The organism is Betaproteobacteria bacterium, assembly GCA_016720925.1.
In the GTDB taxonomy this organism is placed as follows: Bacteria; Pseudomonadota; Gammaproteobacteria; order Burkholderiales; family Usitatibacteraceae; genus UKL13-2.
On record JADKJR010000006.1, the window covers coordinates 1 to 115,343 of the forward strand.

Sequence of the window (115,343 nt, forward strand, 5' to 3'; positions counted from 1 at the left end):
TGGTTCTGGTGCAACCGAGTGCCTATCCAGCCAGCCACTTACGGCAGCGCGCAATTCCATCGATACCAAACGCGTTGGCGCATACGGCGCGATTGGCGAGATCCCCGGCGCGATGTTTAAGCACTTCACGACCATCTTTAAGCGCAGCGGATGCGCCGAATCCGCACGATGTCGGGCAGGCGATTGCCGCGCTGGTCGCGCAGCCCAGGGGCACACGTGCTGCGCGTACCGTGGTGGGCGCTGAATTTGGGTCCGCGACGATTAACAAGCAGGCCCGGAACCGGTGCAGGCAGGCGTGATCGAGGCAACGACGCCAAGTCATGGCAACGATCATCTAACGATAAGTGTTTGCCGGTCGCGCCATGAACGCGACCGCGCACCCTCATTCCAAAAAGGACAGTACCCATGATGCGGCCTCCTTACAACAAAGCCGACTTGTCGGCACGCGAAATCGTCACTTCGTTTTATGCCGCGATCGCGCGCGGCGATGTCGAAGCCATATTTGCCGTGTTGCATCCCAATCTCGATTGGACCGAGGCCGAAGGGATTCCTAATGCAAGCGGCACGTGGCGTTCCCGCAAAGAGGTCGTCGACAAGCTGCTGATCCGCTCGGAAGAAGACTGGGTTGAGTTTTCCGCAACGCCGCTGGCTTTGTCGAGTGATGATCGCGTCGTGGCGCTCGGCGTCTATGCGGGCACGGCGAAGTCGACCGGCCGATCCATGCAGGCCGAATTCGCTCATCTCTGGTCGGTGCGCGATGGTAGGCTCGCCAGTTTCAAGATGTATGCCGACAAGTTGCTGATTGACCGGGCGATGCGATAACCGGCTTCCGCGACGCCGCGCTCGCTGCTCCGCAGTCGGTACAATGAGATTCTTCCATCGCGACCAACTCGCGTTGGCGCGTCCGCGGAATGAATCAGTCCGTTCCGGGGAAGTGATGGACAAGTCATAGAGCACGGGTCAGGCAATTGGTGATGCAACTTCTCGGCAGGTCAAACCCTAGCGCCGGTGCGCTGTTTCAGCGATTTTGCGCCCGTGAGCCGCGCCAGTGCTTGAGATTGAGCGGGGGTTTCGATTCGCATGCGAATCGCCCGCGATACGACTGCCCCACGTATGGGGCAGCGCGACCTGCAAGGTTGCCGGGGTCACCTTGACGCCAGGCACCCACGCCCACCACCGCACCCCGCGCTGGTTGCTCGCGTTGCTGCTGGCCGCCCTCGGCATGCTCGGCCCGTTCGCGGTCGATACCTACATTCCGGCGTTCCCGAACATCGCCAACGATCTGGGGGCGAGCGTGTTGCAGATGCAGCAGACGTTTTCGGTCTATCTCATCGGCTTTGCGGTGATGTTCCTGTTTCACGGCGCGCTGTCGGATTCCTTTGGCCGCAAGCCGATCATTCTCTGGGGCCTCGGCGTATTCTTGATCGGCACGGTCGGCTGCGCGATGTCCGGAACGATCGGGCAATTGTTGTTCTTCCGCACATTGCAAGGCGTGTCGGTCGGCGCGGGCATGGTGGTGGGGCGCGCTATGATTCGCGACTTGTTTACCGATGCCGATGCGCAGCGCCTGATGTCGATGGTCACGATGTGGTTTGGCCTGGCGCCGGCCGTCGCGCCGATCATCGGCGGGTTCCTGTTTTCGCATTACGGCTGGCACTCGATTTTCTGGTTCGTCGCCGCCTTCACCCTGGCGTTGATCGTGACGAGCGTTTTCGCCTTTCACGAGACATTGCCCGTCGAGAAGCGCCAATCGTTTCGCATACAACCGCTGCTGGCCGGCTATCGCGAAGTGGGCGCCAATATTCCCTTCCTGCTGCTGTCGTTCGCCAGCGGATTCAACTTCAATGGTTTCTTTCTTTACATTTTGTCCGCGCCGGTTTTCCTGCCGCAGCATTTGCATCTCGGCCCGACGGAATACGCATGGCTGTTCGTTCCCGGCATCGGCGGCATCATGACCGGCGCGTTCATTTCCGGGCGCGTCGCGGGCAAGTGGTCACCGGCGAAAACAATCCGCGCCGGTTACACGTTCATGATGCTGGCCGTTCTCTTCAATCTGGCGTTCTCGACTTTTTTCGCGCCGGCCATTCCGTGGTCGGTGATTCCGATTTTCATCTACGCGATGGGTTCCGCGACCGCGTTTCCGTCGCTGTCGATCCTGGTGATGGACCTGTTTCCGTTCCGTCGCGGCATGGCTGTTTCGCTGTCGGCCTTTGTCGGCGGCATGATCAATGCGCTGGTTGCGGGGATCATCTCGCCCGCGCTATCGCATTCGCCGGTGCTGCTCGCGTGCGGCATGGGCGCGATGATGTTGTGCGGGCTGGTTTGCTGGGTGGGTTACCGGCGTGTGGTCAAATACACCGCGCGCCGATCGTCAGCGGGCCGATAAACCAGCAGGCCATTAAACGCTTTGTTTGCAGTAGGTCTCTTTGGTGAATAGCAGCAGGACCAGCGCGACAACGCCCCACACCAGCATCAGCGAAAAGCCTTGCTGGTATGACGCGAAATCAAATACACGCTTGCCATCGACCAGCGCCCCATGCCAATGGCGGTCGAGAATAAAACCAACCAGCGGCTGCATGTACATCGGGCCCTGAATCACGCCCATATTGCTGATGCCTGAAACGGTTCCCGCCAATCGCGCCGGACCGGACTCTTTGGCGAAGGCAAAGCTGACGATGAAGCAGCCGCAAAAAAAGCCGATCGCGCATAGCATCACGCAGAGCACCGCATACGGCCAATGTTCAACGTAAATCAGTGCCGCCCAAAGCATCAGAGAGATGGCCAGGCCGCCAATGTAGAGCGGCTTCCGGCGGCCGAGGCGGTCCGACGCCGCGCTGTAGCTGATGCTGCCGATCGCCCAGGCCACCATCATCGCCGAGCACAGGCCGGCCGCGTTGGTGGGTGTGAGGTCATAGTGGGTGATGAGAAACGGCACGCCCCACAGACCGGCAAAGGTCAGCACCATTGCGCTGGCCACGCCGGCGATGAAGAACAACAGCACCACGTTGCGGGAGCGCAGTACTTCTTTCAAATCGTCGAGCAGGTGAGTGTCATGGGCGGTGCCGTGCGTTCCCTCGAAATAGCTCGCATAGCCACGCTCGGACGGATCATCGCGCACCAACAGCCAGGTGGCGATGGCCAGGAGCGCGGTCAACGCGGCACTCATCCACATCACGTTGCGCCAACCGAATTCATTGACGAGCAAACGCAGGGGCGCGCCGGCCGCGACGGCGCCGAATACGCCGACCGCCAGCGCGATCCCCGAGGCGAGCGCGTATTGCCGTGGCGGCATCCAGTGCGCGGCGAGCTTCAGCATCGACACGAACGCCACACCCACCGAGGCGCCGATCAGCAAACGGCCCAGGTTCGCCATGCTCACGTCCGTTGCCATCGCGAACACGGCCGTGCCCAAGCCCGCGATGATCGCGCCCGCCGTCAGCAGGCGTCGCGGGCCGAGGCGGTCGGCCAAAATGCCGGTGGGGATTTGCATCGCCACGTAGCTATAGAAATAGAACGCGGAGAGATTGCCCAGGCCCGCCGCCGTCAGCGCGAACGCCTCGGTCAGCTCATTGGTGATGACCGCGGGCGAGACGCGCTGGTAAAAGCCGATGAAGTACAGTGCCGCGCCCAAGCCCCAGATGGCCCAGGCGAGAGAGGCAGACGGATGTTCGCGCGACGCGCCGGGAGAATTCACGCCCTCAATTTTCACGCCCCCAATTGTCTGCTCGCGACGCAAACCGATGACGAATCGCGGTGCATGAAACTCCAGCACTGGCGAGCCTTCCAGGCATAAAATGCCTGAAACGCCGCGCCAGAGCTAGAGATCGATGTCCTAGACCTGCGCCCAAGGCAACCCCGCGCTGCGCCATCCGCCGAGCTTGCCGCGGTGGTGCTGCTCATCGAGATCGCCTTCAAAGCCTTCGAGCACGTTATAGACGCGGGTGAAGCCGGCAGCCTCCAGTGCAATCCCTGCGTCGACGGAACGATTGCCGCTGCGGCAGATCAGCACCACCGGCCGATGCGTCGAGTGACCGACAGCCTTTTTTACCTGGCCGACAAAATGCGGATTGATATCCCAGTCCGGTCCGTCATTCCAGGGAATCGTCATCGCGCCGACCGGATGGCCGACGAACAGAAATTCCATCTCGCTGCGGCAATCGACGAACACCGCCGTCGGCTCCCTTTTCAAAAATTCATCTGCTTCCAGCGGCATGAGATGTTCCATGGTCTTCCCCGATTGATGGTTTGGCGTCATTGCGGCGCTTTCATTCCGCCATGACGCGGAATAGCGAATTATAGCGAGCGCTATCGTTCCCTGCGCTCCCTGCGCCCCGCGTGGAGCTTGATGCGATAATCGCTTGTCCAATTTCGAGAGTGAATCCATGAATGCCCCTGACGCCTTTCTTGCACTCGACACCATCATCGCCCAGCACGCGGACCGCATCAACGACAAGGTCATCGCCTGGCGGCGCGATCTGCACGCCAATCCGGAGCTGGGCAATCGCGAATTTCGCACCGGCAAGCTGGTGGCCGCGCATCTCAAGGCGCTGGGTTTCGACCGGGTAAAAGAAGAAGTTGCCTATACCGGCGTCGTCGGCGTCCTCAACGGTGACAAGCCGGGACCGTGCGTGGCCTTGCGCGCCGACATGGATGGACTGCCGGTGACGGAGGAAACCAATGTGCCGTTCAAGAGCAAGGTGCGCGCGCAATGGAATGGCGTCGAGTCCGGCGTGATGCACGCGTGTGGCCACGATACCCATGTCGCGATCCTGATGGCGGTTGCGGAAATCCTGGCGGGAATGCGCGCGCATATTGCCGGGTCCGTCAAGTTCATCTTCCAGCCGGCCGAAGAAATGCCACCCATCGGCGAAGAAGGTGGCGCGAAGTTGATGATCAAGCAGGGATGCATGCAGGATCCACCAGTCGACGCGGTGTTCGGCTTGCATATCACCTCCAAGCTCCATACCAATCACATCGGCTACCGCTCCGGGCCGCTGATGGCGTCAGCCGACCAGTTCCGCATCTTCGTGCGCGGCGAACAAACGCACGGCGCGCAGCCGTGGTCGGGCGTTGATCCGATCGTGGTCGGTTCGCAAATCGTGCTCGGCCTGCAAACCATCGTCTCGCGAAAAATGAACATTACCGAAGAGCCTTCGGTGGTCACCGTCGGCAGTTTTCAGGCGGGCAATCGCAGCAACATCATTCCCGACGAAGCGAAAATGGAAGGCACCATCCGCACCTTCGATGAAAAGCACCGCAGCGAAATCCATGAATTCATCCAGAAGATCACGACGTTGATTGCCGAATCGGGCGGCGCGAAGGCGAAAGTGCATATCGAATCGGGCTACCCAGTAACCGTCAACGATGCCAGGCTGACCGACTGGTCGGTGCCGGTATTGAAGCGCGCGGCCGGCGAGAAAAACGTCGGCATTTGTCCCAAGACCTGCGGCGCGGAAGACTTCGCGTTTTATCAGAAGGAAGTGCCGGGATTTTTCTTCTTCATCGGCTGCACGCCGCACGATCAGGAATGCAAATACGCGCCGTCCAATCACAGCCCGCGTTTCTACGTTGATGAGACGGGATTGAAAGTGGGGGTTAAAGCGCTGACAACGTTGGCGTTGGCGTGGTTGGCGGCGCCTCACGCTTAGATGGTGCGCAAAGGGTTGGGTGCGGCATTTCTCAGTTTCGTTTGGGGGTGAGCAGAGTTTGGGCGGGGGCTTTATCCAAAATCATGTGTTTGCTTTTTCAAATAGGACGTACTATTTCGCAGTATGTGTTTGAACAAACGAGCATTACTTATCCACACCTCTGAAATTGACGCTTTACAAACCGTCAATTAGGAGGCCTACATCAAAGTTAGACATCTCTAATCCCATGCTGCGCCACCTGATTATATTTTTCACTTTGCTCACCGTCAGCGTCGAGTGCTTAGGCAACGACTCGGTGAAGGTTCGTTATCAGACGCAAAACAATTTCGGTGGCAACGAACAATTCGAATTTGTTGTAACTCGCTCACAGCCAGGTGACGTTGATTTGGACAAGTACTTTCGCACCGTTCAGGATGCACTCAAGACTGCGAATGCAAATTCGAAATGGGAAAGTGCTGGAGGAATTCACATACCAGTTGCGCAAATTGACGTGGAACTTGGTAACCAACGCTTTTCTCTTGTGTCGAACTATGAAAACGGCAGTGCGCTCATTTTTTCGCCGGATACGGCGATTGACCGTCGTCATCGAAAGGCATTCGATCTAATCATGAGAATTACAGCTGAGCGAATGCGTGTATTGGCTGGTGCTACCGCGAGTCGATGATGTCTCTTAAGAAACACCTCCCAAGTGATTGATTTGTAATTCGGGTTTCATGTGGGTTGTTCGGCGGCGATGAGTTGCATACCCATTTTTTCGGCGCGCTGTGCCAGATGGCGGAGAACGCGTCGCGGTAACGCTCCTCGTAGTAGGCCTGGCCCTGGTCGGTGTACTCCTGGCCCTTGGTGAGCATCGGTAGATCAGCCGCGAGCTTGTGGGCGGCCGCGGTCACGGCCTTGGGCTTATCCATGCGCGCGCACATGCGCCGGAAGTACGCGCCCAAGGCGGACTGGCTACTGCGCAGCGCGGCGGCGGCCAAGCGCAGGGCCTGGGCCGCGCGGTTGGCACAGCGCTTGGTCTTGCCGCTCATCACCTTGCCGCCGGTGATCTTGGTGCCCGGGCACAAGCCCAGCCAGCTCGCGAAGTGGCCCTCCGTGGGAAAGCGTGACATGTCGGCCCCGGTCTCGCTGATGACCGCCAGAGCGGTGGTCACATCGATGCCGTCGATGCGCGTCAAGTCCACGCCGCACATCTTGAACAGTTGGGTACGCAGATCGAACTTCGGCGCATTGCGTGGCCGACTGCGCTTCTTGCCTTTGGCTGGGTCGCCTTCATGAACCTCCAGCCGCTTCAACTGCGCTTCGATCTCCTGATCGCATTCAGCCAGTTGCGTGCCGATAAAGTCGAAGGCGGCCAGCGCCTGCTTGAGCGCGAACAAGTGCTCGGCGCGCCAGTTGCCTTGCAGGCTCTTGGCGATCTCATCGACGCTGGCGCGCACGCGCACGTTCTTCATCGCGCCCAGCACTTGACCGTCACGCTCGCCGGCGACGATGGCGCGCAGGATCTTCTGGCCGGTCTCGCCCACCACGTCGGAGATGACGTTGGCCAGCTGCACGTTCATCTGCGTGAGCGCCTTTTGCATGTGCTGCACGTGGCGGCCCTGGCTGCGCAGCAGCATGCCGCGCTGGCGCCACAGCGAGCGCAGCACGCACACCCGCTCGGCCGGGCGGAACGCACCGCTGAGCAGGCCGTAGGTCATGAGCTGCTGAATCCACTGACAGTCGAGCACGTCGGACTTGCGGCCCGAAACGTTCTTCACGTGACGCGCGTTGACCAGCAGCACCGTGAAGCCACGCGACTCCAGCAACTCGAACAGGGGGATCCAGTACACGCCGGTAGACTCCATCGCCACCGTATCCACCCGGCAGGCCTGAAGCCAATCAGCAATGGCATTGAGGTCAACCGTGAAGCTGGGAAACTCGCGCACCGGCTCATCGTCCCGGTCAGGCGGTACGGCCACAAAGTGCGCCGCGCTGCCGATGTCAATTCCTGCCGCATTGGGGTGGGTGATCGTCAGTGCCACTCGGGACTGACCCGGCTTGAGTCTGAGGCTTCGATTGCGTTGAGCCATGGCGTGCTCCATCATTCGTTCAGGAATGTGGCGCCGCCTCGGGTACGTCGTCTTGCTCACTCTCTCAAACGGGATATCCCCTCGGCAGCTGCGAACTGCCGCGCCGATTCACCAATGTCGATGACGTCACCCAGGACCACGCTAACCCGCGGGCAGTACGCACCATTGCTACATCGGTCTTCCGCGGCACCGCATTCCACCTTGCCACAACCGAGCCGCCAGGTGTTTCTTCGGCGCGATTTGCGGCAGCGGGCCGATTACTTCGCTAACCCGTCGCTCAAAGTCGCTCCCTTTGGTCGCTGGACGCCGCAAAAGCGCGGCGCCCTTTACCTTGGTCGCTACAAGGGCCGCACAAAATCCAGTTGTGGCCTGTCGGCAGAAAGTGCGCCTGTCGACGTGAATTGAACAATCGGCGGTACCGAAAGCCATTGAACGACGAACTACTTCGAAGGAGATCACGATGCATCCATCCCTCACTTTGCGCGGCTTGTTGCTCGCGGCGGTCGCTGTGCTTGCTACGGCATGTGCGACTCCGCCGTCGGGCGGCGACCCGGGACACAAGGGCTTCAGCCTGTGGTCGCCCGGCCGCGTGGACAACGCTTTGCTGGACACCAAATACGGCGGCAAGAACCCGGCGAACGCCAACTGTCCCGGCGAAAACATCTCGCCCGCGTTGACCTGGGCCCGCGCGCCATCGGCCACGCGCAGCTTCGTGATCCTGATGGACGACCAGGCTGGCCGTACCGGGCTCGGCGTGAACCACTGGGTCGGCTACGGCATCAAGGCCAGTGCGTCCGGCTTGCCCGAGGGCGCGGCACTTGCGCCGCAGGCCGCCTTCACGGTCGGCAAGAATTCGCTCGGCATGCCCTACCTCGGCCCCTGCCCGCCGCGCGGCAACGCGCCGCAGCACTACGTCTATACGCTGATCGCCACCTCGCTCGAAGCCGAGGCGCTGCCGCCCGGGCTCGACAAGGCCGCCGTGCTCGATGCGCTCAAGGGCGGCAAGGCGCTCGGCGCCGCCAGCCTCGTGCTGCGCTTCAATCACTGAACTTCGCGTGTTGGCTAGTGCATGGCGCGCTGCACCATGCAAATTCCCAAGCGCGCACTATAGCCGTGGAGTGCCGCGATGAAAATCGATGAAAAGGCCAGCGTCATTTGTTTTTCCTGAAACAATTCATTCTGACTGTTCATTGCCGCAACGCTGGGGTCAGTCTCGTCTTTTGCCCCGAGCATCGTCAAATCGCCATCTGGCGCGCCCTGCAGCGGCAAAATGCCCTGAAACGCCCGCCAATGCTGGCGTTGCATTGCTTCATCCAGCCTGCCCTGTACGGCCCCGCAAAAAAGCGCGTAAAATTCCATCTTGCGCCGATTTGACCGGAACAGTTGTTCCTTCAGCTTGCGGGCGCTGGGCGGTGGTGAACCCTAAATCCGGCTAAAGCGAGACAGCGATTTCCGTCGAAACCTGTCCCACTTTGCGGGCAGGTTTTTTTGTTTCTGGAGCAAAGATGCTGAACGTCAAATTGAATTCACTCTCGATCGTTTCCGGTCTGTTACTGGCCGCCGCACTCGCCACCATTTCACCTGATTTGCTGGCGCAGACAAACGCTGCCGGTACCACGCCACCCAAATTGACCGAAGGCGAAAAGCTTGCCGCGATCGCCGAGCGCTATTTTCAGGACAGGCTGACCCTGAATCCGCTAATGGGCACGCAAATCACCGGCGACGCGAAGTACGAGGGCGAACTGGAAATCGACATTGCACCGGTGCATCGCGCCAAGATCAGGGCGCTCTACCAGCGTGCCCAGCGTGAGCAGGCGGCGCTGAATGTGAAGCTGTTGTCGCCGGCAGACGAAATCACGCGATCGTTACTGGAAGACGAAGTCAAGTTGCAGCAGGAGGCGATGCGCTATCCCGGCGATCTGTTGCCGATCGACCAGTACGGCGGGCTGCCCGTGTATATCGCGCAGTTTGGCAGTGGCCAGCAAATTCAGCCGCTCAAGACCGTTGAAAATTACCGGAATTACTTGAAGCGGCTCGACAAACTGCCGGCGTGGGCCGACCAGGCGATCATCAACATGCGTGCGGGCATCGAGCGCGGCGTGGTTCAGCCCAAGGTGTTGATCGAGCGCGGCTTGCCGTCGCTGCAGGCGCTGACCACCCGGGACCTCGACAAGAACACGTTCAATCTCGCGATTCGCAATATGCCCGCGTCGTTCTCGGCGGTGGAACGTGAAAAACTCGCGGCCGAATACCGTGAATCGATTGAAACGCGGCTGGTGCCGGCGATGGAAAAGCTGGTCGCGTTCCTGGAAAAAGAATATCTACCCAAGTGCCGCACGACCGCGGGTATCGACGCGCTTCCCAACGGCAAGGCCTGGTACGAATTTCTCGTGCGCTATTACACGACTACCAAACTCAAGCCCGACGAGATTCATGCGATGGGCCTGAAGGAAGTCGCGCGCATTCACCGCGAAATGGAAAAGGTCAAGGCGGCGTACAAATTCAAGGGCACGTTGGGTGAATTTTTCAAGTGGCATGAAGGGCTCGCGGAAAACCGCCCGTTCAAGACCGAGCAGGAAGTGCTTGACGCGTATACGGCGCTGAACCGCAAAATTATCGAGAAGCTGCCGCAGATGTTTGGCCGGTCTCCGAAGGCGCCGCTGGAAATCCGCGCCGAGCCGGAATTGACCCGCGCGACCGCATCCGATCACTATTCGTCGCCCGCCGCGGATGGCTCGCGACCGGGCGTGTTCTATGCGGTGATTGAAGACGCCGCCAAATATGGCAACACGCTCATGACAACGCTGTTCCTGCATGAAGGCCAGCCGGGGCATCACTATCACCTCGCCTTGCAGCAGGAGTTGCCGTTGCCGAAGTTTCGCCAGCATGGCTGGATTACCGCGTACGGCGAAGGCTGGGCGCTTTATGCCGAGACGCTGGGCCGGGAGATGGGGTTGTTCGAGGACCCGAACGCTTATCTCGGGCATCTGTCTGATGAACTGCTGCGCGCCGTGCGTCTCGTTGTCGATACCGGTTTGCACGCCAAGGGCTGGACGCGCGAAAAAACCATCCAGTACATGATGGACACGCAGGGTTATTCGGAGGCCGAATCGCGCCGCTATACCGAGCGCTATATGGAATCGCCGGGACAGGCGTTGGCGTACAAAATCGGCTCGCTGAAAATCCAGGAACTTCGCGCGCGCGCAAAAACAAAACTCGGGGCGAAATTCAGCCTGAAGAATTACCACGATCAGGTGCTGAGCGATGGCGCGCTGCCGCTGCACCTGCTGGAAGCGAAGATCGATAGCTGGATCTCCGCACAATTGACAAGTAAATAGGACATCGAGCCGGATCACATCCGGCAAGGTGTGCACACGACATGGACCACTCACTTTCCACACGCCCTTCCCGCACGGCCGCGCTCGAGAAAGCGCTGATGCAGCGCATCCTCGTGCTGGACGGCGCGATGGGCACCATGATCCAGCGCTATCGGCTCACCGAGGCCGAGTATCGCGGCGCGCGCTTTGCCGACTGGCCCAAGGATCTGCGCGGCAACAATGATCTGCTTTCGCTGACGCGTCCGCAGGTCATCCGCGAGATTCATCGGCAGTATCTCGATGCCGGGGCGGATATTCTTGAAACCAACACCTTCAATTCGACCGCGGTTTCCATGGCGGATTACGGGATGGAGGCGCTGGCGTATGAACTGAATCTCGAAGGCGCAAAACTGGCGCGCGAAGTAGCCGATGCGATGTCAGTCGAATCGCCGGCCAAGCCGCGTTTCGTCGCCGGCGTACTGGGGCCGATGAATCGTACGCTGTCTCTGTCGCCCGACGTCAACGATCCTGGTTTCCGCGCGGTCGATTTTGATGAAGTCAAGAATGCCTACCGTGACGCGACGCGTGGGCTGATCGACGGCGGTGCAGACATCATCCTGATCGAAACCATTTTCGATACCTTGAATGCCAAGGCCGCGATATTCGCCGTCGAAGAAGAATTCGAGGCGCGCGGGCTGGTTCACGAACATCGCCTGCCGGTGATGATCTCCGGCACCATTACCGATGCGTCCGGCCGCACGCTGTCGGGGCAAGTGGTGGAAGCGTTCTACAACTCGGTGCGGCACGCGAAGCCTCTGTCGATCGGCTTCAACTGCGCGCTGGGCGCGAAGGAATTGCGGCCACACATCGAAGAGCTGGCGGAAAAGGCCGATTGCTATGTGTCGGCGCATCCCAATGCCGGCCTGCCCAATGCCATGGCGGAATACGATGAGCTGCCGGAACAGACCGCGACCTTCATCCGCGAATGGGCGGACGCAGGCTGGCTCAATATCACCGGCGGCTGTTGCGGCACCACGCCGCAACACATCAAGGCCATCGCCGATATCGTCGCGCCGTGCAAGCCGCGGCATGTCCCGGCGATTGAAAAACGTTTGCGCCTCTCGGGGCTTGAGCCCGTCAACATCGGCGACGATTCGCTGTTCGTGAACGTCGGCGAGCGCACCAACGTGACCGGGTTCCAAGGCCTTCGCGAAACTGATCCTGAATGGCGACTATAGCGGCGCCCTGACGGTCGCGCGCCAGCAAGTCGAGAACGGCGCGCAGGTCATCGACATCAACATGGACGAAGCGATGCTGGATTCGCAAGCGGCCATGACCAAGTTCCTGAACCTGATCGCGAGCGAGCCGGATATTTCGCGCGTGCCGATCATGATCGACAGTTCCAAATGGAGCGTGATCGAAGCGGGCCTGAAATGCGTGCAGGGCAAGTCGATCGTCAACTCGATATCGATGAAGGAAGGCATTCCCGAATTCGTCGAACGCGCCAAACTCGCGCGCCGCTACGGCGCCGCCGTGATCGTGATGGCCTTCGATGAAAAGGGACAAGCCGACACCTATGAACGCAAGATCGACATTTGTGCGCGGTCGTACAAAATCCTGACGGAAGAAGTCGGCTTCCCGCCGGAAGACATCATTTTCGACCCGAACATTTTTGCCGTCGCGACCGGCATCGAGGAGCACGCGACCTACGGTATCGACTTCATCCGCGCGACCGAATGGATTCGCAATAACCTGCCGCTCGCCAAAGTGAGTGGCGGCGTATCGAACGTGTCGTTCTCATTCCGTGGCAACGAGCCGGTGAGGCGAAGCCATTCACACCGCTTTCCTGTATCACGCCGGCAAAGCGGGCATGACCATGGGCATCGTCAACGCCGGGCAACTGGGCGTGTACGACGACATTCCCAAGGATTTGCTCGAGCGGGTGGAGGATGTGCTGTTCAATCGCCGGGCTGACGCGACCGATCGCTTGGTCACGTTCGCGGAACAATACAAAGGCCAGAAAAAAGAGAATATCGAAGACCTCGCCTGGCGCGACCAGCCGGCTGAAGCAAGGCTTTCGCATGCGCTGGTGCGCGGCATCACGCAGTACATCGTAGAGGACACCGAAGAAGTTCGTGTCAAGGTCAAGGCAGCCGGTGGCCGGCCGATCAATGTCATCGAAGGTCCATTGATGGACGGCATGAACGTGGTCGGCGACCTGTTCGGTGCGGGCAAGATGTTCCTGCCGCAAGTGGTGAAATCGGCGCGCGTGATGAAGCAGGCGGTCGCACACCTGATCCCGTTCATCGAAGAAGAGAAACGCCTGCTCGGCAGCGAGAATGCCAAGGCCAAGGGCAAGATCGTGATGGCCACCGTGAAAGGTGACGTGCACGACATCGGCAAGAACATCGTCGGCGTGGTCATGCAATGCAACAACTACGAGGTGGTGGATCTGGGCGTGATGGTGGCCTGCGACAAAATCCTCGATGCCGCCATTGCCGAGAAGGCGGACATCGTCGGCTTGTCCGGATTGATCACACCGTCGCTGGAAGAAATGGCGCACGTCGCCAAGGAAATGGAACGCCGGGGATTTACGATTCCGCTTTTGATCGGCGGTGCCACTACGTCGCGCACGCACACGGCCGTGAAAGTCGAGCCAAATTACCACGGTCCGGTGGTGTGGGTGCCGGACGCATCCCGTGCCGTCGGTGTCTGCAGCAATTTGCTCTCGGACGAGTTGAGGAACAACTACGTGCAATCGGTGCGCGATGATTACGTGAAAGTGCGCGAGCAGCACGCCAACAAGAAAGGCGTGAAGCTGGTTCCGCTGCCGACGGCGCGAGCGAATCGCACCAGGATTGAATGGAAAGGCTATGCACCGCCGAAGCCCACGTTCACCGGTGTGAAGCAACTCAAAAATTATCCGCTGGAAGAACTGGTGCCGTTCATCGACTGGGCGCCGTTTTTTCAGACCTGGGACTTGTGGGGGAAATACCCGCAAATTCTCGACGACGCCACCGTTGGCGCCGCTGCACGTGAAGTATTCAACAATGGCCAGAAAATGCTCGACCAGATCATCAAGGGCCGCTGGCTAAGTGCCAATGCGGTGGTTGGCTTCTGGCCTGCCAACAGCGTGGGTGACGATATCGAAGTGTATGCCGACGAAATGCGCGAATCACGTGTAACGCCCATCGCAACGTTTCACCAGCTACGCCAGCAAAACGAAAAGCCGTCGGGCAATCCGAACCAATGCCTGGCGGATTTCATTGCACCCAAGGAGTCCGGACTCAATGATTACGTCGGCGCATTTGCGGTGACCGCCGGTATCGGCTGCGAGGCGCGCGCCAAGGCGTTCGAAGCCGCCCACGATGACTACAGCGCCATCATGATCAAGGCGCTGGCGGATCGTCTGGCCGAAGCGTTTGCCGAACACCTGCACTGGAAAACGCGGCGGGAGTACTGGGGCTACGCCAAAGACGAGGCGCTCTCCAACGAGGCAATGATCGCGGAACAATACACTGGCATCCGCCCCGCGCCGGGCTATCCGGCATGCCCCGAGCATACCGAGAAGGGCACGCTGTTTTCACTGCTGCAGGCGGCTGAAAAGGCAGGTATATCGCTCACCGACAGCTACGCCATGTGGCCAACGGCCGCGGTATCCGGATACTACTTCTCACATCCGCAATCGCAATACTTTGCTGTGGGTAAAATTGATCGCGACCAGTTGACCGACTACGCAAAACGCAAGGGTTGGGATGTGGCAACCGCTGAGCGGTGGCTGGGACCCAATACGTGATTGACGGCGGCGCGACATGCGTGTCGACCCCGCCGATATTGATGAACCCAATATGAACGAGCGCACAATGACCTCTGACTCAAACGGCTCATACACACACTTCCCGTCACCGTTGAAGTCGTATTTCTTCAGCATTCTGGCGATCATTGCCTCCGCCGTGCCAGGTGTCTGGCTGGCGTGGCTGGCAATGTCGGCGGCGGGCCTGCAGGGCGTGCCGCTTGCGCTGGCGGCCGCATTGGGGGCCATGGTCCTGAGCGTTGTTTTTTTTGCCGCGCTGGTGGCAATCGGGCGGGCGCTGAAAATCATTAAGTAGTTCGCGTCGCGATGCAGGATCCCGCGGAAGACGTTATTCTGTCAGGACTTCAATAACCCCCGTCTGAGCACTGGCGCGCTTTCATTTGCCCGGCATTTATGGCCGGTGAACAGCCTGGCGCCAATGCTAGTGTTTGAGCCGTTTACATCGCAAATCTGCGAACCATTCATGCATCCCACGATCAGATTTCCATCATGCGAGATCCTGTCTTGAACGCCGGTTTGCTTCCGGCGAGTGGTTTTCCACGCGCACGCAAGATCGCAACTTTGCTGACAATTGGTGCGATAGCAGGTTGCGCGCAGTTGCGCGTGCCCAACGACAGGATCGAGGAGCGGGTGGCCAGCGTTGACGGCGATGCGGTGCGCGGTCGCGAGGTGTTTGTCTCGCGCGAGGCGGGGCATTGCGTCCTGTGCCACGCGGCGCCGGATATTTCGCTGTCGGGCAATATCGGCCCGCCACTTCAAGGCGTCGGCAGCCGATTGTCGGTCGCGCAACTTCGCTTGCGCGTAGTGGATATCACGCGCCTGAATCCCGACGCGGTGATGCCGGCGTTCTATCGCGCAACTGAATTGAATCATGTGGCGCGGCGATACCGGGACCAACCCGTGCTCAGCGCGCGGCAAGTTGAAGACGTGGTCGCATTCCTGGAGACATTGAAATGAATCCGTCGCGTTCAAATCGCCGCCGCGTGCTTGGCATGATGGCCGTCGCCGCGTTAGGCGGCAGTTTGCCCGGCGCCGCCGCAGCGGACGCCGACCCTGCACCGGCACTCATCCGCGACCTGGTTGGCGCATCGCCATTGCGTGAGGGCCGGATCCGCCTCACCATTCCCGAACTGGCCGACACCGGCCATTCGGTACCGGTCGCCATCGAGGTGGATAGCCCGATGACGGCGAGCGATTTTGTAAAAAGCATTCACCTCATCGCGCCGCGAAATCCGCGCCCGCTGGCGGCAAGTGTGATGTTCAGCCCGCTATCGGGGCGCGCCTCGTTTGGCACCCGAATCAGACTGGCGGGCGAGCAGGAAGTGGTGGCGATCGCGCGGTTATCTGACGGTTCGCATTGCCTGGCGCGCGCGAAAGTGGTGGTGACCGTTTCATCCTGCATCGATGGGACCTGACGATGGCGCTTGCGAGACTGAGCGTTCAAGAGAAAGCCACTCGCGGCGAAATCGTGCCGGTGCGCCTGGTGATCCTGCACGCGATGGAATCCGGTTTCCGGCTCGACGCCAATGGCCAGACGATTGCGAAGAATGTGATTCGTGCCATCACGTGCCGCTACGCCGCGCGCGAAGTATGGCGGGCGGAACTTTCCAGCGGCATCGCCGCCAATCCCTATTTTGAATTTTTCGTTCGCGCCGATGTGAGCGGGGATATCGAGGTAGTTTGGGAAGACGACAACAAGGAGAAAGGGTCGATTCGCCAGCGCATTGAGGTTGCGACTTGATGTTGCGCGCAGGCATTGTATTGCTCGGCATCTGCAGTGGTGCGTTCGCGCAAGTGCCGGTACCCCTGAAAGCAGGCAGCGAGTTCCAGTCTCCAGAAATTCGCAAGTTGCAGGCCGACGGGTTTGCCAATCCGGCGATGCTCTGGGTCGCGCAGGGTCGGCAGTTGTGGATGACGCCGCAAGGCGCCACGCGCAAGTCCTGCAATGATTGCCACGGCGCGGCGGAAACGTCGATGAAGGGAGTCGCGACGCGCTATCCGCGGGCCGCGCCGCGTACCGGCCGCGCGCAAAATCTCGAGGGCCAAATCAACGCCTGCACGGTTGAGCGACAGGATGCGCCGGCCCTGGAGGCCGAATCGGATGCGTTGCTGGCACTGACCGCGTTCGTCGCGTTCCAGTCTCGCGGCATGCCCATGAACGTGCAAGTCGACAGCGGGTTGCGCGATACGTTTGATGAAGGCAAGCGCCTGTACAACCAACGCATCGGGCAATTGAACCTTGCATGCCGTCATTGTCATCAGGCCCACTGGGGCAAGCAACTGCTGGCCGACACGCTCAGCCAGGGACACGGTACAGGCTATCCGGCCTATCGTTTCGAGTGGCAAAAGATTGGCTCGCTGCAACGGCGGCTGCGTGCGTGCTATTTTGGATTGCGCGCGGAGATGCCGGAATATGGGGCGCCGGAATTGACGGCGCTGGAGGTGTATCTGGGGTGGCGCGCGAACGGCCTCGCCATCGAGGCCCCCGGCGTTCGCAAGTAACACGTGTGGGGTCAAGTCGGTCAGTTCCCGGCAAAAGAGATACTTGGTTGTTTGATCTGGGTCGATCGTCAGGCAATCATCCGGGCTAGAATTCAATCACACCCAAAAGCCTGAAAGTCTGTCCATCATGTCCCAGCTGTTTTCCCCATTTCAACTGCGAGAACTGTCCTTCCGCAACCGTGTGTTTGTTTCGCCCATGTGCCAATACAGTTGCGCGGATGGTCTGCCGACTGACTGGCATCTGGTGCACCTTGGTTCACGTGCGGTGGGTGGCGCGTCGCTGGTGTTGACCGAGGCTGCTGCCGTGACACCTGCGGGGCGCATTTCGCCGGAAGACGCCGGAATCTGGAATGATGCACAGCGTGACGCGTGGAAGCCGATTGCTGCGTTCATCAAAGCGCAGGGCGCCGTACCCGGCATACAACTCGCACACGCGGGGCGCAAGGCATCCACTTACTCGCCATGGCGAGGTGCCGGCAAGGTCACCGCCGACAAGGGCGGCTGGGACGTGCTGGGGCCGAGCAATATGGCATTTGCCAGCACGTTTCCGGTGCCGCACGAAATGAGCAAGGCGGAACTGGAGGCGACGGTCGAGGCTTTCGTCAACGCGGCAAGGCGTTCGCTGGCGGCGGGTTTTGAAGTGCCGGAAATCCATGCGGCACACGGCTATTTATTGCACGAGTTTTTGTCGCCCCTCTCGAATTCGAGATCCGATCAATACGGCGGCTCGCTCGAAAACCGCATGAGGTTTCCACTCGAAGTATGCGAGGCGGTTCGATCGGTCTGGCCTGCTCATCTGCCGGTATTCCTGCGAATATCCGCAAGCGACTGGAAGGAGGGGGGCTGGGATCTGACGCAATCGATCGAATTCTGCAAGCGCGCCAAGGCGATCGGCATCGATCTCATCGACGTGTCCTCCGGCGGTAATGTGGCCGACGCAAAGATGACCATCCGCCCCGGCTACCAGGTGCCGTTTGCTCGCGCGATTCGTGCTGCCGCGCAGATTCCAACGGGTGCGGTGGGACTGATCACGGAAGCCGTGCAGGCTGAACAAATCGTCGCGGATGGCGACGCCGATTGTGTTTTTCTGGCGCGCGCCTTGCTGCGCGATCCCTATTGGCCGCGTCACGCGGCAGCGGCGCTGGGCGTATCCCTGGAATGGCCGAACCAGTACGCGCGTGCAGGCGTTGGCGCATTTGGCAAATAGCTGGCAGCCTGTCGGACTTGGAAGAAATCCGCTGCAAAATGATCTGGCCGGTGCAGATTTCCTCCAAGTCCGACAGGCTGCTAGTGCAGAATTCATTTGAAAGGAAAACACCATGATTGACCTCTACTACTGGCCGACACCAAACGGACACAAGATCACGCTGTTTCTCGAGGAGGCAAAACTCGCCTACAACCTCAAGGCGGTAAATATCGGCACAGGCGATCAGTTCAAGCCCGCATTTCTGGAAATTTCGCCGAACAACCGGATGCCGGCAATCGTCGATCACGCGCCGATCGACGGGGGCAAGCCGATCAGCGTATTCGAGTCAGGTGCGATCCTGCTGTACTTGGCCGGCAAGACCGGAAAATTCATCGCAAAGGATCTGCGCGGGCAGGTGGAAACGCTCGAGTGGCTGATGTGGCAAATGGGCGGGCTCGGTCCGATGCTCGGTCAAAACCATCACTTTGCCCACTATGCGCCGGTAAAAATTCCGTATGCGATCGAGCGTTACGTGAAGGAAACGTCGCGTCTGTACGGGGTCCTGAACAAGCGTCTCGCGGACCGCGCGTTTATTACCGGCAAGCAGTATTCCATTGCCGACATGGCGGCCTATCCCTGGATCATTCCCGAACGCCAGGGGCAGGACATGAAAGACTTTCCGCATCTTGCGCGTTGGCACGCCGCGATCAAAGCGCGACCGGCCACCAAGCGCGCGTATGCTCGGGCGAAAGAAGTGCGTCCCGACCCGCCGATTGCGATCGACGAGGCGCAACGCAAGGTACTTTTCGGGCAGGACAAAAGCGTTGTTCGATAAACTCGATGCGGTAACGTTGCGGATTTGAATCAATAGCCGCATGACGCTCGACGAATTACGCCGTTACGCGGTTGCCCGCGCATTCGGCCCGCCTGCTGATCTCCTGACTGCGGTTCGCCGGCTCGGATATTTGCAGGCCGATCCGATTCGCGCGCCAGCACGTGCACAGGATCTGATCTTGCGGCACCGCGTGGCCGGTTATCGCATTGATGATCTCGAAAAGGAATTTCCGCGGCTGCCGATTATCGAAGACATGCTGCACAACTACGGCTTTTTCCCCGAGGAGCATCTGGCACTTCTGCATCCGCGCGTCCTGTCTCCTCGCTGGCGGGAATTCATGACCGAACATCAGCCGTTGCGGCGCAAGCTGCTGCGATATTTATCCGAGCAGGAAGAGGCGCATCCGCGCGATGTCGAAAGTGTGTTGGGCGCGGGCGCGCGCATTAACGGTTGGGGCGGCACGTCATCTGCAACCACTCTGATGCTGGAGGCCCTGCACCGCGAAGGACTTGCGCGGGTTCGCCGGCGCGACAAAGGTCTTCGCATCTATGCGCTTGCACCGCCACGTGAAGCCGCGATGTCTCCCATCGCGCGCGCGGATGGACTGATTGCATTGATCGTCAATCTCTATGCGCCGCTGCAGGAACGTTCTCTGATGCGCGTCTTTAGCATGATGGGCACGAACAAGCCCGCGGTCGATTTCGCCAAGCGGATCGAGCTGGCGATCAAACGCGGAACATATCGGCGCGTGACAGTGGATGGGGCGCCCTATATTTGGCCCGCACATGAAGAGATGCCCGAAGCTGCTGACGACAAAGTGCGTTTTCTGGCGCCGTTTGATCCCGTGGTCTGGGACCGGTCGCGCTTTGAACACCTTTGGGGCTGGGCCTACCGCTTTGAGGCGTATACGCCGGCATCGAAACGCAAACTCGGGTACTACGCGCTACCGCTGTTGTGGCGCGAACATATCGTCGGCTGGGCCAATACTTCGGTGACCGCAGGTCAGCTCAACGTGCAGATTGGTTACGCATCAAAGAAGCGGTTGCGCGGAAATACGGCAGCGTTTAGTTCTTCCTTGGAATCCGAGACGGAACGGTATCGACATTTCCTTCTCGCGTCGACTCAGCTGACTCCTTCGGCGCGGCGGCTTTCGCGGCCATGACCTTGCCGGCTTCCTCGACAAAATCGTTGTAGTCCTTGATTGCAACATTGCCGGCGGCAACCATTGCCTGGGCGCTGGCCTGGGCAGCTTTTTGTACGCGTTCGGCCTCTTTTTGCTGGGCCTGCGCGAAGCCTTCCGCGCACTCCTTGAATTTGGCCAGTGCCGCAACGAACGCGGCCATCTGATTTTCGGTGATCCGTTTGGACGTGTCGATCATTGCTGGCCTGGCACAGCTGTGCTTGGCAACTGGCTCTGATGCGGCAACGGGCGCCGTCTGGGCAAATGCGCTGGTGATGGTGGTTGATGCAACGAAAACGATGGCGAGATATTTCATGATTTTTACCTGGTCAAAGAAGTCATGTAAACGAAAAACAAAGCGTCAGCCTGCGCATGAAACCCCGGCTCAGCTGACAGCCTGCTTGGGCGCTATGGCGTTGGCCGATATTCGCGCCAGCCAGCGGCGAATCGAAAGCGAAATGCCTTCCCGGTTCAATCCGCAATCGGCCAGCAATACGGTCGGATCGCCGTGTTCGACGAACTGATCGGGCAATCCGAGTTGCAGCAGCGGCACATTCAGATCCTGCGCGGCAAGTGATTCGGCGACAGCGCTGCCTGCGCCGCCCATCACCACGTTCTCCTCGATCGTAACAAGGTAATCATGGGTGGTGGCAAGCCTGAAAATAAGTTCACGGTCGATCGGCTTTACGAATCGCATATTGGCGACCGAGGCATTGAATTCTTCACCGCAGTCCGTGGCCGGTTTCACCATCGAGCCGAACGCCAGGATCGCGATGCGTTTGGCTTCATAACCCTTGACCTCGCGTACCAGCACGCCCTTGCCAACCGGCAGTGCCACCATTTCAGTTTGCAACGCAACGCCTGGGCCCGCGCCACGCGGGTAACGTATCGCGCTTGGGCTGGAAAGGGTGAATCCCGTGTAGAGCATCTGGCGGCATTCGTTTTCGTCCGCCGGCGCCATCACTGTCATGTTGGGAATGCAGCGCAGGAACGAAAGGTCGAATGCGCCGTGATGGGTTGGGCCATCCGCACCGACCAGTCCGCCGCGGTCGAGCGCAAATACCACGGGAAGATTTTGCAGCGCCACATCGTGGATCAGTTGATCGTAGCCGCGTTGCAGAAAGGTTGAATAGATGGCGACCACGGGCTTCATGCCGTCTGCCGCCAAACCGGCCGCAAAGGTCACCGCGTGTTGTTCGGCAATGGCGACGTCAAAATAGCGGCCGGGAAACTCCTGGGAAAACTTGACCATCCCCGAGCCTTCGCGCATCGCGGGCGTAATGCCAATGAGGCGTTTGTCGGCACGCGCCATGTCGCAAAGCCATTCGCCGAAAATCTGGGTGTAAGTGGGCCTTGGCTTGATGTCCGGGGAAGGGGCTGGCTTCGCAATGCCGATTTTTGGATCAAACTTGCCGGACGCGGCGTGGTAATGAATCGGATCTTCTTCGGCCAGTTTGTAACCCTGGCCTTTGCGCGTAACAATGTGCAGGAATTGCGGGCCGTCGAGCTTTTTGATGTTGTTCAGCGTATCGACCAGCACATCGATGTTATGTCCGTCGATCGGGCCGACGTAGTTGAAGCCGAATTCCTCGAACATGGTGGAAGGCGTGATCATGCCCTTGGCGTGTTCTTCGACGCGCTTGGCGATTTCCTTGAACGTGGGCGTGTGCTGCAGAACTTTTTCGGCGGTCTTCTTGGTGGCCGCATAGAAGCGGCCGGATAACAGCTTGGCCAGATAGTTGTTCAGGGCGCCAATCGATTCCGAGATAGACATGTCGTTGTCGTTCAGAATCACGATCACGTTTTCGCGGCCCACATTGTTCATCGCTTCAAATGCCATGCCGCCCGTGATCGCGCCATCGCCGATGATGGCGATCGATTTGCGCTTCAGGCCCGCCACGCGTGCCGCCACAGCCATACCCAGTGCGGCGGAAATCGAGGTGGACGAATGCGCGGTACCGAAGGTGTCGTACGCGCTCTCTTCACGGCGCGGGAAACCGGCGATGCCGCCTTTCTGGCGCAAATGCGGCATGCCCGTGCGCCGGCCGGTCAGAATTTTGTGCCCGTAAGTTTGGTGGCCGACATCCCACACCAGGCGATCATCGGGCGTATTGAAAACGTAGTGCAGGGCGATGGTCAATTCGATGGTGCCGAGATTCGAGGAAAAATGCCCGCCGGTGGTCGATACTGATTCGACGATGAATTCACGCAACTCAATGGACAGCGGCAGCAGATCGCGCCGCTCGAACTTGCGCAGGTCGACGGGGTCGTTGATTTTATCCAGCAGCGGGTATTTGGAGATCATTCTTGTCTGTATCGTTCCGGATGCGCTTCTGGTTCTAGTACAGGCGCCGAACGATGAATTCGGCCAACTGCCGCAGGCGATCTGCCTTGCCGTCGAACGTGCTCAGGGCATCGAGCGCATCAGCCAGCAATTCATCGGCAAACCGTTTCGCAGGTACCAGTCCCATCAAACTCACATACGTGGGCTTGTTGGCATCCTGATCTTTTCCGGCGGTTTTGCCTAATTTTTCAGTATTAGACTCGCAATCGAGAATGTCGTCCACTACCTGAAACGCGAGTCCCACGCATTTGCCGTATTGGTCAAGCTTCTCGATTTTTTCCGGCGGCAGCGCCTGGCCACACATCGCGCCCAGCAATACCGAGGCGCGAATCAGCGCGCCGGTCTTGAGGATATGCATGAACTCCAGTTCAGGCAACGTAATTTGGCGTCCGACATTGGCCAAGTCGATCGCTTGGCCGCCGGCCATTCCGTGCGCGCCGCAAGCGCGCGAAAAGACCTTCAACATGTCCAGTTGTTGCGATGGGGAATCAGCCAACTGGTGCGCGGACATCAATTCAAACGCCAGTGCCTGCAAGGCGTCACCGGCGAGCAACGCTGTGGCTTCATCGAATTCAACGTGGCAGGTTGGCTTGCCGCGGCGCAGGACATCATCGTCCATGCACGGCAGATCATCGTGGGCCAGCGAATAGGCGTGAATGGTCTCGACGGCCGAGGAGACAATCCGCACCCGTTCAACAGGCGCCCCGCTTATTAGGCCTGCACCATGCGCGAGCATCGGGCGTACCCGTTTGCCGCCGCCGAGTGTGGCGTAGCGCATGGCATCGTGCAGCCGGCGTGGCTCGCTCGCCGAGGGGGGCAATAGCGATTCGAGCGTGCGCTCCATGTCTCCCGCGATCGTGCGGGACCATTCCTGGAAATCGGACATTTTCTTGATGTGGTTTACAACGACAAATCTTTGAGTTCGCCGCCGTCGAGCACCTTGATTTTCTGCTCGGCATCCTTGAGGACGCTTTCGCAGAACTTGAGCAGTTCGGTGCCGCGTTGATAGGCGGAAAGCGATTCTTCCAGCGGCAGCTGGCCGCTTTCCATCTTCTCCACCAACTGGTCAAGCTCGGCCAGCGCGGATTCGAAACTCTTCGGTGTAGCAGTTGTGATTTTGGCCATGAGTGGTGGAATGGAGGCAACGGGCGCGTAAGCGGAAAATCAATCTGAAATCATAGCGTAATCAGGGGTTTCGAGTCCACGATAAAAATGAATCGCCGCGTCTTGCCGAGCGGGCCAAACACCCAATTTCCTTGCCCTTTCAAGGCCATTGGGGCAGAATGCTCATTCCATTTCGTGGGTCTCCGCCAGGAGATTCGTTCTACGGGACGGAGTCTGTAGAGTTAAAAGCTAACAAACTCATTTGCCCGGGTGTTGTTTTTACTTTGGTTGATTCGCCGCTGCTTTCGCCTTATCCAAAAAGCTGCGCGAATAATTGGAGGTAAGGACTATGTCCAAACTGCTCGGTGCGCGAGAACTTTCTCCCGTCGCAACACAATTGCCCATTAGTTGGTATTTTGACCCCGCCATTCACGAGCGGGAGCTTGAGGTATTTTTCAGGAACGGCCCAAGCTACGTCGGCCACGAATTGATGGCCCCGCACGCCAACGATTTTCGCGCGCTGGAAATGACCAACGGCGCCTGGGCGCTCGTCAATAACGGCGCAAATATCGAGCTCGTGTCGAATATCTGCCGGCATCGCCAGGCGGTGATGTTAAAGGGCAGCGGTCAATTGCCAAGCGGCAACATCGTCTGCCCGATTCATCGCTGGACCTATGATGGCGAAGGCAAGTTGCTCGGGGCGCCGCATTTCCCGCAGCAACCCTGTCTCGATCTTCCGCGCAAGAATTTGCAGAAGTGGAACGGCATGCTGTTTCAGGGGCCGCGCGATATTGCCGCCGACCTGGGGCGGCTTGGCTGCGTGAAGGATCTGGATTTCTCCGGCCATGTGCTGAACAAGGTCGAAGTCACCGAATACAATTTCAACTGGAAGACCTTCATCGAGGTCTATCTGGAGGATTACCACGTTGAACCGTTCCATCCCGGTCTCGGCAAGTTTGTCGATTGCGCCAAGCTGGAATGGGAATTTGGCGAGTGGTACAGCGTGCAAACCGTGGGCGTGAACAAGTCCCTGTCGCGCCCCGGTAGTGATGTGTACAAACGCTGGCACGAGATGGTGCTCAATTACCGCAACGGCGAGGCGCCGGCATATGGCGCGATCTGGCTGACTTACTATCCGAACATCATGGTCGAGTGGTATCCGCATGTGCTGGTGATCTCGACGATCATCCCGCGCGGGCCGGAGAAATGCAGCAATGTCGTCGAGTTCTACTATCCGGAAGAGATTGCCCTGTTCGAACCCGAGTTCATTGCAGCCGAGCAGAAGGCCTATGACGAAACGGCCGTGGAAGATGAAGAGATCTGCCAGCGCATGAACGACGGCCGCAAATTGTTGTGGCAGGAAGGCCGTGATGAACAGGGGCCGTATCAATCGCCGATGGAAGACGGGATGGTGCACTTCCATGAATTCATCCGGAGAGAAATGGCGGTGTAGCTCTTGCATATCTCCCCTCCGATATTTCTTCCGGGCTGAATGTAGATGACATCATCCTGGATGTTGGTGGCGGGCGCCTTGTTCGCCACCATGGGTGTTTTTGCCAAATTGCTGGCTGGGCAATTTACCGGTGCGGAGCTATCGCTGTATCGCTCGCTCGTTGGCCTCGTCGCGGTTGGCGCATTCGTGATGTGGAAGCGCAAATCGCTCGCCACATCATTCTGGAAAGGACATTTCTGGCGCGGGTCCACCGGGACTATATCGCTCGTCGCGTATTTCTATGCGATGACTCAGTTGCCATTGGCCACCGCCATCGCGCTCAACTACACGTCGCCGCTCTGGCTCGCACTTCTCTCCACCATTATGCTTGGCGAGCGATTCAAACCCCGGCTCATGATCGCTATCGCGCTTGGTTTTGTCGGTGCGGCACTGCTGCTGCGCCCCACCTTTTCCGGCGCAAACGCGCATGCGGGATTCATTGGCCTTGCCTCGGGTTTTTTCGCTGCTTGCGCGTATGCGAATGTGAAGAAGCTCGGCGATGCTGGCGAGCCCGAGTGGCGCGTGGTGTTCTATTTCGCCCTGGCCGGCATCATGGGCTCGGCATTGACACAAGTCGTGGTCGAGCATGATTTTCATCCGGTGAAAGCGGGCAATATCGGCCTGCTTCTCGGCTTGGGTGTGACTGCAACCCTTGCGCAACTGGCGATGACACGGGCCTATCACAGCGGCAACACGCTGGTGGTCGGGGCATTTGCCTATTCGACGGTGATCTTTGCGAGCCTCGCGGGGATTTTCATCTTCGACGAACTGCTGCCACCGATTGCCTGGGCCGGTATGGCGATCATCATCACCAGTGGCTTGCTGGCAAAAGCAGGGAGCGAGCGCAAGGGCGACAAGCTGCCGGCGTTGCCGGCCGAGGAGGATTAGGGTTTATTGCGAATGTGCAGATCAAAGTCCAGTACTGGCGCGGTCCGCAGGCCGAAATACCACGAAAGAGCCCGCCAGTGCTAGACTCTGGCAACTGTGAAAGTTTGTGCCAGCTCGCGCGAAATGAATCGCAGCACGGGCAAGCAGTTATCATTGCGCGAGTGACCGCACAGGCGCGGCTCAGGTCCATCGGCACGCAGTGGAAATTCAGTATTTGTACAGATCGAAGTCGAAGTTAAACAGGGTCCTTCAACAGCAACCACGGAACACTGGCCACCGCACATGAGCAAACTTGCTGACTCACTGAAACAAGCCGAGGAAATGCGCCGTCGCGGTATTTCGCAGGACGAGCAAAAAAGCGACGTCGGCAAAGCGATCGCGGCTGAGCGCGAAGAAACGCAAAAGGCGCTTGCGCGCGCCAGCGAAGAAAAGGCCCAGCACGACGCGTCCCAAGAGCGCATGCGTACGGAAGAAGAGTTGAAGAGCGTCATCGAGGCACGGGTCGTTGCCTATCACGAGGCAACACGTATTGCGCTCGAGCGTGCCGCCGCCGATGCCGCGGCCGACAATGCGGTGCGTGAACGCATTGCCGCCGAAGAAAAACTCGCCAAGGCCGCGCAGGCTGCACAGGCCGCGGAGGCAGAGTTAAAAGAAAAATCGGCCGCGCGCGAAAAAATCGAGGCCGACCTTACCGCCAAGGCCATGCAACGGCATGAAGAAGAGAAGCGCGCGGCGTTGGCACAGGCCGAGCGCATCGCGTCTGAACAGCGCGCGATCAAGCTCGCCGAAGAACGCAGGGCATCCGAGGCCCGCGCCATTGATGAGGCGTTGGCACGGCTCAGTGAGGAAAAGGAGCTTGAGTCCACGACGCGAGCGATGCTGGCCGCCGAGCAAGCGCAAATGGCACATGCCGGGAAACGCAACTCGGTCGAGAGTGAAGAACGCGCGGCGCGCGAAGCGCGCCTGGCACAGGAAGCTGCGTTGGCCGCGAAGCTGCAGGAACAACTTCAGGCCGAGCACGAGGCGACGATGGCGGCCCAGGCCCGCATCAAGGAAGAAGGCGCGATCGCGGCAAAAGTGCGCGAGCGCGCGGCGATTGAGACCGAACTTCGCGAAGCAGCGGCGGCGCGTGCGGGCATGGAGCAGCAGGCGCGCGGAGCCGCGGAAGCGCGCGTGAAAGAAGAGCAGGCATTGCTGGCGCTCGCCGAGACGCGCAAGAAAACCGAGGCGCAGGCGGCCGCCAAACTTGTCGAGCGCCAGAAAGCGGAAACGCAAGCGCAGGCAGTGGCGACCAAACGCGCCGAGGCTGATCGCGAGGCGGCCCTTGCTGCCCAGCGCAAGACCGAATCCGAGCGCAGTCTTGCCGCCGCCGCCGAGGAGCGCGTCAAGGCCGAGCAGATCGCGCGCAAGGAGCAAAGCGCGCGCGCCGAACAGGAGGCATTGCTGCTCGCCGCCGCTGGCGCTCGCGTGGCGGAGGAAGCAAAACTCAACACCGAAATCGCCGCCACCAAACAGGCGGGGCACGATGCCGCAAGGTTGATTGACGCGCGTCTTGTCGCCGAACGCGAAGCGGTCGCAAAAGAGGCAGAGCGCGCCGATACGCACCGCGTGGCGGTTTCGCTGCTGTCGGATAAGCAAAGCGCGGAGCAGGCACTGGCTTCGGCCGTCGCGGAACGTATGAAAGCGGAACAGGCCGCGCAGCGTGACGCGGCAGCGTTGGCGATGCAGGAGAGCGCCTTGCGTGAAGCGGCTGAGGGCCGGGCCAAGGCCGAGGCCGCACTGCACAATGAAGTTGAGTCGCGCAAGCAGGCCGAAGCAAAAGCGGCGACCGAGGCCAAACGGCGACTCGCGGCGGAACAGGAGGCCGTCGCGGCGCTGAATCGCAAGGTCGAGGCCGAGCGCGTTGCAAAGCAGGCAGCCGCAGACAAAGCCGCGGCCGAAACCGCGTTGGCGGCAACGGCGATCGAGCGCACGCGCGCGGAAAAGCTCGCGCAGACTGCGGCGGATGAGCGGACCAAAGCGGAAAAGGCGCTGCAAGACGCAGCCCGGACGCGTACCGCGGATGAGCAAGCCTTGCGCGAGGCAGCGGAAGCGCGGGCCAGGTCAGAGACCACATTGCACAGTGAAATTGAGTCGCGCAAGCAGGCCGAAGAGAAAGCCGCTGCCGAAGCCAAACGGCGGCACGCGGCGGAACAGGAAGCCGTTGCGGCGCTGAATCGCAAACTCGAGACCGAGCGCGTTTCAAAGCAGGCGGCAGGCGACAAAGTTACGGCCGAAACCGCGTTGGCAGCGGCGGCGGCCGAACGCACGAGTGCCGAGAAGCTCGCACAAACCGCGGCGGATGAGCATGCCAAAGCTGAAAAGGCGCTGCACGAAGCGGCCAATGCGCGCGTTGCCAATGAGCAGGCATTGCGCAAAGCAGCGGAAAGCCGGGCGGCCGCGGAGGCCGCGTTGCAAGGCGAGATTGAATCGCGGAAACGCGCCGAAACGGACGCTGCGGCTGAGGCCAAACGGCGTGAAGCAGCCGAGCGGGAAGCGGCTACGGCGCTCAACCTGAGGGTCGAAGCCGATCGCGTGGCACAGAAAGCGGTGGCAGACAAAGTTGCCGCGGAAGCAGCGCTCGCGGCCTCGGCAACCGAGCGGGCGAGCGTGGAAAAACTCGCGCAGCGCGCGGCGGAAGATCTGCTCAAGTCGGAAAAGGCGCTGCGTGAAGCAGCCGATGCGCGTGCTGCGAGCGAACATGCCTTGCAGGAAGCCGCCAGGGCACGCGAGGCAGCCGACGCTGCTGCGTCCGCGGAATCTGCGCAGCGCGCTGCCGCCGAAGCCGCGGCGACCACCGCCGCGAGCGAACGCGCCGACGCCGATCGCGCCGCCATAAAAGCCGCGGAAGCGCGGCACGCCAACGAGGTGGGACTCGCTGCATCGCTCGCCAAGCGCGAACAGGCCGAGGAGAGTGGCCGCGTCGCCGCCGTCGAGCGAGCCAAGGTCGAGCGCGCTGCGCGTGAAGCCGAGGAAGCGCGTATCAAGAATGAAAAATCATTTGCCCAGGCCCAGGACGCGCGCCGTGGTGCGCGGGCGGTTCTCAAGGATGAGCTTGCGCGGAAGAAAGCGTTTGCACGGCAAATGGTGGAAGCGCCCATGCCGGCCGGCATGGGTGATGCCGAAAGTGGCGATGCGGCGCATGTTGATTCCGCGCCCGCCGAGTTCGCGCAAGCGCAATCGTCCGTGCAACCACAACGGCGTTCCCGATTCGGCTGGTTGGCAGCGGCGAGCGTCGTGATTGCTGCCGCGGGCGGCTACTGGCTTGGCAATTCGCAAGTAACCGAGACTATTGAGCTGGCACCTGCAACCGTGAAGACAACGGCAACGATTCCGGCAATGCCTGCCCAGCCGGCTTTACCGGCAGGTGCCGCGTCTGCATTGTCGATCGGCGCCGAGCCGGTCGAATTGCGACTGGCGCGTATGTTGGGACCCGGAAAATAGATTCCTGTGCTCGACTCCTTGTTGCTGAGCGGGGAGCGGGAATTGACGGAATGCGGAAAGGTCGGGAAACAAACGCTAGCCCTGGCGGACTTCGCAGGCCGAAAATGGCCTGGAAGCCTCGTCAATGCTGGAGTTTATCGGCGACGGCAGCCGAAAACCCGTCAACGCGTGGTACGTATCCCGACGCGCGATGGAATTTCCCGCGCATACCTGATGTCTGATGTTGGCTGCAAGGTGACGGCAATGTCTCACCGGCAACGTGAATTTTCCGCGCTGTTCCGCGACATAATTGGCCTTTCATTTTCCGGGCTGGACTTCGCATGTTGATTAGTACGCACGACCTTTCGCTGCACCTGAGCGATCCACAATGGGTCATTTTCGATTGCCGTCACGATTTGGGGGATGCCGAAAGAGGTGAGCGGCTGTATCGGCAGGGCCATCTTCCCGGTGCGCATTTCGCACACCTCGACACCGATCTGTCTGGTGAAAGAAACGGCAGCAACGGGCGCCATCCGTTACCGCCACCGGCGGTGTTTGCGGCCTTTCTGGCGCGTCATGGTGTAACCAATACCTCCGCCGTCGTTGCGTATGACGATGTCGGTGGGCCTTACGCGTCGCGCTTGTGGTGGATGGCGCGCTGGATCGGGCTTCGGCATGTGTACCTGCTCGACGGCGGACTTCCGAAATGGATTGCCGAGGCGCGCGCGCTCTCGACGGATGTTCCCATTCCGCAGCCGGTTGCGCTGCAAGCCAGTTTTGATCCAGTGATGCTGTGCAGCGCTGCCGAAGTTCAAGCGCATCTCAACGATCCTGGATACCGATTGATCGATGCGCGCGCGCCGGAACGTTATCGTGGTGACGTGGAGCCCCTCGATCCGGTGGCGGGCCATATTCCCGGTGCGATCAATCGCTTCTACAAGTTAAACCTCGAGGATGATCTGACCATGCGTCCGGTGGCGGAGATTCGTGATGAATTTCTCAAGTTGGCGCCGAACACCAGGCCGGAAAATGTGTTCCACCAATGTGGCTCCGGCGTCACGGCGTGCATGAATATCTTTGCCATGGAGTATGCCGGCCTCAAGGGGTCGAAATTGTTTCCCGGTTCGTGGAGCGAGTGGGTGTCTGATCCATCGCGACCAATTGTCGGGAAGGGAAATTAGTACGAATGAAGTGGGTGCGTCGGCCTGCGATCATCCTGGCGGACGGCCGCTCTGGCGATCGGCGCTGGCGGTTTCGCGCAGGCGCAAACTCTCACGCCGGGCGCCAATCTGGTGATCGAAGGTATTCCGCCAATTTCCGATGACCTGGTCGCTAAAGTTGCGCCGTATACCGAATTCAGGCCTTCCACTTTGGTCGCGTGGCATCCCGCCAAACCGGGGGTCCTGATTCTCAAGCCGGCGACGAATACCGAGCAGCTTTATTTTGTCGCATCACCCGGCAGCGAGCCGGAGCAATGGACGGATTTTCCGGATGCAGTGGCCGGGGCCACGTTTCAGCCGAAGAAGGGCGAGTACATCCTGTTCGAAAAAGCCAGTGATGGCGATGAAGTATTTCGCATTTTTCGCATGGATATTGCCACAAGGGCCGTGACGCCAATCTCGACAGAAAATGAGCGTGCATCCCCCCCATCGTGGAATCGCAAGGGCGATCGCATCGTTTACACGACGGTGGCAATTGACCGTCAAAATGCCGCAAGAAGGGCGGTCACCAAGTTGTACATTGCGAACCCGCTGAATCCGGCTGGCACGCGGCACATCGCTACCTTTGACCGCGGTGGCGTGGGCGAATTCCGTTTTTCGCCCGACGACCGCAAGCTTGTCTATCAGGAATACATTTCGGTGACCGAATCGCATATCTGGTTATTGGATATCGCCGGCGGCGAAAAAAAGCGCGTCAGTCCACCGAAGAAAACCGCCGCACCGGCGTATTACGGCAGCCCGCGATTTTCGAAAGACGGCAAGGGCCTCTATGCAGTGTCTGATCGGGACAGTGAATTTCGCCGCCTGATTTACATTGACCTCGCCACGGGAAAAGAGACTGGTCTTACTGCCGGGCTCAAGTTTGACGTGGATGCTTTTTCCATTTCCTATCCCGCCAAACGCATTGCGCTGATTACCAGCGAAAGCGGTTCCAGCGTGTTGCGGTTCCTTGATCTGGCGACGGGCAGGGAGTTGCCGCGCCCCGCATTGTTGCCGGGCGAGATTTCAGGCCTGCGTTGGCGTGGCGCCGGCGATGATGACGCGGAGGGCGAAGACTTTGGCAAGGAACTCGCGTTCAATGTAACGTCGTCGCGCTCGCCGGGTGACGTGTATGCGTTTGACCTGGAAAGTACGCGGATTCATCGCTGGACCAATAGCTTGAGCCCGACACTGAATCCCCTGGACTTCGTCGAGCCCAGGCTCGCACATTGGAAGAGCTTTGACGGACTGGTGATTTCCGGATTTGTCTATCAACCGGAGGCGAAGAAATTTCCTGGCAAGCGGCCGGTGATTATTGACATTCATGGCGGTCCGGAGAGCTTGGCACGCCCGGGATTTCTCGACCGTGACAACTACCTCGTCAATGAACTCGGGGTGGCGATGATCTTCCCGAACGTGCGCGGCTCCGGCGGATTCGGCAAGACGTTCGTCGCGCTGGATGACGGCACCAAGCGCGAAGATTCGGTCAAGGATATCGGCGCGCTGTTTGACTGGATCAACGAGCAGCCGGACCTGGACGCGTCGCGAATTCTCGTGCAGGGCACCAGCTATGGCGGCTATATGAGCCTCGCGGTCGCGATGCATTATTCGGACCGAATCACCGGTGCCATCGACGTGGTGGGCATCTCCAGCTTCGTGACCTTCCTTACCAACACCGAGAGCTATCGCCGCGATCTGCGACGCGCAGAGTATGGCGATGAACGCGATCCTGCCATGCGTGCATTCTTCGAGAAGATTTCTCCGCTGAGTAATGCGGAAAAGATCAGGAAGCCGCTGTTTGTGGTGCAAGGCAGGAACGATCCGCGCGTCCACTACTCAGAAGCCGAGCAGATTGTCGCGCAATTGAAAAAGCATAAAACGCCCGTATGGTTCCTGATGGCCAATGATGAGGGACACGGCTTTGCGAAAAAAGAAAATGCGGACTACATGTTCTATGCGCAGATCAAGTTCATTGAACAGACACTTCTGAAGTGAGCAACACAAGGCAGGGTTCTGACTCGAAAACGCTTGTAGCCATGATTCGCGTTGCCCTGCATGTGAAGGGTAAAAGCTGATGCTTGCCGATGCGGTACTGGCGTTCCATATGCTGGTCGTGCTGTTCAATCTCGGCGGCTTGTTCGCTATTGTCGTTGGTGGCTTGCGCGAGTGGAAATGGATTCGTCATCGCGGTTTTCGCATTTCGCATCTCTCGCTGGTGGCGCTGGTGGCGCTGGAAGCGCTATTTGGGATTACTTGTCCGCTGACGGCTCTGGAAGATGCGTTGCGCGCGAGGGAGACAACGCAGACATTCATTGGTCGCCTCATGATCGCACTGATCTACTATGACGCCCCGCCTTGGGCTTTCACCGCGATGTACACGGCGTTCCTTGGGCTGGTGTGGTGGGCCTGGAGGCGTTGGCCCGCGAAATCATAGTCCCTTAGTTGCCGGCCCCGGAGCTGGTCCCGGCTGCATTTTTCTTTGCACCCAATTTTGATTCGGTGCCATTCATCAGCTTGCGGATATTCTCCTTGTGCCGCCACACTAGCAGCGCCGACATGAAAATCACCGCCGGTAGCGCGGCCGACGCGCCGAAAAGAAAAAAGCCGTAAAACGGCGCAAACACCGAAGCAACAATAGCGGCCAACGAAGAATAGCGAAAAAAAACCGCGATGATCAGCCACGTTGCAAGTGTGGCCAATCCCAGCCACAGGTTGATCGCGATCAGGATACCGAGTGCCGTCGCGACACCTTTGCCGCCGAGGAATTTGAAAAAAACCGGAAACAAGTGGCCGAGGAACACCGTGATCGCCACGGCGGCGATGGTGGTTGGCGTGAGGCCGAAGTCGACCGCGAATTTCTGCGCCAGCCAGACCGCGAACCAGCCTTTGCCTGCATCACCGGCAAGTGTAAGGATGGCAGCGAGTTTCTTGCCCGTGCGCAGCACATTGGTGGCGCCCGGGTTGCCCGAACCATAGCTATGCGGATCGGGCAGGCCCATGGCCCAGCTCACGATAACGGCGAACGAGAGTGACCCAATCAGGTACGCAAGGAGAATGGCGATTACGGAATTTGTCATGCCCATACTCTACAATACTTTACATGGACATCATCTTCATCCGCGAGCTGCGCGCCGATGCCTGGATCGGCATTTACGAGTGGGAAAAACTGCGTCCGCAGACACTGGATTTCAATCTGGAAATTGGCCTTGATACACATCGCGCCGGCGAGAGCGACAACATTCGAGATACCGTGGACTACGGCAAGGTGGTCGAACGCATCCGCGCGGACTTGAAGGATCAGCATTTCAAATTGCTGGAGGCGCTGGCGGAGCATATTTCGCAAGTCGTCCTGCATGACTTCAAGGCGCAGTGGGTAAAGGTCAGCGTGGCCAAGATCGCGCACATGCGCGGCGTGAAGCTGGTTGGTGTGACCATCAGCCGGTCGCGCGATGTTATTGAGCCATCGTCGTCATGATCAAGTGGATCGTGCTGCTGGCGATTGCCGTGATTGTGCTCGGATTTCTCGGGCCCCATTTGTCACGAATCGGCCTCGGGCGATTGCCCGGCGACCTTCGATTCCGCAAGAATGGCCGCGACTATTACCTGCCGATCACGAGCACAATCGTGTTGAGCCTGCTGTTGACGCTGCTGGCGCGATTGATCTGATCAGTCGGTAAGCGCGACCGACACCAGTGCCGGCTTCACTACCCGCAAGACTTCCTGCGGCGCAATTCCCACCAGAAAGCCGCGCTTGCCGCCGTTGATATAAATCTTCCCGATGTCGAGGATGGTTTTTTCCATGTACACCGGCATCGGTTTGCGCAAACCGAATGGCGAGCAGCCGCCCACGAGATAACCGGAATGCCGCTGCGCGTCCTCAGGCGTGCAGGGGGCAACGCGCTTCACGCCAATCTGCCGCGCCAGTTCCTTCGTGCTGACCTTGCAATCGCCGTGCATTAACACGCAAAGCGGCAGGCGCTTGTCGTTCTCGAAAATCAGCGTCTTCACGACATGGTGCTCGTCGACGCCAAGAGTCGACGAAGAAACGCCGGTGCCACCGTGTTCGACATACTCGTAGACATGTTCGGTGTATTCCACGCCATGCAGTCTTAGCAGGGCGGTTGCGGGGGTTTCGGATGGTTTGCTCATGGAGGAATGACGGTGAACTGCAGATGGTGACAACAGGAGACATCAAACTCCAGCATTGGCGGGCATCTCCAGGCAAAAAAGCGCCAGACGCCGCACCAATGCTCGAGTTTTGACATTTCAATCTATGCCCGCGGATGATGCTGCGCGTGAATCAGTTTGAGCCGCTCGCGTGCGACATAAGTATAAATCTGCGTAGTGGTGATGTCGGCGTGCCCGAGCAGCAACTGCACCACGCGCAAGTCAGCGCCGTGGTTGATGAGATGGGTGGCGAAAGCGTGGCGCAGAGTATGCGGGGAAATCGGCACGCGGATGCCAGCGGTCAAGGCATGGCGCTTGATCAGGTGCCAGAACATCTGCCGCGTCATGGCGTGACCACGGCTGGTCACGAACAGGTCGTCGGATTTCTGTCCGTTGAGGATTTCGATTCGCGCACTGGTGAGATATTGCTGGATGACATCAGCCGCCGATTCACCCAGCGGCACCAGGCGTTCTTTCGAGCCTTTGCCCATCACCCGCACTACGCCCATTTCAAGGCTCAGTTGCGCGACCTTGAGGGTTACCAGTTCAGTCACCCGCAAGCCGGAGGCGTACAGCGTCTCCAGCATGGCTTTGTCGCGCAGTCCTAACGCGATATGGGTATCAGGCGCAACGAGCAGCGCGTCCACGTCGTGTTCGGAAAGCGATTTTGGCAGCCCGCGCGTGAGCTTCGGCGATTCCAGGCGCAGGCTCGGGTCGTCAGTGACAAGTTTTTCCTGAATCAGGAATTGATAGAACCTCTTCATCGCGGAAGTGAGCCGCGCGGTGGATCGCGGACTGGCATGGAGTCCTTCGACGCGGTGTGCCAGAAACGCCTGCAGGTCCTCGGCACCAGCTTGATCGATTGGTGCGCGTGAAGATCGCTTCAGCCAATCATCGAGTTGCAAGATGTCGCGCCGATAGCTCTCAATGGTATTTTTGGCGAGGCCATCCGAGAGCCACAGACTGTCGGCGAATTGATCGATCAAAGGGTCGCTGGATTCCATTGGCTAAAGCAACAATGCACCCTCATGCTTCAGCAGCCATTGCTTGATCGCCAGCGGATTCTCCAGTTTGCCGCCCATGAACCCGCCAAGGCCACCGTTGGCGGCGATGATGCGATGGCATGGCACGATTACCGGAATCGGGTTCTGGCCGCACGCCGTGCCGACGGCGCGGGCCGATGAGCCGATCGTTGTGGCGAGTTGGCCGTAGGTGAAGGTCTGGCCGGGAGGAATTTTGCGCATGCCCTGCCATACGTCAACTTGATGCTTGGTGCCGGAAAGTTTCAGCGGCAGGTCAAACTCGACACGGGGATTATCGAGGTACGCCATCAACTGCACGCAGGCGAGGTGCGCGATCGTGTTGGCCTTTGGCACCTTGACTGGAACATTGGCGGGAAGGAAATGTACGCCGAGCAAGTGCTTGTCGTCCGCGATGATGCCGAGCGTGCCGAACGGCGCCTTCAGGCAGGCATCGAAGACGTGTCTGTCGTTGGTATTCATAGGGCGATGGTTTGCGTGATATCGACACCCGGCAGCGTGCGCGTGATCAGCGCCGCCACCTCGGCCGCGACCACCGGGGTGATGGTCGCCCCCGGATGCCGCACGCGGTTGCAGGTGATCAGACCGCGTTGGCGGAGGATTTCCTTGCGGATGGCGAGCCCCGGCTGCTGTTCGAAAGTGATCAGTGCCGCAAAGCGGGCATACAGCGCGTGCACGCGATCAAAGTCATTTGCCTGAGCAGCATCCAGCAGCGCGCGCAACACCTCGGGAAACGCGAAACCGGTATTGAATCCTTCCGATCCCGCCTCCAGGTCGAATGGCGCGTACAGGGCACCGAGTCCGCTGAGAATCGGAACAGGCCGGGATAGTCCTGCCCGCAGCGCGCGAATTTTTGCCGGCGTCGGCACCGCTTCCGCCTTGATGCAGGCAATCGACGCGACTTCTTTCACGATGCGCAGGATCAGCGGCGCGGACATGTGCACGTCAGTCGAGGCGGGATGGTCTTGCAGCACGATCGGCAGGCGCATGCCCTCACCGATGCGACGGTAGTACTCGACGATGCGTTCGTCGTTGGGAACGGGTTCCCTGGCAGGTGTCACCATCACCGCGTCGGCGCCAAGATCTTCCGCCATGCGCGAAAGGAATGTCGCCGCCGCGGTGCCCGTGTGGCTGGTGCCGACGATGACGGGGATGCGCCGCCCACCTGTTGCAACGGTCGCAACCGCCGATTTGATCAGGGTTTCACGTTCATGGTCGCTGAGCCGGTTGGATTCACCCAGCACGCCGAGGATGGTGATGCCATCGACTTTGAGCGCCACCATGAACTCAATCATGCGTTGCCACGACGCGAGGTCGAGGCTTTCATCATCGTTAAACGGCGTGGCAAGGATCGGGATCACGCCGGAAAATTTTTGTTGCGCCATTCAGGGGCTCCTTAGTGGGCCAGAAATTTCGTCACTGACGATTATGCCAGCCGGGAACATCGTCTCCGCGGCTGTCGCGAAACGAGCCGCCGTGGAAGGTCCCGGCCGTTGACGCATTGCGGCGCGTTGGGCAACGGATGCCCGATCGTTGCGCTGCAACAATTTAGGGGCATTTCATCTACTCCGACCTTTCCTGCGGCGGCACAGGTTTGTTGCGAAAATGCCACGAACCAAAGGTTAATCAACTCATATAGATGACCTACTTGACTTTGGCAAAATCAATGCATAAAGTGCGCAATTGGTTGTCCGGCCCGATTGACATTCCGGGCATGACGGATCTGCGCGGTGCGCACTGAAGATAGCCAGTGAACGGTGCGAATGGTCAGCGCGTGGTCGCATCAGGTTCCTGAAAACAGTTTCACCTGTTTCTTTGGAGTGGTCGCAATTGATGGGCAAAATCAGCTGGCGCACCGCTTGTCCGGTAGTGCGCGTGCTAACTAACAATTACATGGACGAGGAGAAATGCATGAAACACACCAGAAACGCAAGCAAGTCTGTGGGTGTCCGGCATCGCCTGCTGCCCGCAGTGTCAACAATTGCCGCACTGGTTGCGGGAATCGCCCATGCGCAGCAAGCGCCAAGTCAGGCACCCCGGCCTGAAGCATCGGACACGCTGGAGACAATTAATGTCACGGCAACCAAACGCAGCGAGCCTCTGCAATCCGTGCCGATTGCCATTTCTGTCATTAGCGGCGAGAGCCTTGAGCAGGCAAACCTCAATACGTTGGGCGCGATCACGTCGCAGGCGCCGACAGTCAATTTTCGCGCCAACGCGTCCAACAAGGACACTTCACTATTCATTCGCGGCGTGGGTACCATTTCGACTTCGCCGGGTGTGGAGCCTACGGTATCAACAGTCGTCGATGGCGTGGTGTACGCCCGTCCGGGGCAGGCGACACTCGACCTGATGGAGGTAGAGAGGATAGAAGTGCTGCGTGGGCCACAGGGCACCCTGTTTGGCAAGAATGCGTCGGCGGGCGTGATCAATATCGTGTCCAAACCGATTTCGTCGAGCACCGAAAAGTTTGTGGATGTTTCATTTTTTCAGGGCGGCGAGAAACGCCTGCGCACAGGCGCTTCGGGCGAACTCAGCCCCGGACTGCTCGGCTCGATTGCGGCGCTCATTGGCCAGTACGATGGCAATATCGACAACATTACCCTCGGCGAAAAAGTGGGAGGCTATGATCGCAAAGGCGTACGCGGCAAGCTTGAGTTCACCGCCAGCAAGGACATAAAAGCAACCGTGATTGCCGATTATTCCAAGGCCGACGATACCGGTTCGCGTGGACCGTTCGTACGCGCGACGGGTGTCATTCCGGCCGCCCTCCTCCCAATCGTTCCGGGTCTTGAGAATCGCAGTGTCGCGACCGATGTGAAGGAGCGCGTCGATGACACCAATTCGGGGCTTTCCGCACAGCTCGATTGGGGGCTGGGTGGGGCCACGCTGACTTCCATCACTGCCTGGCGCGAATGGAAAAATATCCAGTTCCAGGATATTGACGGCACAGGGACGGTGAACAACCAGATCGCATCGCTGGGCGATCGCGGGCAATTAAAATCCGAACAGATTTCGCAGGAGCTGCGAATCGCTTCACCGACCGGCACGTTTTTCGAGTATGTCGGCGGCCTTTTCTACATGCGCACCAAGACCGATGAGGTGTATCGGCGCGATGTCAAACGCTGCAATGGAACGTTGCCGAATCTGCCATCGGGCATCACGCCTTGCGCAGCGCTACTTCTCGACAACGGTGTCGCGACCTATGGCACATTGGGCAAGAGCGGTTCGCTGTTTGGTGAAAGCAAGTTGAATTTCAGCCCGACGCTACGCGGCATCCTTGGGCTGCGATATACAAAGGATGACTTGTCCTATTACCATGGCCGCGTCTCCACCGCGGCCGCGCAAATTCCGGGTGTGCGTGTCACTCGCGCCCAAACCACTGGGGACACCAGCCAGAATGGCGTCTCCGGTCGCATCGGGCCGCAGTTCGACCTGAGCAAGGACGCAACGATTTACGCCACCTATTCCAAGGGATACAAGGGGCCGGCCTTCAACGCGTTTTTCAACATGTCGGCAATTGACGATTTTGCGCTGGCACCGGAAAAATCCACGGGCTATGAGTTAGGTCTGAAATCGACGTTGCTCAACAATCACTTGCGACTGAATCTGGCCGCGTTCGATACCAAATACTCCGGCTATCAGGCCAATTTCCCGGACCTCGTCAGTGGGACGGTTGTCACGCGCTTTATCAACGCGGGCGATGTATCGACCAAAGGTTTCGAGGCTGATTTCGAGGCCAAGCTCTCCAGGCAATTTACGTTGTCCGGTGCGGTCGCCAATACGCGGGCACGGATAGACCGGTTCAATTGCCCGGTTGGCGCGACCTGCCCGAATCTCGATGGCGCACCATTGCCGTCCGCGCCTGACTGGAAGACAAACGTCCGTGCAAACTACAAGATGGATGTGGGCAGTGGGCTGAAGCTCGATTTGGGAGCCGACTATAGCTGGCAAAGCAAAGTGCAATTTGACCTTTCCACGTCGACCAATACGCTTCAGGCCGCGTACGGAATCGTCAATATGTCGGTTGCGTTGTCGAATCCGGCTGGGGGTTGGCGCGTGGCGCTGCTTGGGAAAAACCTGGGTGACCGTTCTTACGCGGCATTCTTCCTGTCTGGTGCGAATACGCAACGTTCCGTGCCGCGCGATGACCAGCGTTACTTCGGTATCAACGCGCGCCTCGACTTCTAGTATTTTCTGGAGCTGCATGAGTCTGGCGGGCGCCGCAGGCTTGGACGCTCGTCAGATTCCCAATCGCGGGCGTGGCGGGGATAGAATTCCCGTTCCCGCCGGTTTTACCCCATAGGCCATCAGTGTCCGCAAAACCACCCCGACGTTCGTTGGAGTCGCTACGTAGCCAGCGCTGGCTGGCGAAAGACGACATGCGTTCCTTCGCCCACCGTCAACGGTTGCAGCAGCGCGGCTTGCGGCGCGAAGAATTTCTCGGTCGCCCGGTCATTGCCATCGTCAATACCTGGTCGGATCTGTCGCCTTGCCATGCCCATTTGCGAGAACGTGCGGATGCGGTACGGCGTGGCATCCTGCTGTGCGGCGGCTTTCCAGTGGAACTCCCCGCATTGTCGCTTGGCGAAGTCATGGTCAAACCAACCACGATGCTGTACCGGAATTTTCTCGCCATGGAAACCGAGGAACTGCTGCGGTCGCATCCCGTGGACGGTGCCGTCTTGCTCGGAGGATGCGACAAGACGACGCCCGGCTTGCTGATGGGCGCGATCAGCATGGATATTCCTGTCATTTTCTGTCCAGCAGGGCCGATGCTGAATGACCGCTATAAAGGACAATCGGTCGGGGCCGGCACACACACCAAGAAATTCTGGGACGAGTACGTTGCCGGCAACATTGATCAGCCGGAGTGGATCCGGCTTGAAGCCAAGATGACACGCTCGCCCGGTACCTGCAACACCATGGGCACCGCCAGCACCATGACCTCGATAGCCGAGGCGATGGGTTTCACGCTGCCGGGAGCCACCAGTATCCCGGCGATGGACGCCAGCCACGAGCGCATGGCCTCGGCGTGCGGCGCCCGCATCGTCGACATGGTCTGGGAGGATTTGAAGCCTTCGGGATTCTTCAGCCGCGGCTCGCTCGTCAATGGCGTTGCCGCCTACATGGCGCTGGGTGGCTCGACCAATGCCGCAATTCATCTGGTGGCGATTGCCGGTCGCGCAGGCCTGACGCTCACATTAGCCGAAATGGACGAGGCGGCGCGGCGCATTCCCGTCATCGCCAACCTGTTTCCTTCTGGCGACAAGTTGATGGAAGATTTTTTCTACGCAGGCGGCATGCCTGCGTTGTTGCAGGAAATCCGCTCGCATCTAGAGCTTGATACGCTCACTGTCACCGGAAAAACGCTCGGCGAGAATATCGCCGGTGCGGAATGCGCGGACCCTGACGTCATCCACGGTATCGACCGTCCGGTTGCCGTGGGAGCCGCGCTGGCGGTGCTGCACGGCAATATTTGTCCCGAGGGCGCGGTAATTAAGCCTTCCGCCGCGAGTACAAAATTCTTCACGCACCGTGGCAAGGCGCTGGTGTTCGACTCCAACGCGCAGATGATGTCAGACATTCACCGGCCCGAGTTGGACGTGGATGAGAATACCGTGTTGATTCTGAAGCACGGCGGCCCGGTCGGTGCGCCCGGCATGCCTGAATGGGGAAATTTGCCGATCCCGAAAAAGCTGCTGCAGCAGGGCGTGCGTGACATGCTGCGTATCTCGGACGCGCGCATGAGCGGCACGCATTTCGGCAGCTGCGTGGTGCATGTGTCTCCCGAGGCGGCGGTCGGCGGACCGCTGGCGCTGGTTCAGACCGGCGATATCGTTGTGCTGGATATCGCGGCGCGCACCTTGAACGTGGAAGTCACCGATACGGAACTTGCCCGCCGGCGTGCCGCATGGACAGCCCCTGTGTGCAGCTACGAGCGCGGCTTCACCCGTCTATATATTGAACATGCGACACAGGCCCATGAAGGCTGCGATTTCGATTTTCTCATGGGCAATGCAGCAACGCCCGAACCCCCCATTTACTGAGGCCATCATGGATCCGTTTAACAACCCATTCCGCGCGCTGCTCGCGCAGCCCAGTATCCCGCTTGGTACCTGGCTAATGTCCGGTACCGCCTCCACCGCTGAAGCGATGGGTTGCATTGGTTTTGATTGGCTGGTCGTCGACATGGAGCATGTGCCGATCGACTACAAGGATACTTATCACATCCTGCAGGCGATTGCCGGTACTCGGGCCACACCAGTGATTCGCCTCGCCTGGAACGACATCGTGCTCGTCAAGCGCGCGCTGGACATAGGTGCGCAGACCTTGATGTTTCCGTTCGTGCAGAACGCCGATGACGCACGGCGCGCGGTGGCGTCGACGCGCTATCCGCAACCCGGCGACCAGACGCCCGGTACGCGCGGGTTCGCGGCCATGCATCGTGCCAGCCGTTACGCGACGGCAGCCGACTACGGCAAGCACGCCAATGAAGGCATCTTCCGCATGATTCAGCTGGAAACGCCAGACGCCATCGAGCAGTTGGAGCAAATCGCGGCGGTCGAGGGTGTCGATGCGCTGTTCATGGGGCCGGGGGACCTGTCTTCCGCCATGGGCCAAATCGGCAACATCGCCCATCCCGAGGTGCAGGCCGCCCTGAAAGACGCGGCGGTGCGTGCAAAGAAAATCGGCAAGCCCATCGGCATTGTCGGGCCGACACCGGAAATGGTTCAGCAGTTCATCGAGTATGGCTACAGTTATGTTGCGGTGGCCTCCGACATGGGCATGATGATGCGGCAGGCCAACGCGTTCTTCGCGGCGATGAAGCCGGCGTTGGCGAAATCGATCAACACCGGCGTTTATTGAAGCCGAAGGCGCGCATATGTCCGGCGTCAAATTCGAGCAAGTCACCAAGGTTTACGACAACGGCGTCAAGGTCGTGCAGGGCATCGACCTGGAAATTCACCGCGGTGAGTTTGTGGTCTTTGTCGGTCCGTCGGGTTGTGGCAAATCCACGCTGATGCGTATGGTCGCCGGGCTTGAGGCCATCAGCAGCGGCGCCATTTCGATTGAAGATCGCGTGGTGAATGATTTACCGCCGCGTGAACGCGACATCGCCATGGTGTTCCAGGATTACGCGCTGTATCCGCACAAGAACGTGTTCGACAATCTCGCCTTTGGCCTGAAACTGCGCAAGTTCCCCGCGGCCGACATCGACAGACGGGTGAAAGAGGCGGCGGCGATTCTGAAAATCGATCATTTGCTCGATCGCAAGCCCCGTGCGCTCTCCGGCGGGCAACGGCAACGCGTGGCGATGGGCCGTGCGATCGTGCGCCAGCCAAAGCTGTTTCTATTCGATGAACCGCTATCAAATCTGGATGCACTGTTGCGCTCGGAAATGCGGACCGAAATCAAGAAGCTGCACCAGCGCATCGGCGCGACCACCATTTATGTCACCCACGATCAGGTGGAGGCGATGACGCTCGCCCAGCGCATCGTGGTGCTGTCGGGCGGCAACATCATGCAGGTTGGCACCCCTGATGAAATTTATAACCAGCCGGTATCGAAGTTCGTGGCGGGCTTCACCGGTTCACCACCGATGAATTTCCTGACCGCTACCGTTGCGATCGATGAAGGCAAGGCTTGTGTCGCACTGGGGAACAGCGCGCAACGACTTGCGCTGCCGGTGCACGAGGATTACTACCGCACGCTCGCCGGACGCGCGGTCACCTTTGGCATTCGCCCGGAAGATATCGGCATCGAGCGGACGGGAAGCAACGATGTGCGACTGGATGCGAGGGTGGTAGTGATCGAGCCGCTTGGTGCGGAAACCCTGGTGACGCTGGCCTGCGAGGGCGGCGAATTAATTGGTCGCCTGCCTCCCAACCTGCCGTTTGCGCCCGACGAGCAGACCGGGGTGTGGGTCAACATGGACAAGTTTCATTTGTTCGATGCGGCGAGCGGCAGTGTGCTGCGGCCCTTCTAGCATCAGGCGATATCGATATGCGACGACTGGCATTCATTGCGCTGACGATAGCAGGATTCCTGAATCCTGCGCACGCACAGACACCACCGGTGCATCTCAAAGCCTACATCGGCGGCCAGCAGCGCCCGGACATCATGCGCGCACTGTTTGCGCAATACATGGCGGCCCACCCGGGCGTACAAATATCCCTGGAACCGGGGGGTGCCACCTCCGAGCTCAGCCAGAAATACCTGAACATGGTGCTGACCGCTAAAGATTCCACGCTCGATATTTTTCTCATCGACATCATCCGGCCGGCACAATTCGCCGCCGCCGGTTGGGCGGAACCGCTCGACCCCTATTTCGGCAACGAGCGCGAGGCCGTTCTGTCGCGCTACCTTCCCGCGTACCGCGAAGCCAATACGGTCAACAACCAGACGATTGCGCTGCCGGGCCTGGCCGATTCGCTGTTTCTTTACTACCGCAAGGACTTGCTGGCCAAATACAACGAACCACCGCCTGAAACGTGGCCGGAGTTGGCACGCGTGGCGAAGAAGATCCAGCGGGGAGAGGGCGATTCCAACTTGCAGGGCTTGAGTTTTCAGGGCAAGGCGATCGAAGGCGCGGTGTGCACTTTCCTGCTGCCCTACTGGAGCCTGGGTGGCGAAATCATTCGCGACGGCAAGACTGGATTTGAGCGCAGCAAGGCCGAAGCCGGACTGAACATGTGGCGCAACATGGTGAACGACGGCGTGGCCAAAAGGAACAGCGCAGAAGTCGGTACTGATGACACGCGCAAGGAATTCCAGGCGGGCAGGGTGATCTTCGGCGTGATCTGGGGGTATGCCTGGAATCACTTCCAGGGCGGTGCCGACAGCCGGGTCAAGGGCAAGGTCGGCGTGGTCAAGCTTCCCGCGATGCCGGGTGGCAAGGCGGTGTCGTGCATGGGCGGTTGGAACTGGTCGGTGTCGGCCTATTCGAAGAACAAGGCGGCGGCGGTGGCGCTGATACGCTGGATGTCGAGTCCGGAAGCGTCCAAGCAACTCGCGTTGAAGGGTTCATTCCATCCGGTGTTCCCCTCGGTCTACAGGGATCCGGAGGTGCTGGCAGCCGTGCCGTGGTTTGCCGATGCCCTGCCGGTAGTGGAGACCGCGCGGCCGCGACCGGTCACCCCTGTATATCGCGCTATCTCGGATGCGCTGCGCATCAACACCAATACGGTGATTGCCGGCGTCAAGACCCCGCAGCAGGCGCTCGACGAGATCGAGCAGCGCGTGGCGAGAGCCCTGAGATAGGGGCAGACCAGGCATGCACCAACGTCCCCAGCGCTCCTTGCGCGACCGAATACTGGACCCCAGCGAAACCGCGCTCGCGTGGGCGCTGCTCACGCCCGCCCTGCTGTTCATCGCCGTGATCGTCGCCTATCCGGTCAGCACGCTGATCATCAACAGTTTTTTCGATGTGCGCCTCGCGCGCGGATTGCCGGTGACCTTCATCGGCTTCGACAACTATGCGGCCGCGCTCGCCGACAGCATGTTCTGGCGCGCAGTCAGGAATACGCTGATCATCACGTTCATCACCGTGCCCGGCGCGCTGGTGGTGGGACTGGGTCTCGCCATGCTGGCCAACATGCCATTCCGTTTCCGCAGTCCGATCCGCCTCGCGCTGCTGCTGCCGTGGGCGCTGCCGCTGGCCTTCGTCGGCCTGATCTTCGCGTGGTTCTTCCACAGCGAATACGGCATCATCAACGACCTCATCCGCCGCTTCGGCGGCGAACCGCAGATCTGGTTCAATTCGCCGGGGCTCACCATGATGGCGATCTGCATGGCCACCATCTGGAAGACCTCGTCGTTCATGGCGCTCATCCTGCTGGCCGGATTGCAGACCATTCCGGCTTCGTTGTACGAGGCCGCCGAAGTCGATGGCGCATCGAAATGGACGCAGTTCCGGGAAATCACTCTGCCGTTGCTGGTGCCGTCGATGCTGGTGGCGCTGATCTTCCGCACCCTGACCGCGATCCAGTCTTTCGATATCCCATTCAGCATGCCAGGGCCGGGCGAGGAATCGCAGACGCTGGCGATGTACATCCAGCTCAATACCGTCGATTACCTCGATCTCGGCTACGGCTCCACGCTGGCGGTGTTCATGTTCATGCTGTCGATGGCGACGACCTGGGTGTATTTGCGTTATGTGCGGGGAGACAAAGATTGAGCGCGGGATTGAACAATTTCTTCACGGCCAAACGCCTGCGCTGGTTTGCCGCTGCCATCGTTCTCCTCAACGGCTTCTTCCCGGCGGTGTGGATCTTCTTCACGTCGCTCAAGGGCGAAATCGAGCTGACAGCCAAGCCGATCACCTATTGGCCGCAGAACCCGGTGCTAACCAATTACATCGCCGCGTTCCGCGATCAGCCGCTGCCGGGCTACCTGCTCAACAGCGCGATCGTTGCCATCCTGTCGATGCTGCTGTCGCTGTTCATCAGCGCGCTGGCGGCTTACGCCATCGCGCGCCTGAACCTGAAGCGCCGCAACCTGATCCTCACCGGCATCATCGCGGTATCGATGTTCCCGCTGGTGACGCTGATGGTGCCGTTGTTCGAGATCATGCGCGGGCTGAACCTGCTCAACAGTTATGTCGCGCTGGTGTTGCCCTATACCGTATTGAACTTGCCGATCTGCACGCTGGTGCTGGTGAGTTTCTTTCAGGACATTCCGCGCGATATCGAGAATGCGGCCATGATAGATGGCTGTACGCGCATGGGCGCGCTATGGCATGTTGTCATGCCGCTGGCGGCGCCGGGGGTGTTTACAGCGGGCATCCTTGCTTTCGTAAATTCGTGGGATGAGTTCCTGCTATCGATGTCGATGAACGCGGCGGAAAACTCTAGTATTGGCGCGGCGTTTGAGCCAACAACACGCTAGAAGCCTCGCCAGTGCTTGACTTTTAACGTTTTACGCGGGGAGCGGCAACTTGTCATTGGACATATTCCAGCAAAGCAGTTTTCAGCGCCTGAGCGAAGCGCGCTTTATCGACGCGTCCGCCACCGACGCGCGTTTCGACGCCGACGGTATCCCACTCACCATCTCCGCGCACGCAATCGATACCCTGCGAATTACCTTCGGGCAATCGCGGCTGCCGGATTACGCCTTGCTGCAGCAGCCTGCCGCCACCGGTCTATTGAGCGTCGTGCCGCAAGGCGAGGGCTGGCGCGTCACCAGTGGCGACGTCACACTCTTCATCGAAACCGCGCCGTTGCGATTTACGCTATCGAAGGCGGGGAAAACCGTAATCACCACAATCACCGACCAGCACTTTCGCGGCCGTACGAGAATACCGGCGGTCGGCCTGCAACAGAATGAAGGCCACCGCCGCTGGTGCGTCTCCTGGGCGCTGGCCAGTGACACCGCTGTCTACGGCTTCGGCGAAAAGTTCGGGCCACTCGACAAGCGTGGCCAACTGGTGCGCGGGCGCACCGAGGATGCGCTGGGTGTCAATACTGAACTTTCTTACAAGAACATTCCGTTTTGCTGGAGCCCGGATGGATGGGGGCTGCTGGCGCACACGCCGGGGATTGTCCGGCACGGCGTCGGTTACCCGCAGTGGTCGCATCGTACTTATGTGCTGGAAGTTGAAGACGATGCGCTCGACCTGTTTCTCTTCACCGGCGAACCGGCGACCATTGTCGACCGTTACACCGCGCTGACCGGTCGCGCGGCATTACCGCCGCTGTGGAGCTACGGCATGTGGCTGTCGCGCGCCTATTACAAGGTGCCGCAGGAGGCGATCGACACGGCCGCCGAATTGCGCCGCCGCGGTATTCCTTGCGACGTCATCACGCTCGATGGCCGCGCGGCATGGGATGTGCGCACGCGCTTTGCGTTCGAGTGGGACAAGAGCCGTTTTTACGGACCCGACATCGATCCGAAGAAAATTCTGACGACACTGCACGCGTTCAATCTCAAGGTGTGCGTCTGGGAATATCCGTGCGTGTCGATTCACAGTCCGCTATTTGCCGAGCTCGAGACCAAAGGATGGCTGCTTAAAAAGCGCGACGCCGGGAGCAAGGCCTATGTGTTCGACTGGGTGAAAGACCCCACTGACGACCCGTTTGGCAAAGTGCTCACCCCGCTGCCGCCTTCGGGCTTGCTCGACTTCACGCATCCGGAAGCGGCGAAATTCTGGGCCGACAGCCACAACAAATTGTTCGATGACGGTATCGACGTGATCAAGACCGATTTCGGCGAGCAGGTCGAGGACGACATGGTCGCGCACAACGGCGATACCGGCCGGCGTCTGCACAATGTCTACCCGCTGCTCTACAACCAGTGCGTGTTTGACGCCACCCAACGATACAACGATACGCATGGCCGCGGGCAGGCCATGGTATGGGGCCGCGATGGTTTTATCGGCAGTCAACGCTTTCCCATGCAATGGGGCGGTGATCCGCAGACCGATTGGGAAGGTATGGCCGCGAGCATCCGCGGCGCGCTCGGCTACGGCATGAGCGGCGTGCCGTACTACGCGACCGACGTCGGCGGCTTCTACGGTGCCCAGCAACCGGATACCGAACTCTATCTGCGCTGGACCGCCAATGGTATTTTCTGTTCGCACTTTCGTTATCACGGCATCGGCGAGCGCGAACCGTGGGCACTGGGTGCGGAGACGGAAGTCATTGCCAAGAAACTTCTGGCATTTCGCTATCGGCTGATTCCCTACATGCTGGGCGCCTCCGAGCAGGCCGCACGCACGGGATTGCCGTTAATGCGCGCCATGCCGCTGGCGTTTCCGCACGATCGGCTTGCGCGATCATTTGAAGGCCAATACCTGTTCGGCGATGCGTTGCTGGTGGCGCCGATCATCCGTCCTGGCGGCACGGTGGAAGTGTATTTCCCGGCGGGCGAGGTGTGGCGCGACCTTGATACCGGCGAGCGTATTGAAGGTGGTCAGGTGCGCGTGGTACAAAGGGCGCTGGATCAATTGCCGGCTTGGGGCCGTGAGGGTCATGTGTTGTGTCTGGGACGTGCGGTCATGCATACCGGGGAGATCGATTTGGCCGCACCGGTCGATGAGGTCTGGCTGTTCGGCGAACCCCATGCGCAGCCGTGTGTGATGAATCAGTGCGTGACGCTGCACCGGGAAAACGGCGTCGCGCGCATTGCCGGCTCGAACGTCCGGGCGGCACACTGTCGCCCGTCGGCCGGCTTTCGGGCGATAGACGATTCGGGTCGAGTTCTTATCGGGCGGGTGGGAGGGCAGGATGGCTGAGGCAAACTTGATCGTGCCACTACAGAGCGGCGAAAGTCAGGTAATGCTCTGTCCGAAAATCGGTGCATCGATTGCGCGTTTCACCTGGAAAGGGCATGACATCCTGCGCCGCGCGCCCGATGCCGCGATCAACGAGCGCCTGGTGCGCCAGATGGGCGTTTATCCGCTGGTGCCGTATTCGAACCGCGTCGGGCAGGCAAAACTGATTGTTGGCGATCAAACCTTTGCACTGCGTCCCAATTTCATGCAAGAGCCGCACGCGATCCATGGTTTCGGCTGGCAACGCGCGTGGCAGGTGGTGAAACGTGCAGCCGATTCGGCGGAGCTTCACCTCAGACACAGTCCAGACGACGACTGGCCGTTTGCATGCGAGGCCACGCAAGGGGTCAGCCTCACGGCGAATGCATTGAAACTTGGATTGACGGTGAAAAACAATGACAAACGCCCGATGCCGGCCGGCCTCGGCTTTCATCCATATTTTCCGTTGACACCCGATACGCATTTGCAAGCTGACTGGAAAGGCCTGTGGAAAATGGGCGCCGATTCGCTGCCGACCGAACCGGGTCCGGTGCCGACGGAGGCGGACTTTAGCCAGTTGCGGCCTGTGGCGGGCTGGAAGGTCGATCACTGCTTCACCGGTTGGGGCCGTCGCGCGGTACTCGACTATCCGACTCATCGCATGCAACTCGATGCGACGGAAGCATGCCGGCAAATTGTCGTGTTCGCGCCCAATGATGGCCGCAACTTCATCGCGCTGGAACCTGTCACGCACATCAACAACGCGTTTGCGCTGGCCGCGAAGGGTGTCACCGATACTGGAATGCGCATGCTTGGCCCGGGCGAATCGTTCAACATTTCGATGTCGATAACCTTGAGCGGGCGCGCGGCAACGCCAAAACCCCATGCTTGAAATCCGCGATGTGCGGCTGGTGCTCGATGCGCGCGCCGCGCTGGCGGAGTGCCCTCTGTGGAGTACGGCTGAACAGAAGCTGTATTGGGTCGATATTTCCGGCTGCGCGATCAATCGTTTCGATCCCGCGGCCGGCAAGAACCAGCGCTGGCCGATGCCCTGCGAGCCGGGCTGCATTGCGCTCGCGGCCGGCGGTGGATTGGTGGCGGCATTGCGCGATGGCTTCTACCGGTTCTATCCCGTCGATGGCGGTCTGGAAAAGGTGGCGGACGCACCTTATGACACGAGCCAGTTTCGCTTCAACGATGGTCGCTGCGATGCGGCGGGGCGTTTCTGGGCAGGCGCCATGTTTGAGCCGCGCACGGCGGAGTCGGCCGCGGTTTATTGCCTTGAGCGCGGCAAGGTGCGAATGGGTTGGGGGCCGGAAACGGGATTGGGTGTGAAGGTCAGCAACGGCCTGGCGTTCACGGCGGACGGTCGCCACGTGTTCCAGTCGGACACGCCGAATCACGTCATCTACCAATTTCCATTCGACGTACAGAACGCGGCGATCGGTGCGCGTCGTGAGTTTGCCCGCCGACCGGATAATCGTGCCGATGCCGGATACAGTGGGCGGCCGGACGGTGCGGCGATCGATATCGTCGGCAACTACTGGAGCGCGCAGTACGAAGGCCGTTGTGTCCTGCGCTACTCGCCGCAGGGGGAGGTTACCGGTGTCATTCATGTTCCGGCGAAGCGCGTCACGATGGTGGCTTTCGGTGGGCCCAATTTGCGTACGCTTTACATCACCACCGCGCGCGAAGGTGCGACGGAAGCCGAATTGCAGTCGGACCCGCACGCGGGTGGAATCTTTGCCTGTGAACTTGATACCGCCGGTCGCGCCGAGCCCCTGTATGTTGACTAGGCTATGCGACAACAGCAATCCGCAGGGGATGCGAGCAGAATTGGCAACTTGTATTTGCAACAAGGATTCGTCGTCCCAGCGGAGGCGGAGACGACGGTATTTTGGGCGATTCGTCAGACGAAGATCGCCATCTGGCGCGGCGTTCCGACCACAAATGTCTGAAGAAGCGCGCAGAATGGCGATCTGCGAGTCCTGAACTGGGCCCGTGTTACCAACTCGGCCATAACGAAAGCAACGGCAATGACTGCCATGACAACTTATCCCAGTCTCGATAACCGTGTCGTGTTCGTATCCGGCGGTGGCTCGGGCATCGGCGCGTCGCTGGTCGAACATTTCGCGCGGCAGGGTGCGCGCGTGGCGTTTTGCGATATCGACACCGCTGCGAGCGAAGCGTTGGTCGCGCGGCTTGCGCAGTCATGCAGGCATGCCCCGTGCTACGGCACCTGCGATGTCCGCGACACCCGCACGTATCAGGCGCATCTTGCGCAAGTCGAGACCGATCTGGGCGCCATCCGCGTGCTGGTCAACAACGCCGGCAACGATGCGCGGCACACGCTCGCGGAACTCACCCCCGAGTACTGGGACAACTGTCTCGCGCTGAACCTGAAACATCACGTATTTGCGATCCAGCAGGTGGCGCCTGGCATGGCGGCGGCCGGCGGCGGTTCGATCATTAACCTGGGCTCGATCGCGTGGATGCGCGGCCGCGCCAACCTGGTCGGCTACACGACGGCAAAGGCGGGCATCTCGGGGCTCTCGCGCACGCTGGCAAGAGAGCTGGGTGAAAGCAATATTCGCGTGAACGCGCTGGTGCCTGGTGCAATCGTCACCGAACGGCAGGAGGCGCTTTGGCGCAACCCCGACGAGGACAGGAAATTTATCGAGCTTCAGTGCCTCAAGTTTCGTCTCGAACCGTCGCACGTGGCGCGCACCGCACTGTTTCTCGGTGCCGACGATTCGAATGGCATCACCGGCCAGAACATCATTGTCGATGCCGGGTTGGCGCAGGCTTCGGTGGCAGGCTAGCGCGACGCCACGTTGGCCGCGACAAATCAAACACATGTTGTGATCCACTTAATGGGGAGGCTGAATTGAAGAAACTACTCGCGCTGATTGCGGCACTTTTCACGGCGGCTGCTTTCGCGCAGCCATTCCCGGCGAAGGCCATCACGGTGATCGTGCCCTTCGGCCCGGGCGGCACCACGGACCTGATGGCACGGCTGCTGCAAGTCGAGTTTGAGAAGGCACTCGGTACGCCGCTCATCATCGCCAACAAGGCCGGCGCAGGTGGCGCCATTGCGATGGCCGAGGTCGCGCGCGCCGGTGCCGATGGCTATACGATTGCGATGACCACCATCGGCCCACAAGTGTTGCAACCGACGCTGAAAAAACTCAGCTACCAGGCAGACAGTTTCGATTACATTTGCGGCACCTATGACGTTCCGCTGATGTTGATGGTCACCCAGGATTCACCGTTCAAATCACTCGCCGACGTGATTACGTACGCGAAACAGAATCCCGGCAAACTCAACTATGGCTCTTCGGGACAGGGGACCGCGCTACATATCACGATGGCCGCGCTGCTCAAGAAGGCCGGTGTAGACGGATTGCACGTGCCCTACAAGAGTTCCGGCGAAATGGCGACGGGCTTGCTCGGCAAGCACGTGATGATGTTTGCGGAAACGCCAGCCGTCGCGACCCAATACCAATTGCGCCCACTCGTATTATTCGCAGACAAGCGCCTCGATTCGCATTCTGCCGTGCCGACCGCATTGGAGAGTGGCTTTGATTTGCGCGGAACGGTTTGGGGCGGGTTGGTTGCACCGAAAGGATTACCTGTTGACACGCGCAACAGGCTCGTCGCGGCATGCGCCAAAGCAACGACAAGCGAAGGCTACAAAACCGGCGCGGCGCGACTCAATAGTCCACTGGTCTACCGCGATGCGTCGGCGTTTGCCGCATTTGCGGCGAGCGAGGCTAAGGCATACGCCGTGGCGGTTCGCGAGTTTGGGCTGGAAGAGAAGTAAACGCAGCGGGCATCGCAAAGGCGCCCATCGGAAACGTCGGGCTCGATTTATGAGAATTCCTGTAAGCGATGCTCCGAGAAGTCTATGGGCATTTCATCCATGCCATACCGGCCCTTTGCAGCACCTTCCCCGTGACGAGCGACTGCAACGCGTACAGACATAGGTATTTCGCCGCAATATAGCAATCCGGACCACTCAATTGTCGTCTCCAGCTATCGCAACAATTGAACCGCCATCAGGCTAACCGTTTCCACTTTTTGCAAGATCGCTGAAGTATTCGTAATGCTCGGTGTTGACGAGCGAGCGGCGAAACTCAACCGGAACGTCATTGAACGTCAACGCCACGCGCCGGATCTCCAGCAAGGGCGCACGGACCTTGATTTCAAGCACGCCAGCGCTTTCGGCATCCGCAAGGCGTGCGCGCAGCCGTTCTGCCGAGCGCACCACCGTAATGCCGTACTCGCTTTGGTAGAGGTGATAGATCGTGTTCGGGCGGCCCTTGAACCTGGCGGCGGTGAGCTTTGGAAACAGTGCTTGTGGAATCACGATGGTATCGAAGATGATCGGTGCGCCAGCAAGCCTGAGTACATTTCGCACGCGGAAGACTTTTGATCCGGCCTTGATGCCGAGATGCCCGGCCTCTTCAACGTCGGCGAGACCGCTGGCGAATGACAGCATCACGACTTCAGGCGTGAGCTTGCTGCCGTCATTGCGGACAATGTGAAAAAAATGAAACATCAGTCGAGCGCGATTGTGGGCAGCGACAAAGGTACCGCGGCCCTGCTGGCGGATCAGGATGTTTTCACTGACCAGCTCGTCGACGGCTTTGCGGACCGTGCCGATGGCCACCTTGAAACGCTCTGAGAGTTTCCACTCGGCGGGAATAGCGCTGCCGGGCTTCCACTCGCCGGCGCTGATGGTTTCGGTCAACAGTCGTTTGACTTCCTTGTAGAGCGGTGTATCCAGCGCGGCACCCGCGATGAGTTTGTGGTGCCGCGAAGGATCTTCCCATCTGCGCATGCGACGTGTTCCTGGAAATTAATGGTTACCATCATAGCGAACGGCGCACTGTGCTACAACTCATATAGATGACCTATTTGACTTTGTCTGCGGCAGTGAATAATATTCAGCTTCGGCGTTGTAACATTGAATAGTCGCGAAGTTGCCGCTTAGTCTTGATTGAACGGTTCCGGCGCCGCCGATGACGATGACCTGGAGAGGATTGACGATGATTCACTTTGTACTGCACGAAGCAAAAGACACCGTGGCGGTTGCCGTGGTGGAAGGTATCAAGGCGGGTACTGACCTGACCGCCTGGATCATGGACGATGACAAGCAGATTCCGATCAAGGCGCTGCAGGATATCCCGATCGGCCACAAGATCGCCCTGAAAGACATGGCCGTGGGCGACACGATTTTCAAATATGGCACGGACATCGGCCGCGTGGTAGCGCCCATCAAGGCCGGCGAGCACGCGCATGTGCACAACATCAAGACAAAACGCTGGTAGCACGCGCGACAAAACTGAGCGCTCGCCAGCCGGCGCGACATTTCCGGCCGCCATCAGTTTCCCGACAAATTCATTCAGGACAACATCATGATTTCCAAGAACACCACTTTCTGGGGCTACCGCCGTGAGAACGGTCGCGTTGGCGTGCGTAACCACGTCATCATTCTGCCGGTCGACGATCTTTCCAATGCCGCCGCCGAAGCCGTCGCGCACAATATCAAGGGTGTGATGGCGCTGCCTCACCCGTATGGCCGGCTGCAGTTTGGCGCTGACCTGGATTTGCACTTCCGTACGCTGATTGGGACGGGATGCAATCCCAACGTTGCCGCGGTCGTCGTGATCGGCATCGAGGATGGCTGGACACAGAAGGTCGTCGACGGCATTGCCAAATCGGGCAAGCCTGTGCTGGGCTTCGGCATTGAGCAACACGGCGACCATGACACCATCATGCGCGCCTCGAAAGCGGCACGCGAACTTCTGCAGGCTGCGTCGGAAAAGCAGCGTGAGCAATGCCCAATTCATGAACTATGGGTCTCCACCAAATGTGGCGAATCCGATACCACTTCCGGCTGCGGCGCAAATCCGACGGTGGGAAACGCGTTCGACAAGCTTTATGAAGTCGGCAGCACGCTGGTATTCGGCGAGACCACCGAGATCACCGGCGGCGAACAGGTGGTCGTCAAGCGTTGCCGCACACCCAAAGTGGCGGAAGATTTCATGGCCATGTTCAATCGCTATCAGGACGTGGTCAATCGCCACAAAACCAGCGACCTGTCGGATTCACAGCCAACGAAAGGCAACATCCTTGGCGGTCTGACCACCATTGAGGAAAAGGCAATGGGCAATATCCAGAAGATCGGCAAGAAATGCCTGGTCGATGGCGTGATCGATAAAGCGGAAGTGCCGACAGGCCCGGGTTTGTGGTTCATGGATTCCTCTTCCGCGGCGGCGGAGATGGTGACGCTTTGTGCGGCCTCGGGATTCGCCGTGCATTTCTTTCCCACCGGGCAGGGAAACGTCATCGGCAACGCGATCCTGCCGGTCATCAAGATCTGCGCGAACCCGCGCACCGTACGTACCATGAGTGAGCATATTGACGTCGATTCCTGCGCGCTGCTGCAGCGGGACATGGTGCTTGATCAGGCCGGTGATAAGTTGCTCGACATGATGTTGCGTACAGCCAATGGGCGGCTCACGGCGGCCGAAGCACTGGGGCATCGCGAGTTTGTGCTGACGCGGCTTTATGAGAGTGCGTAGGAGCCGATCGCGCAGAAAATTGCAGGCGGGCTAACTTGCGCAGGTGGGGGAACACGCGTTTCGGGGGGGGGCGGGGGGGGGGGGCGGGGGGAGAAAAGGGGGAGAGGGGGGGAAAGAGAGGAGGGGGGAACTCCCACCAGAGTTCAATTTTTCATCCACTCGCGGCCGCCAGCCGCACTCTTGCCAACAAGCGCGACAATGAAAATACTAATTAGCGAATTCATGGATGAGGCCGCGGTTGCCTCGCTTCAGGGCGGCTTTGATACGAGCTACGATGCTACGCTGGTCGATCGCCGCGAAGAGTTGCTTGGCAAGCTCAAGGACGTCGATGCGCTTATCGTTCGAAATCGCACGCAGGTAAACGGGGAGATTCTCGCGGCGGCGCCAAAGCTCAAGGTCGTTGGCCGTCTCGGTGTCGGACTCGATAACATCGATCTGCCGGCATGTAGGGCACGTAACGTGGAAGTGATTCCCGCAACTGGCGCAAATGCACTGGCGGTCGCGGAATATGTGATCGGCACCGCGATGATGTTGTTACGTGGGGTCTATTTTTCCACGGCCGCGGTTGCGGCCGGGCAATGGCCGCGAGGCCCGCTTTCCAATGGTCGGGAAATAGGCGGCAAGACGCTGGGCATCATCGGCTTTGGAGGTATCGGGCAACTAACGGCGCAACTCGCACAGGGCTTGGGCATGCGCGTCGTGGCCACCGATCCGATGATCAGTGCCGCGTCGCCCATATGGAAAGAAACGTGCGTCACCTGTCTTACGCTTGATCAATTGCTCGCGGAATGCGATGTGGTTTCATTGCATGTTCCATTGGTTCCCGAAACCCGTAACCTGATCAATGCGGCACGCCTTGCAATGATGAAAGCCGATGCAGTGCTGATCAATTCCGCGCGAGGTAGCATCATCGACGAAGCGGCGCTGGCCGCCGCGCTGAAGTCAAAACAACTGGGCGGCGCGGCGCTGGACGTATATGACGCCGAACCGTTGAAGGCAGGCTCGCCGCTGGCGGAATGCCCCAATCTCATCCTGACCCCGCATGTCGCCGGCGTAACGACGGAATCCAACACCCGCGTGAGCGGAATGATTGCCGAGCGCGTCGCCGCATTCCTCGCATCGGCCCGGTAGTGCGTTTCTAATATTTTCGACGAAGGCTTCCATGGCCAAACACAGCCTTGAACATCTCGCCACGCTGGCGACCCGTGCGCTGACGCAAGCGGGCGCCTCGCGCCCCATGGCTGAGGCCACCGTCCGTGCGCTTCTGTACGCTGACGCGCGTGGACTGCCATCGCACGGCCTGTCGCGTGTGTTGCAATACACCGCGCACCTTCGCAATGGTCGCGCCAACGGCGCCGCCGTGGCGAAAGTCGTCAATGGGAAGGCGGCAGCATGTCTGGTTGATGCGGAAGAAGGTCTCGCCTTTCCAGCTTGCGAGCTGGCGATCACCGAAGCGATCACCCGTGCAAAGGCAGCAGGCGCATGCTTCGTCGGTGTGACCAACAGCCATCACTTTGGTGCGGCTGCCTGTCACGTCGAAGCGGTGGCCGCTGCCGGAATGGTCGGACTTGCCTTTGGCAACTCGCCAAGCGCCATGCCCGCATGGGGAGGCAAGCGCGGCATTTTTGGCACAAACCCGATCGCTGCTGCCTTTCCGCGTCAACACGAGGCACCGCTAATAATTGATCTGTCCTTGTCGGAGGTGGCGCGCGGCAAGCTGATGATCGCCGCCAAGAAAGGCGAATCGATTCCGCTCGGCTGGGCGCTCGACAAGGACGGAAAGCCAACCACCGATCCCAAGGCAGGGATGGAGGGCACGATGATGCCCGCCGGCGGCGTGAAGGGCGCGATGCTGGCCATGATCGTTGAACTGCTGTGCTGCGCGCTGACCGGCGCGGCATTTGGCTTCGAAGCCGATTCATTTTTTGTCGATGCGGGCAATCGACCACGTATCGGCCAGGCATTTCTGGCCATTGACCCGGATGCCCTGGCCGGACGTTCGACGTTTTACGCCCGTATGGAGACCCTCATTGCGGCGATGCTTGCTGAAGAAGGTGTCCGCCTGCCCGGGTATCGGCGTGCTGCTATTGCCCACGATGTTCAGCGCGACGGAGTTGAAATACCCGCAGCCTTGCTGGCGGATCTGGAACGGCTTGCCGGCACGATATAGATTCCGGCAACGTCGGTTTCAGCATCGCTGCGCATATCCTTTGTACCCATTTGCAAACTGGTCGCCGGCATGGCAGCAGGTGTATGTAAGCTGATCTGCCCCGGATGAGCGCTGCCATAAACCCATTCCGGTTTTCATGATGAAAGCCCCTAAAATACGCCGATGTCCATCGCACTCCTGCTGATCCCCGACTTCGCGCTGATCCTGTTCGGCTTCCTGCTTAACCGTATCACCGATTGGGGCCGTGATTTCTGGAGTGGCCTGGAAAAGCTGATCTATTACGTGTTGTTTCCGGCGCTGCTGTTCAACTCTATCGCCCGCACGCACATCGATTTCAACACCGCCACGCCGGCGCTGGAGACTGCGGCCATCACGGTGCTGGCAGGCATGGCGCTCGCCTGGCTGGCGCGTTATCTGTTCAAGCCGAGTGAAAAGGTATTTGCGTCAACGTTTCAGACCGCGTTCCGCTTCAATTCCTATGTCGGCCTCGCCATCGCCGGCCGCCTGCATGGCGAGGCCGGCATCGCCGCATTCGGCATCATCATCGGGCTGGTGGTGCCGATGTGCAATATCGCCTCCGTGTGGGCGCTGGCGAAGCATTCCGAAACGCACGTGCTCAAAGAACTCGCGCAGAATCCGCTGATCCTGGCGACCGTCAGCGGCGTCCTGTATTCACTCTCCGGCCTGCCGCTGCCGGAGTTGCTGCACATGCTGATCTCACGCATGGGCGCGGCCTCGCTCGCCTGCGGGCTGTTGTGCGTGGGCGCGGCGCTGACCATTTCCAATGCCCACCATCATGCGGGCCTGATCGGCTATTTCACCGCCGTGAAATTGCTGGCGATGCCACTGGTGGCAATTGTCGCGGCGCGCATGCTCGGCGTGTCTGGCGTATTCTTCGAGATGGTGGTACTGCTAGCCGCTTCACCCACGGCGACATCAGCGTATGTGCTGGCGGTGCGGATGGGGGGCGATGGCCCACTGGTGGCGCGCAGCGTGACGGTGAGTACGTTGTTCGGCATGATTGCGTTGCCGGTATGGTTGAATATCGCACGGTGACAATTAAACAAGGAGTCTGGTATGCGTCTGGATGATGAAAGCGAAAGCAGTAATGTCGAGGACCGCCGCGGCGGCGGCATGGGACGCGCGGGTGGCGTTGGTATCGGCACGGTGGTGATCGCGCTGGTCGCAAGTTATTTTCTCGGCATCGATCCCCGGACATTGCTGGGTGTTGCCGAGACGGTGCAGAACGTGCAGCATTCTTCGCCCGCGCAGGGCCGGCCCATCGATCCTGCGACCGATCCGGATGCCGCGCTGAAATCCGAAATGGGCAAGATCCTGCACAAGACCGAAACGTCGTGGGGAGACTTGTTCCAGAAGATGGGCGGGCAATATCAGAAACCAGTCCTGGTGCTTTATCGAGGCCAGACGCCAACCGCTTGCGGCGCGGGGCAGGCGGCCATGGGACCGTTTTATTGTCCGGGTGATCGAAAGGTCTATCTCGACATGGTGTTTTTTCGCGAAATGGAACAACGCTTCCGTGCCGGTGGCGACTTTGCGCGCGCGTATGTGATTGCCCACGAAATCGGCCATCACGTGCAAAATCTGATGGGCATCATGGAGAAGACCGACGCGTTGCGCGGACGCATGAGCAAAGCCGAAAACAACAAAATATCGGTGCGCGTGGAGCTGCAGGCCGATTGTTTTGCGGGCGTGTGGGCGCAACACGCGAACAAGGCCAAACCGTTTCTCGATCCGCAAGACGTCGATGAGGCGCTACGCGCGGCCAACGCCATCGGCGATGACATGCTGCAAAAACAATCGCAGGGCGTGGTGGTGCCGGATTCATTTACGCATGGCAGCTCGGCGCAGCGCATGCGCTGGTTCAAGACCGGTTTTGAGACCGGCAGCATGAAGGCTTGTGATACGTTTGCGGCGCGGGATATTTGAGTTTGTAGATCCCGAAATCAGCGAAGTGAATTCCGGTAGCGCTGAACGATGGGAAAGAGCCCCCGCATTGCGCTTCGCTTCATGCGGGCTACTTGGCCCTGTCAGTAGTTGAAAAAAAACGGCACGCCGAGGCGTGCCGTTTTTGTTGCGGGGTAGAAAAAACTTATGCGCTCTTTTCGCCCTTGGTCTGCGTGGACACATAGTCCAGCTTTTCCTTGATGCGTGCCGACTTGCCCGAACGATCGCGCAGGTAATAGAGCTTGGCGCGGCGTACGTCGCCTTTGCGCTTCACTTCGATCGACGCAATCGTCGGTGCGTAGGTTTGGAACGTACGCTCCACACCTTCACCCGAGGAGATCTTGCGGACGATGAACGATGAATTGAGGCCGCGATTGCGCTTGGCAATCACCACGCCTTCGTAGGCCTGGACGCGCTTGCGTTCGCCTTCGATCACGTTCACGTTCACGATCACGGTGTCACCGGGGGAGAATTCCGGGATCGTCTTGGCCAGACGGGCCATTTCTTCATTTTCCAGCGTTTGAATCAGGTTCATGTTGTTTCCTTTCGCGTTAGCGGCTGAAGACTTTGCTTCACGCCTGTCGCACAGAGCAACCGATCTTCCGGTTGATGTGCGCGTTTTGTTGTCACACCTTTTTTACTGCTGTTTGTTCCTGCCTGATCTCGTCAAGCAGTTTCAAATCCTGTTTGCTCCAATTCCGCCCCTCCAGCAAGTCGGGACGCCTTTCCTGCGAACGCTTCAGCGCCTGCTTGCGCCGCCACGCTTCAATCTTTGCATGGTCGCCGCTCATCAATACCGGCGGTACTGCTTTTCCGCTCCACATTTCCGGTCGCGTAAAGTGCGGATGATCCAGCAATCCGTCGCGAGCCGGCGAGAATGAATCCTCCACTGCTGATTGTCCATCCCCCAGCACGCCGGGCAACAACCTTACCATCGAATCGATCAGCACCATCGTGGCCAGTTCCCCGCCGGACAGCACGTAATCGCCAATCGACACTTCAAGATCCACGCGCGCATCGATCAGGCGTTCGTCGATCCCTTCATACCGGCCGCACAGGAAAATCAGGCCGTCTTCCTTTGCCAGTTCGCGGATACCTGCATCCGTGATCGGCTTGGCTTGCGGCGTGACGTAAACCACCTTCGGTTTGGCCACGCCTTGCGCCGTTTGCCCCTGCATGGCCGCATCAATTGCCGCATTCAGCGGTTCCGCCATCATCACCATCCCCGGTCCGCCGCCGTACGGGCGGTCATCGATGGTCTTGTAGGCATTTACCGCAAATTCACGCGGGTTCCAACACTTGAGTTCCCACGCTTTTTCATCCAATCCGCGACGCGTAACGCCGAAATCGGCAATCGCATCGAACATCTCGGGAAACAGGGTGATGACGCTGTATTGCCTGGTCACGCAATTTCCCCACTCCGTTCGCCCTGAGCCTGTCGAAGGGCCACCAGTTCAATTTACCGTGCTTCGACAGGCTCAGCACGAACGGTTATATGTATTCTCCGCTCCAGTTGACCGCTATCACCTTCGCTTCACGGTCAACCTTCACAATCACTTCATCGATGAAGGGAATCAATGTTTCTTCGCTTCCCAACTTCACCACCAGCACATCATTTGCGCCGGTTTCCATCAGTGTTTCAACTTTGCCGAGCGTTACGCCGGTGGCATTCACTACCGTGCAGCCGATCAGGTCAAACCAGAAAACTTCGCCTTCATCGGTCCCTTCCAACGCTTCGCGCGGAATACCGATCTCGTGTTTCACCAGTTTCTCCGCCGCCGTGCGGTCATCGCAACCCTTGAGCTTGGCGAAGACGCCTTTGGTGTTCACCGCAAAATCTTCCAGCTCATACTCTTCCCAAGTCGCATTGGCCTTCGCGGGCGTTTTCAGCAGCCACGACGCGTAGGCGTCGAGACTGTCGGGCGTCTGTGTGAAGCTCTGGAGCTTTAGCCAACCTTTGATGCCGAATGGCGCGCCGACGCGCGCCATGACTACGATATCTTCGGCAGCAGCAGGATTACTTGACGGCTTTTTTGCCACGTCTGACCAGCTTCATCACGGCGTCCGAGGCTTGTGCGCCTTTGGTCTGCCAGTAGGTCAGGCGATCCATCGCGATGCGGAATGGCTCTTCGGATTCAGCGGCCAACGGGTTATAGAAACCGATGCGCTCGATAAAGCGGCCATCGCGTGCGTCGCGTGAATCGGCAACGACGACGTTATAAAAAGGACGATTCTTCGCGCCACCGCGCGCCATGCGAATAACTACCATGTAATTCTCCTGTGATGGCAAAGTGCCAATAGACAATCCGTTGCGAACGGATAACGGCCGGTTGCGAACCGGTAACGCCCTCATTCCTGTAGCAAATGCGGGAAAGCCTTGAATTATAAGCGGAAAGACAAATTCCGCGCAAGTCTGATTTCAGGCGGGGTTCTGGTTTGAATTTGCAGGTGAAGACCACTTCTTGCCATTGCCGCAACTGGCTAATACCGCCATTCACCGGTTTGATGCCTGTTTGCGCCGAGCCGGTCGCATCGAGGTTGGCACGGCGCAATGGGCAAGGGTACAGTTCGCGCCATGCCAAATCCTTCCACTCGCTGGAGTTAGCGTCGTGACAAATCTCTCTATCCCGTTGAAAAAACACACCCCGCCAGGCCGGGGCCGTCGTTTCTTGGGCATTCGCATTCGTCATTGGCGGATAGCACTGATTACCGCTGGTGCCTTCGCCCTTTTGTCACCTTTAGGCAATTTGGCGAACGGCACGCCACAACTCTTCGATTACGCAAACATACTGTACAGGGTTGCGCTATCGGCATTGTTTGGCGCCGTCATTGCCGCCATGTTCGTGTACTTCGAAAAAAAAGCATGCCAACGCCTGGGCATGGACGCCGATACCGCCTACGGCGAGGAAATATTCCGGAGTGTGCAATCGCGTACAGTCTCTGTAGCCGGCAATCGCGACGAAGTCCTGCAACGCGCCTGCGACGCGCTTGTCGAGTATGGTGCGTTGATCGACAAGTGCGACCATGCAGCAGGACGCGTTGACGCGGTCACGATGCAGAATTGGCAAAGCTACGGCGAACGATTAATGATCTCGGCGACCGGAAATGATCCGTGCGAAGTGACCATACGATCAGCGCCGCGTGGATTGAACGAATCCTCGCGACTTGCTAAGTATCTTTTCAACTACGGCCGTAGCTGGGAGCATGTGCGCTCGCTCGCGACGCGCGTCACCACGGGCTTGTTTCCCGTGACCGTGTCTCACAGTGCCGTGCGACTCGAGAATTCGCTTGAGGTTGGCAGTGCGTTTCCAGCCCGCATGTCAACAGGCTCTTGGCAACGGCTGCTGGCAACGACGGCGATCTATTCGATATTGCTGGTGGCGCGGGCGATGCCGGCCAAGGAAGCGCTGGCCACAGGCGCTTTCGCGCTGGGAATGGGCATTGAGCTTGTCGCGTTCTTGATATTTCGTCCGCAATCGCACTGCAGACTCCGCCCGGAATCGCAAGAAACTGCCCAGACCTTTCTCAATTACTTCCTTCCGGCACTTATATTGCCCGTCATCATGATGGATCCGTCGCTCCATTGGAGCGATAGCAGGAATATTCCCGCCATCATGACTTTTGGCTTTCTTTCATTCACCCTGTTCGTCCGATTGCGTGAACAGAACCGAGGTCGCGCGCAACGCGCCCTGCTACAGAATAGAAGCGAAAGAGCCGAACTGGAACGTCAGCTCGCCGAAGCAAAACTGGTGGTACTGTCCGCGCAGATCGAGCCGCACTTTCTGTTTAACACCCTGGCGAGCATCCAATACTTGATCCGCAATGACGCCGGCAAGGCGACGGAAATGACCAGCGACCTGATCCGCTATTTGCGCCTGGCGTTGCCGCGCATGAAGCAATCGACCGCACGTCTCGCCGACGAACTCGAACTCGTGCGCGCCTATCTGGGCATCATGCAGATTCGCATGGGCGCCCGCCTGCGATTCGGCATCGATTCGCCGGATGTGTTGGGTGAGGCGCAAATTCCGACCATGACCTTGATCACGTTGGTCGAAAATGCCATCAAACACGGATTGGAACAGAAGCCCGATGGGGGAATGATTAGCGTGACCGTGCGCAAAGACAGCGAGAACCCGCGCAAGCTGCGGCTGGAAGTCGCCGACACCGGGGGTGGTTTCTCCACCGCCGCGTCCGGCACCGGCATCGGCCTTGCCAATATCCGCGAACGTTTGAACACCTTGTACGGTGAGCGCGCCAGCCTCGACCTCGAAGCGAATCAGTCGAGCGGCGTGAAAGCGATTCTGACAATACCGATGGAGAGAAAGTAGATGCCGAACTGCATTGTCGTTGAGGATGAAAGGTTCCTTAGAGAACAACTGAAGGAAACACTCGCCCAAACCTGGCCCGAACTTGTCGTTGCGGGCGAGGCCGAAGATGGCATTGCGGGTGCGCGCATGATCGATGACCTCAAGCCCGATATTGCATTTCTCGATATTCGTATGCCGGGTATGTCGGGCATCGACGTAGCGCGCCATACGGCGGGACGGTGTCACGTCGTTTTTATCACGGCCTACGACGAATACGCGATACGCGCCTTCGAGCAAGGCGCCGTGGACTATGTCTTGAAGCCGGTCGAGCCCACACGATTCCTCACCACGGTGACGCGCCTCAAATCGCGCCTGAGTGCGGCGCCGGCCGACTTGCGCAGCCTCCTTTTGCTGCTCACGTCAAAACCCGAAGGCAAGCTGCGATGGATACAAGCATCCGTCGGCAACACCATCAAATTCATTACCGTGGAAGAAGTGTTCTACTTTCAGTCGGACACCAAGTACACGCGGGTGATGACCGCGCAAGGCGAGTCCTTGATCAGAAAGCCGCTCAAGGAATTGCTTGATGAACTCGACGGTGAGGCGTTCTGGCAAATCCATCGTGGCACCATCATCAACGTGTCGCGCGTCGCGGAAATTCAGCGTGATGGCGAGGGCGGCATGACATTGCGATTGAAGGGCTGCGACGACAAACTGGCGGTCAGTCAGACGTGGCAGCATCGCTTTCGGCAGAATTGATTTTGGCCAGCGATTGTGAAAAACACTAGCACTGGTGCGGGTTTCCAGCAATAAATGCTCCAAACGCCGCGCCACATGGCGATCTACGTGCCGTTATGCGGTGAAAACACCCTCTGCATCGAGAGCCTCAAGTGAGGCGCGTGGCAAATATCGTCAGCGTCTCGGGAGGCTGCGGGACTTGGTCAAAACCCAGCCAGCCGGCGCGCTCAAACGTGCCGCAGGCTGAATACGTCGCGGCGTACAGTTTGGCGACGCCGAGCGACGCGGCATGTTTTCCCGCGGCGCGTATCAGTTCGCCGGCAATGCCTTGACCGCGATGCGACGGGAGTACATACAGCCCGCGCAACCACGGGCCCGCGTGCGGGTACGGTGCGAACTCGTCCGCGCGAACCGAACATACGCCCACGGGTTCGGCGGCGGCGTCAAACGCGACCATGGCAAACGGCAGGCGGTCGCGTTGTGCCAAGGTGGAAAAATCGGCTTCGAGTTCGGCGAGTGGCATGTCGGCGAACCATTCGCTCCATTCGTCCTTGTGCCAACTCGCCAGCGTGGGAATGGTCTGAGGCGCGTCGGCGAGGAGGCGTACGTTGACGGCCTCAGTCATGCGCGCCATGCCGCAAGATGTCGATCGTGCGCTGTGCGGTCGCCAACAGCTTTTGATCCTGCTGGCGCGCGCCGATCAATTGCAGTCCCAAAGGCATGCGGTTTTGGTTTCGATAAACGGGCAAATTGATGGCCGGTTGCTCGAGCAGCGTATTTGCGCGGCTGAAAATGGGATCGCCGGTTGATTCGAGTCCCTTCGGCGCAGCGCCGGGGGCGGCAGGCATCAGCCAGGCGTCGCAACCGCCCAGCAAGGCGTCGGCCTGTTTGCGCAACACATCGGCGCGCGCCATGGCGGCCATGTAAACATTGTGGTCGATGGCGAGGCCTTCCTCGATCATGGCGACCAACTGCTCACTGAGCAACTCGCGGAAGGAGTTGTATTCCAGCGCGTAAAAACGTGCCATCTCTGACAACTGGATCATTCGCTGATCTGTTGGCGCCTCGTCAAAAATCGCCGGTAGCCGAAGCTCCTTCACGCGCGCATCGCCGGCCGAGAGTGCGTCAGCTGCTTTGGCGATGGCCTCGACCATGTCCGCGTCGGCGCGGTCGAGAAAATTGGTAATGATCGTGATTCGTAACGGCGCATCGCCCGGGGCGTCGGCGGAGTAAGCCCGCGCACCGGTCATCGCGGCATACCATTTCATTGCATCATCGACCGTTCGCGAAAAGACGCCAACCGTGTCGAGCGTGTCGGACTGCATCTTGACGCCAGCGCGCGGAACCCGTCCGAACGTCGGCTTGAAGCCAATGACACCGCAGTACGCGGCCGGCCGAATCACGGAGCCGGCGGTTTGGGTACCCATCGCAATCGGAACCATACCCGCTGCGACCGCGGCGGCGGAGCCCGAAGACGAACCGCCCGGCGTGTGTTCGAGGTTCTCCGGGTTACGGGTCTTCGCTGGCTGAAACGTGGCCAGTTCCGTGGTGGCCGTCTTGCCGATAACGATGGCACCCGCGGCCTTTGCCAGCGCCACGCAGGCGGCATCCATTTTTGCGATGTTCCGCGCATAAATTGGTGAGCCACAACGGGTGGGCCGCGGAATCGATGTGCTCCCACGCACCGATACTTTCTTCCTGCAACTCTATCTGCGCGAGGCAATCCTGAATCTGAAATTCGCAGTTACCGATCATGATTCAATTCGCGGTGACGACGCTAACGCATTCCCGGCATCATGCCCTTCATGCCTTTCATCATCTTCGCCAGTCCGCCACCTTTCATCATCTTCATCATTTTTTGCATCTGCTCGAACTGCGTGATGATTCGGTTGACTTCCTGTACGGTCACGCCCGCCCCGGCCGCGATGCGTCGTTTGCGCGAGGCTTTGATCAGGTCGGGTTTGCGGCGCTCCAGTGGCGTCATCGAATTGATAACTCCTTCGGTGCGGCGCATCTGCTTTTCCTGAAGATCCGGCGCGGTTTGCGCGGCCTGCGAAAGCTGTGCCGGTAACTTATCCATCAATGCGGACATGCCGCCCATCTTGCGCATTTGCTGGAGCTGGCTCTTGAAGTCGTCAAAATCAAAACCCTTGCCCGACTTGAACTTGTCCGCCAGTTTCTTCGCTTCGCCGATGTCGACATTCTTTTGCACATCCTCGATCAGCGACAGCACGTCGCCCATGCCGAGAATGCGCGACGCCATGCGTTCGGCGTGGAAGACTTCCAGACCGTCCATTTTCTCCGACACGCCGGCGAATTTGATCGGCTTGCCGGTAATCTGGCGCACCGACAGCGCGGCGCCGCCGCGCGAATCACCATCCAGTTTGGTGAGTATCACGCCGGTCAGCGGCAGCGCCTCGTTGAACGCCTTGGCGACGTTCACCGCATCCTGCCCCTGCATGGCGTCAACCGTGAACAGCGTCTCGATTGGCTCCACGGCGGCGTGCACCGCCTTGATTTCGGCCATCATCGCTTCATCGATGGCGAGGCGGCCGGCGGAATCGATGATCAGCACATCGTGAAAATGGATTTTCGCCCATTGCTTCGCCGCAATGGCGATATCCACCGGCTTTTGCGAGATATCGCTAGCAAAAAAATCCACGCCGACTTGCGCGGCCAGTGTTTTCAATTGTTCGATCGCGGCGGGACGATAAACGTCGACGCTGACAACGAGTACTTTCTTCTTGTGGCGTTCCTTGAGGAATTTGGCGAGCTTGCCGGCGCTCGTGGTCTTGCCGGCGCCTTGCAGGCCGGCCATCAGGATGATCGCGGGCGGCGTGGTGTTGAGATTGAGCGGCAGCCAGTTGAGCGCGGTCGGCCCCTGTGGCGCGTCGCCGCCCATGAGCGCAATCAATTCGCGGTGCACGACACCCACAAACGCCTGGCCGGGCGTGAGACTTTGCATGACTTCCGCACCCAGCGCCTTTTCCTTGATGCGCGCGATGAATTCCTTGACCACCGGCAGCCCGACATCCGCCTCGAGCAAGGCCATCCGAACTTCGCGCAAGGCGTCGGCAATGTTGTCTTCGGTGAATCGCGATTGGCCGCGCAGCGTTTTTACAATGCCGGCGAGGCGATTGGTCAGGTTATCGAGCATGTGTTTTCCAGGGAGAAGCAGGGCGTTGAAGTGTCATCAACCGGGGCGGCGCGACTGACCGCAGGGAGAAAATGGGATGGTGTAAACTCGACCTATCGATCGCCAATGCCAAGCCGTGTCGCGTATGCCAAGTTTTGATCTTCATTTTATCACTGCCGCACTCTATGTCCTGACCGCTTTGGCGGCGTGGTTGCCTACTGTCTCGCCTGCAAACGCGGGCGGCGGCACGCCTTCGGGAGGCAAGGTGGCGATGATGCGAGCCGCCTTTGTGGCGGCGCTGGTCAGTCACGGCGCGGCATTGGGATACTCCCTGTTTGGCGGTGACGGGCTCAATATCGGTTTCTCGCACGCCATTTCGCTGATCATCTGGCTGGTGATGGGGGCGTATTTCCTGATCGGATTTGACAACAAGTTGATGCGATTGGCTGCGCTTTATCTGGCGCCGATCGCGGCCGCATCCGCACTTTTGCCCGCGATTCTCCCCGCCGAGCGGATTGTTCATTACGCGGGATTCGCTTTCAAGCTACATTTTGTCGTGGCGATATTGGCCTATGCGCTGTTTACAGTCGCTGCGTTGCACGCATTACTCATGCTATTCCTTGAAAAGCGCCTGCACGCAGGGGCGATGCCGACAGAAATGCAGGGCATGCCGCCATTGCTGAGAATAGAAAAACTGTTGTTCCAGTTGTTGGGCGTGGCGTTTGTGCTCTTGACCGCCACCTTGATCAGCGGCGTGTTTTTTACCGAAAGCTTGTACGGCAAAGCGTTTCAGCTCACGCACAAGTCTGTATTCGGGATGTTTTCGTGGCTGATTTTCGGCGGCCTCCTGTTCGGCCGCTGGCAGTTTGGTTGGCGCGGCAAGAAAGCCGTGCGCTGGACCTTGATTGGGTTTGCGCTGTTGATGCTTGCATGGCTGGGCAGCAAGTTCGTGCTTGAAATCATTCTGCGGCGGGTATGACGTTTTTCTTTTGCCGTATGCCAAAGTCAAGCACTGGCGCGCCTCTCATGGCAAAAACGGCCTGGAACACCCGCCAGTTCTTGTGGTTCAGTGGGAAACTCGGTCGGCACGCCAAACGTCCGCGAAACGGCTGCCCCATGCAAGGGGCAACGCGAACTGCAAGTTTTGCTGACATCGCCCGGGCATGACCGACGACATTCCCATTCTCTGGCTATTCGGCGCGCTCGGCGCGCTGCTGCTGTTTTCGTGATTCTTCTCGATGTCAGAGACCTGCATGATGTCCCTGAATCGATATCGATTGCGGCATCTGATCAAGCAAGGCTCCCGCGGTGCACGCTATGCCGGCGCGCTGCTCGAAAAGACCGAGGAAATGTTGTCCTTCATTCTTGCGGGAAATACCGTGCTGAATGCGGCGACCACCATTCTTGTCGCGGAAATTTGCCGCCGCCTGTTCGGCGAAGGCGAATATGTACTGGCCATCGCCACCACGGCAGCGTCGATTTCGATTCTGATCTTCGCGGAAATCCTTCCAAAGGTGCTGGGTGCGCGCTTTTCCGAGAAAATCGCTCTTGTCGCGAGCTATGTGCTTTATGCGCTGGTCAATTTCATCCTGATCCGTGCAGTGATGTGGATCATCAATTCAATCGTCAAGTTGATTTTGGCCTTGTTTCGCATCCAGCCCGCCGCTGAAGGCGTTCATCAGTTGTCGATGGAGGAGATGCGCACATTGGTGCTCGAAGGTGGCCAGTTCATTCCGAAAAAACACCACAACATCATGGTGAATCTTTTCGACCTTGAGAACATGACCATTGATGACACCATGACGCCGCGTGCGCTGATCGAGGGTGTGGATATCAACGACAAGATTGAGCATATCCGTAACAGTCTCGCCACCGCCCACCATACGCGTGTCGTGGCGTATGACGGCGACCTGTCGAATGTGATCGGCATTGTCCATGTCCGCAAAGTGTTGAATGCGTCGCGCAATCAGCCGCTCGAAAAGGACTCGTTGCGGGAAATCATGCGGGAGCCGTATTTCATTCCTGAAGGTACGCCACTCTTGCAGCAGCTGACGCAGTTTCAGGAAAATCAGCGGCGCATGGCGCTGGTCGTTGACGAATACGGTGAGATACAGGGATTGGTGACATTGCAGGACATCCTCGAGGAAATTGTCGGCGAGTTCACCAGCCAGTCGCCAATGAACACCGGCTTGTACCGAAAACAGGACGATGGCAGTGTCATCGCCGAGGGCTCTTGTCCGTTGAGGGTGCTCAATCGCAAGCTTGGATTCAACTTTCCCCTTGACGGCCCCAAGACCATCAACGGGCTATTGCTTGAGCAACTCGAAGATATTCCGGAGCCGGGGGTTGCGCTGAAAATTGGTGAGTACCCGATCGAAATTCTTCAGGTGCAGGACACGATGGTGAAAGTGGTTCGACTGGTTCCGCCCAAGGCGGTGGTGTAGTTGCGCAGGCGCGTAGTTGCGTACTTACAGTAGCTGGCGCGACCATCGACCGGGCTACAATTTTGTGGCCGTTACCATCGCCTTGATCAGGATTTCCCACTCCGGCACGGGAATTCGCGCCACCGGTTCCGAGTGGCCCTTGCCATCGGGCTGATAAACGATGATTTCGGCTTCCTGAATGCTGGTCATGATGCGCTCTTCGGGACGCGTACTGCCGTGAGTATGTGAAACCAGCAAATTGTTCATCCCCCTGGCGGGTAACTCGGTCAGCCGCTTGAATCGGGCGGCGTTGACGTCGAAACCCATTCGCTGGCCGATCTGGTGATTGATATCCTCTGTTATTTCGACCGCACCCAACCCCAACAAATGCCCAGTCTCGCGCGCGCGGCAGAATTGCGCGGTCAGAACTTGATCGACCGGAATTTGCAGATCCTTGATTGCGGCGCCGACTTTGCGCGCCTGCTCTCGCCCGACGTCGGAAATGTTTCGCTGAATCGCACAGTTTTCCCACCAAAAAGGTGTCTGTTGCAGATTGCCATCCTGTCCGATGGTCGATTGAGCATGTCGCATATAGAGATTGAAGCCGCCACGGCGCAGGGCCTGTACGAGCATTGCGCCCTTCAGCTCCTTTTCCGGCGCAATCAGGATTTGGCTTGGTTGTGCAGGGACAGCCGGGGCTACCTGCGGACTTCCCGCGAGGATTTGCGCGAGCGGTGCGTTGATCTGATCCTGTACCGTCTGTCTGCCAAGCCACTGCCATTGCCCGGGAGACAAACTGGTCAGGTAATGAAAGCGGCCATTTCCCTCGGCTTTGAATATTGCAACATGGCCTTCAGGCAGATGACTCAGCGCAGGATGCACGATATTTGGCGGCATTGCATGGCCAACCAGAAGACGATTCGCATTGGAATGCGTGACATCGGACAGCAAAAGCTGAATGCCGCCAGCATATCTTGCCAGCGTTTGCGCTTGCATGTCCGGTAGGAAGCTGATGTCGTTCAAGGCTGGCGAGCGCTTCGCCACGACGAGACCGACATGAATCGAAGTATCCACGGCCCTGCAATATTCGCTTGTGTAGATTTCATATACCTTTATCCGTTGACGTACCAAGGCGTCGGCAATGGCGCGCGCACGCGGTAGCGCCTCAGGTGCAAGGCGTTGGGTGTTTGCGCAGTCCTGCCACCAGGCGCCCGACTTCCGTTTGTCAGCGGTCGAGGTCTCGACCAAACCGTGACGCATGTACAACACGTAACCGCCCTTCCGCAGTTCTCGTACCAGGCCATCAAAAAGGGCATAGGGCTCATCGTTGACGAACAGGTTGGCGGTACTGGGCGATTGAACGGTTGCGGTGGCTGTTGCTGTCCCGATGTTAGCGCCCACTTGCTGGGATTGACTTTCCAGCATGGCAGAGAGCGAACATAGTCCAAACGCACAGCGGCACAGGAGTCGTCTGGTCGGGGATATATTCACGGGAGAATTTTTTCGAGTCCGCAACGCAATTGGCTTGCGCAAGATTCTAGCGGAATTGCCGAATTGCATCTCGGCTGAGGTGGCGGCTCTCGTATCGGTGCGTAGCGCCAAAGAATATTTTGTCATTGCGCCCAAACCACTGTTCGTATCAAGTCTTTTACTATACTTGAGTTGTTTTGTCAGGTATAGTGCAAGTCAGCAATGAAATCGCTACTCTGCGTCGATGAGTTGAGCCGTCGCGAATCGATTCTTGAGTTGAATTTTTTGTATTAACACGGCAACAGGGGCAATCAATGAGACTGACCACCAAAGGACGATTCGCGGTAACCGCCATGCTGGATTTGGCGCTGCACGCCGGCAATGGACCGGTGTCGTTGGCCAACATCAGCGAGCGCCAGAAAATATCGCTCTCCTATCTGGAGCAACTGTTCGGAAAATTGCGGCGCGGAAGTCTCGTGAAAAGCGTCCGCGGCCCAGGCGGCGGCTATAATTTGGCGCGCGCCACGGCAGAACTGAGCGTCGCTGATATCATTATTGCAGTCGAAGAACCGATCGATTCCCGCCAGTGCGAAGGCAGGGAGAATTGCGCGGGCGAAAAACGTTGCATGACGCATGACTTGTGGGAAAGCCTCAACGAAACTGTGATTACCTATCTCGCCGGCGTGACGCTTGCGGACCTGGTCGAAAAGCAGCGCGACCAGCCATCAACAGGCGCGACCCGCGTGGTGACCCTGCCCGGTGGCCACGCCAAGAGCCACAGCCACGTTGCTGCTGCCGCCACCATTGTCTAGAACTTCAAAAGAACGATCATGAAACAGCCCATCTATCTCGATTATTCTGCCACCACGCCGGTAGATCCACGTGTGGCGTCGAAAATGATTCCCTACCTGACGGAGCAATTCGGCAACCCGGCCTCGCGCAGTCACAGCTATGGCTGGACCGCCGAGGAAGCGGTCGAAAGCGCCCGCGAAGAAGTCGCCAAACTGGTTAATTGTGATGCGAAGGAAATTGTCTGGACCTCCGGCGCCACGGAGTCGATCAATCTGGCGCTGAAAGGGGCTGCGCACTTTTACAGCACCAAGGGCAAGCACATCATCACGGTAAAAACCGAGCACAAGGCCACGCTGGATACGGTTCGCGAACTCGAGCGGCAGGGCTTTGAGGCCACCTACCTCGATGTGAAGGACAACGGCCTCATCGACATGGAAGTATTCAAGGCTGCACTGCGTCCGGATACTATTCTCGTGTCGATCATGTTTGTGAACAATGAAATCGGTGTGATCCAGCCAATTGCCGAAATCGGTGAAATTTGCCGCGCGAAAGGCATTGTTTTTCACGTCGATGCCGCACAGGCCACCGGCAAGGTGCTTGTTGACCTGCAGGCACTCAAAGTGGACTTGATGAGTTTTTCCGCGCACAAGACCTATGGCCCGAAAGGCATTGGTGCGCTATTCGTGCGCCGGAAGCCGCGGATTCGCCTTGAAGCACAAATGCACGGTGGCGGCCATGAGCGCGGATTTCGTTCCGGCACGCTCGCGACCCATCAGATCGTCGGCATGGGCGAAGCGTTTCGTCTGGCGCGCCAGGAAATGCAGGCGGAGAATGAGCGTATCCGCATGTTGCGCGACCGGTTGCTGGAAGGCGTGAAGGATATGGAGGAGGTTTACATCAATGGCGATCTCGACCATCGGGTGCCGCATAACCTCAACGTGAGCTTCAATTTCGTCGAGGGCGAATCGTTGATCATGGGCATCAAGGAACTCGCGGTGTCGTCGGGTTCGGCATGCACTTCCGCGTCACTCGAGCCGTCGTACGTGCTGCGTGCACTCGGTCGCAATGACGAACTCGCGCACAGTTCCATTCGCTTTACCATCGGCCGCTTCACGACCGAAGCCGATATCGATTTCGCGATCAAATTGCTGAAAGAACGTATCCAGAAACTGCGCGATATGTCGCCACTGTGGGAAATGTACAAGGACGGCGTTGACCTCAATTCCGTTCAATGGGCCGCGCATTAAGAATGACGTAGAGATGCATGCGTCCCAACGTTTAACCAGGAGTTGAATCATGGCTTACTCAGAAAAAGTTATCGATCATTATGAAAACCCGCGAAATGTCGGTTCATTTGGCAAGGATGAAGCGGGTGTAGCAACCGGCATGGTCGGCGCGCCCGCGTGCGGCGACGTCATGAAGTTGCAAATCAAGGTCGGCCCCGATGGAATCATCCAGGATGCCAAATTCAAGACTTACGGTTGCGGCTCGGCGATCGCGTCATCTTCGCTTGTTACCGAGTGGGTGAAGGGCAAATCGATCGATGAAGCCGGTACCATCAAGAACACGCAGATCGCCGAAGAGCTGGCGCTGCCGCCGGTAAAGATTCACTGCTCGATCCTGGCCGAAGACGCCATCAAGGCGGCCATTGCGGACTACAAGGCCAAGCATGGCGAAACAGCGATGAAGGAGGCGGCGGAATAATCATGGCTATCACGCTTACAGATCGCGCGGCGGAGCACGTACAGAACTATCTGGCCAAACGCGGCAAGGGTGTCGGCGTGCGTTTCGGCGTGCGCACGACGGGTTGCTCGGGAATGGCCTACAAGCTGGAGTTCGTGGACGCGGCGAGTGAAGAGGATCAGGCCTTCGAGAGCCATGGCGTCAAGGTATTCGTCGATCCCAAGAGTCTCGCCTATATTGACGGAACCGAGCTCGATTTTGTCCGGGAAGGCTTGAACGAAGGCTTCAAATTCAACAACCCCCGGGAAAAAGACAAATGCGGTTGCGGAGAGAGCTTCAACGTTTGATGCTTGCCTGAACACTTCCCTCTCAACTAAGAATTGAAGAGGGCCAAAAAAAGGGGGCGACATCGCAGTCGCCCTTTTTCGCGAATGAGCCCGGATTTCACCCAAAATCACTTCGAATTGTTTGCCCTGCCGGTGTCTTATGACCTCGACACGCAAGCGCTGGACCAAGCCTACCGTGATCTGCTGCGGGAGGTGCATCCCGATCGCTTTGCGGGCACAAGCGATGCAGAAAAACGGCTCGCTGCCCAGTGGGCGACGCGCGCCAACGAAGGCTACCAGACACTTAAATCGCCGCTGAAGCGCGGACGTTACTTTCTTCGTATCAATGGCATCGACACGGAAGAAGAATCCAATACGGCCATGCCGGTGGATTTTCTGCTGCAACAAATGGAATGGCGTGAAGCAGTGGTGGACGCCAAATCCGCCCGCGATGAAGCGCGGCTGGATGCCTTGGCCGTACAACGGCTGAATGAGGAAAGAACAATGTTCGAACAGCTGCGCCAGCAACTCTCTGCCGGTGCCACACTCTGCGATGCGCGTCTAACCGTGCGCAAGTTGCGTTTCCTCGAAAAACTCGGCGAAGAAATCGACGACGCGCTCGAAGCGTTTGGTACCTGAGCGTATTCGCCATAAACTGGACACAATATGGCCCTTCTGCAAATCGCTGAACCCGGCGAAACCACCGCACCGCACCAGCACCGGCTTGCGGTCGGTATCGACTTGGGGACAACCAATTCGCTGGTGGCCACCGTAAAAAGCGGCGCGGCGGAGGTGCTTCTGGACCATGAAGGCGACCCGCTATTGCCGTCGGCTGTGCGCTACGATACCGATGGCAATGTCGTGGTCGGTCGTTTGGCCCGGGCCGCGCAGGCGGAGGACCCGGAAAATACCATCGTCTCGGTCAAGCGCTTCATGGGGCGCGGCATAGCTGACGTCGCCAAATATGGCACGCTGCCTTATCGTTTTATCGATGCGCCCGGCATGGTGAAAATTGAAACCGTCGCCGGCATCAAGTCTCCGGTTGATGTGTCGGCAGAAATACTCAAGGTGCTGCGAAAACAGGCCGAGGAATCCCTGGGTGGCGAATTGGTCGGGGCGGTGATTACGGTGCCCGCCTATTTTGACGATTCGCAACGACAGGCGACCAAGGATGCTGCGGGTCTGGCGGGAATCAACGTGCTGCGATTGCTGAATGAACCCACGGCAGCGGCGGTCGCGTACGGCCTTGACAACGCCAGTGAGGGCACTTTCGCGGTGTTTGATCTTGGTGGTGGCACATTTGATATCTCGATTCTGCGGCTCGCCAAGGGAATTTTTGAAGTGCTGGCTACCAATGGCGATTCGGCGCTGGGCGGCGATGATTTTGACCAAGCCATCGGCGCGCATTGGCGCAATGCATACGGGATTGCGGCCGCCGATCACCGCGACATGCGTCGCTTACTGATGAAGGCACGTGAAGTTAAAGAACGCCTCACGACCGAGGAGATGGTGGAAACCCTGCTGCCGCTGTCATACGGACAAGAATTCCATCTCAAGCTTTCCCGGCAGGAATTCCACGCCATGAGCGCGTCGCTGGTACAGCGCACACTTCAACCGGTCAGAAAGGCGCTGCGCGACGCGAAACTATCCGTCGCGGATATCGATGGCGTGGTAATGGTTGGCGGTGCAACGCGGATGCCGCATGTGCAACAGGCGATTGCGGACTTTTTTGGCAGGTCGCCGCTCAACAATCTCGACCCCGACAAGGTCGTCGCACTGGGCGCGGCCATTCAGGCGAATGTGCTCGCCGGTAATCGTAGCGCGGACGACCTCCTGTTGCTCGATGTCATTCCATTGTCGCTGGGCCTGGAAACGATGGGTGGGCTGACAGAAAAAGTGATTCCGCGCAATTCGACGATACCCGTTGCGCGTGCGCAGGAATTCACCACGTTCAAGGATGGTCAGTCCGCGATGGCGATTCATGTTGTTCAGGGCGAACGAGAATTGGTGAAGGATTGCCGGTCGCTGGCGCGCTTTGAGTTGCGTGGCATTCCGCCGATGGTGGCCGGTGCCGCACGCATACAGGTAATGTTTCAGGTGGATGCGGATGGCTTGTTGTCTGTGTCGGCCCGCGAGACGGTCAGCGGTGTCGAGACGCGCGTTGAAGTGAAACCCTCTTACGGATTGAGTGACGCGGAGATTGCCGAGATGCTGAAGGCAAGTTTCCACTATGCCGACGAAGACGCCAAGGCTCGCGCGCTATCCGAACAACGCGTCGAAGCCGCGCGCATGATCGAGGCATTGCGTGTGGCGTTGGAGAAAGATGGTGATACGTTGCTGGCGCGTGATGAACGTGCGGGAATTGAAAAGGCAATGATGACGCTAACGCAGGTTGCAGCGGGCGAAGATCATCGTGCGATCAAGAACAGCATCGCGGCGCTATCAGTCGCCACGGAAGATTTTGCGGAACGGCGCATGGATCGAAGCGTGGCCGATGCGCTCCGCGGCAGGAAGTTAGAGGATGTGAATATTTCATGACCCGAATTCAGGTGTTACCCCACGAAAGTTTGTGCCCGGCCGGCGTCGAATTTGAGGCGGCGGATGGCGAATCGCTGTGCGATGCCTTGCTGCGAAACGGCATAGAAATCGAACATGCCTGCGAAAAATCCTGCGCCTGTACCACTTGTCACGTTATCGTGCGCGAGGGGCTGGATTCGCTCGATGAAGCCGAAGAGAAAGAAGAGGATATGCTCGACATGGCCTGGGGGCTGACGTCGCAGTCACGCTTGTCGTGCCAGGCCAAGGTGCGCAGCGAGAAGCTGGTGATCGAGATTCCCAAATACACCATCAATCACGCGCGGGAGGAACATTGATGAAATGGACTGACAGCCTGGAAATTGCCATTCAGCTCGCAGATGCCCATCCCGACATCGATCCCAAATCGATTCGCTTCACCGATTTGCGTGAATGGGTGATGTCGCTGCCGGAATTCGATGATGCGCCAAATCACTCCGGCGAGAAAATCCTCGAAGCGATACAAATGGCATGGATTGACGAGGTTTCGTAGTGGCGCTCAGATTGCTTTGGACGCCAGCCATTGCTTGATTTGTGCGTACACATCTGCCGAACTTAACAAGTCCATGTGGTTAATTCCATAGCCCACCCATTGGCGATCCGCGGGAATCGCCAGGTCCAGTACGGAATTAGCGTGCTGCCCGAGTGCGCTGGATACGGGAACCAGTCCGTCACCCAATAAGCGATCGTTCAAGTCGCCCGGTTTGTTGCCGGTCGTGGCGGCAATGGCATAGCAATTTGTTGCGGTGGGAAGCGGCAATGCGTGCTTTGCCGCCTTGGTCCGTTTGTGCTGTTCGTGGCCCTGCCAGTCTTCATCCCGCAAATCGCCGAATCGAAGGTCGGTAATGCCGGCGCTGCGAATTTTTCCCAGACGCGTGAAGGGTGCCGTATATGGGCTGACACCGAGGATCGTATCCAACCAATGCCCGCCGCGCTCCAGCGGCGCGCCATGATGCGGTGTGCCGAGAAAGACCAGCGAGCGCAATTGTTCCGGCCAGTGCTGGCCCGCTGCCTTCCCATAATGGACGGCGCTGCGTGTGATCAATCCGCCCATACTGTGAGTCAGAATGACCAGATCTTCAACCGGGACCGGCCAGGCCGCCAACAGCGATTCAAGCATTTCCGAGAATTCGCGGCCATTGGCAGAAATGTGCAAGCCGCTGTTGTAGCGCAGGTAGACCGGCGTATAGCCAAAATCGTGCGCCAACTCCGCACCGTGATCGTGACCATCACGTAGCCATTGCTGATCGCTCATGCATAGTCCGTGAACCAGTACCAGCACTTTCCCGGAAGCTTTCGGGAATGCAGCCTGCAATGCCGTCTTTTCGGTCGCAAGCGCCTTTCCCTTTGAGCGCCATTGCATTGTCAGGGCAAGCGGATTGCCAGTCTCGGCAAGATAGTCGCCCAGCACCCCGTTAAGCGCGGCGACGACGGCATCGCGAGCGGACGAGGACTCGCGCTCCTCAAGGAGTGCCGCCAGCGGCGCGAGCGCGATATCGATGCCGCCCCCAACCATGCGAGTGACGCCTCGCACCGTACGATAGGCAAGGCCCGCAATCCCACTGGGTTTGCCGGCAGCGGGCTTACCCAATGGCATGGCTGCGCTGGCGATATTGTGGTGCATGGCCTCGACCAGATCGGTAATACCGACAACCGCGTCGATGGCGAGGCGGCTGGCAGCCCGCAGGTCGGATGGATGAAAGTGCGCCTTTGCCGGCATGGGAATCCTTGAAGTATTTTCCACGGCAGCGGAAAGTGCGACGTGGCAATAGTCGTCTCAGGATAGCGGACAGGGACTAGAGGCAACACTCTAATCGGCGGAGTCGATTGGATTGCCCTCGCGGCGAGGCACGAAGACTCCATACACTGATTGGAATTGCAGAAGGCACGGAACGAACGCACAAAAAATTAGGGGTGATCTCTCGACCACCCCTGAAGGCGCACTCTCGAATACTCCAGGAGGAGAACCTTTGAGCCGGGGACCTTTCCGGCATCAAAGCGCCCAGGGAGGGAGGGCGGTCCAGAAGCATTCGCGTGTATATGAGCAACCCTCATGCCAACAATATTTACTTGTTAAAAATCAATATGTTGATGTTTCTGAACCAATGCAGTGTCAATCAAATCGACATCGAATGTGTCGCTGATTGGCGACAAAAATGAGGACAAATGATATGTCATTGATTTCGCTACGGTAATGTTGTCTCCAAACTGAGACGGGCCATCGCCTCAATAGGTATCAGAAATGCGCGTTCTTTACAGCGGCGGCGCTTTGAAATGCGCTGCTTCAATGCTGTGGCGCTGCAGCAGTTTGTAGAATTCCGTGCGATTGCGTTGCGCAAGCTTCGCGGCCTGGGTCACGCTGCCTTGCGTGAGCTTCAGCAGGCGTGTCAGGTAGTCATACTCGAATCGCCGACGCGCATCCTCGAACGAATCGATGCGCTGCATTTCAAGCTGCATTGCCTGTTCCACCACTTTGGTGGAAACAATCTCGCCGCTGCTCAGTGCGACCACCTGTTCGGCGACGTTATACAACTGCCGGATGTTGCCGGGCCATGGCGCCGCAATCAGCATCTCCAGCGCCTCGGGCGAAAATGCGTTCACGCCTTTTTCATAGCGCTCCGACAATCGCTTCAGGAAATGCGCAAGCAACAATGGAATATCTTCGCGCCGTTCCCGTAGCGCCGGCAATTTTAGCGTGACGACATTCAAGCGATAGAACAAGTCTTCGCGAAAGGTACCTTCAGCCTTGGCTTGATTGAGATCTTTGTGGCTGGCGGAAATGATCCTCACGTCGACGCTGACCGTTTTGGTGGATCCGACCGGGCGAATCTCGCGTGCCTCAAGCGCGCGCAACAGTTTCACCTGCAAGGCAATCGGCATATCACCGATTTCATCGAGCAGCAGTGAGCCGGAATGCGCTTCCACGAACAAGCCCGGATGATCGGCAGTTGCACCGGTAAACGCACCTTTCTTGTGGCCGAACAACTCGGACTCCAGCAAGGTCTCGGGAATCGCTCCGCAATTGATGGCGACAAACGGCTTGTCGCTGCGTCGGCTGGCATTGTGCAGTGCACGTGCCAGTAGTTCCTTGCCGGTGCCACTCTCGCCCTGTATCAGGATGCTGGCATCGCCTTGCGCAACCCTTTCGGTGCGCCGCAACAGATCCTCCATCAGCGGGCTCTTGGTGATGATCTCCGAATGCCAGGATTGGTCGATTCTCTTGCTTGCCGTGGCGCCTCCATGAAGCGACAAGGCGCGATTCACCTGTGCAAGCAATTCGTTGGCGTCGTAGGGCTTGGTGAGATAGCCAAAGACCCCCTGACGGGTCGCGGCGACCGCATCGGGAATGGTGCCATGCGCAGTGAGGATAATCACCGGCAAGCCGGTATGCCGGCGCTCAATTTCGTGGAACAGCGCCATCCCATCCAGTCCTGCCATGCGCAGATCGGTGACGACCAAGTCCGGGCGCTCGGCGGCCGCCATCGACAACGCCTGCTCGCCACTGCTTGCGGTCATCACTTGATAGCCGCTGGCCTTCAGTCGGATCGCCAGCAATTTCAGGATGTCGGCGTCATCATCAACCAGCAGAAGGTTGCCCTTTGTTGCCGCGGCAACTGTTTTGGAGGCTTCAATTACAGTATTCATTTGCATTGCTCATTTACGTACATCTTCCGCGCGCCGGATTACGCTACGCTCTATTAACTTGAGGGCATTCAGTTGTGTTTCAAGTTCTTCCACCCGGGCTCGCAATGCCCGTGCTTCGGCATCCCGCGTGTCTTCTTTCTTGGCGAGTACAAGTCGCGACTGGGTATCGCGCAATTGTTCCCGTACCTTTCGACGATCACTCACCACGCCGTGTAGCAATGCCGCCAAGGCGCGAACCGACGAGGCGCCTGGCGTGTTTCCCGATCCGCTGCTGGCGATCAGCGGCTCCAGCACGGCAATCAGTTCGACATCGTCCTGCACGGATAAGTTCGAAACCGTTGAAGTTGCTCCTGGCGCCATTGCCAGCATCAGCGCGTACTTGACACGGTTGAAATCGCTCTTGTCGTTCTGAAACTGGGTGCGCACCATTTCACGCTCGACAGCGAATTCGCGAGCCTCGAGCTTTCGCGTCCGGGAGATGTGACCCAACAACTGATCCGCCTCGGATGGCGGACGATGCTGGTCGATCATGCGCGACCCTGGCGCATCAATGCGCTTGGATTCGAAGGCGCAGGCCGTAAGCAGGCCAGGTAGCAGTAGCGCGATGCATGTACTTTTCTTCATTTCGGTTTCTCTGAAAAACTAGGTCGCGACGGGTGTGTGCGGCAATTTTGGAAGCACGACACGAAAATGTGCGCCCGCCGCACCCAGCGCTTTGACGGTTCCATGATGCATTTCCACATAATCCCGCACGATTGCAAGTCCCAATCCCGTACCCTTGGTGCCTGATTGGGTTGCGGCTGTTCCCCGATAGAACGGGTCGAATATCCGGTCACGGTCTTCCGCCGGAATACCGGGGCCGCTGTCGATCACTTCGATTACCGCCGTCTCTTCGTGTTTGCCAAGGCGCAAGATGATTGTTCCGCCGACGGGCGAATATTTGATCGCGTTCGACAGCAAATTGTCGATCACCACCCGCAGTTTCCCCGGGTCGCCTTGGTATGACGTTTTTTCGCATTCGCGTGTCACCGTCAGCGACTTTGCGACGATCGCGATTTTTTGCAGCTCGACGACCTCGTCGATCAAATCCTTTAGCTGCAGTGGTTTTGTTTCAAAGGCCACCTTCTTGTCGAGACGATCCGCGGACTGTGTTTGCGAATACGTGAGCAGATCCTGAATGAGCCTTTCCAGCGTGAGTGAGTTCTGTTTCAGAATGCGCGCAATCTCAAGTTGCTCGTCATTCAGTTTGCCAACCACTTCGTCGCCCAGCAGGTCGGAGCCTTCGCGCAATGCTGTCAGCGGCGTTTTCAATTCATGCGAGACGTGCTGGAAGAAGCGCGTCTTCTGGTCTTCGAGCGAGATCAGGCGCTGGCGCAGCCAGTCGAGTTGCTCGCCGAGCTTCTCGATATCGCGCGGACCGCTGACGTGGATGCGCTTGGCTAGCTTGCCTTCACCGAGGCGATTGATGGCCGCATCCAGATCGCGAATCGGCCGCGCCAGAAGATAGGTGAAGCCGGCGATCATCAACAGCGCGGATGGGATCATCGCCAGCAATTGCCAGAACACCTGATTGCGCGACTTGACCGCGGACGCGCGCAACGCGGCGACCTCCTGGTCGATCAACAGGCTGGCCAGGGCGTTCAGCGACTGGGTGCGCTGGGAAAGGTCGGAGAAGTCGCGCTCAAGCTGTTTTGCCAATTCGGGTGTCGGGCTTTTTGCGGTGAGCGCGGCAAATATACTATTCTCGCGCTGCCGGATGGCGTCCGCCGTACTTCGCATCTCGGTGGTGAGCGGCAGCGCCATGAATTCGCCGTTCAGTTTCAGAAAACTTTCGCGCGATTGCTTGTAGGTCTCAATCAGGTCGCGATCACCGGATACCGCATAGAACCGCCCGGAGCGCTCCATCGCCAGACTGAGGCTCGCCAGCTGACGGGCATTTTGCGTGGCCACGGTCGCGTTATACACCGCCTTCTGACTCTGCTCCGAGAGCTTCTCAATGGCAAACGCATTTGAAACCAGTCCCGCGATCAGCGGCAACGCGACGATAAGAAAGCCGACCAGCAGCAATCCCAGAAACGAGCGCGGGTAACGAAGCTCCAACATCGGTTTATCGGTCTTTTCTCTTGTCATGCTCGATTCGCGTTCATTTGCAGCAAGGGTTGTGCCAGATCAGTAGTCTGACCTATCGGAATGATAAAATCATTTCATTCCTTTCGCCGTATTTCGCTGCGGTTCGCTGTATCTTGCTATACACAGGAGCAATTGCCATGGCCATGTATGAATCCGACATTACCCAGTTTCTTCGCGAGTTGATGGACAAGAATCCGCAGTTGAAAGAACTGCAGAAAACGAATCGCGCAACGTGGTGGGACCGGAAGCTGGATTTGCAGGAGCTGAAGCGGCAGGAGGAATCGGAAGCGCCGAAACAACCTTATGCGTATTTTCCGTTGCCGAAAGTGCCGACGCCATAAACATCAACCTTGCAGGTCGCGCAGTTGCCTGCATGGCGCCGTCCCGAAGGCGATCCACAGACGGGTAAAGTCCCCACCAAACCTCAAGCACTGTAGCGGTTCTCGGGCCGAAAATGGCTGGAAAAGCCCGCCAGCACTAGGGTTTGTTCATGCTTTTCGAGCTGCCAATCAATTGAACAGCGCCAATACGCCGTCCAGTCCCACATAGTTGATTGCCACATTCGCCTCCAACCGCACCACCGGCTTGGCGCGATACGCTATCGAGACGCCAGCCGCGGCCAGCATGCTCAGATCATTTGCGCCGTCACCAATGGCGATACAACGTTCGCGCGGCAGCGACAACGCAGAGGCGGTTTCGCGCAGATAGCGTGCCTTGCCGTCCGCGTCGCAAAGCGCGCCGATCACATTGCCGGTGAGTTTGCCATTGACGATTTCCAGCGCATTGGAATAGGCGTAGTCAAATCCGAGCCGTGATTTCAGGTGCTCGGTGAACAGCGTAAAGCCACCGGATACCAGCAAGAGCTTGATGCGGAGTTTTTTTGCCGTCGCGATGAGACGTTCCGCACCCGATGTAAGTGTCAAACGCTCGTCAATCACCTGCTGCAATACCGACTCGTGTAGTCCGGATAGCAGCAAGACACGCTGGCGCAAACTCTCCGGCCAATCAATTTCGCCACGCATGGCGCGCTCGGTGATCGCGGCGACTTCGGCCTTCCGGCCGGCGAAATCAGCAATCTCGTCGATGCACTCGATGGTGATGAGCGTGGAATCCATATCCATCGCGATCAAGCCGAAGTCGCTGAGCTTTTTTCCAGCGGGCATGAAGGCAAAATCGAGCTTGGCGCTTTCGCAGTGCGCGGCAACGGTTGTCCGCGTCGCAGGATTTGCATTGGCCAGGCGAAATGCCTGATGTGCAACCGATTCGATGCGCGTAATGTTTTCCGCCCCGGAAAGCGCGTGCAGCAATTTCAGGTCATGCGTGGCGATATCCTCGCCCTGAACGATGAGGTCTACCATCATGCTGCCGCTTTGGTGGTGGTTGCCAGCGATTCGGGCGTCAGCTCGCGCAAGATGTACTTTATTTCACTCACGCGGTCGCGCAGGTTTGCGACCGGCTTTTCAATGCGCAACTTGTCCTGCCCCGCCAGCTTGTAATTGCGCCGCTGTTGTACCAGTTGAATCACGCGCTGCGGATGAATGGGTGTATCGGGGCCGAATTGAACAATGATGGCTTGTGCACTGGCGTCGATTTTCATGAGATCAAGCGGCTTGCCCAGTATGCGCAGGCGATGACATTCCACCAGCGTATGCGTCGGGTCCGGCAATAATCCGAAGCGGTCAATCAGTTCTTCGCGCAGATTGTCCAGCGCGTCCTCGGTTTCGCAGTTGGCCAGGCGCTTGTAGATCACCAATCGCTCGTGAACGTCGCCGCAAAAAGTATCGGGCAGCAGGGCGGGACTATGCAGGTTGATTTCGGTCGCCACATTCAGGGGCTTCAGCAGGTCGGGTTCCTTGCCGGCTTTGAGTGACTTGACCGCGCTATTCAGCATCTCGGTATAGAGCGTGAAGCCGATGTCCTGGATGCCGCCGGACTGCGAATCGCCCAGCACCTCGCCCGCGCCGCGGATTTCCAGATCGTGCATGGCGAGATAAAAACCCGCGCCCAGGTCCTCCATCATCTGGATGGCTTCGAGGCGTTTCTTGGCGTTGGCGTTCAACGCTTCTTCCGGTGGTGTGAGCAGGTACGCGTAGGCCTGATGATGCGATCGTCCGACGCGGCCGCGCAACTGATGCAATTGCGCCAGGCCGAATTTATCCGCGCGGTGAATCAGTATCGTGTTCGCGGTCGGCACATCAATGCCGGTTTCAATGATGGTTGAGCACAGCAGCACATTGGAGCGTTGATGGTAAAAATCACGCATCACCCGTTCCAGTTCGCGCTCCGGCAACTGGCCGTGGGCAACGGCAATGCGCGCTTCCGGCAGCAGTTTCGCAAGACGATCGTACTGGTTCTGGATGGTTTCGACTTCGTTGTAAAGGTAGTAGGCTTGGCCGCCGCGCTTCAGTTCGCGCAGGATGGCTTCGCGAACAATGCCATCTGATAGCGGATTGACGAAGGTCTTGATCGAGAGTCTGCGTTGTGGCGCGGTGGCGATCACCGAAAAATCACGCAGGCCTTCAAGCGACATCGCCAGCGTGCGCGGGATGGGGGTGGCCGTAAGGGTCAGGACGTCGACTTCGCTTCGCAGCGCCTTGAACGCTTCCTTTTGCCTCACGCCAAAACGGTGCTCTTCATCGATAATCACCAGCCCCAGATTCTTGAAATGCACATCTTTCTGAATCAGTTTGTGAGTGCCGATGGCGATGTCGATAGTGCCATCGTTGACGCCTTTCAATGCGGCCGCGGTTTCCTTGGCGCTGCGGAATCGCGAAAACTCGGCGATTTTGATCGGCCATTCGGCGAAACGGTCGGAGAAGTTCTGGAAGTGCTGTTCAGCGAGCAGTGTGGTCGGGACCAGGATGGCAACTTGTTTGCCGGCCGCCGCAGAAATGAACGCCGCGCGCAATGCCACCTCGGTCTTGCCGAAACCGACATCGCCGCACACCAGCCTGTCCATCGGCTTGCCTGAGGTCATGTCGGCCATGACGGCTTTGATGGCGGTGGCCTGATCGGGTGTTTCTTCGAACGGAAAGGAGGACGAGAAGGCGTCGAATTCATTGAGCTTCAATGGGAACGCAAATCCCTGCCGCGCGGCGCGGCGTGCATAGAGATTCAGCAACTCGGCGGCGGTATCGCGCACCTGTTCGGCCGCTTTTCGCCGGGCTTTTTCCCATTGGCCACTACCGAGGCGATGCAGCGGCGCATTGTCGGGATTCGCGCCGGTGTAGCGAGAGATGACGGACAATTGCGCGACTGGAACAAACAGCTTGTCGCTGCCTTCGTAATGCAGTTCCAGGAATTCCTGACTGCCTTCGCCGAGATCCATCGTCACCAATCCGGCGTAGCGGCCGATCCCATGCTGGGAATGCACGACCGGATCACCGATGTTGACCTCGGCAAGATCACGCAACATGCCTTCAGTACTGATGCGCGATTTGTCGCGACGCCGCGTCTGCTTGACTTCAGATGCGTACAACTCGTTTTCGGTGACGAAGGCGAGTTGCTCATTGGGCAGAATGAAGCCTGCCTGCAGTGGCGCAAACGTCAGTCCCAGCTTGCCGGTAAGCGTGGTAATGCCCTCAAGATCGTTTACTGGCGCGGAGTTCAGGCCATTGTCGGCAAGAAACTGGGTGACGGTTTCGCGGCGGCCAATACCCTCGGTCGTAACGACGATCCGGCCATCGAATGATTTGACGAACGCTCGGAACTTGGTGAGAGGATCGGCAGCTCGGCGATCGACATCGATTGGGGGTAGCGCCAGCGTAGGTGAAAAGATGCTGGCACGGTCAAGTTTTTCAAAACGGTTCAGCCCGCCGAATAATTCATCGACTGGCACGAACACGTCCATTGGCGGCAATAGCGGGTGATCCTTGTCGCCTCGCATCAGCTCATAACGCGATTTGGTGTCCAGCCAGAATTCCTCGGCCCGGGCCGATACGTCGCCGTGCGCAAACACGCGCGTGCCGGCAGGCAGATAATCGAATACCGTAGCGGTCGCCTCGAAAAACAAAGGCAGGAAATACTCGATGCCGTTGGGCGCCAGACCGGTCGACACGTCCTTGTACATGCGGCTCTTTGCAGGATCGCCCTCGAACCGGTCGCGAAAGCTCTCGCGAAAATGGTTCTGGCCTTCCTTGTCGAGGGGGAATTCCCGCGCGGGCAACATGCGGATTTCGTGGACGGGATAAAGGCTGCCCGGGGTGTCAACGTCAAAAGTACGGATCGCTTCCACTTCTTCGCCGAACAGGTCAATCCGGTAAGGGACCGTGCTGCCGGTCGGAAACAGATCGACCAGTCCGCCGCGCACCGCATATTCGCCAGGCGCCATGACCTGGGTTGTGTGCGCGTAGCCGGCCAGGGTCAAATCTTCGCGCAACCGGTTCAAGTCGAGGCGGGATTTTGTTTTGAGGAAGAAAGAGCGACCGGAAAGGTATTCACGCGGGCAGAGTCGCGTCATCGCGGTGGTGACAGGCACGATGCCGATGTCGAACTGACCCTGCGAAAACTGATAGAGCGTCGCTAATCGCTCCGAGACCAGATCGGGGTGCGGTGAAAGCTGATCGTAGGGCAGCGTTTCCCAGTCCGGCAATCGGTGCACGCGTAGCGAAGGTGCAAACCAGCCAATTTCTTCGCGCAATCGTTCTGCATCATGGGAATTGGACGTCAGGATGAAAAGCGGGCCACCGTTTGCCGCGTGGCGGGCGAAGAACAATGCGTCAGCGGAACCGTGAGGAAACATGACGTCAGTGGGGAGACGGAACAAGGGCGTCGCCCGCATCGCCGCGTGGATCGGGAAGTTGATCGAGCAAGGGCTGCAGTGCCGTAAGCAGTTCGAATGCATTCGCAAATCGTTCATCCGGATTCTTCGCCAGCAGCCGATCGACAATCGGCTGGAGATGACGGATCTGCCTGGGAAGCAACGGCACTTCTTCGTGCAAATGCTTGAAGATCACCTGTGCCGAGTTTTCGCCAGAGAACGGCATTTGACCCGTGAGCATTTCGTAGAAGATGACACCGGCGCTATAGAGATCGCTACGGCCATCGACCGGCAAGCCGCGTCCTTGCTCGGGGCTCATGTAGGAAGGAGAGCCCACCACATCGTCGCTGGTCCGAATCCGCGTGACGTCACGCATGCGGGTGGAAATATTGAAATCGATCAGTACGAGACTTTCGTCGTCACGAAAGAAAATATTCTCGGGCTTCAAATCCATGTGGGCGAATCCGCCCGCGTGCACGTCGATCAGCGCGGCGGCGAGCTGGTGCAGTATTCTTGCCGCCGCGTTGCTGGAAAGTCGACCCAGCATGCGGCGCCGCAAGTCACCGGCGGCAAGATACTCCAGCACCACGTAGGGCCACGTACCGGCTATCCCCGCGTCGAGGTGATGCACGGCGCTTCGGCCCTTCAAGCTGGAAAAGTACATGTAGCGATCGCAAAATTGCCGGACAGCAGCAGCGTCATGAACGGGAGTCGACAATCCAAACTTGACCACGACGCGTGTCCCATCCTCAATTGCTTCCGCGAGCATGACCTGTGCCATCGGATTCGCCGACAGGGTGGTAACCGATTGGTAGCCATCAACCGCGAGCACCACGCGTTCGCTGGCAACACTAAAGACGAAATGCCCAAATTCGCGCGGCTCATGTGTTGCGCATGCCTTGGCAGTTGATTCCTTGTCCCGCGATCTGCCGGTCAGACGCGAAATTGTGTCGGCGAGCACATTTTGTGAAAGCGCATCCTTCTGCAAGACGGCTGCCGCGCCAGCGGCGCAAAGGCGCGAACTCAGTGGCTCCAGTTCGTGACTGGTGAGCAGAATGATTGGCGGGCAGGATTCACGTGTTCGCAGGCGCTGCAATGCAGACATTGCCTCGGCCTCGGTGCCGATGCCTCCGAGAACAATTACATCGCTGTTGATGCCGAACGCAATGCCGGAACCACGCATGGTTTGCGAAAATGGGTCGATCCCCTCGATTTCCGCCGATGGCAGCGCCGCGCGAATCAATGACGTCAACAAGCGCTGGTAACCGATCGAACCTTCGATGACGGAAATATGCGGGCCAGCCGCGCCCGTGCATTGAGGTGGCTGCTGTGGCGGCGGGTTTGAGGTGGGGATTTCGGTATTCAAAGCAATTGAACGAGCGCGGCCTGACCGTCAATGTTCAGGCGACTACCACCGGAATCTTGCCGATCTTCGCCTGCCAGACTTTCGGGCCGATCTTGTGCACGGAATTGCCTTCCGGGTCAACGGCGACCGTCACCGGCATATCGACGACATCGAATTCGTAAATTGCTTCCATGCCGAGTTCTCCGAACGCCACCAATCGCGATGACTTGATGGCTTTCGACACCAGATACGCCGCACCGCCCACTGCGATGCAATAAACGGACTTGTTGTCGCGTATGGCCTCAATCGCGACATCCTTGCGTTCGGATTTGCCGATCATACCGATCAACCCGGTTTTTTCCAGCATCGTGCGTGTGAAGCGATCCATGCGCGATGCCGTGGTCGGGCCCGCGGGGCCGACAGCTTCATCGCGTACTGCATTGACCGGGCCAACGTAATAGATGAATCGATTGGTGAAATCCACCGGCAGTTTTTCGCCTTTGGCAATCATGTCGGTCAGGCGCTTGTGGGCGGCATCGCGACCGGTGAGGATTTTGCCGGACAGCAGCAATGTTTCGCCGGATTTCCACGACGCGATCTCGGCCTTGGTGATGCCGTTCAGGTTCACGCGGCGTGACGTTTTGAAATCGAGTGCGAGCTTCGGCCAGTCTTCCAGTGAGGGCGGTTTGAGCGTGGCGGGACCGGAGCCGTCGAGCGTGAAATGCACATGCCGCGTGGCTGCGCAGTTCGGCAGCAATGCCACCGGCTTGGACGCCGCGTGGGTCGGATAGTCGTTTACCTTTACATCGAGTACGGTGGATAGTCCGCCCAGCCCCTGCGCGCCGATGCCGAGCGCGTTGACCTTCTCGAAGATTTCCAGCCGCAGTTCCTCTGCACGGTTCTTCGGTCCGCGTGCCATCAACTGATGCATGTTGAAAGGCTCCATCATGCCCCACTTGGCCACCAGCATGGCCTTTTCCGGAGAGCCGCCGATGCCGAGCGACAGCAGACCGGGCGGACACCAGTCCGCGCCCATGGTGGGTACCTGCTGCAGCACCCAATCGACGATGCTGTCGGAGGGAAGGAGCATGGCGAACTTGGACTTATTCTCCGAGCCGCCGCCTTTGGCCGCGACGATCACTTCCACCTTGCCGCCCGGCACCAGTTCTACGTGTGTGACGCCGGGAGTATTGTTGCCCGTGTTGGTGCGCTTGCCATCGGGATCGGCAAGCATCGAGCCGCGCAATGGATTGTCGACATCGCTGTAGGCGCGCCCCACGCCTTCATTGACCATCTGTTCAAGCGACAGTTTGGTCTCCCAGCGAACATCCATGCCGACGCGAATGAAGGCAATCGCAATTCCCGTGTCCTGACAGATCGGGCGATGCCCCTCCGCCGCCATGCGCGAGTTAATCAGGATCTGCGCCATCGCATCCTTGGCGGCGGGTGATTCTTCCTTCAGGTATGCCTCGTGCAGCGCCTTGATGTAATCGACCGGGTGGTAGTAGCTGATGTATTGGAACGCGTCAGCGATGGATGAGACGAAGTCTTCCTGTTTGATGGTGGTCATTTTGGTCTCCTAATGTTCGGCGCCGGGTTTCGCGGGTTTAACCTGGTGTGACATGATCTTGTCGCTATAGGCGATGGCGAGCGCGGATAGCAGGAACGTGATGTGTATCACCGTTTGCGCGATCCATTCACCGTTGGCCATGTAGGCCTTGGCGTTGATGAAGGTCTTGAGCAAGTGAATGGAAGAGATGCCGATGATGGCGGTGGCGAGTTTCACTTTCAGCACGGAAGCATTGACGTGCGAAAGCCATTCTGGCTCGTCGGGGTGGCCTTCCAGTCCCATGCGCGAAACGAAAGTCTCATAGCCGCCGACGATGACCATGATCAGCAGATTGGAAATCATCACAACGTCAATGAGTCCGAGCACCACCAGCATGATGGTGCCTTCATTGAGCTTGGTCGGTGGCGTGGCGCCTTCGACGGTGATCGAAATGAGGATATGCTGCAGCGCTGCTTCGTTGCCAAAGGCGGAGAGAATCAGGTAATACAGTTCCGACCAGAACTGGAATACATATACGGCTTGCGCAAGAATGAGGCCCAGATACAAAGGCAATTGCAGCCAACGACTCATGAAAATGAGGCTGGGCAACGGCTTCATCGCGGGTAATTTGCTATTTTTGTCCATGGATTCGTCCGCCAAATAAATAGGAAAACCCTCACAAAGCGACTTTGTGAGGGACGAGATTCAGCGATTTTCAACCAGGCTTGTGACAGTTGTACCAACACCGCCGTTTCGCGAACGGCACGCGTTTCAGAGATTCGCGGTGCGTTCCATGGCCAGCGTGATTTCTACAAGTGAGACGTGGCAATCGCCGGACTGATTTCCCGACGAAGAATTTTACCATTCTTGGTGCGCGGGAATTCTTTGGCGAGGTAGATTCGCTTCGGAGCCTTGTAGGCGGCGAGATGTTCCTTGCCGAATGCTTGCAGTTGTTCCGCCGTAACCGTCGCACCGGGCTGAGCAATGACGTAGGCGACCACCAGCAGCTTGTCCTTTTCCGCTTCCTCGCCGACGCAGGCGCAATCCGCCACCGCCGGATGCGATTTCAGCACGCGTTCTACCTCGTAGGGTGAGACGCGATAGCCAAAGCTTTTGATGATGTCGTCCTTGCGGCCAAGGAACCAGAGATATCCGTCCTCGTCGATCTTGGCGTAGTCACCCGTGAAAAAATAACCGTCATGGCGATACTTGGCGGTCTCCTCCGGTTGATTCCAATAGCGCAGGAACAGGCCCGGGTCTGATTCCGGCACGGAAATCATGCCTTCTTCGCCGCGCGGCACGGCTTTTAGCGTCTCGGGGTCGAGCAGCTGAATATCGTGCCCCGGCTGCGGGAAGCCCGCCGATCCGGCGCGGATCGGTCGGTGTATGCTTTGCGAGAGGTAGTAGGAAAACTCGCTCATGCCGACGGCTTCAAAAATGTCCATGCCGAAACGCGAGCGCCACGCGGCCAGCATGTCATCCGACAGGTGCTCGCCGGCACTCATGCAAAAACGCAATGACGGTACATCGGCCTTGGTCGTGGTCGTCTTTGCACGATCTGGCGGTAAATGGTGGGTACGCCGATAAAAATCGTTGCCTGGTGCTTGGCGATCAGCCGCGTCCACAGCTCGGCATCGTTCTTGCCTTCATGAACAATGACCGTCTTGCCCAGATACAACGGATCCATCAGGCCGGAGCCAAGCACATAGGTCCAGTTGAACTTGCCTGAATGAAGTATCCGGTCAACGTTTTTCGGGTCAAAGTTGTACCAGTATTCTGCGGCGGGTTCGCGACCGATGAGTGCCCGGTGCGCATGCAGTACGCCCTTGGGAAAACCCGTCGTGCCCGACGTGTAAACGAGATAGGCCGGGTCGCCTGCGTGGGTGGCATGTGGTGCCGACCACGCTGTGATCGCGTCCAGCGCGGGCTTCAGGTCGATTGCGGGAATCAGCGTATTTTCAATGTGCTTGCCCTTGCCGGAGAGCAATACCAGTCGGGCATCAGGGGCTTCTGCAATGCGTGGTGCGAGATGTTCCCAAGCGGCATGATCCATCACCAGTACCTTGGCGCCGGAATCCTTGGCGAGGTACAAGACTTCGTCCGGGGTGAGCAATGTCGAGGTTGGCACTGCGATGGAGCCGGCCTTCATGGCGCCGAGAAACGCGGTCGGATAGTCGAGACTGTTGGGCAGGCGGATCAATACGCGATCGCCGGGATCCACGCCATGCTTTCGCAGCAATTGCGCGAATTGACTGGTGCGGGCGGCAAGCTGTCCATAGGTTGCGGTGTCAGTCCCGAGGGCATCGTCTTCGACGATCATGGCGATGCGATCTTCGAACTCGGTTGCCACGTGCGCGTCGGTACACGCAACGCCGATGTTGAAGAGTTGCGGGACCTGCCAGGTCCATTCGGGGAAAGGCGGGAAGGAGGCTTTTGCGTTCATATCGATATGCAAGAGCGGATTTAACACGGAGACCACTGAGACCACGGAGAAAACCCGATTGGCAGTGGCTTCGTATTACTTCCGTGGTCTCAGTGGTCTCCGTGGTTCAATTGGGTTTCAGTTTTGGTAACACACTAGCACTGGCGAGGCGTTCAAGCGGAAAATCGCTGGAAAACCACGTCAAATGGCGATCTACGTCATGTTGTCCTAAAGAATGACTCCGTACGGCCAGTTTTCCCGAACCACTTGCGCTGGCAGTTTTCGCAGCACCTCAATGGCAAACGCGGTGTCGGCCGCGGACAGCGCGTGCAAGGCGTGCGCGCGTAACAGTGTCTGCAAGGCCTTGCCGAACATCGGCGGATCGAGCATTTCGCCATTGAACTTGATTGCACCGCCGAGCAGTGCGTCGGCTTCGATGGCGGCTTTCAGGATCGCACTCTTGGTCTTGATGTCGGTGGGCGAGGGCGTATAGGCGACTTTGCAAGGGTGAATGTGCGAAGGATGAATGACCTGCTTGCCGGTCATGCCCATCGCGGATTCTTCACAGGCGTGGCCGTAGACCACGCGACTTTCTTCATCGCCGTGCAAGTCGAGCCAGCGACGCACGTCATTTGGTTCGACAAAATTTTCCGGCATAGTCGATTGCCCGATCAGCGTCTCCACGCCGCCGATGACGCCCTTACCGGCGATGCGCGCTTCAAACAACACCTGATTCATGAAATACGCGAGTTCCTTGGTCCAGTTGCGCGGCGTGATCTGGATACCCATCGCCTTGGAAAAGTCATGGATACCAAACACCACATGCTTGACAGTCGAATACTGCATGAGGTCGGGCGCAATTTTCAGTGACTTGGGATGCTCGATGATCGGCTGAATTGTCATACGGTGGTTGAGGCCCACCAGCAGGGCGGAGAGGTCGCGGATTTCCGGGGAGCCGTAGGCCTCTCCCGCCTTGGCCAGCATCACCACGTCGATGTGATCGGACAGATCGCGCACCATTTGCAAGTCTTTCTCATACTCTTCGGTGCGGAAGGGATTGATACGCACCGCAATCTGCACTTCCTTGCGTTTGTGCATGCCGGGCAACTCACGACGCAGCAGGTCGCGCGACATTTCCTTTTGGCGGCAGCCGTCTTCCAGATCAAAAATCAGCGTGTGGGAAGAGGTTCCCCAAGCGTGTTTCTTGAAGCGCTGCGACGCCTGTTCCAGATCTTCGTACAGGCCAAGGGCGGGCGCGTATTTGACCGGCGGGTAGTAGATCTGAATGCCTGGCCAGTAATCGCCCAGCATGTCGGCGGACACGGTATTTGGGAGCGCCTCGGCTTGTGCGTGTTTCATTTTTTATCTCCAGTGGCCGGGGTTGGATTTGGGCAGCCGGCAACGATTCAAAGTTACACCCAATGCTGCGGCGCGTCAATATGTCTTATAAAAGACATAAGATATCTTTATGCGATAATCGCGCCTCTGTAAGCGTGTTGTCAGCTTGCCGGGTTGTAATGAGCGCGCCGTGAGCTGAGCCGCGCGTTGTGCAGTGCGCATTTCATGGCCCGGACTTGCGCGTATCCTGCAATGGCTTCGCCCGCAACAAGATCATCCGTAACGTCGAAATCCGCTACGACATATATGTGCCCAGTACACGTCTCAACCTGTAAACAACGAGGAGCCTCACGATGAGTGATTCAATAGTGGCCAGAATTGAAGCCAATCCGAAGTACCACGAACTGCGACGCAAACGCGGTTCATTCGGCTGGTTTCTTACCATACTGATGCTGGTGGTGTACTTCGGGTATATCGCCCTTATCGCGTTCAACAAGCCGTTTCTCGCGCAACCGATTGGCAACGGCGTGACCACGCTTGGTATACCCATCGGCATGGGCGTCATCATTTTCACGATCGTGATCACCGGCATTTATGTGCGCCGCGCCAATAGTGAATACGATCAACTCACGGCAGAAATCCTTGAAGAGGCCTCCAAATGAGATTTGCCATCAACGTACTAGCGGGCGTCGGCGCACTATTGGCGGCGGGGGCAGCCCTGGCTGCGGGCGCGGACATGGGCCAAGTCGACAAGCAGCCCACCAACTGGGTTGCCATCAGCATGTTCGCCGTCTTCGTGGTCGCCACTTTGTTCATTACCAAATGGGCGGCAGCCAGAACCAAATCGGCTGCCGATTTCTATACGGCGGGCGGCGGTATTACCGGATTCCAGAACGGATTGGCGATCGCCGGGGACTATATGTCGGCCGCGTCTTTTCTCGGGATTTCCGCAGCCGTGATGGCCACTGGATATGATGGCCTGATCTACTCCATTGGCTTTCTGGTCGGCTGGCCGGTCATCACCTTCCTGATGGCGGAACGTTTGCGCAATTTGGGCAAGTTCACATTTGCCGACGTCGCCGGCTACCGTTTTCAGCAAACACCGATCCGCGTGTTCGCGGCGTCGGGGACGCTGGTCGTTGTCGCGTTCTACCTGATCGCGCAAATGGTGGGTGCCGGTGCCCTGATCAAGTTGCTGTTTGGTCTGGACTACTGGGTCGCGGTGGTACTGGTTGGCGCGTTGATGATGGTGTACGTGCTGTTCGGCGGCATGACCGCCACCACATGGGTGCAGATCATCAAGGCCTGCATGTTGCTGGGTGGTGTGACGTTCATGGCGCTGATGGTGCTATCGCAGTACGGCTTCAGTCCCGAAGCGCTATTCGCGAAGGGCGTTGAAGTCCGGACCCAAATCGCCGCGAATGGCGGCAAGGATGCAACGGAAGCGGCCAAAATCGGCCTGGCCATCATGGGCCCCGGCGGATTTATCAAGGATCCGATTTCAGCGATTTCATTCGGCATGGCATTGATGTTCGGCACCGCCGGCCTGCCACATATCCTGATGCGTTTCTTCACCGTGCCCGATGCCAAGCAGGCACGCAAGTCCGTGCTCTGGGCCACGACCTGGATTGGTTACTTCTACGTGCTGATCTTCATTATCGGTTTCGGCGCCATCACCCTGGTGCTGACCAATCCGGAGTTCGCCGATACCGCCAAGGGCATCATCAAGGGCGGCGGCGGTTCGGCAAACATGGCGGCTGTACTGGTGGCCAAGGCGGTTGGAGGCAACGTTTTCTACGGCTTTATTTCTGCCGTGGCCTTTGCCACGATTCTGGCGGTGGTGGCCGGACTTACGCTTTCCGGCGCGTCGGCGGTCTCGCATGACTTGTATGCAACGGTGTTCAAGAAAGGCAAGGCGGATAGCGACTCGGAGCTGAAAGTTTCGCGCCTCACCACAGTTGCTCTTGGCATCGTTGCCGTGGCCCTCGGCATCGCGTTTGAAAAGCAGAACATTGCATTCATGGTGGCGTTGGCTTTTGCGATTGCCGCTTCAGCCAATTTCCCGGTGTTGTTCATGTCGGTGCTCTGGAAAGATTGCACGACCAAGGGTGCGGTCATCGGCGGATTCCTCGGGTTGATATCCTCCGTGGTGTTGACCGTGGTTTCACCCTCTGTATGGGAGGCCACGCTGGGCAATCCCAAGGGATCGGCATTGTTCCCGTATTCATCACCGGCCTTGTTCTCCATGACTATCGGGTTTGTCGGCATCTGGCTGTTTTCGATCCTCGATCGCAGTCCGCAGGCCGCTGAAGAGCGCGCAGCATTCAAGGCTCAACAAGTACGGTCCGAAACCGGCTTTGGTGCATCGGGAGCGTCCGGGCACTGATGCACACGTGATCCTGGCGGCCGGCGAATTACTTGCCGGCGGCCAGGAGTTGTCGCAGCTTGACGAAGGCAAGCGCTGCCATCACTGCATCGTTCAAGGCGTCATGAGCATTTCGCAGCGGCAAATCGAGATCGTTCATCAAGGTCGCGAATCGCAGGTCGATGCGGCGGTCCTGCTGGTGCGTCGGTAATTGCCGGAATTTGTAGTCGTAGTACATCGCCGAGACTTCGTTCCGATGTTGCGGCAAGCCCATATCAACGCCCAATATCGGCGCAAGGGCCCGGTCAATCATGGCGATATCAAATTCCAGGTAGTAGCCAACAAGCGGACGACTGCCAATGAAATGCATTAACTGCGTCATTGCGTCCTCGGGCGACAATCCCTGCGCGACATCCTGCTCGCGCAACTGGTGGATGCGCACGCTCTCGGCGGAGACGCGTCTTTCAGGGCGCACCAGCAGTTCGAGGCGCTCACTGGTCATTACCCGGTTGCCAATGATGCGAACGGCGGCAATGGAAATGATCTCGTCGGTGTTTACGTTCAGGCCGGTCGTTTCGCAATCCAGCGCGACCCATTCATTCGCAGGCGGCGGCTCGAACATGAACCGAAAGAGCCTGTTCTCGAGGTGATAAAGCAGCCACTGCTTTTTCAGATATTCGAACAAGTCAGCCGGGGACAACGTAGCCATCATCAAATCATGTCGAGGTGGTAACGTTGAGTCATCATCAGCTTGAAGCGCTTGACCACCCCCAGCGTATCCTTCAGTAGGTCGCGATCCAGGCTGCTCAGTTTTGACATCTGGATGCCGCCGGAAACCGGCCGGCCCATCGCGAGTTCCGACAGACCGACCTTGAGTTTGAGACCCATGAAGAAATGGAGGCTCTCGGTCAGGTCCGCGCCCATCGCTTCCGTCAGCTTGCCCGCAGTCACCAGCCCCTGAATGCGCGCCGCGGTGCCGAGGTCGTTCAGGCGCTGTTCAAGTGCCATGCTGCGAATGCCGTGCACCAGTGGAAAAATTCCGGCTTTCTTGAGATCCAGCACCTCTTCGTTCTGGTCACCCAGCGACAGCAGGCGATTCCACCACCCGCCGCTTTCGGCGAAGGAATTGATCGCCGACGCAAAACGGGCAAGCATCGCATCGCTGTGGGTCACCAGGGTAAAAACACCGCGCCGCACCTCTTCCAGAAGGCTGCCATCCCCGCACACCGTATGTGCATCGATAAAGATAGCGAGCGACATCAGGCTGTCCGGGGTCGGCATCACTAACCACTGTCGCGTCATTCGTGCGAATTCGCTGGCGGTCTGCCGCCAGACGGGATTGCTGACCATGATGTTTCCCGGGCAAAGGGGATAACCAAAATCGCACAACGCGGCGGAGAACGCGTTGCAGATTTCCGCCAGATCCGCAGGCGGGACATAACCATCACGGAGAATCAGGCCATTGTCCTGGTCGGTTTTCAACAACTGCTCTCCGCGACCTTCGCTGCCCATCACAAACAGGCAACTGTTCGCGACCAATTCGGGTGGCGCGATCAACTGCCAGGTCCGTTCAAACAGCCGGGCGTTGAGTTCCTGCACCAGCGTGGCGATCAGGCTGACCTTGGTGCCGCTCTGATGCAACAACGCAATCGAGCGGTTGATGTGTTGCGCCGCTTGCGCGAGTGTGGAGACATCATTCGCCTCGAGAATCTGGACGCTGATCAGGTACGAGTGATTCGAGAGAAAACTGAACAGATCCAGCGCCTCCAGAATGCCAACAATGCGCTCGCTATCGACGACGCCGTCGATATCCAGCTCGGAGACCACTACCCGGTGCACCCGCTTCCGGATCATGACGGCGAGCGCATCGCCAAGCTGGTCGGATGGCCGGACCGAAATCAGAGAAAAATTGGTGAGCTGCCGCACCGGCAGCTCGTGAAGCGGGGTTCCGCTCAGGATTGCGCGCTGCAAACCGGTGTGAGTAAAGATTCCCAGACGTGGTGGTTCAAAGGCATGGTCACGCACCAGGACAGTGGTGGTGCGTTCGGCTTGAAACAGTTTGACGATCGACACAATGTCGGTATCGGCATCGACAAAATGGGCCGGTCGCAGAAATGCCTCGTCGACCCTTGCCATGGTCAGGGACTGTAGTTCGTGCTGGCTCTTTCGTTGTGAAATCGCGCTCAGCTTGTTCGACAGGTCCGAAAAGAGCATTGCACCAAAGGTCGCGTTGCTGGCGATCAGGCTGCTGACGGCTTTTTTCGCCAGCTGGTACGCAACCACCTCTTCGGCGGCCACAAACCGGCTGCTGACCTTTTCCGCGACTAAACCGCGACCATCAAAACAGTCATTGACGCCGTAGAGGTTGATGACCTCACTGTCCTCGAATTGCTGCACCACGCCTTTGATGATGACAAACAGATGTGTCGGCTGAACACCCACGTCCAGAATGGTCTCGCCCGCACGAAAATACGCGATGTCGACGCTGTTGCGGACCAGCCTTTGCTCGTCGGGATTGAGGCTGTCGAAGGGTGATTCGGAAAAATTGAAGGCATTGGGCATGGTCGATGCCGTACTCGGCTTGTCAAATAAATCGGGACTGACAGATGAAATTGAGATTGAGGGTGTTATTGGAAAATCGCTGGTCCGCGTCGATAATACCGCGAAATATTCCGCGCCGCGCGAGCTTTTCCGCGACCGTTTTTGTCGTAAGCGTACTGTCAGGTTTCCCGCGTGTAATGGTGTGTAATGGAATTGGGCTGCGGGCGCTACACTGTGGTTTACCGCGCCTGTACCATTCTGTTGTAAATTAGTCAGATAGAAGAACGGCTTCGTGAGCCCCGGAATCGACCCCGCCCGTTACCCGCACCGCATACAGGAGAATTGCATGTCAACATCCATTGAATCCGTATCGACCGAGCACCGCATTTTCAACCCGCCGGAGGACCTCGTCAAACAGGCGGCGATTTCCGGCATGCCTGCGTATCACGCCTTGTGTGCGGAAGCAGAAAAGGATTACAGCGGGTTCTGGGGCCGCCTCGGCCGCGAAACTCTTGCCTGGCACAAACCCTTCACGCAAGTTCTTGACGAATCGAAGGCGCCCTTCTATCGCTGGTTTCATGATGGCGAGTTGAACGCGTCGTACAACTGCCTCGATCGCAACCTTGCCAACGGCAATGCCGACAAGGACGCCATCGTGTTTGAGGCCGATGACGGCAAGGTCACTCGAATCACCTACCGCGGGCTTCATCAGCGGGTTTGCCGGTTCGCCAATGCGCTTCGCGCCAAAGGCATCAAGAAAAGCGATCGCGTTATCATTTACATGCCGATGTCGATCGAAGGCGTGATCGCCATGCAGGCATGTGCGCGCATTGGCGCCACACATTCCGTGGTGTTCGGCGGGTTCTCGGCAAAATCAGTGCAGGAGCGCATCATCGACGCGGGTGCCGTCGCGGTGATTACATCCGATGAACAAATGCGCGGTGGCAAGGCGCTGCCGATCAAGGCTATCGTCGACGAGGCCTTGTCGCTGGGCGGCTGCGATCACATGAAGACCACCATTGTGTATAAACGCACCGGCAATCCAGTCAACATGACGGCCGGCCGTGATAACTGGTGGCATGATCTCGAAGGCGCGCAAAGCGACGCCTGCGAACCGGAGTGGGTCGGCGCCGAGCATCCACTCTTCATTCTTTATACGTCCGGTTCCACTGGCAAGCCGAAGGGCATTCAACATTCGACCGGCGGTTATCTGCTGTGGGCGCAGTTGACCATGCAATGGACGTTCGACATCAAGCCGAGCGATTTATTCTGGTGCACGGCGGATATTGGTTGGGTGACCGGCCACTCGTACGTGGCGTATGGCCCGCTGGCAGCCGGCGCCACGCAGTTAGTGTTTGAAGGCGTGCCGACCTACCCGAATGCGGGACGATTCTGGGACATGATCGCCAGACACAAGGTGACGGTGTTCTATACCGCACCGACGGCAATCCGTTCACTGATCAAGGCGGGCGAAGTTGACCCGAAAGCGCACCCGCGGAATTACGATTTGAAATCCCTGCGAATCCTCGGCACAGTCGGCGAGCCGATCAATCCGGAAGCATGGATGTGGTATCACGAAAACATTGGCGGCGGCCGTTGTCCGATCGTCGATACGTTCTGGCAGACAGAAACAGGTGGCCACATGATTACGCCACTGCCGGGCGCCACGCCGCTGAAACCCGGTTCATGCACATTGCCGCTTCCCGGCATCATGGCCGCGATTGTCGATGAAACGGGGCACGACGTGGAGAATGGCAACGGCGGCATTCTGGTGGTGAAGCGTCCGTGGCCATCGATGGTTCGCACGATCTGGGGCGATCCCGAGCGATTCCAGAAAACATATTTCCCCGAAGAACTGGGCGGGAAGTTGTACCTCGCTGGTGACGGTGCGGTGCGCGACAAGGAGCACGGCTATTTCACCATCATGGGCCGTATCGACGACGTGCTGAATGTCTCCGGCCATCGTCTGGGAACCATGGAAATCGAGTCGGCGCTGGTATCGAATTCAAAGCTGGTCGCCGAGGCCGCGGTGGTTGGCCGGCCAGACGATATGACGGGCGAAGCGGTATGTGCGTTCGTGGTGCTGAAAGGCTCGCGACCGACGGGCGCCGAAGCCCTGGCGATCGCAAAAGAACTGCGCGACTGGGTGGGCAAAGAGATCGGTCCGATCGCCAAGCCAAAGGACATTCGTTTTGGCGACAATTTGCCGAAGACGCGTTCCGGAAAAATAATGCGGCGGCTGCTGCGCTCCATCGCGAGAGGGGAAGCGATCACGCAGGATATTTCGACACTTGAGAATCCGGCGATTCTGGAGCAGTTGAAACAAAGCATGTAGGGAAAATAGGTTAAACACCAGCATTGGTGCGGGTTTCAGGGCAAAAATGCTCAGAAAGGCGCGCCAGTGCTTGGTTTTACTTGTTGGGGCCGTCCATTGACCGCGAATGCTGTCGCCCCGGATTTAGTCGGTGCCTAATTGCTCAATGTCGCAGTAAATTGGAACCACTTGGGTCGCGGGTACGACCGGTACGATAGAGTAAATAGAAGTTCCCTGTTGGCTTTCACAATCCGGGAGCCATTTCCAAGTCGTTGCCAGCAATCAGTGCAATTTTTTGTCGATACACCGTTTCGAAATCTATTCAGGCGAATCCGGAAATGGCCAATCAGCCCACTCAACCTGCTCCCTCGCTTGTTGCCACGACCGTAGAGGATCTGCAGCGAAATGCACCATTCGATGCGATGGATCTTTCCTCGCTTCAATACATCGCCTCGCGACTTTCGCTCAAGTACTTCGCCAAGGGCCAGACCCTGTTGTCACCGCAGGATGGCGTATCCAAGTACTTTTTCATCGTGCAAAAAGGCAGCGTCACTGGCTTGGAGAGTAATTCGCAGTCGGGACATGCCTGGGCGCTGACGCTCACGGATGGCGAGTGTTTTCCCGTTGGCGCACTGATTGCCAGGCGCCCTGGCGTACTGACCTATACGGCCATGCAGGATACGTTCTGCTATCAGCTTCCGCTCGCGGATTTTGAGCATGTCATGGATATCTCGCGGCCGTTTCGCAATTTCGCGACGCGTCGTATCGCCGCGCTTCTCGAGCAATCGCGACGCAGCGTTCAGAGCCAGTACACCGCGCGCGTCTCCGACGCCCAAGGGCTCGCGAGTACGCTCAAATCCATCATTCGCCGCGAACCGGTCACCGTCACCCCGGACACGCTCATCCGCACGGTGCTTGAGCGTATGAAAGCCCTGCGCATTGGTTCGGTCGTGGTGGCTGACGCCGCAGGGCAACCACTCGGAATATTTACCGAGCGCGATGTGCTCGATCGCATTGCGCTCGCGGGAATTGCGCAGGACGCGCCGATCGAACAGGCAATGACGCCGAAGCCTTTTTCGTTACCCAGCCATGCCGCGTTGTTCGAGGCCGCGCAGGCAATGGCGCGTTTTCGCTTTCGCCACGTACTGGTGATGGAGGAAGGCAAGCTGATTGGTGTCGTCTCGGAGCGCGATTTGTTCACCCTGCAGCGTCTTTCGCTGGGTGAGATCGCGAAGGCGATTGAGCAATCGGAAAGCGCCGAGGCCTTGTCGCACGCCTCGGGTGAAGTCAGGCGGCTTGCCGGTGCACTACTCGCGCAAGGAGTCGGCGCCGAGCAGCTCACCCAATTCGTGACGACATTGAATGATGCGGTGGCCGGTCGCGCACTCGCGCTCGCCGCGCGCGAAAACGCGCCGCCGGACATGCCTTGGTGCTGGCTGGGCCTGGGATCCGAAGGCCGCATGGAGCAAACGCTGGCGACGGACCAGGACAATGCATTGATTTTTGTTCCGCCCGTGGTCGAGGCGATACCAGAGGCACGCGCGGCGTTTCTCAAGTTCGCCGATAGCGCTAACCGGATTCTCGACCTGTGCGGGTTTCCGCTTTGCAAGGGTGACATCATGGCGCGCAACCCGAAGTGGTGTCTGACGCCAACGGAATGGCGCAAGACATTTGCCGGCTGGATGTCGACGCCCGAACCGGAGGCATTGTTGAATGCGGCGATTTTTTTCGACTTTCGCGCTTTGCACGGCGACCTTGAACTTGCCGAGACGCTGCGTCAGTGGCTTATGCAGCAAGCGCCGCCTCAAACCATGTTTTTCCTGCTGATGACCCAGAACGCACTGCAAGTCCGTCCACCGCTGGGTGTGCTGCGGGATTTCGTGGCGGACGACAGCGATATGCCCGGAACGATCGATCTCAAAAAGTATGGTGCGCGGACATTTGTGGATGCCGCGCGCATCTTTGCGCTGAAACACGGCATCTCGGCGTCCAATACGGCCGAACGCATCCGGCTCGCTGCACCGAAGATGCGGATGCGCCCCGACGAAGCTGATGCCATCGTCGACGGGTTTCACTTCCTCCAACTCCTGCGTCTACGCAACCAGGAAGGCGCTGATCCATACAACTCCCCCGCGGATGGCCCCGGAACAGGTGGCGCGTCCACTTCAATCGGGCCGGTGCCCAATCCAAATCGCATCAATCCTGACGAGTTGAATTCGCTTGACAGGCGAATATTGAAAGAGGCTCTTCGGCAGGCGCGTAAACTGCAGAGCCGCCTTGAACTGGATTTTCCGCATTGAGTATTTTCAGTTCATTGTTTGGCTCACGCGGCCGTTCGCCGAAGCTGGATGAGCGGCTGGGTGAGGATATCGCGCGCTGGAAAGCGATCGCCCCACCCGACTTGCGGGGACCGCTTTCCACCCAGAGTTGGCTGGTTGTGGATGTTGAAACCACCGGCCTCGACACGCAGCGCGACCGGTTGCTTGCCATCGGGGCCGTTCTTGTGGAAGGCACCACCATCCGTTTCGATCAGAGTTTTGAAGTGGTAATCCGGCAGGAAACCGCCAGCCATGCCGACAACATTCTGATTCATCGTATCGGTGGCAGCGAACAACTTGACGGGGTCGGCGCGGCCGACGCACTCGTCGCGTTTCTGGCATTCTCAAAGAAGCTGCCCTGTGTGGCATTCCACGCGTCGTTCGATGAAACCATGTTGAAACGGACGGTTGAAGAACAACTCGGCTTCGATTTTTCGCCGCAATTCATCGATCTGGCACTGCTCGCGCCGGCGTTGATTACCGATGCACCGCGAACGGTTCGCAGCCTCGATGAATGGGTGGAGTATTTTTCCATCACGATTTCCGCGCGGCACCGTGCCGTCGCCGATGCGGTCGGGACGGCCCAGCTGTTCCAGGTGCTCCTGAGCCGCGCGAGTGAAAAGGGATACGATTCAGCGGAGACGCTTTTCAGGCTGGCACGCGATCAGCGCTGGCTGGCGAGGGCAAATCTCAAATAGCGCGGAATGTAGCCCGGAATGTGGTTGACAAGCGCCGCGCGGCGGGAATAAATAGCGAATAATCAATTTGCTATCGGGGCACGCTTGCTCAAGTCTAGTTCCACACCCAACTCCAAACGCGGCATTCGGGGTCAGCGGCTGATCAGCATTTTCCTGCTAGGTGTGGCGCTGTTCAATTTTCCGCTGCTTGCCGTCTTCAATAAAAGCGCAACCCTGTTTGGCATCCCGGTGCTTTTTGCCTATCTCTTCCTGGCATGGGCGGCGCTGATCCTGCTGATGTATCTGGCTATCGAACGATTGCAGTAGGGCGCCGGATGCCGCGATCACCAACCACGGCAGGAACGCGGGCATGCTGAAAGGCTGGGTAATCGTCTGCGCGTCGTTCGCCTACATCGGCTTTCTGTTTGCGATCGCGTACTACGCCGACAGGCGTGCGGATCAGGGCCGGTCGCTGATTGCGACACCCTACGTTTACGCGTTGTCACTGGGTGTGTACGCAACGGCGTGGACGTTCTATGGCAGCGTCGGGCGTGCGGCCAGTGACGGCGTGGGCTTCTTGCCAATCTATATCGGCCCGACGTTGATGATGATCCTCTGGTGGTTTGTGGTTCGAAAGATGATTCGCATCAGCAAGATCAATCGACTCACTTCGCTTGCGGATTTCGTGGCATCGCGCTACGGCAAGAGTGCGCTGCTAGGTGGGCTGGTGACGGTGATTGCCGTGGTCGGTATTCTTCCCTACATTTCCCTGCAGCTAAAGGCAATTTCGACCAGTTTTCAGATACTGCTTCAGTACCCGGAAATCGTCATGCCGCAGAAAATCGGCACGGACGCCATCCTGAACGACACCGCCTTCTACATTGCGGCTTTCCTGGCACTGTTCACCGTCGCCTTTGGCACACGGCAACTCGATGTCGCAGAGAGGCATGAGGGCATGGTTGCAGCCATCGCCTTCGAGTCGGTGGTCAAGTTGATTGCGTTTATTGCTGTCGGCATATATGTCACCTTCGGCATGTTTAATGGGCCGGCTGATATCTTTAGCCGGGCAATGGCGCAGCCGCAGTTGGCCTCGCTGACCACGCCCTTTGGCGGGGCGGCGGGCAATTATGTAAGCTGGATTTGGCTGACGATATTGTCGATGTTGGCCATCCTGTTTCTGCCGCGCCAGTTTCAGATTGCCGTGGTTGAAAACGTCGATGAAAAACATCTGAACAAGGCTGTCTGGCTGTTCCCGCTTTACATGCTCGCCATCAATCTGTTCGTGCTGCCGATTGCGTTCGGTGGCTTGCTGCATTTTCAGGACGGCAGCGTGAACGCAGATACGTTTGTCCTCACGCTGCCGATGTCGCAGCGCCAGGAGTGGCTGGCGCTGCTGGTTTTCATCGGCGGGTTGTCGGCGGCAACCAGCATGGTGATTGTCGAAACCATCGCGTTGTCCACCATGGTCTGCAATGACCTCGTCATGCCGCCGCTATTGCGATTTACCCGTGCCCGTTACATGCAACACGAGGAGCTCAGCAATCTGTTGTTGGATATTCGGCGCGCGGCGATCATGAGCATTCTCATGCTCGGCTATTTCTATTACCTTCTCGCCGGCGAAGCTTATGCGCTGGTGTCGATCGGCCTGATTTCGTTTGCGGCGGTCGCGCAGTTCGCGCCGGCCGTGATCGGCGGCCTGTACTGGCGGCACGGCACGCGCGCTGGTGCGCTGGCCGGATTGAGCCTCGGTTTCCTGGTCTGGGCCTATACGCTGATGATCCCGGCATTTGCGCAATCGGGTTGGGCGTCCGTGACCTTTATCGAGCAGGGGCCCTTCGGCATCGAGTTGCTGAAACCCTTTCAGCTGTTTGGCTTGAAAGGCCTCGACCAAACTTCGCACGCGATGATCTGGAGCATGATGGCAAATATCGGCGCCTTTGTGCTGGTGTCGTTACTGAGCCGCCAGAGTGCGGCTGAACGAATCCAGGCGACCTTGTTTGTCGACGTATTGAGCCAGACCGGAGAGCGCACCGGCTTCTGGCGCGGTACCGCGTCGGCGTCCTCACTGCAGACGCTGGTGGGTCGTTTCCTGGGTCCGGCGCGGGCGGCGGATTTGTTCGATACCTACGCGCGTTCGCGCGGCGTCGCGGCGGCCGATGAACTGGACGCCGATGCCCGCCTGGTTCGCTTTGCCGAGATCCAGCTTGCCGGTGCGATTGGCGCTTCCTCCGCGCGCGCCATGGTGTCCTCGGTCGTGCAAGAGGAGCCGATGGGAGTGGATGAGGTGATGGCCATCATCGACGAGGCATCGCAGGCGATCGCCTATAGCCAGGAACTGGAAGAAAAACAGGCGGAGCTGGAAGCAGCCACGCGCGAGTTGCGCAGCGCCAACGAGCGCCTGACCGAACTCGATCGTCTCAAGGACGACTTCATTTCCACGGTGACCCATGAACTGCGTACGCCGCTTACATCGATTCGCGCGTTCTCGGAGATACTTCACGACAATCCTTCCCTGCCCGTGGAGGAGCGCTCGCGGTTTCTAGGTATTCTGGTCAAGGAGTCCGAGCGGCTTACACGCCTCATCAACCAGGTTCTTGATCTGGCGAAACTCGAATCCGGCGCGGCCGAGTGGCAGAATGTGACCCTCGACCTGCGCGACATCGTCGATGATGCCGTGAACACAACCAGCCAGTTGTTCAAAGTGAAAAACGTAAAACTCGAAATCAATCTCCCGCCCACGCCTGCTCCCGTGACCGCCGATCGCGACAGGCTGATGCAGGTCATGCTCAATTTGCTTTCGAATTCCATCAAGTTCTGCGATACCGAACATGGCGAAGTGGTGGTAACGGTTTCCCGTCATCATGAATCGGTGCAGGTGGATGTTTGCGACAACGGAATCGGCATCGCCAGGGAAGATCAGGAATTGATTTTTGAGAAGTTCCGGCAGGTGGGCGATACCCTTACCGAAAAGCCGCCCGGTACTGGCCTGGGGTTGGCGATCTGCCGGCAGATTGTCGGCCATTTTGGCGGACGCCTATGGGTTGAAAGCGAACAATCGCGTGGTGCCACATTCTCATTTTCGTTGCCAGTTTCGGTGATGGCGGCGGAATGAAGCCGGCGCGAATCCTGATTGCCGACGATGAGGCGGCTATCGCCATGTCCCTGGAGTTTCTGTTGAGCAATGTTGGCTACGAAACGCGGATATCCCGCGACGGCGAAGAAGCGTTGCGGGCTGCGTCGGCTTTTCAGCCTGACCTGATCGTCCTCGACCTGATGCTGCCACGTTTGAGCGGACTGGAAGTGTGCCGCGCCCTGCGCGCGGACCCGCAACATTGCCGGTTGAAAGTCCTGATGCTCACCGCGCGCGGTGGACCGTCCGATTTCGCCCGTGGCCAAACAGCGGGCGTGGATGCCTATCAGGTCAAGCCGTTTTCGACCAAGGATCTGCTCGCGCAGGTGGACCGGCTGCTCGCGCCGGAGGAGTTGTCGCATGCAAGCTGAAGAAACATCGCGGAACGCCACACCGACGGTATACGTGGTGGACGACGATGCGTCAATCCGCGAGCTGCTGGATTGGCTGATGAAGAGTAACGGCATCGCCGTGGCTACATTCGCCAATGCACAGCATTTTCTCAAGTCATATCATGCCGGATCACCCGGTTGCCTGATCGTCGATCTTTACATGCCCGGCATGAGCGGTCTTGAACTGCAGCATTATCTGATCGAGCATGGCATCCGCATCCCGGTGATTTTCCTGAGCGCGCGTGCGGATATTGCCAAGGCGGTCGCCGCCGTCAAACATGGCGCGATCGACTTCATTGAGAAGCCGTTCGACTACAAGAAAATTGTTGCCCTGGCACAGGATTGCTTGTTCCGCGATGAACTGCTGCGCGGGGCGCAAGGAAATCTCGACGCGAAACAGGCGCGACTTGCGTTGCTCACTCACCGCGAACGCGAGGTCATGCATCGGGTCGTCACGGGGAAGATCAACCGGGTGATTGCCGAAGAGCTCTCGATCGGCGTCAAAACCGTTGAGGCGCACCGGGCTAAAATCATGGAAAAACTTGAGGTCAAGTCGCTCGCGGAACTGGTGCAGGTGGCGATGCAATTGCCGCCGAAGTAACGACTTTCAACATGTGCCGTGAACGATTTGCCGGTGTTTGCAGCGGCTGCCCGATGCGCCTCGACCGAAAGGCCGATATGGGACAATTGTTGAATCATCGCGTTGCCCGGCAACTGCCCGCGCCCGCTTGTTGGATACCGCTGGTCGAAATTTCCGCTAGAGGCCGGTCTTAGCCCAGAATTCTGCGGCTTTGCGTTGCCCGGATACTTGCGAAATGATGTCCCGCGCACGCTGCGCATGTTGCGCAAATTCGGCGTGTGACTTGCAGTGCTCAATCGCGATTGCCAAGGATTCCCCGCCAGGACCAAGTACGCCTTCAATTATCAGCACGGCCTGATGCTTCGCGGTTTTCAGGTCAAAACCCGCCGCGGGTACGCTGGTCATTGCCGGCGATGGTTCCGGCAAACGACTTGGTACCCGTTCTTGCACAGGTGCAATGAAGCCGTCCCGCAACAGTTCGTCAAGCAAAATTAGCCCATCACCGGGGATTTTTCCAAGTAATGCGTCGACCGGGCTCCTGCCGTCCACCACAATGAGCGCCGTGCGATGTTTGAAATTGAGATGGTGGACCCGCATTTCAATTTCTTCGTGACCTTTGACGGTCTTCACAAACACCATGTCCGTATCCATTCTGGTCCTCCATAGATACTTGTGCGCTTGGCTGATTGTCCTCGCGTCTCGATTCGCGGTCAATGGTGTCGCGGCACGCTCATTAGCGCATCCTGTAAACCTGATTTCGGTGTGTGGCGGGCCAATGAGAACATGCAGCAGTGCGGGCAACGCGAATTGGAAGATCACGACAGGACGGGTTTGGCTGGCGCCTGCATGACGATACGCGGGAAGGCCACCCGGAAGAGACTGCCGACGCCGCCGTGCGGCGTCACAACAGTCACGTTGGCGCCATGGCGCAACGCAATTTCGCGGACGATGGCCAAGCCAATGCCGGAACCCGGCTCCTGCCCGCGAATGACGCGATAGAAGCGTTCAAATACCAGTTCGCGTTCCTGCGGAGGAATCCCAATGCCGTCGTCTTCAACCTCGAGCTGTGGTGTTTCGCCATGAATCACGCGCACGGTGATGTGGCCACTTGCGGGTGTGTAGCGAATGGCGTTGTCCACCAGATTGATTACCAGTTCACGCAGCAGATCCGCGCTGCCTTGCACCGTTACCGGCGAATCGGGCATGTCGAATCCCAGATCGATGTGTTTGCAGCTGGCATGCGGGTATGCGGCTGAGACCACTTCGCGGGCGATCAGCCGAAAATCCACAGCAGTGAGGGGCAGGGCGTCCGTCGCGGTGCCTTCCATGCGCGCCAACATCAGCAGCTGGTTGATCAAATGTGCCGTCCGCTCCGTGCCCTCGGCGATTCGTTTGAGCGCGTCGAGTTTTTCATCCATGGTGACGCTACGCAACGCCAATTCAGTTTGCATCTTTATTCCGGCGAGCGGCGTGCGTAGCTGGTGCGCGGCGTTGGCAATAAATCGCCTTTGCGCTTCGCCCTCGTGTTCAATGCGGGCGAGCAGGTCGTTAAATGAATTGATGAGCGGCGCGATTTCTTCGGGTGCATCCGGTGCATGCAAGGGACGTACATCGTCCACGTCTCGCGCCATCACCTGGTCGCGCAGGCGCTTGAGCGGCGCCGCACCACGGCGCAGCCCCACCCACATCAGCAGTACCATCAAGGGTACTACCAGCATTTGCGGGATGACAATTCCTTTCATGATGTCGCGCGCAAGCGCATTGCGTTTTTCGGTGCTTTCGGCGACTTGAACCACAATCGATTCCGCGGCGGGGCCTCGTACCATCTCAAGTGCTGCGATACGAACGCTCGTTTCCCGGAAATCGACAGTGCGAAATACGACGTGGCTGCGGTCGGGAAACGGCTCAGTTGAAGTTGTGGGCAATTCCGGCTCGCCCAGCAGGAACTCGCCGTTTTTTCGGTTGATGCGATAAAAATACGCATCAGACTCATCGTCGGCAAGCAAAGCACGCAAGTCCGCGCGCAATCTGATCTCACCTTTTTCATTCGTCCACTCCGTCTGCTCGGCCAGCGCGCGGGTTTTGTACGCCAGGCTTCGATCAAAGGCGTCATTGGCCAGCGAAATGCCGACAATGTAAGTCAGCGCCGCGGAAAGTGGCCACAAGAGCAATAACGGCGCGAGCATCCAGTCGAGCATTTCGTTGAATAACGAGCCTCGCGCCGCCGTTTCCTCGGAAGCACCGGTTGATGTGCGACGTGCTGCGAGCACCGATTTGTTATGACCCGTCACGAGCAGCAGGCTTTTCCAGGCAGTATCCCAGCCCCCTCAGAGTGGTGAGTTTGAGGTTGGCGGGTTCAAGCTTTTTGCGCAAACGGTGCACATAGACTTCAACCGCGTTGGCGGAGACTTCTTCTCCCCACTGGCATAGTAGGTCAATGATCTGCTCTTTGTTGACGACGCGGCCGGCGCGTCCGAGAAAAATTTCCAGCAAGGCAATTTCTCTTGCCGATAGCTCAAGGGGTTTATTGCGCACCGATGCGGTCCGGCTTTTGGGGTCAAAACTCAAGTCGCCATGGGTAATCAGACTGGCCACGCTGCCGCGTGCGCGACGCGTGAGGGCGCGCACGCGCGCTTCCAGTTCGGTCAATTCAAAGGGCTTCACGAGGTAGTCGTCAGCGCCCAGATCAAGGCCGCGAACCCGGTTCTCGACGGCATCCAGCGCGGTGAGGATCAGAACCGGTACATCGACATTACGTTCACGCGCGCGCTTCAGTACCTGGAACCCGTCCATGCCCGGCAGGCCGATATCCAGTATCACCAGGTCGAATTGCTGCGTCATCAGCGCTGTGTCGGCGGCGCGACCGTCGCCAACGCTATCGGTCACATAGCCAGCGTCGCGCAAGGCGCGAATCAGGCCATCGGCGAGCAAAGGGTCATCTTCCGCAACAAGGATTCGCATGCGGAAAGCATAAATCAAAAAGCAGTGATGCACCGGTCACGTTATAGCGTGCCTTCAAAGGACAACATGGGCCACGCTGCATTGGCGCAAAAGACAATGGCTGGAAAGGGGATTTCCTGTCGCGGTGCAGTCCGGCTGAGACATGCCTGCGTGCGTGCGAAAGCACAAACACTAGCACTGGTGCGGCTTACCGGGCATTTGTGGTCCAAACGCCGCGCCAAATGGCGATCCGCGCTTTGGGGAACACCTATTTACTCTGTCGCACCGGTGGACAACCACAAGGGTTGCGCTGGGCCGCTACCCAAGTTTTTCCAAGTTACTGAGGCATTGAGAAAATTGGGACCGGGACTAAATCCGGGTCAACAGATTTTGAGGTTAATAGAAGTTCCCTTTACGTCAGCACGAGGTTTATTTTCGCGACCGTCAGGCTCACCCAAAGTACCATCACCAGGAAAAAAGCCAGAAACCCGATGTGCTGATCGAGGATAAAACGCGGCGCGATCAGTCGCGTGACCTTGGTCACGGGCGAGGTGAGCATCCTGAAGGTGGTGTAGGCAAAATTGCTTTCGCGCTTGGCGCCGGCGAACAGATACAGAATGCCTTGTCCCACAAACGCGCACAAAGCCACTTCCGCCAGCGCTTTGAAGATGATGACTGCCTGCAGCATCATTGAACTCCGTTCGATGTTTCGTGAATCAACTGCTTCGTCATTTTTGGGTCGAATCGATTCAGGTGCTCGATGATTTCACCCACCTTGTCTTTGTTGCCCAAGGTGAAATAGGCCATGCCCAAGTTGTACCACGCATGCGGATTCATCGGTTGCAGCTCGGCCGCGTGCTCGAGCGCCTGTGCGGCCGCGTCGTGCTGGCCAAGTGCCGCATGTGCAAGGCCCATTCCATACCAGGCGCGGTCGCTCTTCGGATTGATCCTTACCGCCGACTGAAATGCGTCGATGGCCTTGGCATATTGTTTTTGTTTTTCATAGTTGAATCCCAGATTGAAGTACGTCACCGCGTCGTCCGGGTTGATTCGCAGCGCTTCCTGGAAACTCTGCTCTGCCAGGTACATCTGGCCTTGCGAGGCATAAAGATGGCCCAGGCAACTGGCGGCCAACCCGAAACCGGGATTGACGGTCAGCGCGGCCTTGAATGCGCTGACCGCCTTGGCATCCTGTCTCAAAAGCAGGAAGAGCCGTGCGCGGTAGAAATACATCCATTGCTCGAATTTCATTGTCTGACCTTGAGAATATGTTCGCGAATATTACCGGGAAAGGGTACGACGCGCGTGATCCCGCCTACCGGAGCCATCATTTCATCCCGCGGAACGTGAGCGAGCTTCTTCGTGAATGCCCCACAAGAACAAAGCCCGCTTGCGCGGGCCTTGTCCTGTCCTCAACTGCCAAGCGATTGATCAGGTCGCCAGCGTGTTGATATCGCCTTCCAGGTTCGGGTAGCGCACGTGCTCCACCAGTTCCTGTACTTCCCGCGACGGTGCCGGTGTCAGCAAGCTCACCACGAAGATGGTGATGATGCCAACCGGTACGCCGAATACACCTGCCGAAATCGGCGCCATGCCGAACCATTCGTTCGCAGCCACGCCACCGAAGAACGGATAGGTGATGAACATGTAATACATCGCCGTCCCCAGTCCCGCCGCCATACCCAGAATTGCACCCCACTTGTTGGCACGTTTCCAGAATACGCCCATCACCAGCGCCGGGAAGAATCCCGATGCCGCCAGCGAGAATGCCGCGCCCACCAGGAACAGAATATTGCCCGGTTTCAGTGACGTCACATAGGCAGCAATCAGCGCGACCACGACCAGCAATGCTTTCGATATTGTCACGCGACGCGTCGTGCTGGCGTGCGGGTCGAGCATCTTGTAGTAGAGGTCATGCGAAAGTGCATTGGCAATCGTCAGCAGCAAGCCATCCGCCGTCGACAGCGCCGCCGCGAGACCGCCAGCCGCCACCAGCCCCGAAACCACATACGGCAAACCAGCAATTTCCGGCGTGGCCAGCACGATAATGTCGCCGCCAATCACGATTTCCGCGAGTTGCACGATGCCGTCGCCATTGATGTCGGTAATCGATAACAGTGTTGGATCGACCGCCGCCCAGTTCGCGGCCCACGCGGGTAGTGCCGCAAAGTTTGACCCGACCAGGAAATGGTAGACGTCATACTTGGCCAGTACCGCCAGCGCCGGCGCCGTGAAATACAGCAGGAAAATGAAGAACAGCGACCAGAACACCGACTGGCGCGCCTGCCGGACGCTGGGCGTCGTGTAGTAACGCATCAGGATGTGCGGCAACGCGGCGGTACCGATCATCATGCAGAACACGATACCGAGGAAGTTCCGGCGCGCCTTGTCAGACGCTGCTTCGTCCTTACCCGGGAACGGCTGGGCGTGTGGACGAGGCGGTGCCGCGCGCGCGGCCAAGCCCTTGTCTTTGTCCCATTTCGCTTTGGCGGCAGCTTCGTCCTTCGGATATGCGGCAACTGCTTTTTCAGCCGCGGCAATCTGGTCCGCTGGTGCGTTTGCTGTTTTCGCGTCGGCAAGCTTTTGTTCAACGTCAGCTTTGCCTTTGGCAAACGTAGCAGCGGGATCCTTAAGACCGGCATTGGCGGCATCGGCGCGCGCTTTCAAAATTCCGCGCACTTCGAGCTCTTTCGGGTCAGCCGTCAATACCTTTTCCCGCGCGGTGACCTTTTCCAGCGCCTGGCCATAGGCAATTTGGGGAATCGGGTTGCCGGTGTGCTTCAGAGACAACCAGACGACCGGTGTCATGTAGGCAATGATCAGGATGATGTACTGCGCCACCTGGGTCCACGTCACTGCGCGCATACCGCCGAGGAAGGAGCACACCAGGATACCGCCGAGGCCGACGAATACGCCGACGCCGAATTCAAGCCCGGTAAACCGGCTGGTGATCAGACCCACGCCGTAGATTTGCGCGACCACATAGGTAAATGAACACAGGATTGCCGCGAAAATGCCGATGCTGCGCACAATGTTGCCGCCGTAACGTTCACCGAGGAAATCGGGAATCGTGAACTGGCCGAACTTCCGAAGGTAGGGCGCCAGCAAGAATGCAACCAGACAGTAACCACCGGTCCATCCCGTCACGAACGCGAGACCATCGAAGCCACTCAGGTACAGCGTGCCGGCCATGCCGATGAACGACGCCGCGCTCATCCAGTCCGC

The 115,343-nt window shown here is 58.6% G+C and carries 102 protein-coding genes and 3 pseudogenes (1 of these 105 running past the window's edge); 64 read left to right on the forward strand and 41 right to left on the reverse strand.

Annotated features, from left to right (window positions below):
* The first annotated feature begins 405 nt into the window (after window positions 1–405).
* Complete coding sequence (locus IPP88_10125; protein ID MBL0123049.1) at window positions 406–822, forward strand: nuclear transport factor 2 family protein; 417 nt, start codon at window positions 406–408, stop codon at window positions 820–822.
* A gap of 400 nt (window positions 823–1,222) precedes the next feature.
* A complete protein-coding gene (locus IPP88_10130) occupies window positions 1,223–2,386 on the forward strand; it encodes a multidrug effflux MFS transporter (GenBank protein MBL0123050.1) in 1,164 nt (387 codons plus the stop codon).
* A gap of 12 nt (window positions 2,387–2,398) precedes the next feature.
* Here the strand turns inward: IPP88_10130 and IPP88_10135 are convergent, their stop codons facing one another.
* Window positions 2,399–3,694, reverse strand: a complete 1,296-nt coding sequence (locus IPP88_10135) for an MFS transporter (protein MBL0123051.1) — start codon at window positions 3,692–3,694, stop codon at window positions 2,399–2,401.
* Window positions 3,695–3,832: 138 nt separating this feature from the next.
* On the reverse strand, window positions 3,833–4,225 hold the full coding sequence (locus IPP88_10140; protein ID MBL0123052.1) for a rhodanese-like domain-containing protein: 393 nt from the start codon (window positions 4,223–4,225) through the stop codon (window positions 3,833–3,835).
* 157 nt (window positions 4,226–4,382) lie between these two features.
* On the opposite strand from IPP88_10140, the gene IPP88_10145 reads away from it, so the two are divergent.
* Window positions 4,383–5,648 (forward strand): amidohydrolase, encoded by a 1,266-nt coding sequence (locus IPP88_10145; GenBank protein ID MBL0123053.1) that lies wholly within the window; start codon window positions 4,383–4,385, stop codon window positions 5,646–5,648.
* 226 nt (window positions 5,649–5,874) lie between these two features.
* Complete coding sequence (locus tag IPP88_10150) at window positions 5,875–6,312, forward strand: hypothetical protein (protein ID MBL0123054.1); 438 nt, start codon at window positions 5,875–5,877, stop codon at window positions 6,310–6,312.
* Window positions 6,313–6,359: 47 nt separating this feature from the next.
* On the opposite strand, the pseudogene IPP88_10155 reads toward IPP88_10150, so the two are convergent.
* A pseudogene (locus IPP88_10155) lies at window positions 6,360–7,717 on the reverse strand (IS110 family transposase).
* Window positions 7,718–8,177: 460 nt separating this feature from the next.
* On the opposite strand from IPP88_10155, the gene IPP88_10160 reads away from it, so the two are divergent.
* Complete coding sequence (locus IPP88_10160) at window positions 8,178–8,765, forward strand: YbhB/YbcL family Raf kinase inhibitor-like protein (GenBank protein ID MBL0123055.1); 588 nt, start codon at window positions 8,178–8,180, stop codon at window positions 8,763–8,765.
* A gap of 14 nt (window positions 8,766–8,779) precedes the next feature.
* On the opposite strand, the gene IPP88_10165 is transcribed toward IPP88_10160, so the two are convergent.
* Window positions 8,780–9,022, reverse strand: a complete 243-nt coding sequence (locus IPP88_10165) for a hypothetical protein (protein ID MBL0123056.1) — start codon at window positions 9,020–9,022, stop codon at window positions 8,780–8,782.
* 200 nt (window positions 9,023–9,222) lie between these two features.
* Between IPP88_10165 and IPP88_10170 the strand changes: the two genes are divergently transcribed.
* The 10 genes and pseudogenes from IPP88_10170 (at window position 9,223) to IPP88_10215 (ending at window position 20,533) form a co-directional block, all read left to right on the forward strand.
* Window positions 9,223–11,055, forward strand: coding sequence for a DUF885 domain-containing protein (locus IPP88_10170; protein ID MBL0123057.1), 1,833 nt, complete (start codon window positions 9,223–9,225; stop codon window positions 11,053–11,055).
* Between the two features lie 41 nt (window positions 11,056–11,096).
* Window positions 11,097–14,830: pseudogene (gene metH / locus IPP88_10175) on the forward strand (methionine synthase).
* 67 nt (window positions 14,831–14,897) lie between these two features.
* A complete protein-coding gene (locus IPP88_10180) occupies window positions 14,898–15,143 on the forward strand; it encodes a hypothetical protein (protein MBL0123058.1) in 246 nt (81 codons plus the stop codon).
* Window positions 15,144–15,337: 194 nt separating this feature from the next.
* On the forward strand, window positions 15,338–15,805 hold the full coding sequence (soxX, locus tag IPP88_10185; GenBank protein ID MBL0123059.1) for a sulfur oxidation c-type cytochrome SoxX: 468 nt from the start codon (window positions 15,338–15,340) through the stop codon (window positions 15,803–15,805).
* Window positions 15,802–16,263 carry a hypothetical protein gene (locus tag IPP88_10190; GenBank protein MBL0123060.1) on the forward strand — a complete coding sequence of 154 codons (462 nt, stop codon included), beginning with the start codon at window positions 15,802–15,804 and terminating at the stop codon, window positions 16,261–16,263. The genes soxX and IPP88_10190 overlap by 4 nt, the downstream gene beginning before the upstream one ends.
* 2 nt (window positions 16,264–16,265) lie before the next feature.
* Window positions 16,266–16,589, forward strand: coding sequence for a thiosulfate oxidation carrier complex protein SoxZ (locus tag IPP88_10195; protein MBL0123061.1), 324 nt, complete (start codon window positions 16,266–16,268; stop codon window positions 16,587–16,589).
* A complete protein-coding gene (gene soxA, locus IPP88_10200; protein ID MBL0123062.1) occupies window positions 16,589–17,350 on the forward strand; it encodes a sulfur oxidation c-type cytochrome SoxA in 762 nt (253 codons plus the stop codon). The genes IPP88_10195 and soxA overlap by 1 nt, the downstream gene beginning before the upstream one ends.
* 127 nt (window positions 17,351–17,477) lie before the next feature.
* Window positions 17,478–18,557, forward strand: coding sequence for an NADH:flavin oxidoreductase/NADH oxidase (locus IPP88_10205; GenBank protein MBL0123063.1), 1,080 nt, complete (start codon window positions 17,478–17,480; stop codon window positions 18,555–18,557).
* A gap of 112 nt (window positions 18,558–18,669) precedes the next feature.
* Window positions 18,670–19,371 carry a glutathione S-transferase N-terminal domain-containing protein gene (locus IPP88_10210; GenBank protein MBL0123064.1) on the forward strand — a complete coding sequence of 234 codons (702 nt, stop codon included), beginning with the start codon at window positions 18,670–18,672 and terminating at the stop codon, window positions 19,369–19,371.
* A 40-nt stretch (window positions 19,372–19,411) separates the two neighbouring features.
* Window positions 19,412–20,533, forward strand: a complete 1,122-nt coding sequence (locus tag IPP88_10215; protein MBL0123065.1) for a YcaQ family DNA glycosylase — start codon at window positions 19,412–19,414, stop codon at window positions 20,531–20,533.
* On the opposite strand, the gene IPP88_10220 is transcribed toward IPP88_10215, so the two are convergent.
* The 4 genes from IPP88_10220 to IPP88_10235 form a co-directional block, all read right to left on the reverse strand.
* Window positions 20,436–20,867 carry a hypothetical protein gene (locus tag IPP88_10220; protein ID MBL0123066.1) on the reverse strand — a complete coding sequence of 144 codons (432 nt, stop codon included), beginning with the start codon at window positions 20,865–20,867 and terminating at the stop codon, window positions 20,436–20,438. The genes IPP88_10215 and IPP88_10220 overlap by 98 nt on opposite strands.
* Window positions 20,868–20,936: 69 nt before the next feature.
* Complete coding sequence (gene dxs, locus IPP88_10225) at window positions 20,937–22,856, reverse strand: 1-deoxy-D-xylulose-5-phosphate synthase (protein ID MBL0123067.1); 1,920 nt, start codon at window positions 22,854–22,856, stop codon at window positions 20,937–20,939.
* A gap of 34 nt (window positions 22,857–22,890) precedes the next feature.
* On the reverse strand, window positions 22,891–23,781 hold the full coding sequence (locus IPP88_10230; GenBank protein MBL0123068.1) for a polyprenyl synthetase family protein: 891 nt from the start codon (window positions 23,779–23,781) through the stop codon (window positions 22,891–22,893).
* Window positions 23,782–23,795: 14 nt separating this feature from the next.
* Window positions 23,796–24,020 carry an exodeoxyribonuclease VII small subunit gene (locus IPP88_10235; protein ID MBL0123069.1) on the reverse strand — a complete coding sequence of 75 codons (225 nt, stop codon included), beginning with the start codon at window positions 24,018–24,020 and terminating at the stop codon, window positions 23,796–23,798.
* Window positions 24,021–24,348: 328 nt separating this feature from the next.
* Here IPP88_10235 and IPP88_10240 point away from each other — a divergent pair, with 328 nt between their 5' ends.
* The 6 genes from IPP88_10240 (at window position 24,349) to IPP88_10265 (ending at window position 33,474) form a co-directional block, all read left to right on the forward strand.
* The gene (locus IPP88_10240; protein ID MBL0123070.1) at window positions 24,349–25,452 is read left to right on the forward strand and encodes an aromatic ring-hydroxylating dioxygenase subunit alpha; all 1,104 of its coding nucleotides are present in this window, start codon (window positions 24,349–24,351) and stop codon (window positions 25,450–25,452) included.
* A gap of 45 nt (window positions 25,453–25,497) precedes the next feature.
* Window positions 25,498–26,379, forward strand: coding sequence for a DMT family transporter (locus IPP88_10245; GenBank protein ID MBL0123071.1), 882 nt, complete (start codon window positions 25,498–25,500; stop codon window positions 26,377–26,379).
* Between the two features lie 282 nt (window positions 26,380–26,661).
* Window positions 26,662–29,862, forward strand: coding sequence for a hypothetical protein (locus IPP88_10250; protein ID MBL0123072.1), 3,201 nt, complete (start codon window positions 26,662–26,664; stop codon window positions 29,860–29,862).
* Between the two features lie 320 nt (window positions 29,863–30,182).
* Window positions 30,183–31,022, forward strand: a complete 840-nt coding sequence (locus IPP88_10255; GenBank protein MBL0123073.1) for a sulfurtransferase — start codon at window positions 30,183–30,185, stop codon at window positions 31,020–31,022.
* 57 nt (window positions 31,023–31,079) lie between these two features.
* On the forward strand, window positions 31,080–33,035 hold the full coding sequence (locus tag IPP88_10260) for a S9 family peptidase (GenBank protein ID MBL0123074.1): 1,956 nt from the start codon (window positions 31,080–31,082) through the stop codon (window positions 33,033–33,035).
* Window positions 33,036–33,114: 79 nt separating this feature from the next.
* A complete protein-coding gene (locus IPP88_10265) occupies window positions 33,115–33,474 on the forward strand; it encodes a DUF2784 domain-containing protein (protein ID MBL0123075.1) in 360 nt (119 codons plus the stop codon).
* 4 nt (window positions 33,475–33,478) lie between these two features.
* On the opposite strand, the gene plsY is transcribed toward IPP88_10265, so the two are convergent.
* The gene (gene plsY / locus IPP88_10270; GenBank protein ID MBL0123076.1) at window positions 33,479–34,117 is read right to left on the reverse strand and encodes a glycerol-3-phosphate 1-O-acyltransferase PlsY; all 639 of its coding nucleotides are present in this window, start codon (window positions 34,115–34,117) and stop codon (window positions 33,479–33,481) included.
* A gap of 23 nt (window positions 34,118–34,140) precedes the next feature.
* Between plsY and folB the strand changes: the two genes are divergently transcribed.
* Window positions 34,141–34,515, forward strand: a complete 375-nt coding sequence (gene folB / locus IPP88_10275) for a dihydroneopterin aldolase (GenBank protein MBL0123077.1) — start codon at window positions 34,141–34,143, stop codon at window positions 34,513–34,515.
* Window positions 34,512–34,706 (forward strand): DUF2905 domain-containing protein, encoded by a 195-nt coding sequence (locus IPP88_10280; GenBank protein ID MBL0123078.1) that lies wholly within the window; start codon window positions 34,512–34,514, stop codon window positions 34,704–34,706. The genes folB and IPP88_10280 overlap by 4 nt, the downstream gene beginning before the upstream one ends.
* On the opposite strand, the gene ybaK is transcribed toward IPP88_10280, so the two are convergent.
* From ybaK to IPP88_10300, 4 genes are all read right to left on the reverse strand, one after another.
* Window positions 34,707–35,189, reverse strand: a complete 483-nt coding sequence (gene ybaK / locus IPP88_10285; GenBank protein MBL0123079.1) for a Cys-tRNA(Pro) deacylase — start codon at window positions 35,187–35,189, stop codon at window positions 34,707–34,709.
* A 122-nt stretch (window positions 35,190–35,311) separates the two neighbouring features.
* Window positions 35,312–36,211 carry a site-specific tyrosine recombinase XerD gene (gene xerD / locus IPP88_10290; GenBank protein MBL0123080.1) on the reverse strand — a complete coding sequence of 300 codons (900 nt, stop codon included), beginning with the start codon at window positions 36,209–36,211 and terminating at the stop codon, window positions 35,312–35,314.
* A gap of 3 nt (window positions 36,212–36,214) precedes the next feature.
* The gene (locus IPP88_10295; protein MBL0123081.1) at window positions 36,215–36,709 is read right to left on the reverse strand and encodes a methylated-DNA--[protein]-cysteine S-methyltransferase; all 495 of its coding nucleotides are present in this window, start codon (window positions 36,707–36,709) and stop codon (window positions 36,215–36,217) included.
* Window positions 36,706–37,632 carry a dihydrodipicolinate synthase family protein gene (locus IPP88_10300; GenBank protein MBL0123082.1) on the reverse strand — a complete coding sequence of 309 codons (927 nt, stop codon included), beginning with the start codon at window positions 37,630–37,632 and terminating at the stop codon, window positions 36,706–36,708. Before IPP88_10300 ends, IPP88_10295 begins: the two co-directional genes overlap by 4 nt.
* Before the next feature lie 526 nt (window positions 37,633–38,158).
* Here IPP88_10300 and IPP88_10305 point away from each other — a divergent pair.
* From IPP88_10305 to IPP88_10360, 12 genes are all read left to right on the forward strand, one after another.
* The gene (locus tag IPP88_10305; protein MBL0123083.1) at window positions 38,159–40,438 is read left to right on the forward strand and encodes a TonB-dependent receptor; all 2,280 of its coding nucleotides are present in this window, start codon (window positions 38,159–38,161) and stop codon (window positions 40,436–40,438) included.
* Between the two features lie 122 nt (window positions 40,439–40,560).
* Window positions 40,561–42,297 (forward strand): dihydroxy-acid dehydratase, encoded by a 1,737-nt coding sequence (locus IPP88_10310; protein ID MBL0123084.1) that lies wholly within the window; start codon window positions 40,561–40,563, stop codon window positions 42,295–42,297.
* A gap of 7 nt (window positions 42,298–42,304) precedes the next feature.
* Window positions 42,305–43,117, forward strand: a complete 813-nt coding sequence (locus tag IPP88_10315) for a 2-dehydro-3-deoxyglucarate aldolase (GenBank protein MBL0123085.1) — start codon at window positions 42,305–42,307, stop codon at window positions 43,115–43,117.
* 16 nt (window positions 43,118–43,133) lie between these two features.
* Window positions 43,134–44,237, forward strand: a complete 1,104-nt coding sequence (gene ugpC / locus IPP88_10320; GenBank protein MBL0123086.1) for a sn-glycerol-3-phosphate ABC transporter ATP-binding protein UgpC — start codon at window positions 43,134–43,136, stop codon at window positions 44,235–44,237.
* 17 nt (window positions 44,238–44,254) lie between these two features.
* Window positions 44,255–45,511 carry an ABC transporter substrate-binding protein gene (locus IPP88_10325; protein ID MBL0123087.1) on the forward strand — a complete coding sequence of 419 codons (1,257 nt, stop codon included), beginning with the start codon at window positions 44,255–44,257 and terminating at the stop codon, window positions 45,509–45,511.
* Between the two features lie 13 nt (window positions 45,512–45,524).
* Window positions 45,525–46,427: a sugar ABC transporter permease gene (locus tag IPP88_10330; GenBank protein ID MBL0123088.1), complete on the forward strand. Its 903-nt coding sequence runs from the start codon at window positions 45,525–45,527 to the stop codon at window positions 46,425–46,427.
* Complete coding sequence (locus tag IPP88_10335; GenBank protein MBL0123089.1) at window positions 46,424–47,137, forward strand: carbohydrate ABC transporter permease; 714 nt, start codon at window positions 46,424–46,426, stop codon at window positions 47,135–47,137. The genes IPP88_10330 and IPP88_10335 overlap by 4 nt, the downstream gene beginning before the upstream one ends.
* A gap of 49 nt (window positions 47,138–47,186) precedes the next feature.
* A complete protein-coding gene (locus IPP88_10340; GenBank protein MBL0123090.1) occupies window positions 47,187–49,481 on the forward strand; it encodes a glycoside hydrolase family 31 protein in 2,295 nt (764 codons plus the stop codon).
* Complete coding sequence (locus IPP88_10345; GenBank protein MBL0123091.1) at window positions 49,474–50,391, forward strand: aldose 1-epimerase; 918 nt, start codon at window positions 49,474–49,476, stop codon at window positions 50,389–50,391. Before IPP88_10340 ends, IPP88_10345 begins: the two co-directional genes overlap by 8 nt.
* A complete protein-coding gene (locus IPP88_10350; GenBank protein ID MBL0123092.1) occupies window positions 50,384–51,295 on the forward strand; it encodes an SMP-30/gluconolactonase/LRE family protein in 912 nt (303 codons plus the stop codon). Before IPP88_10345 ends, IPP88_10350 begins: the two co-directional genes overlap by 8 nt.
* A 240-nt stretch (window positions 51,296–51,535) precedes the next feature.
* Complete coding sequence (locus IPP88_10355; protein MBL0123093.1) at window positions 51,536–52,321, forward strand: SDR family oxidoreductase; 786 nt, start codon at window positions 51,536–51,538, stop codon at window positions 52,319–52,321.
* A gap of 65 nt (window positions 52,322–52,386) precedes the next feature.
* The gene (locus IPP88_10360; protein MBL0123094.1) at window positions 52,387–53,322 is read left to right on the forward strand and encodes a tripartite tricarboxylate transporter substrate binding protein; all 936 of its coding nucleotides are present in this window, start codon (window positions 52,387–52,389) and stop codon (window positions 53,320–53,322) included.
* A 240-nt stretch (window positions 53,323–53,562) separates the two neighbouring features.
* Here IPP88_10360 and IPP88_10365 read toward each other — a convergent pair whose 3' ends face one another.
* Complete coding sequence (locus IPP88_10365) at window positions 53,563–54,342, reverse strand: GntR family transcriptional regulator (GenBank protein ID MBL0123095.1); 780 nt, start codon at window positions 54,340–54,342, stop codon at window positions 53,563–53,565.
* 208 nt (window positions 54,343–54,550) lie between these two features.
* Here IPP88_10365 and IPP88_10370 point away from each other — a divergent pair, with 208 nt between their 5' ends.
* The 6 genes from IPP88_10370 (at window position 54,551) to IPP88_10395 (ending at window position 60,206) form a co-directional block, all read left to right on the forward strand.
* Window positions 54,551–54,832, forward strand: coding sequence for a UxaA family hydrolase (locus tag IPP88_10370; GenBank protein MBL0123096.1), 282 nt, complete (start codon window positions 54,551–54,553; stop codon window positions 54,830–54,832).
* Window positions 54,833–54,919: 87 nt separating this feature from the next.
* The gene (locus IPP88_10375; protein ID MBL0123097.1) at window positions 54,920–56,089 is read left to right on the forward strand and encodes a UxaA family hydrolase; all 1,170 of its coding nucleotides are present in this window, start codon (window positions 54,920–54,922) and stop codon (window positions 56,087–56,089) included.
* Between the two features lie 198 nt (window positions 56,090–56,287).
* The gene (locus IPP88_10380) at window positions 56,288–57,220 is read left to right on the forward strand and encodes a hydroxyacid dehydrogenase (GenBank protein ID MBL0123098.1); all 933 of its coding nucleotides are present in this window, start codon (window positions 56,288–56,290) and stop codon (window positions 57,218–57,220) included.
* Between the two features lie 31 nt (window positions 57,221–57,251).
* A complete protein-coding gene (locus tag IPP88_10385) occupies window positions 57,252–58,259 on the forward strand; it encodes an Ldh family oxidoreductase (protein MBL0123099.1) in 1,008 nt (335 codons plus the stop codon).
* A 162-nt stretch (window positions 58,260–58,421) separates the two neighbouring features.
* Window positions 58,422–59,315 carry an AEC family transporter gene (locus tag IPP88_10390; protein ID MBL0123100.1) on the forward strand — a complete coding sequence of 298 codons (894 nt, stop codon included), beginning with the start codon at window positions 58,422–58,424 and terminating at the stop codon, window positions 59,313–59,315.
* A gap of 21 nt (window positions 59,316–59,336) precedes the next feature.
* Window positions 59,337–60,206, forward strand: a complete 870-nt coding sequence (locus IPP88_10395; GenBank protein MBL0123101.1) for a neutral zinc metallopeptidase — start codon at window positions 59,337–59,339, stop codon at window positions 60,204–60,206.
* A gap of 163 nt (window positions 60,207–60,369) precedes the next feature.
* On the opposite strand, the gene rplS is transcribed toward IPP88_10395, so the two are convergent.
* The 4 genes from rplS to rpsP all read right to left on the reverse strand — a co-directional run bounded on the left by rplS (window position 60,370) and on the right by rpsP (window position 62,493).
* Window positions 60,370–60,759 (reverse strand): 50S ribosomal protein L19, encoded by a 390-nt coding sequence (gene rplS, locus IPP88_10400; GenBank protein MBL0123102.1) that lies wholly within the window; start codon window positions 60,757–60,759, stop codon window positions 60,370–60,372.
* A 91-nt stretch (window positions 60,760–60,850) separates the two neighbouring features.
* Entirely contained in the window at window positions 60,851–61,591 is a 741-nt protein-coding gene (gene trmD, locus IPP88_10405) for a tRNA (guanosine(37)-N1)-methyltransferase TrmD (protein MBL0123103.1), read from the reverse strand.
* Window positions 61,592–61,715: 124 nt separating this feature from the next.
* Window positions 61,716–62,213, reverse strand: coding sequence for a ribosome maturation factor RimM (gene rimM, locus IPP88_10410; GenBank protein MBL0123104.1), 498 nt, complete (start codon window positions 62,211–62,213; stop codon window positions 61,716–61,718).
* A gap of 28 nt (window positions 62,214–62,241) precedes the next feature.
* Window positions 62,242–62,493, reverse strand: coding sequence for a 30S ribosomal protein S16 (gene rpsP, locus IPP88_10415; protein MBL0123105.1), 252 nt, complete (start codon window positions 62,491–62,493; stop codon window positions 62,242–62,244).
* A gap of 340 nt (window positions 62,494–62,833) precedes the next feature.
* Between rpsP and IPP88_10420 the strand changes: the two genes are divergently transcribed.
* Both IPP88_10420 and IPP88_10425 read left to right on the forward strand, forming a co-directional pair.
* Window positions 62,834–64,552, forward strand: a complete 1,719-nt coding sequence (locus tag IPP88_10420; GenBank protein MBL0123106.1) for a histidine kinase — start codon at window positions 62,834–62,836, stop codon at window positions 64,550–64,552.
* The gene (locus IPP88_10425) at window positions 64,553–65,290 is read left to right on the forward strand and encodes a response regulator transcription factor (protein MBL0123107.1); all 738 of its coding nucleotides are present in this window, start codon (window positions 64,553–64,555) and stop codon (window positions 65,288–65,290) included.
* A 127-nt stretch (window positions 65,291–65,417) separates the two neighbouring features.
* Here IPP88_10425 and IPP88_10430 read toward each other — a convergent pair whose 3' ends face one another.
* From IPP88_10430 to ffh, 3 genes are all read right to left on the reverse strand, one after another.
* The gene (locus tag IPP88_10430) at window positions 65,418–65,894 is read right to left on the reverse strand and encodes a GNAT family N-acetyltransferase (protein MBL0123108.1); all 477 of its coding nucleotides are present in this window, start codon (window positions 65,892–65,894) and stop codon (window positions 65,418–65,420) included.
* Window positions 65,887–66,954, reverse strand: a complete 1,068-nt coding sequence (locus IPP88_10435) for an amidase (protein ID MBL0123109.1) — start codon at window positions 66,952–66,954, stop codon at window positions 65,887–65,889. Before IPP88_10435 ends, IPP88_10430 begins: the two co-directional genes overlap by 8 nt.
* A 92-nt stretch (window positions 66,955–67,046) precedes the next feature.
* On the reverse strand, window positions 67,047–68,426 hold the full coding sequence (gene ffh, locus IPP88_10440) for a signal recognition particle protein (GenBank protein MBL0123110.1): 1,380 nt from the start codon (window positions 68,424–68,426) through the stop codon (window positions 67,047–67,049).
* 115 nt (window positions 68,427–68,541) lie between these two features.
* On the opposite strand from ffh, the gene ccsA reads away from it, so the two are divergent.
* Entirely contained in the window at window positions 68,542–69,384 is an 843-nt protein-coding gene (ccsA, locus tag IPP88_10445; protein ID MBL0123111.1) for a cytochrome c biogenesis protein CcsA, read from the forward strand.
* Between the two features lie 259 nt (window positions 69,385–69,643).
* Window positions 69,644–70,849 (forward strand): DUF21 domain-containing protein, encoded by a 1,206-nt coding sequence (locus IPP88_10450; protein MBL0123112.1) that lies wholly within the window; start codon window positions 69,644–69,646, stop codon window positions 70,847–70,849.
* Between the two features lie 54 nt (window positions 70,850–70,903).
* On the opposite strand, the gene IPP88_10455 is transcribed toward IPP88_10450, so the two are convergent.
* A complete protein-coding gene (locus IPP88_10455) occupies window positions 70,904–72,319 on the reverse strand; it encodes a hypothetical protein (GenBank protein ID MBL0123113.1) in 1,416 nt (471 codons plus the stop codon).
* Window positions 72,320–72,612: 293 nt separating this feature from the next.
* Here IPP88_10455 and IPP88_10460 point away from each other — a divergent pair, with 293 nt between their 5' ends.
* The 8 genes from IPP88_10460 to iscX all read left to right on the forward strand — a co-directional run bounded on the left by IPP88_10460 (window position 72,613) and on the right by iscX (window position 78,166).
* A complete protein-coding gene (locus tag IPP88_10460; protein MBL0123114.1) occupies window positions 72,613–73,110 on the forward strand; it encodes a Fe-S cluster assembly transcription factor in 498 nt (165 codons plus the stop codon).
* Between the two features lie 18 nt (window positions 73,111–73,128).
* A complete protein-coding gene (locus tag IPP88_10465) occupies window positions 73,129–74,337 on the forward strand; it encodes an IscS subfamily cysteine desulfurase (protein MBL0123115.1) in 1,209 nt (402 codons plus the stop codon).
* Between the two features lie 49 nt (window positions 74,338–74,386).
* On the forward strand, window positions 74,387–74,794 hold the full coding sequence (iscU, locus tag IPP88_10470; GenBank protein ID MBL0123116.1) for a Fe-S cluster assembly scaffold IscU: 408 nt from the start codon (window positions 74,387–74,389) through the stop codon (window positions 74,792–74,794).
* Between the two features lie 2 nt (window positions 74,795–74,796).
* On the forward strand, window positions 74,797–75,120 hold the full coding sequence (iscA, locus tag IPP88_10475) for an iron-sulfur cluster assembly protein IscA (GenBank protein ID MBL0123117.1): 324 nt from the start codon (window positions 74,797–74,799) through the stop codon (window positions 75,118–75,120).
* Window positions 75,121–75,204: 84 nt separating this feature from the next.
* A complete protein-coding gene (gene hscB, locus IPP88_10480) occupies window positions 75,205–75,738 on the forward strand; it encodes a Fe-S protein assembly co-chaperone HscB (GenBank protein ID MBL0123118.1) in 534 nt (177 codons plus the stop codon).
* A gap of 27 nt (window positions 75,739–75,765) precedes the next feature.
* The gene (hscA, locus tag IPP88_10485) at window positions 75,766–77,637 is read left to right on the forward strand and encodes a Fe-S protein assembly chaperone HscA (GenBank protein ID MBL0123119.1); all 1,872 of its coding nucleotides are present in this window, start codon (window positions 75,766–75,768) and stop codon (window positions 77,635–77,637) included.
* Entirely contained in the window at window positions 77,634–77,972 is a 339-nt protein-coding gene (gene fdx, locus IPP88_10490) for an ISC system 2Fe-2S type ferredoxin (protein ID MBL0123120.1), read from the forward strand. The genes hscA and fdx overlap by 4 nt, the downstream gene beginning before the upstream one ends.
* Complete coding sequence (gene iscX / locus IPP88_10495; protein ID MBL0123121.1) at window positions 77,972–78,166, forward strand: Fe-S cluster assembly protein IscX; 195 nt, start codon at window positions 77,972–77,974, stop codon at window positions 78,164–78,166. The genes fdx and iscX overlap by 1 nt, the downstream gene beginning before the upstream one ends.
* A gap of 6 nt (window positions 78,167–78,172) precedes the next feature.
* Here iscX and IPP88_10500 read toward each other — a convergent pair whose 3' ends face one another.
* The 4 genes from IPP88_10500 to IPP88_10515 form a co-directional block, all read right to left on the reverse strand.
* The gene (locus tag IPP88_10500) at window positions 78,173–79,393 is read right to left on the reverse strand and encodes an alpha/beta hydrolase (GenBank protein ID MBL0123122.1); all 1,221 of its coding nucleotides are present in this window, start codon (window positions 79,391–79,393) and stop codon (window positions 78,173–78,175) included.
* A 533-nt stretch (window positions 79,394–79,926) separates the two neighbouring features.
* The gene (locus IPP88_10505; GenBank protein MBL0123123.1) at window positions 79,927–81,318 is read right to left on the reverse strand and encodes a sigma 54-interacting transcriptional regulator; all 1,392 of its coding nucleotides are present in this window, start codon (window positions 81,316–81,318) and stop codon (window positions 79,927–79,929) included.
* A 9-nt stretch (window positions 81,319–81,327) separates the two neighbouring features.
* Complete coding sequence (locus tag IPP88_10510; protein MBL0123124.1) at window positions 81,328–81,942, reverse strand: hypothetical protein; 615 nt, start codon at window positions 81,940–81,942, stop codon at window positions 81,328–81,330.
* Between the two features lie 18 nt (window positions 81,943–81,960).
* A complete protein-coding gene (locus IPP88_10515; GenBank protein ID MBL0123125.1) occupies window positions 81,961–83,448 on the reverse strand; it encodes a HAMP domain-containing protein in 1,488 nt (495 codons plus the stop codon).
* A 137-nt stretch (window positions 83,449–83,585) separates the two neighbouring features.
* Between IPP88_10515 and IPP88_10520 the strand changes: the two genes are divergently transcribed.
* Window positions 83,586–83,789, forward strand: a complete 204-nt coding sequence (locus IPP88_10520) for a DUF3460 family protein (GenBank protein ID MBL0123126.1) — start codon at window positions 83,586–83,588, stop codon at window positions 83,787–83,789.
* Window positions 83,790–83,957: 168 nt separating this feature from the next.
* On the opposite strand, the gene serB is transcribed toward IPP88_10520, so the two are convergent.
* The 7 genes and pseudogenes from serB to IPP88_10555 form a co-directional block, all read right to left on the reverse strand.
* Window positions 83,958–84,809 carry a phosphoserine phosphatase SerB gene (gene serB / locus IPP88_10525; protein ID MBL0123127.1) on the reverse strand — a complete coding sequence of 284 codons (852 nt, stop codon included), beginning with the start codon at window positions 84,807–84,809 and terminating at the stop codon, window positions 83,958–83,960.
* Window positions 84,806–88,228, reverse strand: a complete 3,423-nt coding sequence (gene mfd / locus IPP88_10530; GenBank protein ID MBL0123128.1) for a transcription-repair coupling factor — start codon at window positions 88,226–88,228, stop codon at window positions 84,806–84,808. Before mfd ends, serB begins: the two co-directional genes overlap by 4 nt.
* Window positions 88,194–89,573 (reverse strand): protein kinase, encoded by a 1,380-nt coding sequence (locus IPP88_10535; protein MBL0123129.1) that lies wholly within the window; start codon window positions 89,571–89,573, stop codon window positions 88,194–88,196. The genes mfd and IPP88_10535 overlap by 35 nt, the downstream gene beginning before the upstream one ends.
* 34 nt (window positions 89,574–89,607) lie before the next feature.
* Window positions 89,608–91,122, reverse strand: coding sequence for a fumarate hydratase (locus IPP88_10540; protein ID MBL0123130.1), 1,515 nt, complete (start codon window positions 91,120–91,122; stop codon window positions 89,608–89,610).
* A 9-nt stretch (window positions 91,123–91,131) separates the two neighbouring features.
* Window positions 91,132–91,746 carry a TIGR00645 family protein gene (locus IPP88_10545; GenBank protein MBL0123131.1) on the reverse strand — a complete coding sequence of 205 codons (615 nt, stop codon included), beginning with the start codon at window positions 91,744–91,746 and terminating at the stop codon, window positions 91,132–91,134.
* A gap of 164 nt (window positions 91,747–91,910) precedes the next feature.
* A pseudogene (locus tag IPP88_10550) lies at window positions 91,911–93,544 on the reverse strand (acyl-CoA synthetase).
* A gap of 207 nt (window positions 93,545–93,751) precedes the next feature.
* Window positions 93,752–94,882, reverse strand: coding sequence for an aldolase (locus IPP88_10555; GenBank protein ID MBL0123132.1), 1,131 nt, complete (start codon window positions 94,880–94,882; stop codon window positions 93,752–93,754).
* Window positions 94,883–95,214: 332 nt separating this feature from the next.
* Between IPP88_10555 and IPP88_10560 the strand changes: the two genes are divergently transcribed.
* Window positions 95,215–95,523 carry a DUF485 domain-containing protein gene (locus IPP88_10560; protein MBL0123133.1) on the forward strand — a complete coding sequence of 103 codons (309 nt, stop codon included), beginning with the start codon at window positions 95,215–95,217 and terminating at the stop codon, window positions 95,521–95,523.
* The gene (locus IPP88_10565; GenBank protein ID MBL0123134.1) at window positions 95,520–97,247 is read left to right on the forward strand and encodes a cation acetate symporter; all 1,728 of its coding nucleotides are present in this window, start codon (window positions 95,520–95,522) and stop codon (window positions 97,245–97,247) included. Before IPP88_10560 ends, IPP88_10565 begins: the two co-directional genes overlap by 4 nt.
* A gap of 28 nt (window positions 97,248–97,275) precedes the next feature.
* On the opposite strand, the gene IPP88_10570 is transcribed toward IPP88_10565, so the two are convergent.
* Window positions 97,276–97,935, reverse strand: a complete 660-nt coding sequence (locus tag IPP88_10570; GenBank protein MBL0123135.1) for a 3'-5' exonuclease — start codon at window positions 97,933–97,935, stop codon at window positions 97,276–97,278.
* Between the two features lie 2 nt (window positions 97,936–97,937).
* Window positions 97,938–99,788, reverse strand: a complete 1,851-nt coding sequence (locus IPP88_10575) for a CBS domain-containing protein (GenBank protein MBL0123136.1) — start codon at window positions 99,786–99,788, stop codon at window positions 97,938–97,940.
* Between IPP88_10575 and IPP88_10580 the strand changes: the two genes are divergently transcribed.
* The 8 genes from IPP88_10580 to IPP88_10615 all read left to right on the forward strand — a co-directional run bounded on the left by IPP88_10580 (window position 99,787) and on the right by IPP88_10615 (window position 109,199).
* Window positions 99,787–99,975 (forward strand): hypothetical protein, encoded by a 189-nt coding sequence (locus IPP88_10580; protein MBL0123137.1) that lies wholly within the window; start codon window positions 99,787–99,789, stop codon window positions 99,973–99,975. The two genes, IPP88_10575 and IPP88_10580, sit on opposite strands and share 2 nt — an antisense overlap.
* A gap of 138 nt (window positions 99,976–100,113) precedes the next feature.
* Entirely contained in the window at window positions 100,114–102,102 is a 1,989-nt protein-coding gene (gene acs, locus IPP88_10585) for an acetate--CoA ligase (GenBank protein MBL0123138.1), read from the forward strand.
* A 317-nt stretch (window positions 102,103–102,419) separates the two neighbouring features.
* Complete coding sequence (locus IPP88_10590) at window positions 102,420–104,381, forward strand: CBS domain-containing protein (protein MBL0123139.1); 1,962 nt, start codon at window positions 102,420–102,422, stop codon at window positions 104,379–104,381.
* Entirely contained in the window at window positions 104,378–105,097 is a 720-nt protein-coding gene (locus IPP88_10595) for a 3'-5' exonuclease (GenBank protein MBL0123140.1), read from the forward strand. The genes IPP88_10590 and IPP88_10595 overlap by 4 nt, the downstream gene beginning before the upstream one ends.
* An 84-nt stretch (window positions 105,098–105,181) precedes the next feature.
* Window positions 105,182–105,403 carry a hypothetical protein gene (locus IPP88_10600; protein ID MBL0123141.1) on the forward strand — a complete coding sequence of 74 codons (222 nt, stop codon included), beginning with the start codon at window positions 105,182–105,184 and terminating at the stop codon, window positions 105,401–105,403.
* Window positions 105,404–105,446: 43 nt separating this feature from the next.
* A complete protein-coding gene (locus IPP88_10605; GenBank protein MBL0123142.1) occupies window positions 105,447–108,188 on the forward strand; it encodes a histidine kinase in 2,742 nt (913 codons plus the stop codon).
* Window positions 108,185–108,577: a response regulator gene (locus IPP88_10610; protein MBL0123143.1), complete on the forward strand. Its 393-nt coding sequence runs from the start codon at window positions 108,185–108,187 to the stop codon at window positions 108,575–108,577. The genes IPP88_10605 and IPP88_10610 overlap by 4 nt, the downstream gene beginning before the upstream one ends.
* A complete protein-coding gene (locus IPP88_10615; GenBank protein ID MBL0123144.1) occupies window positions 108,567–109,199 on the forward strand; it encodes a response regulator transcription factor in 633 nt (210 codons plus the stop codon). The genes IPP88_10610 and IPP88_10615 overlap by 11 nt, the downstream gene beginning before the upstream one ends.
* A 156-nt stretch (window positions 109,200–109,355) precedes the next feature.
* Here IPP88_10615 and IPP88_10620 read toward each other — a convergent pair whose 3' ends face one another.
* The 6 genes from IPP88_10620 to IPP88_10645 all read right to left on the reverse strand — a co-directional run.
* A complete protein-coding gene (locus IPP88_10620) occupies window positions 109,356–109,829 on the reverse strand; it encodes a hypothetical protein (protein ID MBL0123145.1) in 474 nt (157 codons plus the stop codon).
* 164 nt (window positions 109,830–109,993) lie between these two features.
* Window positions 109,994–111,469, reverse strand: coding sequence for a sensor histidine kinase N-terminal domain-containing protein (locus tag IPP88_10625; protein MBL0123146.1), 1,476 nt, complete (start codon window positions 111,467–111,469; stop codon window positions 109,994–109,996).
* Complete coding sequence (locus IPP88_10630; protein MBL0123147.1) at window positions 111,456–112,139, reverse strand: response regulator transcription factor; 684 nt, start codon at window positions 112,137–112,139, stop codon at window positions 111,456–111,458. The genes IPP88_10625 and IPP88_10630 overlap by 14 nt, the downstream gene beginning before the upstream one ends.
* 391 nt (window positions 112,140–112,530) lie before the next feature.
* Window positions 112,531–112,809 carry a hypothetical protein gene (locus IPP88_10635; GenBank protein ID MBL0123148.1) on the reverse strand — a complete coding sequence of 93 codons (279 nt, stop codon included), beginning with the start codon at window positions 112,807–112,809 and terminating at the stop codon, window positions 112,531–112,533.
* Window positions 112,806–113,369, reverse strand: coding sequence for a tetratricopeptide repeat protein (locus IPP88_10640; protein ID MBL0123149.1), 564 nt, complete (start codon window positions 113,367–113,369; stop codon window positions 112,806–112,808). Before IPP88_10640 ends, IPP88_10635 begins: the two co-directional genes overlap by 4 nt.
* 180 nt (window positions 113,370–113,549) lie before the next feature.
* Window positions 113,550–115,343 carry the 3' portion of a VC_2705 family sodium/solute symporter gene (locus IPP88_10645; GenBank protein MBL0123150.1) on the reverse strand. It continues 270 nt past the right edge of the window, so 1,794 of the gene's 2,064 nt are visible here — the last part of the coding sequence; its start codon lies off the right edge, out of view; the stop codon is at window positions 113,550–113,552.

Excerpts from the sequence above, each read along its gene's own strand:
- IPP88_10125 (MBL0123049.1), top strand. The coding sequence starts at position 406 with ATGATGCGGCCTCCTTACAACAAAGCCGACTTGTCGGCACGCGAAATC.
- IPP88_10130 (MBL0123050.1), top strand. The coding sequence starts at position 1,223 with ATGCTCGGCCCGTTCGCGGTCGATACCTACATTCCGGCGTTCCCGAAC.
- IPP88_10140 (MBL0123052.1), bottom strand. The coding sequence starts at position 4,225 with ATGGAACATCTCATGCCGCTGGAAGCAGATGAATTTTTGAAAAGGGAG.
- IPP88_10145 (MBL0123053.1), top strand. The coding sequence starts at position 4,383 with ATGAATGCCCCTGACGCCTTTCTTGCACTCGACACCATCATCGCCCAG.
- IPP88_10150 (MBL0123054.1), top strand. The coding sequence starts at position 5,875 with ATGCTGCGCCACCTGATTATATTTTTCACTTTGCTCACCGTCAGCGTC.
- IPP88_10160 (MBL0123055.1), top strand. The coding sequence starts at position 8,178 with ATGCATCCATCCCTCACTTTGCGCGGCTTGTTGCTCGCGGCGGTCGCT.
- IPP88_10165 (MBL0123056.1), bottom strand. The coding sequence starts at position 9,022 with ATGCAACGCCAGCATTGGCGGGCGTTTCAGGGCATTTTGCCGCTGCAG.
- IPP88_10170 (MBL0123057.1), top strand. The coding sequence starts at position 9,223 with ATGCTGAACGTCAAATTGAATTCACTCTCGATCGTTTCCGGTCTGTTA.
- IPP88_10180 (MBL0123058.1), top strand. The coding sequence starts at position 14,898 with ATGACCTCTGACTCAAACGGCTCATACACACACTTCCCGTCACCGTTG.
- soxX (MBL0123059.1), top strand. The coding sequence starts at position 15,338 with ATGCGAGATCCTGTCTTGAACGCCGGTTTGCTTCCGGCGAGTGGTTTT.
- IPP88_10190 (MBL0123060.1), top strand. The coding sequence starts at position 15,802 with ATGAATCCGTCGCGTTCAAATCGCCGCCGCGTGCTTGGCATGATGGCC.
- IPP88_10195 (MBL0123061.1), top strand. The coding sequence starts at position 16,266 with ATGGCGCTTGCGAGACTGAGCGTTCAAGAGAAAGCCACTCGCGGCGAA.
- soxA (MBL0123062.1), top strand. The coding sequence starts at position 16,589 with ATGTTGCGCGCAGGCATTGTATTGCTCGGCATCTGCAGTGGTGCGTTC.
- IPP88_10205 (MBL0123063.1), top strand. The coding sequence starts at position 17,478 with ATGTCCCAGCTGTTTTCCCCATTTCAACTGCGAGAACTGTCCTTCCGC.
- IPP88_10210 (MBL0123064.1), top strand. The coding sequence starts at position 18,670 with ATGATTGACCTCTACTACTGGCCGACACCAAACGGACACAAGATCACG.
- IPP88_10215 (MBL0123065.1), top strand. The coding sequence starts at position 19,412 with ATGACGCTCGACGAATTACGCCGTTACGCGGTTGCCCGCGCATTCGGC.
- IPP88_10220 (MBL0123066.1), bottom strand. The coding sequence starts at position 20,867 with ATGAAATATCTCGCCATCGTTTTCGTTGCATCAACCACCATCACCAGC.
- dxs (MBL0123067.1), bottom strand. The coding sequence starts at position 22,856 with ATGATCTCCAAATACCCGCTGCTGGATAAAATCAACGACCCCGTCGAC.
- IPP88_10230 (MBL0123068.1), bottom strand. The coding sequence starts at position 23,781 with ATGTCCGATTTCCAGGAATGGTCCCGCACGATCGCGGGAGACATGGAG.
- IPP88_10235 (MBL0123069.1), bottom strand. The coding sequence starts at position 24,020 with ATGGCCAAAATCACAACTGCTACACCGAAGAGTTTCGAATCCGCGCTG.
- IPP88_10240 (MBL0123070.1), top strand. The coding sequence starts at position 24,349 with ATGTCCAAACTGCTCGGTGCGCGAGAACTTTCTCCCGTCGCAACACAA.
- IPP88_10245 (MBL0123071.1), top strand. The coding sequence starts at position 25,498 with ATGACATCATCCTGGATGTTGGTGGCGGGCGCCTTGTTCGCCACCATG.
- IPP88_10250 (MBL0123072.1), top strand. The coding sequence starts at position 26,662 with ATGAGCAAACTTGCTGACTCACTGAAACAAGCCGAGGAAATGCGCCGT.
- IPP88_10255 (MBL0123073.1), top strand. The coding sequence starts at position 30,183 with ATGTTGATTAGTACGCACGACCTTTCGCTGCACCTGAGCGATCCACAA.
- IPP88_10265 (MBL0123075.1), top strand. The coding sequence starts at position 33,115 with ATGCTTGCCGATGCGGTACTGGCGTTCCATATGCTGGTCGTGCTGTTC.
- plsY (MBL0123076.1), bottom strand. The coding sequence starts at position 34,117 with ATGACAAATTCCGTAATCGCCATTCTCCTTGCGTACCTGATTGGGTCA.
- folB (MBL0123077.1), top strand. The coding sequence starts at position 34,141 with ATGGACATCATCTTCATCCGCGAGCTGCGCGCCGATGCCTGGATCGGC.
- IPP88_10280 (MBL0123078.1), top strand. The coding sequence starts at position 34,512 with ATGATCAAGTGGATCGTGCTGCTGGCGATTGCCGTGATTGTGCTCGGA.
- ybaK (MBL0123079.1), bottom strand. The coding sequence starts at position 35,189 with ATGAGCAAACCATCCGAAACCCCCGCAACCGCCCTGCTAAGACTGCAT.
- xerD (MBL0123080.1), bottom strand. The coding sequence starts at position 36,211 with ATGGAATCCAGCGACCCTTTGATCGATCAATTCGCCGACAGTCTGTGG.
- IPP88_10295 (MBL0123081.1), bottom strand. The coding sequence starts at position 36,709 with ATGAATACCAACGACAGACACGTCTTCGATGCCTGCCTGAAGGCGCCG.
- IPP88_10300 (MBL0123082.1), bottom strand. The coding sequence starts at position 37,632 with ATGGCGCAACAAAAATTTTCCGGCGTGATCCCGATCCTTGCCACGCCG.
- IPP88_10305 (MBL0123083.1), top strand. The coding sequence starts at position 38,159 with ATGAAACACACCAGAAACGCAAGCAAGTCTGTGGGTGTCCGGCATCGC.
- IPP88_10315 (MBL0123085.1), top strand. The coding sequence starts at position 42,305 with ATGGATCCGTTTAACAACCCATTCCGCGCGCTGCTCGCGCAGCCCAGT.
- ugpC (MBL0123086.1), top strand. The coding sequence starts at position 43,134 with ATGTCCGGCGTCAAATTCGAGCAAGTCACCAAGGTTTACGACAACGGC.
- IPP88_10325 (MBL0123087.1), top strand. The coding sequence starts at position 44,255 with ATGCGACGACTGGCATTCATTGCGCTGACGATAGCAGGATTCCTGAAT.
- IPP88_10330 (MBL0123088.1), top strand. The coding sequence starts at position 45,525 with ATGCACCAACGTCCCCAGCGCTCCTTGCGCGACCGAATACTGGACCCC.
- IPP88_10345 (MBL0123091.1), top strand. The coding sequence starts at position 49,474 with ATGGCTGAGGCAAACTTGATCGTGCCACTACAGAGCGGCGAAAGTCAG.
- IPP88_10350 (MBL0123092.1), top strand. The coding sequence starts at position 50,384 with ATGCTTGAAATCCGCGATGTGCGGCTGGTGCTCGATGCGCGCGCCGCG.
- IPP88_10355 (MBL0123093.1), top strand. The coding sequence starts at position 51,536 with ATGACTGCCATGACAACTTATCCCAGTCTCGATAACCGTGTCGTGTTC.
- IPP88_10365 (MBL0123095.1), bottom strand. The coding sequence starts at position 54,342 with ATGCGCAGATGGGAAGATCCTTCGCGGCACCACAAACTCATCGCGGGT.
- IPP88_10370 (MBL0123096.1), top strand. The coding sequence starts at position 54,551 with ATGATTCACTTTGTACTGCACGAAGCAAAAGACACCGTGGCGGTTGCC.
- IPP88_10375 (MBL0123097.1), top strand. The coding sequence starts at position 54,920 with ATGATTTCCAAGAACACCACTTTCTGGGGCTACCGCCGTGAGAACGGT.
- IPP88_10380 (MBL0123098.1), top strand. The coding sequence starts at position 56,288 with ATGAAAATACTAATTAGCGAATTCATGGATGAGGCCGCGGTTGCCTCG.
- IPP88_10385 (MBL0123099.1), top strand. The coding sequence starts at position 57,252 with ATGGCCAAACACAGCCTTGAACATCTCGCCACGCTGGCGACCCGTGCG.
- IPP88_10390 (MBL0123100.1), top strand. The coding sequence starts at position 58,422 with ATGTCCATCGCACTCCTGCTGATCCCCGACTTCGCGCTGATCCTGTTC.
- IPP88_10395 (MBL0123101.1), top strand. The coding sequence starts at position 59,337 with ATGCGTCTGGATGATGAAAGCGAAAGCAGTAATGTCGAGGACCGCCGC.
- rplS (MBL0123102.1), bottom strand. The coding sequence starts at position 60,759 with ATGAACCTGATTCAAACGCTGGAAAATGAAGAAATGGCCCGTCTGGCC.
- trmD (MBL0123103.1), bottom strand. The coding sequence starts at position 61,591 with ATGTTCGATGCGATTGCCGATTTCGGCGTTACGCGTCGCGGATTGGAT.
- rimM (MBL0123104.1), bottom strand. The coding sequence starts at position 62,213 with ATGGCGCGCGTCGGCGCGCCATTCGGCATCAAAGGTTGGCTAAAGCTC.
- rpsP (MBL0123105.1), bottom strand. The coding sequence starts at position 62,493 with ATGGTAGTTATTCGCATGGCGCGCGGTGGCGCGAAGAATCGTCCTTTT.
- IPP88_10425 (MBL0123107.1), top strand. The coding sequence starts at position 64,553 with ATGCCGAACTGCATTGTCGTTGAGGATGAAAGGTTCCTTAGAGAACAA.
- IPP88_10430 (MBL0123108.1), bottom strand. The coding sequence starts at position 65,894 with ATGACTGAGGCCGTCAACGTACGCCTCCTCGCCGACGCGCCTCAGACC.
- ffh (MBL0123110.1), bottom strand. The coding sequence starts at position 68,426 with ATGCTCGATAACCTGACCAATCGCCTCGCCGGCATTGTAAAAACGCTG.
- IPP88_10450 (MBL0123112.1), top strand. The coding sequence starts at position 69,644 with ATGTCAGAGACCTGCATGATGTCCCTGAATCGATATCGATTGCGGCAT.
- IPP88_10460 (MBL0123114.1), top strand. The coding sequence starts at position 72,613 with ATGAGACTGACCACCAAAGGACGATTCGCGGTAACCGCCATGCTGGAT.
- IPP88_10465 (MBL0123115.1), top strand. The coding sequence starts at position 73,129 with ATGAAACAGCCCATCTATCTCGATTATTCTGCCACCACGCCGGTAGAT.
- iscU (MBL0123116.1), top strand. The coding sequence starts at position 74,387 with ATGGCTTACTCAGAAAAAGTTATCGATCATTATGAAAACCCGCGAAAT.
- iscA (MBL0123117.1), top strand. The coding sequence starts at position 74,797 with ATGGCTATCACGCTTACAGATCGCGCGGCGGAGCACGTACAGAACTAT.
- hscB (MBL0123118.1), top strand. The coding sequence starts at position 75,205 with ATGAGCCCGGATTTCACCCAAAATCACTTCGAATTGTTTGCCCTGCCG.
- hscA (MBL0123119.1), top strand. The coding sequence starts at position 75,766 with ATGGCCCTTCTGCAAATCGCTGAACCCGGCGAAACCACCGCACCGCAC.
- fdx (MBL0123120.1), top strand. The coding sequence starts at position 77,634 with ATGACCCGAATTCAGGTGTTACCCCACGAAAGTTTGTGCCCGGCCGGC.
- iscX (MBL0123121.1), top strand. The coding sequence starts at position 77,972 with ATGAAATGGACTGACAGCCTGGAAATTGCCATTCAGCTCGCAGATGCC.
- IPP88_10500 (MBL0123122.1), bottom strand. The coding sequence starts at position 79,393 with ATGCCGGCAAAGGCGCACTTTCATCCATCCGACCTGCGGGCTGCCAGC.
- IPP88_10505 (MBL0123123.1), bottom strand. The coding sequence starts at position 81,318 with ATGAATACTGTAATTGAAGCCTCCAAAACAGTTGCCGCGGCAACAAAG.
- IPP88_10510 (MBL0123124.1), bottom strand. The coding sequence starts at position 81,942 with ATGAAGAAAAGTACATGCATCGCGCTACTGCTACCTGGCCTGCTTACG.
- IPP88_10515 (MBL0123125.1), bottom strand. The coding sequence starts at position 83,448 with ATGACAAGAGAAAAGACCGATAAACCGATGTTGGAGCTTCGTTACCCG.
- IPP88_10520 (MBL0123126.1), top strand. The coding sequence starts at position 83,586 with ATGGCCATGTATGAATCCGACATTACCCAGTTTCTTCGCGAGTTGATG.
- serB (MBL0123127.1), bottom strand. The coding sequence starts at position 84,809 with ATGATGGTAGACCTCATCGTTCAGGGCGAGGATATCGCCACGCATGAC.
- mfd (MBL0123128.1), bottom strand. The coding sequence starts at position 88,228 with ATGCGGGCGACGCCCTTGTTCCGTCTCCCCACTGACGTCATGTTTCCT.
- IPP88_10540 (MBL0123130.1), bottom strand. The coding sequence starts at position 91,122 with ATGACCACCATCAAACAGGAAGACTTCGTCTCATCCATCGCTGACGCG.
- IPP88_10545 (MBL0123131.1), bottom strand. The coding sequence starts at position 91,746 with ATGGACAAAAATAGCAAATTACCCGCGATGAAGCCGTTGCCCAGCCTC.
- IPP88_10555 (MBL0123132.1), bottom strand. The coding sequence starts at position 94,882 with ATGAAACACGCACAAGCCGAGGCGCTCCCAAATACCGTGTCCGCCGAC.
- IPP88_10560 (MBL0123133.1), top strand. The coding sequence starts at position 95,215 with ATGAGTGATTCAATAGTGGCCAGAATTGAAGCCAATCCGAAGTACCAC.
- IPP88_10565 (MBL0123134.1), top strand. The coding sequence starts at position 95,520 with ATGAGATTTGCCATCAACGTACTAGCGGGCGTCGGCGCACTATTGGCG.
- IPP88_10570 (MBL0123135.1), bottom strand. The coding sequence starts at position 97,935 with ATGGCTACGTTGTCCCCGGCTGACTTGTTCGAATATCTGAAAAAGCAG.
- IPP88_10580 (MBL0123137.1), top strand. The coding sequence starts at position 99,787 with ATGGTCGATGCCGTACTCGGCTTGTCAAATAAATCGGGACTGACAGAT.
- IPP88_10575 (MBL0123136.1), bottom strand. The coding sequence starts at position 99,788 with ATGCCCAATGCCTTCAATTTTTCCGAATCACCCTTCGACAGCCTCAAT.
- acs (MBL0123138.1), top strand. The coding sequence starts at position 100,114 with ATGTCAACATCCATTGAATCCGTATCGACCGAGCACCGCATTTTCAAC.
- IPP88_10590 (MBL0123139.1), top strand. The coding sequence starts at position 102,420 with ATGGCCAATCAGCCCACTCAACCTGCTCCCTCGCTTGTTGCCACGACC.
- IPP88_10605 (MBL0123142.1), top strand. The coding sequence starts at position 105,447 with ATGCTGAAAGGCTGGGTAATCGTCTGCGCGTCGTTCGCCTACATCGGC.
- IPP88_10610 (MBL0123143.1), top strand. The coding sequence starts at position 108,185 with ATGAAGCCGGCGCGAATCCTGATTGCCGACGATGAGGCGGCTATCGCC.
- IPP88_10615 (MBL0123144.1), top strand. The coding sequence starts at position 108,567 with ATGCAAGCTGAAGAAACATCGCGGAACGCCACACCGACGGTATACGTG.
- IPP88_10620 (MBL0123145.1), bottom strand. The coding sequence starts at position 109,829 with ATGGATACGGACATGGTGTTTGTGAAGACCGTCAAAGGTCACGAAGAA.
- IPP88_10630 (MBL0123147.1), bottom strand. The coding sequence starts at position 112,139 with ATGCGAATCCTTGTTGCGGAAGATGACCCTTTGCTCGCCGATGGCCTG.
- IPP88_10635 (MBL0123148.1), bottom strand. The coding sequence starts at position 112,809 with ATGATGCTGCAGGCAGTCATCATCTTCAAAGCGCTGGCGGAAGTGGCT.
- IPP88_10640 (MBL0123149.1), bottom strand. The coding sequence starts at position 113,369 with ATGAAATTCGAGCAATGGATGTATTTCTACCGCGCACGGCTCTTCCTG.